At 66.0% G+C, this 114,956-nt stretch carries 103 protein-coding genes, 1 tRNA gene, 1 pseudogene and 2 riboswitches (2 of these 107 running past the window's edge); of the genes and pseudogenes, 63 read left to right on the top strand and 42 right to left on the bottom strand.

The genetic code is table 11. The features are described from left to right. Positions 1–1,352 carry the 5' portion of a DUF3369 domain-containing protein gene (locus tag BRADO_RS31735; RefSeq protein WP_012030291.1) on the bottom strand. 394 nt of this gene lie to the left of the window's left edge, so only the first 1,352 of its 1,746 coding nucleotides appear in the window; it begins with the start codon at positions 1,350–1,352; the stop codon falls past the left edge of the window. After that, positions 1,322–3,313 carry a sensor histidine kinase gene (locus BRADO_RS31730; RefSeq protein ID WP_050781063.1) on the bottom strand — a complete coding sequence of 664 codons (1,992 nt, stop codon included), beginning with the start codon at positions 3,311–3,313 and terminating at the stop codon, positions 1,322–1,324. Before BRADO_RS31730 ends, BRADO_RS31735 begins: the two co-directional genes overlap by 31 nt. 531 nt (positions 3,314–3,844) lie before the next feature. On the opposite strand from BRADO_RS31730, the gene ugpB reads away from it, so the two are divergent. Then, entirely contained in the window at positions 3,845–5,152 is a 1,308-nt protein-coding gene (gene ugpB / locus BRADO_RS31725; protein WP_085972910.1) for a sn-glycerol-3-phosphate ABC transporter substrate-binding protein UgpB, read from the top strand. After that, positions 5,152–6,105, top strand: a complete 954-nt coding sequence (locus BRADO_RS31720; protein WP_041757207.1) for a phosphotransferase — start codon at positions 5,152–5,154, stop codon at positions 6,103–6,105. The genes ugpB and BRADO_RS31720 overlap by 1 nt, the downstream gene beginning before the upstream one ends. Positions 6,106–6,115: 10 nt before the next feature. Here BRADO_RS31720 and BRADO_RS31715 read toward each other — a convergent pair whose 3' ends face one another. The 4 genes from BRADO_RS31715 to BRADO_RS31700 are packed head-to-tail and all read right to left on the bottom strand — an operon-like array spanning position 6,116 to position 8,304. Continuing rightward, complete coding sequence (locus BRADO_RS31715) at positions 6,116–6,586, bottom strand: hypothetical protein (protein WP_012030287.1); 471 nt, start codon at positions 6,584–6,586, stop codon at positions 6,116–6,118. Between the two features lie 22 nt (positions 6,587–6,608). Beyond that, a complete protein-coding gene (locus tag BRADO_RS31710; protein ID WP_244422933.1) occupies positions 6,609–7,103 on the bottom strand; it encodes a hypothetical protein in 495 nt (164 codons plus the stop codon). A gap of 49 nt (positions 7,104–7,152) precedes the next feature. Beyond that, positions 7,153–7,617, bottom strand: a complete 465-nt coding sequence (locus BRADO_RS31705; protein ID WP_244422932.1) for a hypothetical protein — start codon at positions 7,615–7,617, stop codon at positions 7,153–7,155. A gap of 24 nt (positions 7,618–7,641) precedes the next feature. Then, positions 7,642–8,304 (bottom strand): hypothetical protein, encoded by a 663-nt coding sequence (locus BRADO_RS31700; protein WP_157872640.1) that lies wholly within the window; start codon positions 8,302–8,304, stop codon positions 7,642–7,644. Positions 8,305–8,442: 138 nt separating this feature from the next. Here BRADO_RS31700 and BRADO_RS33400 point away from each other — a divergent pair, with 138 nt between their 5' ends. From BRADO_RS33400 to BRADO_RS31650, 10 genes are all read left to right on the top strand, one after another. Then, entirely contained in the window at positions 8,443–9,732 is a 1,290-nt protein-coding gene (locus BRADO_RS33400; RefSeq protein WP_244422931.1) for a caspase family protein, read from the top strand. Positions 9,733–9,926: 194 nt separating this feature from the next. Beyond that, positions 9,927–11,549 (top strand): ABC transporter substrate-binding protein, encoded by a 1,623-nt coding sequence (locus BRADO_RS31690; RefSeq protein ID WP_041757203.1) that lies wholly within the window; start codon positions 9,927–9,929, stop codon positions 11,547–11,549. A gap of 196 nt (positions 11,550–11,745) precedes the next feature. Next, complete coding sequence (locus tag BRADO_RS31685) at positions 11,746–12,759, top strand: ABC transporter permease (protein ID WP_012030281.1); 1,014 nt, start codon at positions 11,746–11,748, stop codon at positions 12,757–12,759. Continuing rightward, positions 12,756–13,655: an ABC transporter permease gene (locus tag BRADO_RS31680; protein ID WP_012030280.1), complete on the top strand. Its 900-nt coding sequence runs from the start codon at positions 12,756–12,758 to the stop codon at positions 13,653–13,655. The genes BRADO_RS31685 and BRADO_RS31680 overlap by 4 nt, the downstream gene beginning before the upstream one ends. A 177-nt stretch (positions 13,656–13,832) precedes the next feature. After that, positions 13,833–15,659, top strand: a complete 1,827-nt coding sequence (locus tag BRADO_RS31675) for an ABC transporter ATP-binding protein (protein ID WP_012030279.1) — start codon at positions 13,833–13,835, stop codon at positions 15,657–15,659. Positions 15,660–15,672: 13 nt separating this feature from the next. Then, positions 15,673–15,864, top strand: a complete 192-nt coding sequence (locus BRADO_RS31670) for a DUF4089 domain-containing protein (protein ID WP_012030278.1) — start codon at positions 15,673–15,675, stop codon at positions 15,862–15,864. Positions 15,865–15,874: 10 nt separating this feature from the next. Then, on the top strand, positions 15,875–17,275 hold the full coding sequence (locus tag BRADO_RS31665) for an AtzE family amidohydrolase (protein ID WP_041757202.1): 1,401 nt from the start codon (positions 15,875–15,877) through the stop codon (positions 17,273–17,275). Next, a complete protein-coding gene (hpxZ, locus tag BRADO_RS31660; protein WP_012030276.1) occupies positions 17,256–17,648 on the top strand; it encodes an oxalurate catabolism protein HpxZ in 393 nt (130 codons plus the stop codon). The genes BRADO_RS31665 and hpxZ overlap by 20 nt, the downstream gene beginning before the upstream one ends. Before the next feature lie 3 nt (positions 17,649–17,651). Then, positions 17,652–18,383, top strand: a complete 732-nt coding sequence (locus tag BRADO_RS31655; RefSeq protein ID WP_041757201.1) for a GntR family transcriptional regulator — start codon at positions 17,652–17,654, stop codon at positions 18,381–18,383. Between the two features lie 229 nt (positions 18,384–18,612). Then, on the top strand, positions 18,613–19,959 hold the full coding sequence (locus tag BRADO_RS31650; RefSeq protein ID WP_050781079.1) for an IS1182-like element ISBrsp2 family transposase: 1,347 nt from the start codon (positions 18,613–18,615) through the stop codon (positions 19,957–19,959). Positions 19,960–20,104: 145 nt separating this feature from the next. On the opposite strand, the gene atzF is transcribed toward BRADO_RS31650, so the two are convergent. The 4 genes from atzF to BRADO_RS31630 form a co-directional block, all read right to left on the bottom strand. Next, positions 20,105–21,895 carry an allophanate hydrolase gene (gene atzF / locus BRADO_RS31645; RefSeq protein WP_041757891.1) on the bottom strand — a complete coding sequence of 597 codons (1,791 nt, stop codon included), beginning with the start codon at positions 21,893–21,895 and terminating at the stop codon, positions 20,105–20,107. 229 nt (positions 21,896–22,124) lie between these two features. Beyond that, positions 22,125–23,399 (bottom strand): NAD(P)/FAD-dependent oxidoreductase, encoded by a 1,275-nt coding sequence (locus BRADO_RS31640; RefSeq protein ID WP_012030273.1) that lies wholly within the window; start codon positions 23,397–23,399, stop codon positions 22,125–22,127. Positions 23,400–23,514: 115 nt separating this feature from the next. Further along, complete coding sequence (locus tag BRADO_RS31635; RefSeq protein WP_012030272.1) at positions 23,515–24,054, bottom strand: DUF805 domain-containing protein; 540 nt, start codon at positions 24,052–24,054, stop codon at positions 23,515–23,517. A gap of 350 nt (positions 24,055–24,404) precedes the next feature. After that, the gene (locus tag BRADO_RS31630; protein ID WP_012030271.1) at positions 24,405–24,923 is read right to left on the bottom strand and encodes a MarR family winged helix-turn-helix transcriptional regulator; all 519 of its coding nucleotides are present in this window, start codon (positions 24,921–24,923) and stop codon (positions 24,405–24,407) included. Positions 24,924–25,000: 77 nt separating this feature from the next. Between BRADO_RS31630 and BRADO_RS31625 the strand changes: the two genes are divergently transcribed. Genes BRADO_RS31625 through BRADO_RS31615 form a run of 3 tightly spaced genes read left to right on the top strand, consistent with a single transcriptional unit; the run spans position 25,001 to position 27,827 of the window. Then, the gene (locus tag BRADO_RS31625; RefSeq protein WP_012030270.1) at positions 25,001–26,221 is read left to right on the top strand and encodes a cytochrome P450; all 1,221 of its coding nucleotides are present in this window, start codon (positions 25,001–25,003) and stop codon (positions 26,219–26,221) included. Between the two features lie 20 nt (positions 26,222–26,241). After that, complete coding sequence (locus BRADO_RS31620; protein WP_012030269.1) at positions 26,242–26,565, top strand: 2Fe-2S iron-sulfur cluster-binding protein; 324 nt, start codon at positions 26,242–26,244, stop codon at positions 26,563–26,565. Between the two features lie 44 nt (positions 26,566–26,609). Beyond that, positions 26,610–27,827 carry an ABC transporter substrate-binding protein gene (locus tag BRADO_RS31615; RefSeq protein ID WP_012030268.1) on the top strand — a complete coding sequence of 406 codons (1,218 nt, stop codon included), beginning with the start codon at positions 26,610–26,612 and terminating at the stop codon, positions 27,825–27,827. Positions 27,828–27,886: 59 nt separating this feature from the next. On the opposite strand, the gene BRADO_RS31610 is transcribed toward BRADO_RS31615, so the two are convergent. Continuing rightward, a complete protein-coding gene (locus tag BRADO_RS31610) occupies positions 27,887–28,126 on the bottom strand; it encodes a hypothetical protein (protein WP_041757889.1) in 240 nt (79 codons plus the stop codon). Between the two features lie 355 nt (positions 28,127–28,481). Between BRADO_RS31610 and BRADO_RS31605 the strand changes: the two genes are divergently transcribed. The 6 genes from BRADO_RS31605 to BRADO_RS31580 all read left to right on the top strand — a co-directional run bounded on the left by BRADO_RS31605 (position 28,482) and on the right by BRADO_RS31580 (position 33,496). Then, positions 28,482–29,654 (top strand): ABC transporter substrate-binding protein, encoded by a 1,173-nt coding sequence (locus tag BRADO_RS31605; RefSeq protein WP_012030266.1) that lies wholly within the window; start codon positions 28,482–28,484, stop codon positions 29,652–29,654. A gap of 144 nt (positions 29,655–29,798) precedes the next feature. Beyond that, positions 29,799–30,716 carry a branched-chain amino acid ABC transporter permease gene (locus BRADO_RS31600; protein WP_041757199.1) on the top strand — a complete coding sequence of 306 codons (918 nt, stop codon included), beginning with the start codon at positions 29,799–29,801 and terminating at the stop codon, positions 30,714–30,716. Further along, positions 30,713–31,660 (top strand): branched-chain amino acid ABC transporter permease, encoded by a 948-nt coding sequence (locus BRADO_RS31595; RefSeq protein WP_012030264.1) that lies wholly within the window; start codon positions 30,713–30,715, stop codon positions 31,658–31,660. Before BRADO_RS31600 ends, BRADO_RS31595 begins: the two co-directional genes overlap by 4 nt. Continuing rightward, positions 31,653–32,423 carry an ABC transporter ATP-binding protein gene (locus tag BRADO_RS31590; RefSeq protein WP_012030263.1) on the top strand — a complete coding sequence of 257 codons (771 nt, stop codon included), beginning with the start codon at positions 31,653–31,655 and terminating at the stop codon, positions 32,421–32,423. The genes BRADO_RS31595 and BRADO_RS31590 overlap by 8 nt, the downstream gene beginning before the upstream one ends. A gap of 31 nt (positions 32,424–32,454) precedes the next feature. Then, positions 32,455–33,159 carry an ABC transporter ATP-binding protein gene (locus tag BRADO_RS31585; protein WP_012030262.1) on the top strand — a complete coding sequence of 235 codons (705 nt, stop codon included), beginning with the start codon at positions 32,455–32,457 and terminating at the stop codon, positions 33,157–33,159. Between the two features lie 184 nt (positions 33,160–33,343). Further along, positions 33,344–33,496, top strand: coding sequence for a hypothetical protein (locus BRADO_RS31580; RefSeq protein ID WP_012030261.1), 153 nt, complete (start codon positions 33,344–33,346; stop codon positions 33,494–33,496). Positions 33,497–33,524: 28 nt separating this feature from the next. Here BRADO_RS31580 and BRADO_RS31575 read toward each other — a convergent pair whose 3' ends face one another. Next, entirely contained in the window at positions 33,525–33,881 is a 357-nt protein-coding gene (locus tag BRADO_RS31575; RefSeq protein ID WP_041757198.1) for a hypothetical protein, read from the bottom strand. Positions 33,882–34,097: 216 nt separating this feature from the next. Further along, positions 34,098–34,200, top strand: a riboswitch (guanidine-I (ykkC/yxkD leader). A 74-nt stretch (positions 34,201–34,274) separates the two neighbouring features. Here BRADO_RS31575 and BRADO_RS31570 point away from each other — a divergent pair. From BRADO_RS31570 to BRADO_RS35235, 6 genes are all read left to right on the top strand, one after another. Beyond that, positions 34,275–35,345, top strand: coding sequence for a putative urea ABC transporter substrate-binding protein (locus BRADO_RS31570; RefSeq protein ID WP_012030259.1), 1,071 nt, complete (start codon positions 34,275–34,277; stop codon positions 35,343–35,345). A 205-nt stretch (positions 35,346–35,550) separates the two neighbouring features. After that, positions 35,551–36,372: an ABC transporter permease gene (locus BRADO_RS31565; protein ID WP_012030258.1), complete on the top strand. Its 822-nt coding sequence runs from the start codon at positions 35,551–35,553 to the stop codon at positions 36,370–36,372. Further along, positions 36,372–37,145 (top strand): ABC transporter ATP-binding protein, encoded by a 774-nt coding sequence (locus tag BRADO_RS31560; RefSeq protein WP_012030257.1) that lies wholly within the window; start codon positions 36,372–36,374, stop codon positions 37,143–37,145. The genes BRADO_RS31565 and BRADO_RS31560 overlap by 1 nt, the downstream gene beginning before the upstream one ends. A gap of 27 nt (positions 37,146–37,172) precedes the next feature. Continuing rightward, a complete protein-coding gene (locus tag BRADO_RS31555; protein ID WP_012030256.1) occupies positions 37,173–38,378 on the top strand; it encodes an agmatinase family protein in 1,206 nt (401 codons plus the stop codon). Between the two features lie 140 nt (positions 38,379–38,518). Next, positions 38,519–38,896 (top strand): hypothetical protein, encoded by a 378-nt coding sequence (locus BRADO_RS31550; protein WP_012030255.1) that lies wholly within the window; start codon positions 38,519–38,521, stop codon positions 38,894–38,896. 149 nt (positions 38,897–39,045) lie between these two features. Then, positions 39,046–39,408, top strand: a complete 363-nt coding sequence (locus BRADO_RS35235; RefSeq protein WP_157872639.1) for a hypothetical protein — start codon at positions 39,046–39,048, stop codon at positions 39,406–39,408. A 71-nt stretch (positions 39,409–39,479) separates the two neighbouring features. Here the strand turns inward: BRADO_RS35235 and BRADO_RS31545 are convergent, their stop codons facing one another. Further along, positions 39,480–40,403, bottom strand: a complete 924-nt coding sequence (locus tag BRADO_RS31545; protein WP_012030253.1) for a helix-turn-helix transcriptional regulator — start codon at positions 40,401–40,403, stop codon at positions 39,480–39,482. A 128-nt stretch (positions 40,404–40,531) separates the two neighbouring features. Between BRADO_RS31545 and BRADO_RS31540 the strand changes: the two genes are divergently transcribed. From BRADO_RS31540 to boxB, 4 genes are all read left to right on the top strand, one after another. Beyond that, the gene (locus BRADO_RS31540; RefSeq protein ID WP_012030252.1) at positions 40,532–42,055 is read left to right on the top strand and encodes a benzoate-CoA ligase family protein; all 1,524 of its coding nucleotides are present in this window, start codon (positions 40,532–40,534) and stop codon (positions 42,053–42,055) included. Between the two features lie 139 nt (positions 42,056–42,194). Next, a complete protein-coding gene (locus BRADO_RS31535) occupies positions 42,195–42,998 on the top strand; it encodes an alpha/beta fold hydrolase (protein ID WP_012030251.1) in 804 nt (267 codons plus the stop codon). Positions 42,999–43,094: 96 nt separating this feature from the next. Next, positions 43,095–44,783, top strand: coding sequence for a 2,3-epoxybenzoyl-CoA dihydrolase (boxC, locus tag BRADO_RS31530; protein WP_041757195.1), 1,689 nt, complete (start codon positions 43,095–43,097; stop codon positions 44,781–44,783). A gap of 119 nt (positions 44,784–44,902) precedes the next feature. Next, positions 44,903–46,354: a benzoyl-CoA 2,3-epoxidase subunit BoxB gene (gene boxB / locus BRADO_RS31525; RefSeq protein ID WP_041757194.1), complete on the top strand. Its 1,452-nt coding sequence runs from the start codon at positions 44,903–44,905 to the stop codon at positions 46,352–46,354. 179 nt (positions 46,355–46,533) lie between these two features. Here boxB and BRADO_RS31520 read toward each other — a convergent pair whose 3' ends face one another. Beyond that, positions 46,534–47,343 carry an SDR family oxidoreductase gene (locus tag BRADO_RS31520; protein WP_012030248.1) on the bottom strand — a complete coding sequence of 270 codons (810 nt, stop codon included), beginning with the start codon at positions 47,341–47,343 and terminating at the stop codon, positions 46,534–46,536. A 120-nt stretch (positions 47,344–47,463) separates the two neighbouring features. After that, the gene (locus BRADO_RS31515; protein ID WP_012030247.1) at positions 47,464–48,522 is read right to left on the bottom strand and encodes a polysaccharide deacetylase family protein; all 1,059 of its coding nucleotides are present in this window, start codon (positions 48,520–48,522) and stop codon (positions 47,464–47,466) included. A gap of 166 nt (positions 48,523–48,688) precedes the next feature. Between BRADO_RS31515 and BRADO_RS31510 the strand changes: the two genes are divergently transcribed. The 4 genes from BRADO_RS31510 to BRADO_RS31495 all read left to right on the top strand — a co-directional run bounded on the left by BRADO_RS31510 (position 48,689) and on the right by BRADO_RS31495 (position 53,186). Beyond that, positions 48,689–50,083, top strand: a complete 1,395-nt coding sequence (locus BRADO_RS31510; protein WP_012030246.1) for an OmpA family protein — start codon at positions 48,689–48,691, stop codon at positions 50,081–50,083. A 4-nt stretch (positions 50,084–50,087) separates the two neighbouring features. After that, positions 50,088–50,393, top strand: coding sequence for a hypothetical protein (locus BRADO_RS31505; RefSeq protein ID WP_012030245.1), 306 nt, complete (start codon positions 50,088–50,090; stop codon positions 50,391–50,393). A gap of 401 nt (positions 50,394–50,794) precedes the next feature. Next, positions 50,795–51,850, top strand: a complete 1,056-nt coding sequence (locus tag BRADO_RS31500; protein WP_012030244.1) for a lysylphosphatidylglycerol synthase domain-containing protein — start codon at positions 50,795–50,797, stop codon at positions 51,848–51,850. 28 nt (positions 51,851–51,878) lie between these two features. After that, a complete protein-coding gene (locus BRADO_RS31495; protein ID WP_012030243.1) occupies positions 51,879–53,186 on the top strand; it encodes an ATP-binding protein in 1,308 nt (435 codons plus the stop codon). Positions 53,187–53,262: 76 nt separating this feature from the next. Here the strand turns inward: BRADO_RS31495 and BRADO_RS31490 are convergent, their stop codons facing one another. Then, complete coding sequence (locus BRADO_RS31490; RefSeq protein WP_035656147.1) at positions 53,263–53,781, bottom strand: GcrA family cell cycle regulator; 519 nt, start codon at positions 53,779–53,781, stop codon at positions 53,263–53,265. Between the two features lie 474 nt (positions 53,782–54,255). On the opposite strand from BRADO_RS31490, the gene BRADO_RS31485 reads away from it, so the two are divergent. Both BRADO_RS31485 and argF read left to right on the top strand, forming a co-directional pair. Further along, positions 54,256–55,467: an aspartate aminotransferase family protein gene (locus BRADO_RS31485; protein ID WP_012030242.1), complete on the top strand. Its 1,212-nt coding sequence runs from the start codon at positions 54,256–54,258 to the stop codon at positions 55,465–55,467. Positions 55,468–55,475: 8 nt separating this feature from the next. Next, positions 55,476–56,402 carry an ornithine carbamoyltransferase gene (argF, locus tag BRADO_RS31480; protein WP_012030241.1) on the top strand — a complete coding sequence of 309 codons (927 nt, stop codon included), beginning with the start codon at positions 55,476–55,478 and terminating at the stop codon, positions 56,400–56,402. A 346-nt stretch (positions 56,403–56,748) separates the two neighbouring features. On the opposite strand, the gene BRADO_RS31475 is transcribed toward argF, so the two are convergent. Then, positions 56,749–57,135, bottom strand: coding sequence for an endonuclease domain-containing protein (locus BRADO_RS31475; RefSeq protein WP_041757193.1), 387 nt, complete (start codon positions 57,133–57,135; stop codon positions 56,749–56,751). A 113-nt stretch (positions 57,136–57,248) separates the two neighbouring features. On the opposite strand from BRADO_RS31475, the gene BRADO_RS31470 reads away from it, so the two are divergent. Further along, positions 57,249–58,256 (top strand): Hsp33 family molecular chaperone, encoded by a 1,008-nt coding sequence (locus BRADO_RS31470; protein ID WP_012030239.1) that lies wholly within the window; start codon positions 57,249–57,251, stop codon positions 58,254–58,256. Positions 58,257–59,424: 1,168 nt separating this feature from the next. On the opposite strand, the gene apaG is transcribed toward BRADO_RS31470, so the two are convergent. Then, the gene (gene apaG / locus BRADO_RS31465) at positions 59,425–59,817 is read right to left on the bottom strand and encodes a Co2+/Mg2+ efflux protein ApaG (RefSeq protein WP_012030238.1); all 393 of its coding nucleotides are present in this window, start codon (positions 59,815–59,817) and stop codon (positions 59,425–59,427) included. Between the two features lie 331 nt (positions 59,818–60,148). On the opposite strand from apaG, the gene BRADO_RS31460 reads away from it, so the two are divergent. Genes BRADO_RS31460 through BRADO_RS31450 form a run of 3 tightly spaced genes read left to right on the top strand, consistent with a single transcriptional unit; the run spans position 60,149 to position 63,356 of the window. Continuing rightward, positions 60,149–61,438 (top strand): OpgC domain-containing protein, encoded by a 1,290-nt coding sequence (locus BRADO_RS31460; RefSeq protein ID WP_012030237.1) that lies wholly within the window; start codon positions 60,149–60,151, stop codon positions 61,436–61,438. Then, positions 61,438–62,196 carry an SGNH/GDSL hydrolase family protein gene (locus tag BRADO_RS31455; RefSeq protein ID WP_012030236.1) on the top strand — a complete coding sequence of 253 codons (759 nt, stop codon included), beginning with the start codon at positions 61,438–61,440 and terminating at the stop codon, positions 62,194–62,196. The genes BRADO_RS31460 and BRADO_RS31455 overlap by 1 nt, the downstream gene beginning before the upstream one ends. 14 nt (positions 62,197–62,210) lie before the next feature. Further along, positions 62,211–63,356, top strand: coding sequence for a GDSL-type esterase/lipase family protein (locus BRADO_RS31450; protein WP_012030235.1), 1,146 nt, complete (start codon positions 62,211–62,213; stop codon positions 63,354–63,356). Between the two features lie 77 nt (positions 63,357–63,433). Here BRADO_RS31450 and BRADO_RS31445 read toward each other — a convergent pair whose 3' ends face one another. Next, positions 63,434–64,672 carry an O-succinylhomoserine sulfhydrylase gene (locus tag BRADO_RS31445; protein ID WP_012030234.1) on the bottom strand — a complete coding sequence of 413 codons (1,239 nt, stop codon included), beginning with the start codon at positions 64,670–64,672 and terminating at the stop codon, positions 63,434–63,436. Positions 64,673–64,750: 78 nt separating this feature from the next. Then, positions 64,751–64,830: riboswitch (SAM riboswitch) on the bottom strand. Between the two features lie 112 nt (positions 64,831–64,942). Between BRADO_RS31445 and BRADO_RS31440 the strand changes: the two genes are divergently transcribed. Continuing rightward, positions 64,943–66,049, top strand: coding sequence for a 2'-deoxycytidine 5'-triphosphate deaminase (locus BRADO_RS31440; RefSeq protein ID WP_041757885.1), 1,107 nt, complete (start codon positions 64,943–64,945; stop codon positions 66,047–66,049). 125 nt (positions 66,050–66,174) lie between these two features. Next, positions 66,175–67,623 carry an MATE family efflux transporter gene (locus BRADO_RS31435; RefSeq protein WP_012030232.1) on the top strand — a complete coding sequence of 483 codons (1,449 nt, stop codon included), beginning with the start codon at positions 66,175–66,177 and terminating at the stop codon, positions 67,621–67,623. A gap of 21 nt (positions 67,624–67,644) precedes the next feature. On the opposite strand, the gene BRADO_RS31430 is transcribed toward BRADO_RS31435, so the two are convergent. From BRADO_RS31430 to BRADO_RS31410, 5 genes are all read right to left on the bottom strand, one after another. After that, complete coding sequence (locus BRADO_RS31430) at positions 67,645–68,043, bottom strand: SRPBCC family protein (RefSeq protein WP_012030231.1); 399 nt, start codon at positions 68,041–68,043, stop codon at positions 67,645–67,647. A gap of 9 nt (positions 68,044–68,052) precedes the next feature. After that, entirely contained in the window at positions 68,053–68,412 is a 360-nt protein-coding gene (locus BRADO_RS31425) for a VOC family protein (RefSeq protein WP_012030230.1), read from the bottom strand. A 35-nt stretch (positions 68,413–68,447) separates the two neighbouring features. Next, positions 68,448–69,290: an AraC family transcriptional regulator gene (locus tag BRADO_RS31420; RefSeq protein ID WP_012030229.1), complete on the bottom strand. Its 843-nt coding sequence runs from the start codon at positions 69,288–69,290 to the stop codon at positions 68,448–68,450. 71 nt (positions 69,291–69,361) lie between these two features. Next, positions 69,362–69,934: a methylated-DNA--[protein]-cysteine S-methyltransferase gene (locus BRADO_RS31415; RefSeq protein WP_012030228.1), complete on the bottom strand. Its 573-nt coding sequence runs from the start codon at positions 69,932–69,934 to the stop codon at positions 69,362–69,364. A 183-nt stretch (positions 69,935–70,117) separates the two neighbouring features. After that, complete coding sequence (locus BRADO_RS31410; protein WP_012030227.1) at positions 70,118–70,516, bottom strand: SPW repeat protein; 399 nt, start codon at positions 70,514–70,516, stop codon at positions 70,118–70,120. A 240-nt stretch (positions 70,517–70,756) separates the two neighbouring features. Here BRADO_RS31410 and BRADO_RS31405 point away from each other — a divergent pair. The 3 genes from BRADO_RS31405 to BRADO_RS31395 all read left to right on the top strand — a co-directional run bounded on the left by BRADO_RS31405 (position 70,757) and on the right by BRADO_RS31395 (position 72,673). Beyond that, positions 70,757–70,830 (top strand) — tRNA-Gly (locus BRADO_RS31405). Between the two features lie 160 nt (positions 70,831–70,990). Next, positions 70,991–71,746, top strand: a complete 756-nt coding sequence (locus BRADO_RS31400; protein WP_012030226.1) for an SDR family oxidoreductase — start codon at positions 70,991–70,993, stop codon at positions 71,744–71,746. A gap of 45 nt (positions 71,747–71,791) precedes the next feature. Next, positions 71,792–72,673 (top strand): NAD(P)-dependent oxidoreductase, encoded by an 882-nt coding sequence (locus BRADO_RS31395; protein WP_012030225.1) that lies wholly within the window; start codon positions 71,792–71,794, stop codon positions 72,671–72,673. A 24-nt stretch (positions 72,674–72,697) separates the two neighbouring features. Here the strand turns inward: BRADO_RS31395 and BRADO_RS31390 are convergent, their stop codons facing one another. From BRADO_RS31390 to BRADO_RS31360, 7 genes and pseudogenes are all read right to left on the bottom strand, one after another. Next, on the bottom strand, positions 72,698–73,600 hold the full coding sequence (locus BRADO_RS31390; protein WP_012030224.1) for an SMP-30/gluconolactonase/LRE family protein: 903 nt from the start codon (positions 73,598–73,600) through the stop codon (positions 72,698–72,700). Between the two features lie 27 nt (positions 73,601–73,627). Further along, the gene (locus tag BRADO_RS31385; protein ID WP_035638303.1) at positions 73,628–73,966 is read right to left on the bottom strand and encodes a hypothetical protein; all 339 of its coding nucleotides are present in this window, start codon (positions 73,964–73,966) and stop codon (positions 73,628–73,630) included. 489 nt (positions 73,967–74,455) lie between these two features. Continuing rightward, on the bottom strand, positions 74,456–75,556 hold the full coding sequence (locus BRADO_RS31380) for a substrate-binding domain-containing protein (RefSeq protein ID WP_012030223.1): 1,101 nt from the start codon (positions 75,554–75,556) through the stop codon (positions 74,456–74,458). Between the two features lie 95 nt (positions 75,557–75,651). Further along, positions 75,652–76,704 (bottom strand): ABC transporter permease, encoded by a 1,053-nt coding sequence (locus BRADO_RS31375; protein WP_041757192.1) that lies wholly within the window; start codon positions 76,702–76,704, stop codon positions 75,652–75,654. A 50-nt stretch (positions 76,705–76,754) separates the two neighbouring features. Next, positions 76,755–78,257, bottom strand: coding sequence for a sugar ABC transporter ATP-binding protein (locus tag BRADO_RS31370; protein ID WP_012030221.1), 1,503 nt, complete (start codon positions 78,255–78,257; stop codon positions 76,755–76,757). Between the two features lie 123 nt (positions 78,258–78,380). After that, on the bottom strand, positions 78,381–79,337 hold the full coding sequence (locus BRADO_RS31365) for a LacI family DNA-binding transcriptional regulator (RefSeq protein ID WP_012030220.1): 957 nt from the start codon (positions 79,335–79,337) through the stop codon (positions 78,381–78,383). Positions 79,338–80,493: 1,156 nt separating this feature from the next. After that, a pseudogene (locus tag BRADO_RS31360) lies at positions 80,494–81,033 on the bottom strand (long-chain fatty acid--CoA ligase); the annotation flags it as partial. Positions 81,034–81,175: 142 nt separating this feature from the next. Here BRADO_RS31360 and BRADO_RS31355 point away from each other — a divergent pair. From BRADO_RS31355 to BRADO_RS31330, 6 genes are all read left to right on the top strand, one after another. Then, on the top strand, positions 81,176–81,535 hold the full coding sequence (locus BRADO_RS31355) for a hypothetical protein (protein ID WP_012030218.1): 360 nt from the start codon (positions 81,176–81,178) through the stop codon (positions 81,533–81,535). 541 nt (positions 81,536–82,076) lie between these two features. Beyond that, positions 82,077–82,601 carry a hypothetical protein gene (locus BRADO_RS31350; protein ID WP_012030217.1) on the top strand — a complete coding sequence of 175 codons (525 nt, stop codon included), beginning with the start codon at positions 82,077–82,079 and terminating at the stop codon, positions 82,599–82,601. A 168-nt stretch (positions 82,602–82,769) separates the two neighbouring features. Continuing rightward, entirely contained in the window at positions 82,770–82,955 is a 186-nt protein-coding gene (locus BRADO_RS31345) for a hypothetical protein (RefSeq protein WP_012030216.1), read from the top strand. 19 nt (positions 82,956–82,974) lie between these two features. Next, entirely contained in the window at positions 82,975–83,568 is a 594-nt protein-coding gene (locus BRADO_RS31340) for an SCO family protein (protein ID WP_012030215.1), read from the top strand. Between the two features lie 103 nt (positions 83,569–83,671). Next, positions 83,672–84,562 (top strand): transporter substrate-binding domain-containing protein, encoded by an 891-nt coding sequence (locus BRADO_RS31335; RefSeq protein WP_012030214.1) that lies wholly within the window; start codon positions 83,672–83,674, stop codon positions 84,560–84,562. A 182-nt stretch (positions 84,563–84,744) separates the two neighbouring features. Further along, complete coding sequence (locus BRADO_RS31330; protein WP_012030213.1) at positions 84,745–86,391, top strand: lysine--tRNA ligase; 1,647 nt, start codon at positions 84,745–84,747, stop codon at positions 86,389–86,391. A gap of 193 nt (positions 86,392–86,584) precedes the next feature. Here the strand turns inward: BRADO_RS31330 and BRADO_RS31325 are convergent, their stop codons facing one another. Beyond that, positions 86,585–87,346: a carbonic anhydrase gene (locus tag BRADO_RS31325; protein WP_012030212.1), complete on the bottom strand. Its 762-nt coding sequence runs from the start codon at positions 87,344–87,346 to the stop codon at positions 86,585–86,587. A gap of 279 nt (positions 87,347–87,625) precedes the next feature. On the opposite strand from BRADO_RS31325, the gene BRADO_RS31320 reads away from it, so the two are divergent. Then, a complete protein-coding gene (locus tag BRADO_RS31320; protein WP_012030211.1) occupies positions 87,626–87,970 on the top strand; it encodes a DUF952 domain-containing protein in 345 nt (114 codons plus the stop codon). Then, positions 87,967–89,061 (top strand): quinone-dependent dihydroorotate dehydrogenase, encoded by a 1,095-nt coding sequence (locus BRADO_RS31315; RefSeq protein ID WP_012030210.1) that lies wholly within the window; start codon positions 87,967–87,969, stop codon positions 89,059–89,061. The genes BRADO_RS31320 and BRADO_RS31315 overlap by 4 nt, the downstream gene beginning before the upstream one ends. Positions 89,062–89,352: 291 nt before the next feature. On the opposite strand, the gene BRADO_RS31310 is transcribed toward BRADO_RS31315, so the two are convergent. From BRADO_RS31310 to BRADO_RS31295, 4 genes are all read right to left on the bottom strand, one after another. After that, positions 89,353–90,636: an MATE family efflux transporter gene (locus BRADO_RS31310; protein ID WP_012030209.1), complete on the bottom strand. Its 1,284-nt coding sequence runs from the start codon at positions 90,634–90,636 to the stop codon at positions 89,353–89,355. 157 nt (positions 90,637–90,793) lie between these two features. After that, positions 90,794–91,102 carry a DUF6460 domain-containing protein gene (locus BRADO_RS31305; protein ID WP_012030208.1) on the bottom strand — a complete coding sequence of 103 codons (309 nt, stop codon included), beginning with the start codon at positions 91,100–91,102 and terminating at the stop codon, positions 90,794–90,796. A gap of 252 nt (positions 91,103–91,354) precedes the next feature. Continuing rightward, positions 91,355–93,223 carry an ATP-dependent DNA ligase gene (locus BRADO_RS31300; RefSeq protein ID WP_012030207.1) on the bottom strand — a complete coding sequence of 623 codons (1,869 nt, stop codon included), beginning with the start codon at positions 93,221–93,223 and terminating at the stop codon, positions 91,355–91,357. Beyond that, on the bottom strand, positions 93,220–94,266 hold the full coding sequence (locus tag BRADO_RS31295) for a ligase-associated DNA damage response exonuclease (RefSeq protein WP_012030206.1): 1,047 nt from the start codon (positions 94,264–94,266) through the stop codon (positions 93,220–93,222). The genes BRADO_RS31300 and BRADO_RS31295 overlap by 4 nt, the downstream gene beginning before the upstream one ends. A gap of 143 nt (positions 94,267–94,409) precedes the next feature. On the opposite strand from BRADO_RS31295, the gene BRADO_RS31290 reads away from it, so the two are divergent. The 4 genes from BRADO_RS31290 (at position 94,410) to pdeM (ending at position 100,116) form a co-directional block, all read left to right on the top strand. Beyond that, positions 94,410–95,336 (top strand): class I SAM-dependent methyltransferase, encoded by a 927-nt coding sequence (locus BRADO_RS31290; RefSeq protein WP_012030205.1) that lies wholly within the window; start codon positions 94,410–94,412, stop codon positions 95,334–95,336. A 109-nt stretch (positions 95,337–95,445) separates the two neighbouring features. Next, entirely contained in the window at positions 95,446–96,675 is a 1,230-nt protein-coding gene (locus tag BRADO_RS31285) for an ABC transporter substrate-binding protein (RefSeq protein WP_012030204.1), read from the top strand. Between the two features lie 196 nt (positions 96,676–96,871). Further along, positions 96,872–99,409: a ligase-associated DNA damage response DEXH box helicase gene (locus BRADO_RS31280; RefSeq protein ID WP_041757188.1), complete on the top strand. Its 2,538-nt coding sequence runs from the start codon at positions 96,872–96,874 to the stop codon at positions 99,407–99,409. A 20-nt stretch (positions 99,410–99,429) separates the two neighbouring features. Continuing rightward, positions 99,430–100,116 carry a ligase-associated DNA damage response endonuclease PdeM gene (gene pdeM, locus BRADO_RS31275; protein ID WP_012030202.1) on the top strand — a complete coding sequence of 229 codons (687 nt, stop codon included), beginning with the start codon at positions 99,430–99,432 and terminating at the stop codon, positions 100,114–100,116. A gap of 123 nt (positions 100,117–100,239) precedes the next feature. Here the strand turns inward: pdeM and BRADO_RS31270 are convergent, their stop codons facing one another. Continuing rightward, positions 100,240–101,106, bottom strand: a complete 867-nt coding sequence (locus BRADO_RS31270; RefSeq protein ID WP_012030201.1) for a LysR family transcriptional regulator — start codon at positions 101,104–101,106, stop codon at positions 100,240–100,242. A gap of 99 nt (positions 101,107–101,205) precedes the next feature. Between BRADO_RS31270 and BRADO_RS31265 the strand changes: the two genes are divergently transcribed. After that, positions 101,206–102,123 (top strand): DMT family transporter, encoded by a 918-nt coding sequence (locus BRADO_RS31265; protein WP_012030200.1) that lies wholly within the window; start codon positions 101,206–101,208, stop codon positions 102,121–102,123. 1 nt (position 102,124) lies between these two features. Here BRADO_RS31265 and BRADO_RS31260 read toward each other — a convergent pair whose 3' ends face one another. The 5 genes from BRADO_RS31260 to BRADO_RS31240 form a co-directional block, all read right to left on the bottom strand. Next, positions 102,125–102,895: a TIGR02186 family protein gene (locus BRADO_RS31260; RefSeq protein WP_041757187.1), complete on the bottom strand. Its 771-nt coding sequence runs from the start codon at positions 102,893–102,895 to the stop codon at positions 102,125–102,127. Between the two features lie 2 nt (positions 102,896–102,897). Further along, on the bottom strand, positions 102,898–103,824 hold the full coding sequence (locus BRADO_RS31255; protein WP_041757883.1) for a sulfite exporter TauE/SafE family protein: 927 nt from the start codon (positions 103,822–103,824) through the stop codon (positions 102,898–102,900). Between the two features lie 136 nt (positions 103,825–103,960). Beyond that, complete coding sequence (locus BRADO_RS31250; protein ID WP_012030197.1) at positions 103,961–104,788, bottom strand: hypothetical protein; 828 nt, start codon at positions 104,786–104,788, stop codon at positions 103,961–103,963. Positions 104,789–105,134: 346 nt separating this feature from the next. Further along, a complete protein-coding gene (locus BRADO_RS31245) occupies positions 105,135–108,620 on the bottom strand; it encodes a tetratricopeptide repeat protein (RefSeq protein WP_012030196.1) in 3,486 nt (1,161 codons plus the stop codon). A gap of 192 nt (positions 108,621–108,812) precedes the next feature. Next, positions 108,813–109,400: a PadR family transcriptional regulator gene (locus BRADO_RS31240; protein WP_012030195.1), complete on the bottom strand. Its 588-nt coding sequence runs from the start codon at positions 109,398–109,400 to the stop codon at positions 108,813–108,815. 137 nt (positions 109,401–109,537) lie between these two features. Here BRADO_RS31240 and BRADO_RS31235 point away from each other — a divergent pair, with 137 nt between their 5' ends. The 4 genes from BRADO_RS31235 to BRADO_RS31220 all read left to right on the top strand — a co-directional run. Further along, entirely contained in the window at positions 109,538–109,936 is a 399-nt protein-coding gene (locus BRADO_RS31235; protein WP_012030194.1) for a nuclear transport factor 2 family protein, read from the top strand. Positions 109,937–110,076: 140 nt separating this feature from the next. Further along, positions 110,077–111,867, top strand: coding sequence for an acyl-CoA dehydrogenase C-terminal domain-containing protein (locus BRADO_RS31230; protein ID WP_012030193.1), 1,791 nt, complete (start codon positions 110,077–110,079; stop codon positions 111,865–111,867). A gap of 85 nt (positions 111,868–111,952) precedes the next feature. Then, positions 111,953–113,161 carry an acetyl-CoA C-acetyltransferase gene (locus BRADO_RS31225; protein WP_012030192.1) on the top strand — a complete coding sequence of 403 codons (1,209 nt, stop codon included), beginning with the start codon at positions 111,953–111,955 and terminating at the stop codon, positions 113,159–113,161. A 238-nt stretch (positions 113,162–113,399) separates the two neighbouring features. Next, positions 113,400–114,956, top strand: partial view of a 3-hydroxyacyl-CoA dehydrogenase NAD-binding domain-containing protein gene (locus BRADO_RS31220; RefSeq protein ID WP_012030191.1) — the 5' portion only. Its footprint extends 657 nt past the window's final position; 1,557 of the gene's 2,214 nt are visible here — the first part of the coding sequence; the start codon lies at positions 113,400–113,402; its stop codon lies off the right edge, out of view.

Here is a 114,956-nt window from a genome sequence, read left to right as displayed (position 1 = left end):
TGCTTGTTGAGCGCCAGCGGCTGGTTGGCCTCGACCACCTCGTGGATCAAAGCGGCGATATCGACCGGCTCGCGGCGGATCGTGATGTCGAATGCGTCGGCCATCGCATCCGAGATCAGATGGTCGACCATCGAGGTCAGCCGTTTGGCCGCATCACGGATGTGGCCGATCTGGCTGGCGATGCCGTCAGCCGATGCGCCTGTGGCGACCAGCTCCGTCAGCATCTCGGTACGTCCGAGGATCACGCCGAGCGGATTCTTCAGATCGTGGGCAACGGTGCCCAAAATTTCGTTCTTGAAACCGTTGGCGCGCTGCAGCCGCAGCCACTGCGCCGACAGCCGCCGGTTGGCCTGCATCAGGGCGCGGGTGCGCTGGGCGACACGGTCCTCGAGCTGGGTGTTGGCCTCATGCAGCTGCTGATACAGGATCACATTGTCGAAGGCGATCGACAGGCGGCTGGAGAAGATCTCGACCAGCGAGCGGTCAGTCTCGGACAAGGGCCGCTCGGCCTGCAGCAGAACCACCACCTCCCGGCCGGAGCCGGTCCGCAGGTACAGCACCGTCTTGTGGTCGGCGAATTCGTTCGTCCGCTGCCTGAAGGCGGCCTCGACCATGCCGCGCAGGTCCGGGTCGAGCGAGCGCGAGGTGACGGCGCCGGAGAAGCGGCTGTAGCAGCCGGAGCCGGCCAATACGGAAAAATCCTCTCTCGGGCTGCCGTCGTCGCGCAGCACGAGAATGCCGGCGCAATCGACGTTCAGCAGCGACGCGATCTGAGTCAGCACGCCTTCGGCGAGCCGCTGCATCGACTTGAAGTCGTACAATGTCGAGGCCGCGTCGATGATGATCTCCAGGCCGCGGCGGGTCTGCACCATGCGCTCGAGCTGCTGATAGCTGCGCAGCGCCGCGGTCAGCGAGGTGAACAGCTTGTCGGCGGTGAGCTCGGTCTTGGCCTTGTAGTCGTTGATGTCGTACTGGACGATGACCCGCCGCTCCGGCGCCTGGCCAGGCTGGCCGGTGCGCAGGATGATGCGGACGGTCTCGTTCCTGATCTCGTTGCGGATGTATTCGACGAGCTCCAGGCCGGCGACATCGGTCTCCATGATGACATCGAGCAGCACTGCAGCGATGTCGCCATGCTCGCGCATCAGGATGCGGCCCTCAGCCGCCGAGTAGGCGGAGAGGATCTCGAGACCCTGGCCGTTCAAGCTGTAGTCCGACAGCGCAAATCGGGTGCCATCGTGTACGGCATGGTCGTCGTCGATGACGGCGATCTTCCATTTCCGGGCCGATTGGGCGTCCTCTGCGAAGCCGGTGTCGTCGATCAGGTGGAGGACATCGTCCTGTTCGGCCATTGCGTCGTTCCGTCACCCATTGCTGTCTCGGTGTCGCCCTTGGCGACCCGCGGCATGATTATCCGAAAAGTCGTGCCTTGTCCCTCGCGGGATTCCAGCATCATGCGGCCGCCGAGCTGCTGAGTCACGAGATTGTAGACGATATGCAGGCCCAATCCGGTCCCACCCTCGTTGCGGCGCGTCGTGAAGAACGGGTCGAAAGCCTGACGCTGGACCTCGGGGGTCATGCCGGCACCGTTATCGGCGAAAATGATCTCGATGTCATCCGCGCCGCGAGGACGCGCCGCGATCGAGATGGTCCCCGACCGGCCATCGGCAAAGGCATGGTTGACCGCGTTGAGGAAAAGGTTGGTCAGGATCTGGCCATAGAACCCGGGATAGCCGTCGATGAAAAGTCCCTCGGGCACATCGACGGACAGCGTGATCGGGGCGCGCTTGAGCACCGGCTTCAGGCTGGTGATGATCTGATCGGTGGCCTCGCTCAAGACGAAAGTCCGCCGTTCGGCGTGCGACCGGTCGACGGCGACCTGCTTGAACGACTGGATCAGCTCGCCGGCGCGCTGCAGATTGGCGACCAATTGTTCGGAGGCGTCGCGCGAGGTGCGCACGAACTCCTCCAGTTGCGACCGTCGCAGGCCCCCTTCAGGCGACCGCAGCGCAGCTTCGAAAATCTCGACCCGGCGCGCGAAGCTCGAGGCGACGGTCAGGCTGATGCCGATCGGGTTGTTCACCTCGTGAGCCACGCCGGCGACCAGGCCGCCGAGCGCCGCGAGCCGCTCGGCGTCGATCAGATTGCGCTGCGCGGCATTGAGCTCGAGCAGCGCGCTTTCGGCCTTCTCCTTGGCTGTCCGCAGTTCGTCCTCGGTTTTGCGCTTGGCGATGGCGTTCTCACGGAACACCTCCACTGCGCGGGCCATCGCGCCGACCTCGTCCCGCGCCTCGGTCCCCTGAACCCGCCGATCGTAGTCGCCAAGCGTGATGGCGCGCATGGACGCCATGATCTGCTGCAGCGGCAGCCGGATCGACAGTGCGATCAGCACGCCGGCGGACAGGATGATTCCGAGGAAAATGACCGCAATCGACAGCACGCGGCGCGAGATGTCGCGCAGGGTTTTGTCGAAGGTCGCCTGCGCCTTCTGTTCGTGCTGCCGCATCTTCACCGACAGCCCGTCGATCACGGCGATGGTCTCCGCCTGGCTCGCGTCGATGGTGTTGCGCAACAGCTCGGTGCGATTGCTCAATTGATCCGTCAGCTTGGAAAACCCGGCGCGTAGCGCGGCGGCGCGCGCCGAGAGCCGCTGCAGCGCGAGGTGCTGCGGGTCATTGTCGGCGAGGCCCGACATGACGGGGATGGTCTTCTCGATCGTCTCGATGTTGCGGCGGGCGTCATCCGCGGAGGTCGGCGTCAGCGACAGATAGTAGGAGTTGGCGGCCACCAGCATCGCCGTGAAGGCCTCGCGCGATTTGCCGAGCGACGGCCAGATCTCCGCGTCGCGATGGCCGGTCGCGCCTTCGATCGCCGAATAGAGTCCGGCGATGTCTCGGGCAGGGCCGAGCACCTCCTCCTCATAGGTCTTGGAGATCGTCGCCTGCAGGCCGCGCAGCTCGCCGAAGCCGTCGAGGAAGCGCACGGTGACGCGCTCCAGATCCTCGACCGATCCCGACAGCATGGGATCGGTCGAGGCGCGCGTCGTCAGCGTGCCGAGCACGGCCTCGCGCAGCAGCAGGATCTCGGCGAACAGCTCCGGGCTCGGCTGATTGATGTAGCGGTGGATCAGGTTCTGCAGCCGGCTGGTCTCGCTCTCCAGCAGCGCCAGCACCTTGTCGGACTCGCGCACCTGGCGGACGTCGTCCCAGGCCGTGCCCAGCACCCGGGCGCCGTTCCAGATCAGCGCGGCGAGCACGATCACCACGGCGGAGTTGAGGGCGGCAATTGAGAGGATGCGCCAACGTATGGGCACAGCCCGGAGCACGCGCACGATCCGAGCGCGCCCGAGAACCGCCAGGCTGAGTGGCTGGTGAAAGGGGGCCCGCTGCTCGGATCGCGCCACGATCGCTACCTCGGGCCGCGTTTGCGAATATTATCTGCGCAGGATCCGTCCCGCGCAGCCGAACTCCCGTGTTGCGATGCAAAGCGCGTTGCCGCTGCGGGGCGGCAAGGCCCGCGCGCACGGGACCACGCGCCCGCCGCAGCCTGCGTCAGCACCGGCGAAGCGTCCACTCTCGACGTCGACGAAAGACGAGCGCGGTACACAGGCAACACTTTCCCCCTGATGATGAGGTCGGTCCGGCGGCAAAAAGGTTCAAGTTTAGCCCCCGTCCGGTGCTATAAGGCCATTCTGACGCCAAAGCGCCACGCGTCAATGGTTTGCCGCAAAGTTGTTGCAGCCAAGGGTTGTCGAACTCTAGAGTTCGCCCGATGGCGATTTTCGTCCACGGCGAGATTTTATTGATTGATTCGGAGTTCGCGTCAGGTGTCGATTTTCTTGCGCATGCTTTGGATTGGAATCCTTTCTGCTGCGGCTGCTTGCGCCGAGACGGCCCATGCCGCGACCGACATCATGTGGTGGCATGCGATGTCGGGCGAACTCGGCAAGCAGGTCGACCGTCTCGCGGCGGACTTCAACGCGTCGCAGTCCGATTATCGCATCGTGCCGAGCTACAAGGGCAGCTACACGGAGACCGTGACCGCGGCCATCTTCGCGTTTCGCTCGCGCGGCCAGCCGGCGATCGTCCAGGTGAACGAGATCGCGACGGCCACCATGACCGCGGCCAGGGGCGCGATCTATCCGGTGTTCGAATTGATGCGCGACGAGCAGGAAAGCTTTTCGCCATCGGCCTATCTACCGGCCGTCGCCGGCTACTATGCCGACGCCGACGGCAATCTGCTGTCGTTCCCGTTCAACGCGTCGACGCCGATCCTCTATTACAACAAGGATCAATTCCGCGCCGCCGGACTCGATCCCGCGATCGCGCCGCGGACCTGGCCAGAGCTCGGACAGGCCGCCAAACGTCTGCGCGAGCATGGCGTGGCGTGCGGCTTCACAACGTCGTGGCCGTCCTGGATCCATATCGAGAACTTCGCGGCATTCCACAATCTGCCCATCGCCACCAAGGCCAACGGCTTTGGTGGCCTGGACGCCGTGCTGACCTTCAATCATCCTGTTGTGACGCGTCACATCGCGCAACTCGCCGATTGGCAGAAGGGCAAAGTGTTCGACTATGGCGGCCGGGGTCAGGCAGCCGAGCCACGCTTCCAGAAGGGGGAGTGCGGCATCTTCATCGGCTCCTCGGCGACGCGCGCCGACATCAAGGCGAACTCGAAGTTCGAGGTCGGCTTCGGCATGATGCCGTTCTGGCCCGACGTTGCGGGCGCGCCGCAGAATTCGATCATCGGTGGTGCGACGCTGTGGGTGCTGCGCGACCGTCCTGCCGCGGAATATAAGGGCGTCGCCAAGTTCTTCGCCTATCTGTCAAGGCCGGATGTCCAGGCGGCCTGGCATCAGAACACGGGCTATTTGCCGATCACCCAGGCTGCGTTCGATCTCACCCGCGCGCAAGGTTTCTACGACCGCAATCCGGGCACGGCGATCTCGATCGAACAGGTGACACTGCATCCGCCGACCGAGAACTCGCGCGGCCTGCGACTCGGCTCCTTCGTGCTGATCCGCGACGCGGTCGAGGACGAGATGGAGCAGGCGTTCAGCGGCCGCAAGCCGGCGCACGCAGCGCTGGATGCCGCCGTCGAACGCGGCAATCGCCTGCTGCGGCAATTCGAGCGCGCAAGCCCGGATCGGTGATGGCGCGGTTGCCTGATGTCGCCGATGCCGCGCAGTTGCGGCGCCTGCGTGCCGATACGGCATGCTGGCTGCCGGCTGCGCATGACATTGCTCGGAGCCATGGCCATGCCGCCGCGCGCCTCGTGCCGTTTGGCGCTGGCACCAATCTGGTCGCCTCGATCGGTGACGGCGCGATCCTGAAGATCTTCCCATCCCTGCTTCGGGACCAGTTCCTGTCGGAGCGGACGACGCTGCGTCTGATGTTCCGTCGTCTGGCCGATGTGACCACGCCCGAACTGCTGTACGAGGGCGAACGCGACGGCTGGTCCTATCTGATCATGACGCGTCTCGACGGCGATCCTGCCTCCGAGGTCTGGCCGCAACTGGACGAGCCGGACAAGCAGCACATGCTCCGGCAACTCGGCCGGCTGATCGCCGATGTCCAGCGGGTCCCGGCCGGCGAGTTGCTCGCGCTTGGGCCGAGCTGGTCCGATTTCCTGCAGGCTCAATTCGCAGCCTGCCGCGATCGCCATCAGCGGCTCGGCCTGCCGTCGCCTTTGCTGGATGAGCTGGATGATCTGCTGCAGGAGGCGGCTGCAATCCTGCCGCGGGATCCATCGCCCGTCATTCTGACCGGGGAATACATTCCGGAGAACTTCCTGGTCGCACCGGACGGCAGAGGCTGGCGTCTGAGCGGGCTGTTCGACTTCGGCGATGTCATGGCCGGGTTCGGCGAATACGACCTGCTGGGGCCCAGTGCCTTCATGGCGGCCGGCCATCGGGGACGTGTGCGCGCTCTGTTCGAAGGCTATGGCCTGACGCCCGGCGAGATCACCTGGCAGTTCAAGCGCCGGCTGCTCGCCTTGATGCTGTTGCACAGGGCCAGCGATCCCGTGCGGCACATCTGCATCCCGGACTGGCCATCCAAGGTCCGCAGTTTCGATGAGCTGCAGGCACTGGTCTGGCCAGACTGAGCTGCACCGCTCATCCTTTGGATTGGATCAGCTTGGCTGCGCGAGCGAGCACATCGGAGACGGCTGCCAGCCCCGCTCCAGCTCCGGCGCCGCCACCCCAGCCGGCGACGTAGCCGCCGCCAAGCGCGCGCACCTTGGCGAGGGCGCTCGTGATCAACGCCCGGCACTGCGTCACGGCCGACAGGGCCTGCGCCTTGGTCGCGGCCGCACGCACCCCCGCCGCGGCATTGCTGAGCGCGCGGCGCGTCTCCGGCACGCCAGGCGCCGTTATGTCGTTGCTCAGTTTGTCCAGTACATTGGCAACGCACTCGTAAAGCGCCTTGCCAGTGTTGGCGGAGCAAGCCGCGAGTCCGCCATTGGCGGACATTGCGGCGGCAGCCATGCCTGCGTCGGCCCGGACAGGCGTGGCGGCGAGCAGTGCCAGCAAGGCCAGCATTATCGTCGCCAGCGTCAGACGGTGAGATTGCGTCTCGGAAGGCATGCCTGCGTGTCCCGCCTGTGGGTCAGCCCTTGCTCTGGATCAGCTGGATCGCGCGCGACAGCACCCCCGAGATCGAGATCAGGCCAGTGTCGCCCAATCCCGGGACATAGCGATCTCCGGCCGCGCGCACCTGCTTCAAGTACCCGGAGATCACCGATTGGCAGCGTGCAATTGCCGAAACGGCTTGGGCCTTGGAAGTGGCGGCGCGCAAGCCGGTCGCCGCGGTCTGCAGCGCCCGTTGCGTCTCCGGGACATTGGCCGCGCCAATGTTGGAGGCCAGCCGGTCGAGCACGTCGGCCACGCAATTGTAGAGCTCCTTGCCCTGCTTGCTCCTGCACATTTCGAGTCCGCCGACCGCCTGGGTCGACGCGGCGATCAGCGCGCTCGACGCCGTCGCTGGCCGAACCTGCCATGGGCCGGCCAGCACGACCAACGCCAGCACCGCGACGGGCAGGCAGCGTCGCCATCTCCCGCTGAAAGCGCACGACACGTTCTCCAACAGCTTTCTGAGTTTCACGTCTTTCCCCCTTGCAGACGAAACCTTCGCCGACACGCGCCCCTTCTGGTCAGCCTTTGCTCTGGATCAGGCGCATAGCGCGGGACAGCACGCCGGCGACCGCGGCAAGGCCCTTGGCTTCGCCACCGGCTGCGCGCTCCTGACGGATGACGGCGGAAATGGCGGATTGGCAGCGCGCGATTGCGGACATGGCAAGGGTCTTGGAAGTTGCGGACCGCAGCTCCTGTGCAGCCGTCTGCAAGGCGCGTTTGGTCTCGGGCACGTTGATCGGTGCGATCCGGGCGTTCAACCGGTCGAGGACGTCGGCGACGCACTTGTAGAGATCCGCACTTTTCCTGGTGCCGCATGCGTCCAGTCCGGCCGTCGCTTCGTTGGATGCCGCAATCAGCGCTCCTGAGGCCATGGCCGGCCGTGCCGGCAGGAATGCAAGCAGTGTGAACAGCGCCAGCGCTGCCATGAGCAGCCAGCGCCCGGAGCGCGTGGCGGAGGGGCCCGTTAACGTTGCGCTCGTCATCTTCAGTCGTCCCGCTGTCTGCTGTTACCTGCCCGTCGAGGGCGTGATGGCATTGCCGACGAGGAATTCGCACGGCACCGTCATCATCTTCGGATCCCCCTTGAGTGAAAACAGCCTCTCCCACTGTGATCTGCGGCACACAATGCCGCCTGGCGCATCCTCGACGATCACGACGGCATAGAGCCGGTCACGCTTCTCGAACGCCTTGAGGCTGGTATCGTCGGGAAATGTCTGCAGCAGCGTCAGGATTCCGTGTCCGCTGTCGTTGTCGGCGGCGATCCCCGCAATCCCGGTGATCGTTCGCGGCTTGCCGTTGTCGATCGACGCGCTGACGAACACGCCCTCCGCGACCGTGCTGCGCAGGATCTTCCGCTTGATGAAATCGGGCCCCAGTTCGGGGCTCACCCGCAGCCTGTTCTTCAGCGCCGGGGAAAAGAACAGCTTGTCGGTTCCGCCTTGGAAAACGATCGTGGTGCCCTCCGGGCCGCCGGCCAGAAGGTTCTGGACTTCGCGGCCGCTCAGGACCTCCGCCGTCGCCGACCCGCTCCACAGCAAGCAACCGATCAGCACTATGATTGTAGGTCGCGGCATCAGGGCGCTGCGCAAGTGGAAATGCCGGAGCGGACCATAGCTGCTGTCTGGCGTCAATTCGATGAGGGTGGCGCGTCGTGAGCGCTTCGGTATCATGCGAACATGCGAACAAGTTTTTTCCCGCGCTCGGTCTGGCCCATCGGGGCTCTCGCCGTCTGGCTCGTCCTGAACGGCATCGTCGCAGGTTGGGCGGCCGACGCTCAGAGGAAAACGGTACCGAGCTCGGCGCCGCGCGTGGCTCTCGTCATCGGCAACGCCCGCTACTCGCAGCTCCGCCCGCTCGAAAATCCTGGCAAGGACGCCGATTTGATTGCCGAAAGGCTTCGACAGCTCGGCTTCGATGTCACGCTGAGGGCGAATCGCGATTTGAAGGCGATGGGTGAGGACGTCGAGGCGTTCGCACAAGTCATCAGGCAGCGCGGCCCCGACGCCGTTTCGGTGTTCTACTATGCCGGCCATGGTCTGGAGAGCGACGGGCTCAATTACCTCGTGCCGGTCGACGCGGACATCAAGCGCAAGGCGGACATCGCCGGCCGGGCCGTGAGCGTCAAGCGTATTGCGGACCGACTGTCATCGGCCGGCAACCGCGTCAATATTCTGATCCTCGATGCGTGTCGCGACAATCCATTCCCGGAGGGGGCGGCGACATCGAACGCGCTGCTCGGGCTGGCGCCGATGGGCGCGGTCTATGGTGCCTTCATCGCATCGGCGACCGGCTCGGGAAAAGCCGCGTTCGACGGTGACAACGGCCACAGCCCCTACGCGCTTGCCCTGGCGCAGGCGATGAGCATGCCCGGCGAGAAGCTGGAGGACGTTTTTAAGAGCGTGCGCCGGCAGGTCAGGCTGGCAACAGCCGAGCAGCAGATCCCATGGGAGTCCACGTCGATTGAGCAGGACTTCTATTTCCTCCCGCCCGCGCCGCCGCCAAGCCAGTCGGCCCAACTGCTCGCGGCGGCGACCGAAACGGACAATGTCGCCCTGTTCGAACTGCTGGTCGACCGCTTCCCCGGCAGCGAGGAGGCCGCGCAGGCGCGCCAGGTGCTGCAGCAGCGCCGAGCTGCATCCGCCGATCGCAGGCCGGCGGCCAATTCAGGGGCGGCCGAGGTGTTGGCGAGAGCCCGCCAGGTTCGAACGCCCGCGGCCTTCGACCTTGTGGCCTCGTTGTTTCCCGACTCGCCTGAAGCGCTCGAGGCGCGCGCATCAGCATCGCGACTGCGCGAAGCGATGGTGCTGGACAGCGCGGGGCCGACCTTCGAAGGGCGCGAACTAATTTCCCGCATCCAGGAGGAGCTGACCCGGCTGGGTTGCATGGGCGGATCGCCGAGTGGGTCGTTCGATCCGCCGACAGTCGGCGGCCTCAGGCGGTCCTCGCTGCTCACCGACGAGCACTATCTCTGGCACCGGCCGACCATGGCTGCGCTCCGGGCGTTGAAGAAGGTCGACACCCAGGACGGCTGCTCGCGCCAGGCCGTGGTGGCCGGCCCGCGCTGTCAGCGCATCAACAATGAAGATTTTTGCCAATAGTGCCGGTCCCACGGGCAGCAGTCGAGCTCTGCCTAAAACGCAATCAAATTTCGTTATTTGTATGCAATGAGACGGAGGAGCGATTGCCTCTTCCTAAGCAAAGCCAAATTTAATCAAAGACTTGGTTCGCTGCTGCGCTTGGCACGAAGATTGCGATCTCTGCTCTCGCCGGTCGTAGTCCGTGGGAGCACTTGATGAAGCGTCGCGATTTTCTGAAGTCCGTGTCCGGTTTGGCGGCAGGCGCCGCGCTGCCGATGGCGCCGGCGGTGATGTCCTCCGCCAAGGCCGACGCGCGGTCCGAGACGCTGCTCATCGTGTCCGAGGGCGGCCCCAACAATCTCGACATCCATGGCGTCGGCACCAACGTGCCGGGCTATGAGGTGTCGTGGAATTGCTACGACCGTCTGATCAGCCACGAGATGAAGAGTGGCCCCGGCGGCATCCCGTATTACGACCGCGACAAGTTCAAGCCCGAGCTTGCCGAGGACATGACAATCGGCGACATGTCGGCGACCTTCAAGCTGCGCAAGAACGCCAAATTCCACGATGGCACGCCGGTCACCGCCAAGGACGTCAAATGGTCGCTCGACCGCGCGGTCAGCGTCGGTGGCTTCCCGACCTTTCAGATGAGCGCGGGCTCGCTGACTAAGCCGGAGCAGTTCGTCATCGTCGACGACTACACCGTGCGCGTCGACTTTCTGAAGAAGGACCGTCTGACGATTCCGGATCTCGCCGTCATCGTGCCCTGTGTGGTCAATTCCGAGCTGGTAAAGAAGAACGCCACCGACAAGGATCCGTGGGGTCTCGAATACACCAAGCAGCAGACGGCAGGCTCCGGTGCCTACAAGGTGACGAAGTGGACCGCCGGCACCGAGGTCGTCATGGAACGCAACGACGACTGGGTGTGCGGGCCGCTGCCGAAGATCAGGCGCGTGATCTGGCGCATGGTGCCGCAGGCCGGCAACCGCCGCGCGCTGCTGGAGCGCGGCGATGCCGACATTTCTTATGAGCTGCCGAACAAGGACTTCCAGGAGATGAAGTCGAACGGCAAGCACACCGTGATTTCGCTGCCGATCTCGAACGGCATCCAGTACATCGGCATGAACGTGACCAAGCCGCCATTCGATAATCCCAAGGTGCGCCAGGCGCTCGCCTATGCCATGCCCTATCAGAAGATCATCGACGCCGTAATGTTCGGCCTCGCCAATCCGATGTTCGGGGCACCGGCCGACAAGGCGACCGAGGTGGCCTGGCCGCAGCCGACGAAGTATGTCACCGACATGGAGAAGGCGAAGGCGCTGCTGGCCGAGGCCGGCTACGCCAACGGGTTCGAGACGACGATCTCGTTCGATCTGAACTTCGCGCAGGTCAACGAGCCGCTCTGCGTGCTGGTGCAGGAGAGCCTCGCGCAGCTCGGGATCAAGACCACGATCAACAAGGTGCCCGGCGCCAACTGGCGCACCGAGCTGAACAAGAAGGAGATGCCGCTCTTCACCAACATCTTCTCAGGCTGGCTCGATTACCCCGAATACTTCTTCTACTGGTGCTATCACGGCAACAATTCCGTGTTCAACACGATGAGCTACAAGTCGCCGGAGATGGACAAGCTCATCAACGGCGCCCGCGATGCTGCCTCGACGGGCGACAAGGCGGCCTACGATGCCGACGTCAAGGGCTTCGTCGACCTCGCCTTCGCCGACGTGCCGCGCATTCCGCTGTATCAGCCGTTCGTCAACGTCGCGATGCAGAAGAACATCTCCGGCTATCAGTACTGGTTCCACCGCCGCCTCGACTATCGCGCGCTGGTGAAGGGGTGAGCGGCGTGGCTGGGGTGAGTGAGGCGGCCCGATCTCTTTCATTCCCTCCACCCTTGTGGGGGAGGGGCAGGGAGGGGGGTAGCCACAGGCACCACCTTCTCGGCTCACTCCTCTCTCCAACCCTCCCCCACAAGGGGGGAGGGAGCCGTCTGCTCTTTGCAGCGCGAACGGTACCCATTTCAGCGAGGCCCCGCCCATGCTGAGCCTCGTCGCAAAGCGCCTCGCCTTCGCCATTCCGTCGCTGATCGGCGTCGTGATCGTCACCTTCCTGCTCACGCGCGCGCTGCCCGGCGATCCCGCCGCCTATTTCGCCGGCCCCGCCGCCACTAAGGAAGCCGTCGAGCAGATCCGCAAGAAGCTCGGCTTCGACAAGCCGCTGGTCGAGCAGTTCTTCCGCTACACCGTCGATCTCGCCCATGGGGATCTCGGCAGCTCGCTGACGACCGGCCAACCTGTCGCCACCGAAATTCGCAACCGCCTGCCGGCCTCGGCCGAACTGACACTGCTTGGCCTTCTGGTCTCGGTTGCAATTGCGCTGCCGCTCGGCGTGCTCGCGGCGACGCGGCCGGGGTCATGGATCGACCACACCTGTCGCGTCGTCACGACGGCCGGTGTTTCGCTGCCGGTGTTCTTCACCGGGCTCGTGCTGGTCTATGTGTTCTATTTCCGCCTCGGCTGGTCGCCAGCGCCGCTCGGCCGGCTCGACGTGTTCTACAGCGCGCCGAACAGCGTGACCGGGTTCTATCTGATCGATACGCTGATCGCTGGTGACGGCGAGGCGTTCCGCTCGGCGCTGAGCCAGCTGATTCTGCCCGCGGCGACGCTCGCGATCTTCTCGCTGGCGCCGGTCGCGCGCATGACACGGGCGTCGATGCTGTCGGTGCTGTCGTCGGAGTTCGTCCGCACCGCGCGCGCGTCCGGCCTGTCGCCCTCGACGGTCACCGTCACCTACGCCTTCCGCAACGCGATGCTGCCGGTGATCACGACCCTGTCCATGGTGTTCTCCTTCCTGCTCGGCGCCAATGTGCTGGTGGAAAAGGTGTTCGCCTGGCCTGGCATCGGCTCCTATGCAGTCGAGGCGCTGATCGCCTCCGACTTTGCGCCGGTGCAGGGCTTCGTGCTGACCATGGCGGTCATGTACGTCGTCCTCAACCTCGTCATCGACATTCTCTATGGCGTCATCGACCCGCGTGTGAGGTTGGAAGGATGAGCACTGTCGCGCCGACCATTGAACCTGCCGCATCCGCCCGCACGTCCAGCATCGTGGCCCTGATCGGGCACACGCGCTACGTGCTCGCCGAAAACAAAGTCACCGGCTTCGCCTTCGGGCTGCTGGTGGTCATCTTGTTCGCGGCGGTCCTCGGGCCGTGGATCGTGCCTTATGACCCGTTGGCCAGCGATACGGCATCCGCATTGAAGCCGCCATCGGCGGCGCACTGGTTCGGCACCGATCAGCTCGGCCGTGACATCTTCAGCCGCGTCGTGGTCGCGACCCGGCTCGACACCTTCATCGCGGTGGCCTCGGTCGCGCTGGTGTTTTTCATGGGCGGCCTCGCCGGAGTCGCAGCCGGGTTCTTCGGCGGCTGGACCGACCGCATCGTCGGACGCGTCGCCGACACCATCATGGCGTTCCCGCTGTTCGTGCTGGCGATGGGCATCGTCGCCGCGCTCGGCAACACCGTGCAGAACATCATCATCGCCACCGCGATCGTGAACTTCCCACTATATGCGCGCGTCGCGCGCGCGGAAGCCAATGTCCGCCGCAATGCCGGCTTCGTGCAGGCGGCACGGCTGTCGGGCAACAGCGAGATGCGCATCTTGCTCGGCCACATCCTGCCCAACATCATGCCGATCATGATCGTGCAGATGTCGCTCACCATGGGCTACGCGATCCTCAACGCAGCGGGCCTGTCCTTCATCGGCCTCGGCGTGCGGCCGCCCACGGCGGAATGGGGCATCATGGTCGCCGAAGGCGCGTCCTTCATGGTGTCGGGGGAATGGTGGATCGCGCTGTTCCCCGGCCTGGCGCTGATGATCGCCGTGTTCTGCTTCAACCTGCTCGGCGACGGTCTGCGTGACATCGTCGACCCGCAGCGCAGGACGTGAGGCGATGAGCGGACCACACCAAAACTCCGTCATTGCCGGGCTCGACCCGGCAATCCATCGACCGACGACGAACTTGTTGGTTTTGATGGATGCGCAGGCCTTCGCCGCGCCGAAGGGGCTTCTGCCCCGCAGGCGGGTCAAGCCCGCGCATGACGGACGCCAATACGGGAGAGCATCATGACCGCGCAGCCGCTGCTCGACGTTCGCGATCTCACCGTCGAATTCTCCACTCGCCGCGGCATCGTCAAGGCGGTGCAGCATGTCGACATCTCCGTCGCCAAGGGCGAGACACTCGCGATCGTCGGCGAGTCCGGCTCGGGCAAGTCGGTGACGTCCTACGCCGTGATGCGCATTCTCGACCGCGCCGGGCGCATCGCCGAGGGCTCGGTGATGTTCTCCGGCGTCGACGTCAAGGCGGCCGCGGAGACCGAGATGCGCGACCTGCGCGGGCGGGAGATTTCCATGATCTTCCAGAACCCGCGCGCCGCGCTCAACCCGATCCGGAAAGTCGGCCAGCAGATCGAGGATGTGCTGAAGCAGCACGCCCAGGCGGCCGCGAGCGATCGCGCCGAGAAGGCCATCGCCGCCCTCGAGCAGGTCAAGATCACCCGCCCGCGCGAGCGCTATCACGCCTATCCGTTCGAATTGTCCGGCGGCATGTGCCAGCGCGTCGTGATCGCGCTGGCGCTGGCCTGCAATCCGCAACTCCTGATCGCCGACGAGCCGACCACCGGCCTCGACGTAACCACGCAGAAGGCGGTGATGGATCTCGTCGTGGAGCTCACCAAGAGCCGGGGCATGTCGACGATCCTGATCACGCATGATCTCGGCCTCGCGGCAGCCTATTGCGACCGCGTCGTCGTGATGGAGAAGGGCCGCGTGGTCGAGACCGCCAAGGCCACCGATATTTTCGCCAATCCGCAGCATCCGTACACACGCAAGCTGATGCGCGCGACGCCGCGGCTCGGTGTGTCTCTGCGCGATCTCCTGCCGGAGGATGAGGCGTCGCCCACACCACAGCCCGTCATCGCCGGGCTTGACCCGGCGATCCATCCCACGTCGCAAGAGTCGCTCAAGGAGATGGACCCCCGAGTCAAGCCCGGGGGTGACGAGCGGAGCGGGGAGGGCGAGCGGAGCGGAGAACGCGAGCATAGTACGAGTAAAAGCAAGCCGCTTCTCCTCGTCGACAAGCTGGTCAAGGAATATCCCCGCCAGGGCGCCTCCGCGACCTTGTCGAAACTGTTCGGGCGCAAGCCGGCGGTCGAGCCCGAGGTGTTCCGTGCCGTCGACGGCATCAGCTTCACCGTCGGTCATGGCGAGAGCGTCGGGCTGGTCGGCGAGTCCGGCTGCGGCAAGTCGACGACGTCGATGATGGTGATGCGGTTGCTCGATCAGACCTCGGGCCGCATCAGCTTCGACGGCGAGGAGATCGGCAACATCCTGCCGCAGGCCTTCGCGCGGCTGCCGCAGCGCAGCCGCATCCAGATGGTGTTTCAGGATCCGACCGACAGCCTCAATCCGCGCTTCACGGCGGCCCGCGCCATCGCCGATCCGATCCTGCAGCTCGGCGACATCAAAGGCCGCGATGCGCTGCGTGCGCGCTGCGAGGAACTCGCCACCATGGTCGGCCTGCCGCTGAACCTCCTCGACCGTTTTCCGCACCAATTGTCGGGCGGACAGAAAGCGCGCGTCGGCATCGCGCGGGCGATTGCGTTGCACCCGAAGCTCGTCATCCTCGACGAGCCGACCGCGGCGCTCGACGTCTCGGTGCAGGCGGTCGTGCTCAACCTGCTGCAGGATCTCAAGCAGCAGTTAGGGATGAGCTATCTGTTCGTCTCCCATGATTTGAACGTGGTGCGGCTGTTGTGCGATCGTGTGATCGTGATGCGGTCGGGCCGAATCGTCGAGGAAGGCACGTCCGAACGTGTGCTAGGTGATCCACAGGACGCCTATACGCGCGAGCTGCTGACCGCGATTCCGCATCCGCCGCTGCCGGCGCATTGAGGGGGAGAGCTGCATGGCTGAGCCATCGGACAAATCTTGGGACGATTATATCGACGTGGTCGGGCGCGCCTTGGGCTTGCCGATCAATGACGCATGGCGGCCGGCGATCCGCGCCAATCTCGAGGTCTCGCTGAAAATGGCGAAGCTGGTCGATGAATTCTCCCTGCCTGACGAAGCCGAGCCTGCCAGTGTCTTCACCGCTTGATTCTTCCGAGATGACCGCAGGCGCCATTGCCGCCGCGGTCGCCGCCCGCAAGCTCACCGCTGTCGAGGCCACCGACGCCGCGCTGGCGCGGATCGCGGCCCGCGATGGTGTGCTCAATTCCTTTACCGACATCACCGCCGAGCGGGCGCGGGCGAAGGCACGCGCCGTCGATGCCGATATCGCGGCCGGAAAACCTGTCGGGCCGCTCGCCGGGGTGCCGTTCGCGGTAAAGAACCTGTTCGACGTCGCTGATCTGCCGACCCGCGCCGGCTCCAAGATCAATCGTGATCGCGCACCCGCGCCGCGCGACTCGACGCTGATCGAGCGAATGGAAGCCGCGGGCGCCGTTCTCGTTGGCGCGCTCAACATGGGCGAATACGCCTATGACTTCACCGGCGAGAACATCCATGATGGCCCGTCGCGCAATCCGCATGATCCGACCCGGATGAGCGGCGGCTCGTCGGGCGGCTCGGGCAGCGCCGTCGGCGGCGGCCTGGTGCCGATCGCGCTCGGCTCCGACACCAATGGCTCGATCCGCGTGCCCTCGTCGTTCTGCGGCATCTTCGGTCTGAAGCCGACCTATGGTCGGCTGTCGCGCGCGCGCTCGTTTCCGTTCGTGATGAGCCTCGATCATCTCGGTCCGTTCGCCCGCTCGGTCGAGGATCTCGCGCTTGCCTATGACGTGATGCAGGGGCCGGATTCCGACGATGCCGCTTGCACCTCGCGTGCTCCGGAGCCGGTGTCTGGCCAGCTCTCGCAGGGGCTCGACGGTCTGCGCATCGCGATCGCCGGCGGTCACTTTCAGAAGAACCTGTTTCCCGAAGCGGCCGAAGCCGTCAGTCGCGTTGTCGCCGCTCTGAAGGTGACGCAGGTCATCGAGGTGCCCGAAGCGGCGCGCGCCCGCGCTGCGGCCTACGTCATCAGCACGACCGAAGGTGCATCGCTGCATCTCGACCGGCTGCGCACGCGTCCCGATGATTTCGATCCCGCGGTGCGCGATCGTTTGATCGCCGGCGCGATGATCCCGGCGCCGATGGTCGACCGCGCGCAGAAATTCCGCCGCTGGTATCGGGCGAAGGTGCTGGAGCTGTTCAGATCGGTCGACGTGCTGATCGCGCCCGCGACGCCATGCGTCGCGCCGAAACTGGGGCAGGCAACCTTCGTGCTGGATGGCGTCGAGCTACCGGTGCGCGCCAATATCGGCATCCATACCCAGCCGATCTCGTTCATCGGACTTCCCGTCGTCGCCGTGCCGATTCCGCTCGCGCCGATGCCCATCGGCGTGCAGATCATCGCCGCGCCCTGGTGTGAACATGTCGCATTGCGTGTGGCCCACGCCTTGCAACAGCTTGGCGTGGCCGCCGCGCCGGCCCCGAGAGGAGTTCTGGAGAATGGAAGTCGATCTGCCTGACGTCGTCGCGGAGGTCACCGCCCAGTTCCAGCGGTATGAACAGGCCCTGGTCAGCAACGACGTCGCCGTGCTCGACGAGCTGTTTCGCAACGACGCGCGAACGCTGCGCTACGGCATCGGCGAGAACCTCTACGGCTATGGCGAGATCTCGGCGTTCCGCTCGGCGCGGTCGCCGATCGGACTGATGCGGCGCACGGCTCGCACCGTGATCTCGACCTATGGCCGCGACACCGCCGTCGCCTCCACGCTGTTCTATCGCGACAGCGCGCCGGGCAAGGTCGGGCGGCAGATGCAGACATGGATCCGGTTTCCGGAGGGCTGGAGAATTGTCGCCGCCCATGTCAGCATCATCGACGAAGCAAAAGGCGGCTGAGGCATGAGCCTGGACGATCTTCCGCCGCGCACGCGCCAGCGGATCGCTCGCGTTTCCGAGATGCCGCGCCCCGAGCGTGCGCCGCCTGCGGTGGCGAAGATCACGCGCGCAGAGGAGCTGCGCCTGCAACTCGCCGATGACATCGTGCGTGGCGCGCTGGCGCCGGGCGCACCGCTGGACGAAACCGAGATCGCGAAGCGCTTCAACGTGTCACGTACGCCGGTGCGCGAGGCGCTGCGCCAGCTTGCGGCCTCCGGCTTGATCGAGGCACGCGCGCATCGCGGCGCCGTCGTCGCGCGCCCCTCCGTCGATCGTCTCACGGGCATGTTCGAGGCCATGGCCGAGTTGGAAGGCCTGTGCGCGGGGCTTGCCGCGCAGCGCATGACGCCGGTGGAGCGGCAGCGGCTCGAAGCCATTCATGAGGAGTTGCGCAACCTCAGCCATGCCGGCAATCCCGAGCGCTTTCACGAGGTCAATGAGCGTTTCCACAATTCGATCTATGCGGGCGCGCATAACACCTATATCGCCGAGATCACCTTGGCGACGCGGGTCCGGGTGCAGCCGTTCCGCCGCGCCCAGTTCCGCAACCTCGGCCGTCTCGCCAAGTCGCATGCCGAGCACGACCGCGTCGTCGTCGCCATCATGCGCGGCGACAAAGCAGGTGCTGCGAGCGCGATGAAAGCCCATATCGAGCTGGTCCGCGGCGAGTACGAGATCTACGCGGTGTCGGTGTAGCATAGCTCGCAGTTTGAGCTGTAGGGTGGGCAAAGGCGCTGCCGTGCAGTTTCCGTGCACGGGATGTCTGTGGCGCCGTGCCCACCGCCGTACTGATGAGCACGCTGCCCGACGGTCGGCACGCTGCCACCTGGCGGCGGCCGCTTTGGCCACCCTACGAGGCTGTGAATCTTTCGATGCCTATTCTCGCTGACTATGATTCTCTGAGCGGAGCGGTTTGCTGGAGGTCATGATGGCTAAGGACGAGCTTTTCGATGGATTGCCGGAGCAGTCGGGTCCCAAAGCGCGGGAGCTTCCGAAGGGTGCGCCTCGTCTGCGGGTTCCGGAGCGCAACCAGGTCGAGCTGCGCGCGGTCGATATCGACAGCCTGATCGGGCAGGATCATCCGGCGCGGATGATCTGGACCTATGTCGAGACGCTCGACCTGAGCGAGTTGGAAGACCGAGTGAAGGCGCGGGAGAACAGGCCTGGTCATCCGGCACCGTCGCCACGCCTTTTGCTGGCGCTCTGGCTCTATGCCACCAGCGACGGCGTCGGCAGTGCTCGGGCGCTGGATCGCCTGTGCGAGAGCCATGATGCCTATCGCTGGCTGTGTGGCGGGGTATCGCTGAACTATCACACGCTATCGGACTTCCGCGTCGGCTGTGCCGATGTGCTCGACCGCCTGATGAGCGAACATCTGGCGGCGTTGAGCGAGGCCGGGCTGGTCGATCTCGATACGCTGGCACAGGACGGGGTGCGGATCCGCGCCAATGCGGGGGCCAGCTCGTTCCGGCGCGAAGCGAGGCTGCAGCAGAAGCTGGCGGAAGCAACGGAGGTGGTGGAAGAGCTCAAGCGGGAAGTCGATGCAGATCCAGAAGCCAGCAACCGGCGCATCCGCGCGGCGCGTGAGCGCGCCGCACGCGAGCATAAACAGAAGGTCGAAGCGGCGCAGGCGGCGCTGGAGGAGATCAAGCGCAAGCGCCAGAAGCTCGAGGAAAAAGGCGGTAACGGCAAGAAGCCGAAGGAGCCTCGGGCCTCCACCACCGATCCGCAGGCGCGGCGGATGAAGATGGCCGATGCCGGCTTCCGTCCCGCCTACAACGTGCAGGTCGTCAGCGCTGCAGCTGCGATGATCGTGGTCGCAATCGACATCGACAACAACGGATCAGACGGCGGCCTGATGCGACCGATGCTGGAGCGGCTGCGCGACAAGCTGCAACGCCTGCCCAGGCGCTACCTCGTCGATGGCGGATACTGCCGTGGCGACGACATCGAATGGGCGCATGGCCAGAACATCGAGATCTACTGTCCGCCGCGCTCGCAAAAAAGCGGTGTTGATCCTTATCTGCCCCGAGATACCGATGGCCCTGGTGTGGCGGCCTGGCGAGCGCGCATGGCGAGCGAAGCCGGCAAGGCTCAGTATCAGCTCCGCTCGCTGTGCGAATGCATCCACGCCCGCTGGCGCAACTGGGACCTCCGGCAAGTGACGGTACGCGGCATCGACAAGGTTCGCGCCGTCGTGAGCTGGTACGCGTTCACCAACAACCTTCTGCAAGGATTGCACCTCATCGCCTGTCAAAAAGCAGCATCATAGTCGCCGGGAGCGGCATCCGAGGGATCCTCCGGGACAATCCGCCGCACAGAGCCGCCCACAACGGCTATCCCGCGGCGACAGCCCCCTCGTCGCAAACTCAGCCCTGAACTCAAATTGGCTCACAAGCTCTACGGCTTCGCTGTTCTCAGCCCTTCTGCGCCATGTAGGCGCGCCAGCCGCCGAATTCCGAAATGTCGCGTGCGCCGTCGAGTGCGGCGGGCTCGACCAGAAAGCCCTTGGCGCTGCGGCCATCGGCCAGCCTGATCGTCCCGATCGACAGCGGCGGCGGGATGAGGTTGACGAACTTGCCGAAGCTCGCCGCCGACAGGGCCCATAGTTCGACGACCATCGCGGTCCCCTTGCCATCCTCGATCCTGAGCATGCCGGGCTTGGGCGGCGTCGTCGACAGCGCGTAGAGCTTGTAGTCCGGCGCGGTCGATGCCGCCTCCAGCATACGGCCGCCGAGGCTGGTCAGCTCGTGATTCAGCGCCATGCCGGAGAGATGTGCGCCGACCACGACGACGGCGATCTCGTCGCCATGCAGCGACGGCGATATCGGCGCGAGCGGCGGCTGCGGCACCGGCTTGGCGCCGACTGGCAGCGCGGTGTCCGCATGGAAGGCGCGGCCCAGGCTGGCGAGCGCGGCATCGCGGCCGGCGGGCGCCAGCAGCGTGACGCCGAACGGAATGCCGTCGCCACGCATCGCGGCCGGCACTGCGAGGCCGCACAGATCGAGCAGGTTGACGAAGTTGGTGTAGGTGCCGAGCCGGCTGTTGAGCAGGATCGGATCGGCGAGCACCTCCGCGGTCGTGTAGGCGGTCGGCGCGGTCGGCAGCAGCATCGCATCGATCTCGCCGAAGGTGCGCTCGGCGACCTTGCGCAGCGCCTGCAGCCGATACAGCGCCGCGAAGGTGTCGGCCGCGCTGCCGCGGGCGCCGCCGATGGTGATCTCGCGCGTCACCGGGTGAATCGCGTCGGGATCCGACGCCAGCAGATCGCGGATCACGAGATAGCGCTCGGCGACCCACGGACCTTCATAGAGCAGCCGCGCCGTCTCATAGAACGGCTCGAGATCGAATTCGACCAGCTCGGCGCCGAGCTTGACGAAGCGCGCCGCGGCCGCGCCATAGGCGGCTTCCGCGGCCTTGTCGCCGAAGAAGATCAGTTGGCCGGGACGGGGAACGCCGAGCTTTACCCCCTTGGGAAAGGTCGTCACCGCGGCCAGCGGCCGGTCACGCGAGAACGGATCGAGCTGATCGGGCGCCGTCATCACAGACAGCGCGGTGACCGCATCGTCGACCGTCAGCGAGAACACCGAGATGCAGTCGAGCGTCCGGCAGGCCGGCACCAGTCCGGTGGTCGAGATCATGCCAAGGCTCGGCTTCAACCCGACAATGTTGTTCAGCATCGCCGGCACGCGGCCCGAGCCGGCTGTGTCCGTTCCAAGCGAGAGCGGAACGAGACCCGCCGACACGGCGACCGCCGAGCCGGAGCTCGAGCCGCCCGGCACCAGATCGCCGCGCACCGGGTTTTTCGGAATGCCATAGGGCGACCGCGCGCCGACGAGGCCGGTGGCGAACTGGTCGAGATTGGTCTTGCCGATGATGATCGCGCCGGCCGCCCGCAGCCGCGCCACCGCGGTCGAATCCCGCGTGGGCGTATAGGCGAAGGCCGGGCAGGCGGCGGTGGTCGGCAGGCCGGCAACGTCGATGTTGTCCTTGACCGCAACCGGCACGCCGTAGAGCGGCAGCGCGGCGGGATCTTTCCCGAGCAGGCTGTCCGCCTCGGCCAGCGCCTCGGCCTCGTCACGCAGATTGATGAAGATCGCGGGATCGCCATGGGCGCGAATCCGCTCGTAGCAGCGGGCGATTGTGTCTCGGGGTGTGATCAGGCCGGCGCGATGGGCGGCGAGGATTTCAGCGACGGTTTCGCTCACGCGGCGCTCCACGTCTGTCGTGAGCCCGAAGTCTCGCTTGCCATATCGTTACGCTCCGCGTCGCCGGTCTGACGTCGAGGTTAGCAAGCGCCGTGCCATTGTGTACATTGCCGGCGCGTGGGCAATCTCCAAAATAGGTTCTGTGTCAGTGGTTTGTTCGGTTCATGCGGCGACCGCGGGGCGAAACGATCCTGCAAAGCAGGCGAATTGCTCATTCTTTAATCAGACGTCAGTCCATCACCTTGCTGCTGCCCTGGGTGATCAGGCGCGCCGCGCGCTGGTCTCGCGCATGAATCCACAGCCAGCTCAGGGCGACACTGAGCCGGTTGCGCAGCCCGATCAGGAAGTAGATGTGGGCTAGGCCCCAGATCCACCATGCCAGGGCGCCGCGCAGCTTGATCCAGCCGAAATCGATCACCGCGAGCCGCTTGCCGATCTGGGCAAGGCTGCCGACGTGATGATAGCGGAACGGCGGCAGCGCCTGCCCGGCGAGGCGCGCCTTGATGGCCTGGGCGACATAGCGGCCCTCCTGCTTCGCCGCCGGCGCGATACCGGGGACCGGTTTGCCGTCCCAGGCCGGCACCGTCACGGTGTCGCCGATAGCGAAGATCTCCGGGTGGCCGGGCACGGTCAGGTCGGGCGCGACCTGCAGCCGTCCGGCCCGGTCCGCCGGAGCGCCAAGCCATTCCGCCGCCCGCGAGGCGCGGACACCGGCGGCCCATATGACCGTTCGCGTCGCCACCGAGCGGCCGCCATAGACGACGTTGTCGGCGGTGCACTCGGTCACGGGCTGGCCGAGCACGACCTCCACGCCGATGCTCTCGAGGGACTTCTGCGTGTAGGCCGAAAGGTCTTCGGGAAAGCCGCCGAGCACGCGCGGTCCGGCTTCGATCAGCACCACGCGCGCCTCGTGCGTATCGATGCTGCGGAAATCGGGCGGCAGCGTCGCGCGTGCCATCTCGGCGATGGTTCCTGCCAGTTCGACCCCGGTCGGGCCGGCGCCGATGATCACGAAGGTCATCCAGGCCGCGCGCCTGGCCGGGTCGATCTCGCGTTCGGCGCGCTCGAACGCCACCAGGATGCGGCGCCGCAGCGTCGTCGCATCCTCCAGCGTCTTCAAGCCAGGCGCGAACGGCTCCCATTCATCATGGCCGAAATAGGCATGCCGCGCGCCGGTGGCGAGCACCAGCGTGTCGTAGCTGACGTCGGCGCCATCGTCGAGCAGCACGCGTCGCCCTGCCTTGTCGACGCCCTTGACGTTGGCGAACAGGGTCGTGACCTCCGGCCGGTCGCGCATCAGCGAGCGGATCGGCCAGGCGATCTCCGAGGTCGCCAGCGAGGCGGTGGCGACCTGATACAGCAGCGGCTGGAACAGATGATGGTTGCGGCGGTCGATCAGCGTGATGCGGACGGGCGCACCGGCGAGCCGATAGGTGGCTTCCAGGCCGCCGAAGCCGGCGCCGACGATGACAACGTGGTGAAGGTTGCCGGCCTGTTCGGTCATGACGCTGGCTTTCGCTGACGTGCCCCAGCCTCAAATCAACACGCGCGGCCTTGGTTGCTTCAAGGCCGCCTTGGCTATGCAGTGATAGCGGACGTCTATCGTCCCGCCGGCGCGATCACCACCCACGCCGCTGGCTGTCGCCGCCCGTGATGCGCGCCAGCCGGGCCTCGGTCGCGGAGCCGGCGCTGCGGCTGCTGCGGGACGCCGGCGGCGGCACGTGGCTCACGGCCGGGCCATATGACGGGGTGTCGCCAGCGCTGCTGGGAAAGAACAGCAGCGCGATGCACATGGCGAGATTGATCAGCGCGCCAACCCACGTGCCCGAATGCTCTGCCGTCGCGGCGTATTCGGGAAAACGGCTGGCAATGACGTAGTCCAGCGCCATCACCGCGATCCAGGCCGGAATGACGCAGACGGGGTCCCAGCCGATGTCGCGAAAGCGCATCGCCTGCAGCATCAGGTTCGCCAGCAGGGAAATGCCGATCACCGCAAGGATCGGCACGCTGATGGCCAGCACCGATTTCTGCGGCGCCATGGCGGCCACGGCAAAGGCTACTGCGACCGCCAGGATCACCGTGATGACGCCGAGGGCCAGCGAAGCCAGGAAGAACTGCAGCCGGCCGAGGCGCGCATTGAACCCGAAGATGAACCCCAACATGCGCCCCTCCCGCAAGCGCGCCACGACTGCGGCGCGCCGATATGACCTTGCATAACAGGGCGAAATTGCTGCGCCGCTTCGCCGATGATTAAAATGCGACTTATGAGGCGAGGCGCCTCTCTCGCGCTGCGGCAGGTCGCGCCGCGCAAAATTTATCGTTGCCAAAGCAACTAATCCGTGGAACGATGGTCCCGTAAACAAGTGACGCGCGCAGGATCCGGCGCGTTCGAACAAGGGACGGAAATGCCATGTGCGGCCTGCTCGCAGCAGGCGCGGCCGCTTGCGCGCGCGCGGTGGGATGCGCTGACCGGAAGGGTCAGTCGCGCGTTCGATCGTGCGCGTGCCGATCAGCCCGCGCCGGTGACGGCGTCGAGATTGTCGTGGAGGCGGCGCAGCAGCGTGATGAGGACTTCGCGCTCACTCTCGTCGAGGCAGGCCAGCAGCCGCCGCTCGCGCTCGAGCGCGGCGATGATCACCCTGTCGTGGGTCGCCCGTCCCTTTGCGGTCAGCGAGATCGAATGGCTGCGGCCGTCCTGCGGATCGTTGCGTATCGCGATCAGGCCGCGGTTCTTCATCAGCGCCAGAGTGCGGCTGACGGGCCCCTTGTCGAAGCCGATCACGCTGCAGATGCGCGAGGCCGGAATGCCCGGCTCGATCGCCAGCAGCGACATGATCCGCCATTCCGTGACGTTGACGCCGAAATTGCGCTGATAGAACGCGGTGGCGCTGTTCGACAGCTTGTTGGCGATGAAGGTGATGAAGGCCGGCACGTAGCGGTCGAGGTCGAGCGTGAGGCCGTGGCCCCGACCTTGTCCCTCAGGCTCGCGCGGCAGCGTCTTGCGCGGCGTTCCCTTTGTCTCGCTCATGATCCCCAGCGTCCATGCATCGCCACTCATACGGATACGAAAAGCCGCATGACAAGGCCAAACTTCGAGAGGTCAGCATGAACCCAACAGCTCTTTCCTCCGCCGCTGTCGCGTCCGCCATCCCGCGCCTCGCCATCGATCCGTTCTCCTACGGCTTCTTCGACGATCCCTATCCGGCGCACGAGCAGATGCGCGAGGCGGGCCCCGTCGTCTATCTCGACCAGTGGAACGTCTACGGCGTCGCGCGCTATGCCGAGGTCTATACCGTGTTCAACGATCCGCAGACATTCTGCTCCAGCCGCGGCGTGGGTCTCAGCGACTTCGCCAAGGAGAAGCCGTGGCGGCCGCCGAGCCTGATCCTCGAGGCCGATCCGCCGGCGCATACGCGCACCCGCGCGGTGCTGAGCAAGGTGCTCTCGCCGGCGGTGATGAAGCGGCTGCGGGACGGCTTCATGGCCGCGGCCGAGGCCAAGATCGATGACCTCGTGGCGCGTGGCTCGTTCGATGCCATCCCCGATCTCGCCGAGGCCTATCCGCTGTCGGTGTTCCCCGATGCGCTCGGCCTCAAGGCCGAAGGCCGCGACCATCTCATCTCCTATGCGAGCCTCGTGTTCAACGCCTTCGGGCCGCCGAACGAATTGCGACAGCAGGCGATCGAGCGCTCGGCGCCGCACCAGGCCTATGTCACGGAGCAATGCCAGCGCGACAATCTCGCGCCCGGCGGCTTCGGCGCCTGCATTCACGCCTTCAGCGATAGCGGCGAGATCACGCCGGCCGAGGCGCCATTGCTGGTGCGCTCGCTGCTGTCCGCCGGCCTCGACACCACGGTCTATGGCATCGGCGCTGCGGTGTATTGCCTGGCGCGCTTCCCGGACCAATGGGCGCGGCTGCGCGCCGATCCGTCGCTGGCGCGCAATGCGTTCGAGGAGGCGGTGCGGTTCGAAAGCCCGGTGCAGACCTTCTTCCGCACCACCACGCGCGACATCGAGCTCGGCGGCGTGACGATCCCGGGAGGCGAGAAGGTGCTGATGTTCTTAGGTAGCGCCAATCGCGATCCGCGCCGCTGGGAGCAGCCGGACAGCTACGACATCACGCGCAAAGTGTCGGGCCATGTCGGCTTCGGCTCGGGCATCCACATGTGCGTCGGCCAGCTCGTCGCGCGGCTGGAGGGCGAGGCGGTGCTGACCGCGCTCGCGCGCAAGGTCGGGTCGATCACGATGAGCGGCGCGCCGAAGCGCCGCTACAACAACACGCTGCGCGGGCTGGAGAGCCTGCCGGTCACCTTCACTCCAGCCTGAGCCAAGAGTCTGAGCAAGCCATGACGACGATCACCTTCATTCATGCCGACAACCGCAGCCAGACCGTGGAGGCGTCGGATGGCGACAGCCTGATGATGGCGGCGCTGACCCATGGCGTCGACGGCATCGTCGCCGAATGCGGCGGCAACGCCGTCTGCGCCACCTGCCACGTCTATATCGACGAAGCCTGGACGGCGAGGCTCGATCCCGTCTCCGATGACGAGGATGCGTTGCTCGACGGCACCGCCGCCGAGCGGCTGCCGAACAGCCGGCTGTCCTGCCAGATCAAGGTGCAGCCGGCGCTCGCCGGGCTGGTGGTCCGGATCCCTGACAAGCAGAGCTAGTTCATCGACACCTATCAAAATAATAACACAGGGGGAGGACCATCATGAAGCAACTCAGAGCCTGCGCGCTGGCGCTGACCGCATCGTTCGGCGCGGCGACCGCGCTCGCCGGCGAGATATCCGACAACGTCGTGCGCGTCGGCGTGCTCAACGACATCTCCGGCATCTTCCAGGACACCAACGGCATGGGCTCGGTCGAGGCCGCGCGGATGGCGGCGGAGGATTTCAACGGCGGGGCTAAGGGCATCAAGGTCGAGATCGTCTATGCCGATCATCAGAACAAGGCCGATGTCGGCTCGGCGATCGCGCGCAAATGGCTCGACGTCGACAAGGTCGACGCCATCGTCGACGTGCCCAACTCGGCGGTGGGCCTGACGATCAACGAGCTCCTGCGCAACAGCCGGATGACGTTCCTGGCCTCGTCGACCGCGAGCTCCGATCTCACCGGGAAAGCCTGCTCGCCGAACACCATCCAATGGGTCAACGACGCCTGGGCGACCGGCAACACCACGGCGGCCGCGATGCTGGGCCGCGGCGGCAAGGACTGGTATTTCATCACGGTTAACTACGCGCTCGGCCAGGGTATCGAGGCGGAGGCGACCAACTACATCGAGAAGCATGGCGGCAAGGTGCTGGGCTCGGCCAAGCACCCGCTCGGCACCACGGACTTTGCGTCGTTCCTGCTGCAGGCGCAGGGCTCCAAGGCCAAGGTCATCGGGCTCGCCAATGCCGGTGGCGACACCATCAACGCGGTCAAGCAGGCCGCCGAGTTCGGCATCCAGCAGGGCGGCCAGTCGCTGGTCGCGTTCCTGCTGTTCATCAACGACATCCACGGCATGGGGCTGAAGGCGGCGCAGGGACTGCAGCTCTTGGAAGCCTTCTACTGGGACATGGACGACGACACCCGCGCCTTCGCCAGGCGGTTTGCCGCGCGTCCCGGGATGAACGGGAAGATGCCGAGCGGCAACCAGGCGGGAGTCTACGCCGCAACGCTCGCCTATCTGAACGCGGTTGCCGCCACCGGCAGCGACGATGCCAAGGATGTCGTGCCGCAGATGAAGGCAACGAAGGGCAAAGATAAACTATTCGGCGACGTCGCCATTCGCGCCGACGGCCGCGTGGTGCATCCGATGTATCTGTTCGAGGTCAAGAAGCCCGAGGAATCGAAATATGCTTACGACTACTACCGTCTGGTCTCGACGATTCCGGCGGAGCAGGCGTTCCGTCCGATCACCGATGGCGGCTGCCCGTTGGTGAAGTGACAAAAGGCCCAGCAGCCCCGGCCGCGGCCAACTGTCGCGGTCGGTGTCGTGTGCAGGACTCAGTCCCGCTCGGGCCGTCCGGCATAACCACAATAGCCATGGGCAGTCACGCCGTCGTCGCTACCCTTCAAGTGGGATAGATGAAGTTGTCGCCAGCCCATGCAGTCGTTGCCGATGCAGTGGTACTGGCGGTCGCTCCCCTGGAAACCGCCCGTCACGCTGTTGAACAGCCGGTTGTTGTTGTCGATACGCACGTAGGGGCACCACTTCTCTCGCGCCGCCTGCTCGGTGACGAACATCAAAATCTCCTTAAATGCACGGACACCTTGGTGCTCATCCGTTAAGCGCGAATGAACCCCCATCCAGCATGCCGCAGCAACGATGTGGGATCGAATCCGCCGGCGCGGCCTTCTTTGGGGCTGTAATTCCCGACAACAGCCCGGCTGCGGACGGATTCCGAGATCGGCGGACGGGTTAACCGGCAGTATAGTTCTTGCCATTGGCCATTTATGCGAAATATGGTGCATGGATCGAAAGCGCGCTGACGAACTCTGCGCGACGGGTCGTTGCGGCGAAACGCCGCCGCCGGCCGGTGTCGCTGCGCGCGGGTGACGAAACAACGATAAGAACGACCCAAGAAGGGGAGGGAAGACGATGAAAACGAGCTTCTGGCTGGCAGGCGCCGCGGCACTGCTGTTCTCGAGCACCGCCTTTGCCGGCGACACCATCAAGATCGGCTTCGTTTCGACCTTCAGCGGCCCGACCGCCGTGATCGGCAACGACATGCGCAACTCGTTCGAGCTCGCACTCGACCATCTCGGCCGCAAGATGGATGGCAAGCCGGTCGAGGTGATCTACGAGGACGATCAGCAGAAGCCTGACGTCGGCAAGCAGAAGACCGAGAAGCTGGTGCAGTCCGACAAGGTCGATTTCATCGTCGGCTACATCTGGTCGAACGTGCTCTTGGCCTCGCTGAAGACCGCGGTCGATTCCCAGACCTTCCTGATCTCCGCCAATGCCGGCCCGTCGCAGCTCGCCGGCGAATTGTGCTCGCCTTACGTGTTCTCGACCTCCTGGCAGAACGACCAGACGCCCGCGGCGATGGGCCTCTACATGAACCAGAAGGGCGTGAAGTCGGTGTTCCTGATCGGCCCGAACTATGCGGCCGGCAAGGACATGCTGGCGGGCGTGAAGAGCACGTTCAAGGGGCAGGTGGTCGGCGAGGAATATACGGTTTGGCCGAGCCAGCTCGACTTCTCCGCCGAGCTCTCCAAGGCGCGCGCCTCCGGCGCCGAGTCGATCTTCGTGTTCTATCCGGGCGCGGCGGGCGTGCAGTTCCTCAATCAATACGCGCAGGCCGGCCTGAAGGAGAAGATGCCGCTTTACACCGCCTTCACGGTCGACGAATTGTCGCTGCCGCTGCAAAAGGACAATGCCATCGGCGTGCCCGGCGCCCAGGAATGGGTCAACGACCTGCCCAACGAGCAGAACAAGACCTTCGTCGCCGATTACCGCAAGAAATACACCGGCCTGCGCCCCACTTATTACGGTGCCCAGGCCTATGACGCGGCGCAGCTGATCAACAGCGCCGTCGTCGCGGTCAAGGGCGACACCTCCAAGAAGGCGGAGATGAAGGCCGAAATGGAGAAGGCCAACTTCAAGTCGCTGCGCGGCGCCTTCAAGTTCGGCAACAACCACATCCCGATCCAGAGCTTCTATCTCCAGGACGTGGTCAAGGATGCCGACGGCCAGCTCTCGCTGAAGACGGTGGCCACCATCGTCGAGAACGACCAGGACCGCTTCCACGACAAGTGCCAGATGAAATAGCGATCGAGAAAATCTCCCGGCCGGCCTCGACCGGCCTGGAATTTGCTTGAAGCTTAAAACATCTCCGGCCTAAGATCGGGACGGACATGGCGGCAGCGCCTGCGATGGTTCTGCCGCCGTCTTTTTGAGCGTGAAGTGAGGGGCATGCTTCTCGTCGTCGAACAATTCCTGAACGGTCTGCAGTACGGGCTGCTGCTGTTCCTGCTGGCTGCCGGCCTGACGCTGGTGTTCGGCATCATGGACCTCGTCAACCTCGCGCACGGCTCGCTCTACATGATGGGCGCCTATTTCGCGGCGACCTTCGCGGCCTGGACCGGCAGCTTCGTGCTCGGCGGGATCATGGCGCTCGGTGCCACGTTACTGCTCGGCATCGTGCTCGAATTCACGGCATTGCGCCATCTCTACGGGCGCGATCATCTCGACCACGTGCTTGCAACCTTCGGCCTGATCCTGTTCTTCAACGAAGCTGTCCGGCTGATCTGGGGCCCCGCAGGATTGTCCTTGCCGGTGCCGTCCTGGCTGTCCTTTCCGGTCACAATCCCGCCCGGCATCCAATATCCGGCCTATCGTCTTGCCATCATCGTGGTGGCGTTGTTGGTGGCGCTGCTGCTCTATCTCGGCGTCATGCGCACCCGCATCGGCATGCTGATCCGCGCCGGCGCCTCCAACCGGGAGATGATCGGCGCGCTCGGCATCAACATCAAGCTGCTGTACACGCTGGTGTTCGGCCTCGGAGCCGCGCTCGCCGGCCTCGCCGGTCTGATGCAGGCGCCGATCCTCACGGTGCAGATCGGCATGGGCGAGAACATCCTGATCCTTGCCTTCGTCGTGATCGTGATCGGGGGCATCGGCTCGATCCGCGGCGCCTTCGTCGCGGCGATCATGATCGGCCTGATCGACACGATGGGGCGCGCATTCCTGCCCAATTTGCTGCGCCAGGTGCTGAATTCGGCCGCAGCGTCCACGGCGGCGCCAGCGATGTCGTCGATGCTGATCTATCTCCTGATGGCGATCGTGCTGGTGGCGCGGCCTGAAGGTCTGTTTCCGGCCAACCGCAGATGATATCCAAGCTCAACGTCTCAGGCGTCGTCGCCATCATCGTCGTGGCCGGCCTCGTCCTGCTGCCGGTTTACTCGAACCTCACCGGCAACATCTTCATCCTCACGCTGTTCACCCGCATCGTCATCCTGGCGCTCGCGGCGGTCAGCCTGAATCTCATCATGGGCTATGGCGGCATGATGAGCTTTGGTCATGCGGCCTATCTCGGCATCGGCGGCTATGCCGTCGGCATTCTCGCGCAGGAAGGCATCGCCTCCGGCTGGGCGCAATTCGCGGTCGCGATCGCCGTCTCGGCACTCTATGCGCTCGTCATCGGCGCGCTGTCCTTGCGGACGCGCGGCGTCTACTTCATCATGATCACGCTGGCCTTCGCGCAGATGGCCTATTACGTCGCCTCGGGCCTCGCCCGATATGGCGGCGATGACGGACTGACGGTCTACAAGCGCAGCGACTTCGGCGGCCTGATCAATCTCGGCAACCGGGTGCAGTTCTACTATCTCTGCCTGGCCTGTCTGCTCGCCGTCGTCGTGCTGGTCTGGCGTATCGTCAATTCGCGCTTCGGCCTCGTGCTGCAGGGCCTGCGCTCCAACGAGCAGCGCATGCAGGCGATCGGCTTCCCGGCCAAGCGCTACAAGCTCGCCTGCTTCGTCATCGCCGGCATGCTGTGCGGGCTCTCGGGCGCGCTGCTTGCCAACAACACCGATTTCGTCAGCCCCGCGGTGATGTACTGGACCCGCTCCGGCGACCTGATGGTGATGGTGATCCTCGGCGGCATGGGCACCCTCATGGGGCCGGTCGTCGGCTCCGTCGTGTTCCTGGTGCTCGAGGAGGTGCTGTCGCAGCTCACCGAATATTGGGCGCTGATCATGGGGCCGCTGCTGCTGCTGATCGTGCTGTTCGGCCGCGGCGGCATCATGGGCATGCTCGGGAGGGTGAACCGTGGCTGAGCCGCTGCTCCGCGTCGACAATCTGGTGCGCCGCTTCGGCGGCATCATCGCCACCGACCACGTCTGTCTCGACGTCTCCCAGGGCGAGATCCACGCCATCATCGGGCCCAATGGCGCCGGCAAGACCACCTTGATCAGCCAGCTCACCGGCCATCTGGCGCCGCATGCCGGGCGCATCTTCCTCGCCGGTCGCGATATCTCGCATTTCCCGGCCTACAAGCGCAGCGCGCTCGGGCTGGCGCGTTCGTTCCAGATCACCTCGCTGCTGACCGATTTCACCGCCGCCGACAACGTGGCGCTCGCCGCGCAGGCCCATGACGGCAAGCATTCGTTCCGCTTCTTCGCCAATGCGCGCAAGGAGAAGCCGCTGCGCGACGCCGCGCGCGCCGCGCTGGAGCGCGTCGGCCTCGGCCATCGCGCCGATGTGCTGGTGTCGAAACTCAGCCATGGCGAGCAGCGCGAGCTCGAGCTCGCTGTCGCGCTCGCCACCAAGCCGCAGCTGCTGCTGCTCGACGAGCCGATGGCCGGCCTCGGTGTGACGGAGTCGCAGCGCATGGTGAAGCTGCTCGCGGAGCTGCGCAACGAGGTCTCGATCGTGCTGGTCGAGCACGACATGGAAGCGGTGTTCGCGCTCGCCGACCGCATCTCCGTCCTCGTCTACGGCCGCATCATCGCGTCCGGCAAGCCGGACGAGATCCGGCAGAACGAGGAGGTCAAGCGCGCCTATCTCGGCGATCAGCACGTGGTGGTCGGCCATGGTTGATCAGAAAATGGCTGAGCAGAAAGAGAACGGCATGCTGCTCGAGGTTGACGGCATCGAGACCTGCTACGGCCTGAGCCAGGTCCTGTTCGGACTTTCACTGGCGATTCGTCCCGGCGAGATGGTCTCGCTGATGGGCCGCAACGGCATGGGCAAGACCACGACGATCCGCTCGATCATGGGCCTGACCCAGGCGCGCGCCGGCGAGATCCGCTTCAGCGGCCAGGAGACGCGCAGGCTGCCGTCCTACCGGATCGCGCAGCTCGGCATCGGGTTGGTCCCCGAGGGTCGGCAGATCTTCCCGAACCTCACCGTGACTGAGAATCTCGTGGCCGCCTCGACCAACCGGCTCGGCGCGGCCGATCCGTGGACGCTGGACAAGATACACGGACTGTTCCCACGGCTCGCCGAGCGCGGCGGCAACATGGGCAACCAGCTGTCTGGCGGCGAGCAGCAGATGCTGGCGATCGGTCGCGCGCTGATGACCAATCCAAAACTCCTCATCCTCGACGAGGCGACAGAAGGGCTCGCGCCGCTGATCCGCGAGGAGATCTGGAACTGCCTGTCGCTGTTGAAAACACGCGGACAGTCCATCCTGGTGATCGACAAGAATGTCGAGCACCTCACTCGCATCTGCGACCGCCATTACATCATCGAGCGCGGCCGCACCGTGTGGCACGGCACGTCCGAGCAACTGATGGCCGAGCCGGAGCTGCAGCACCGCTATCTCGGGATTTGACGGCTCCGTGCTGGCGGCGTGACGACATCAGCGCGAATTGACTCATGTCAAGACGGCGTCGCGCGGGGTGCGTAGATTGGGCGGCCATGCTGACGTGCGCCGATTTTTCGCATTGAGGCGCAGCTCAGCTGCGACTATCTTTCAGGATAGTAGTTTGTTTTGCCTTTTATCAAAGGTTGAGCAAATGCGTGCGCCCCATCTTCGACTCGAAGCACCGAAAAGAGCCGCCGCCGGTCTGCGCGGCTTCTGGTCAGCTCATTCCGACCTCGAGACCGCGTTGTGTCTCGCTTTCATGTTGATCGTCGCCTTCATCGTCAAGCTGACGCCGCCGATCTAGGCGACGGCGATCGACGCGCGGATCGCGATCAGCGGTCGAGGGGGATGTACTTCTGGTACTCCTTCGGCACCCGGCTGCGATAGCGCGAGGGCACTGTGCCGCTGCGCAGCGAGTCCTCGACCTCCTGCCGCGTGGTCTTCGTCCGCTTTTTCTTTTTCGGTGCGGCGGCCTCGGCTGCGGGCTTGCTCTCAGCCGGCTTGTCGGTGGTGGCTGCCGGGGCGGGGGCCGCCGCTGAAGGGGACGGGTTTGGCGTCGGGGATGGCGTTGCTGCGGGAGCGGGCTGGGCCGGCGCGTCCGTTGGAGGCGCCGTTTGCGCGAGCGCCGCTCCTGACATCAGACCCACAGCCAGCAGGCCCGCCACGGCAACTCCGGACAATCTGATCATGACACAAGACTCCCAACCACGGCACGTCATGTGCCGACGAGATGAGGTCGTTCGCGCGCGTTGGCCGGTTCATGCCGCGCGTGCATGGCCATCGCCGCTACGATGCTCATCGCCCAAGATGAATTCGTGATGCCGTCTTTTTGAGCATATGCTGCGTTCGGTTCCGTTGAATCGCAAGTGTTTTTCTCTGGCACGCAGCTTGCTCACATCGACATCAGAGTTGGCAGCTAGGGTTCCGGTTCTCATCGCGAGAACGCTGGTCCGAGAGCAGCCGCCAGGGGAGAGCCCTGGTGCACGGCGGGATAAAAACCCGGGAGACCTCAGTGGCCGCGCTTGGCAGGCTCGAGGTTGTCTTTGCCAGTCCGCGGTCAGAAAACCGGTGAGGGACTGGATATGTTCAAAGCACGAAATCTGTTTGTTGCACTGCTCGCAGCTTCGACGCTGGCGACCGCATCGCTGTCGCCCGCTTTCGCCGAGAAGAAGAAGGAATTCAACATCGCCTGGACGATCTATGTCGGCTGGATGCCGTGGCCCTATGCCGCCGAGTCCGGGATCGTCAAGAAGTGGGCCGACAAATACGGCATCTCGATCAAGGTCACCCAGATCAATGACTACGTCGAATCGATCAACCAGTACACCGCCGGCAAATTCGACGGCGTGACCGTCACCAACATGGACGCGCTGACCATTCCCGCCGCCGGCGGCGTCGACACCTCCGCGATCATCATGGGCGACTATTCCAACGGCAATGATGGCGTGGTGCTGAAGAAGGGCAAGACGCTGGCCGACATCAAGGGCCAGAAGGTCAACCTCGTCGAGCTCTCGGTATCGCATTATCTGCTGGCGCGTGGCCTGGAGACGGTGAAGCTCTCGGAGAAGAACATCAAGACCGTCAACACGTCCGACGCCGACATCGTCGCCGCCGCGAAGTCGCCGGACACGACCGCTGTTGTCACCTGGAATCCGCAGCTGCTCGAGGTCAAGGCCGAGCCGGGCGCGACCTTGGTGTTCGACTCGAGCAAGATCCCCGGCGAGATCGAGGATCTCCTGGTCGTGAACACGCAGACGCTGAAGGACAACCCGGAGCTCGGCAAGGCGCTGACCGGCATCTGGTACGAGACGATCGCGCTGATGAAGGACCAGAGCGAGAAGGGCAAGGCCGCGCGAGAGGCGATGGCCAAGCTCTCCGGCACCGATCTCGCGGGCTTCGAGACCCAGCTCAAGACCACCTTCATGTACTACGAGCCCAAGGACGCGCTTGCCTTCATGACCGGTCCGGAGTTGCCGAAGATCATGGACCACGTCCGCACCTTCTGCTTCGACCACAATCTGCTTGGCGAGAACTTGAAGTCGAAGGACGCAGTCGGCATCTCGACGCCGTCGAAGGCGCTGGGCTCCACGACCAACGTCAAGCTGCGCTTCGACCCGACCTACATGAAGATGGCGGCGGACGGGAAGCTCTGATCATCCTCCGTCGCCCCACCAGCACCTCCCCTCACCCTGCGGAGCCCGCCGCAGGCGGGCGTCTCGAAGGGCGAGGCCCGTGCCGTGGCCTCATGGTTCGAGACGGTGCTACGCGCCTCCTCACCATGAGGAGGAACAGCTGAGATCGGCGCTGCACATGGACCATGAGCAGCGTACCCATGGATTGGAATGACGGAGCTTCTCCATGCCGCGTGCGATGAACGTCGTTCCGAACCGCGGAAGCCGGCTGTTGCTGGCATTCCTGCCGTTCCTGCTGATCGCGCTGATCTACGTGGTCGGCTCCGCGCAGCGGCGCGCCGACAATCCCGACGACAAGCTGCTGCCGCCCATCTCGGAGATGGTCGCCACCTCGAAGCGGCTCGCGACCGAGCCGGACCGGCGCTCCGGTGACTACGTGCTGTGGTCGGACACGGCGGCGAGCCTGCAGCGCCTCGCGCTCGGGCTCGGCATCTCAGCAATCATCGGTCTCACGCTCGGTCTGGCGATCGGCTTGCTCCCGGTCGCCGGCGCTGGCTTCGGCACGCTGGTCGCGGTGCTGTCGATGATCCCGCCGATGGCGGTGCTTCCGGTGCTGTTCATCGTGTTCGGCCTCGGTGAACTCTCGAAGGTGGTGCTGATCATCATCGGCGTGACGCCGACGCTGGTGCGCGATCTCTCGCTCGAGGTGCAGAACATGCCCAGGGAGCAGCTGATCAAGGCGCAGACCTTGGGCGGCTCGACCTGGCAGGTCGCGATCCGCGTGGTGCTGCCGCAGATCATGCCGCGGCTGATCCAGGGGCTGCGGCTGATGATCGGCCCGGCCTTCCTGTTCTTGATCTCGGCGGAGGCGATCGCCTCCGACGTCGGGCTCGGCTATCGCATCTTCCTGGTCCGGCGCTATCTGTCGATGGACGTGATCCTGCCTTACGTCGTCTGGATCACCTTGCTCGCCTATGTCTTCGACTATGCGCTCGTCTGGTTCGGGCAGCGCGCGTTCCCCTGGGCCTATGCGCAAGGGAGCCGCTGATGAGCACGCTGTCCTTCCGCAACGTCTGGGTCGAGTACGGCAACCAGGTCGTGCTCGAGCGCATCAATCTCGAGATCACCTCCGGCACGTTTCTCTCGATCGTCGGCCCGTCCGGCGCCGGCAAGAGCACCTTCCTGCGGCTGATCCTCGGCCAGGAGAGACCGAGCCAGGGCGCGGTGCTGCTCGACGGCCAGCCGTTTCCCGCCGAGCCGGGGCCCGACCGCGGCATCGTGTTCCAGCGCTACTCGGTGTTCCCGCATCTGACCGTGCTCGGCAACGTGCTGCTCGGCTATGAGCTCGCCGCGAGCCCGCTCACGGCGCGCCTGTTCGGGGGCGCACGCAAAGAGGCGGTGGAGAAGAGCCGCGCATTGATCGAGGCCGTCGGCCTCGGCCCGCACGCGGACAAATATCCGAGCGCGCTGTCCGGCGGCATGCAGCAGCGGCTCGCGATCGCGCAGGCGCTCGCGAAGCAGCCGCGCGTGCTCCTGCTCGACGAACCCTTCGGCGCGCTCGATCCCGGCACGCGCGCGCAGATGCACGCGCTGATCAAGCCGCTGTGGCGCGAGCACAAGATGACCATCGTGATGGTCACCCACGACATCAAGGAGGCGTTCGGCCTCGCCACCCGACTGATCGCGCTCGACCGTCCGCGCAAGGACCCGCAGGCGCCGGAGCGCTTCGGCGCGCGCATCACCTACGACCTCGATCTCACCCGCGACAGTCCTGTGCCCGTGCTCGGCTTCATCCGCGCCAGCGTGCAGGCGGCGCAATAACACTCAGAAGAAACGAAGGAGAACTCCATGTCATTCCCAGCCATGCGGCGCAGCCGCCGTGCCGGATTGCAGCCGCAGCGCTCGCGCCTGCGCCGGCATCATCCGGACTTTGACAAGATGGCGACGCAAGGCTGGCAGGCGCTGGAGGCCGAGGGCAAGCTGCCGAGCAACGGCTGGCGCAAGGAGCGGCAATGGGCGCTCGACATGGGCCTGCCCGGCTCGGACAGCCTGACCGATCGCGACATCCCGACCTTCGCGCGCGGTGAGCTGCCGCATTTCGCTGGGATCAACACCTTCATGAAGGCGCCCTATGTCGAGAACGTCCGCGACGTCGGCAAATACGACGCCGCCGTGATCGGCATCCCGTTCGATTCCGGCACCACCTATCGTCCCGGCACGCGCTTCGGGCCGCAGGGCATCCGCCGCATCTCCGCGCTCTACACGCCCTACAATTACGAGCTCGGCGTCGACCTGCGCGAGCAGATGACTTTGTGCGATGCCGGTGACGTCTTCACCATCCCGGCGAACCTCGAAAAGAGCTTCGACCAGATCAGCCGCGGCGTCGCGCATGTGTTCTCGTCTGGCGCGCTGCCGATCATGCTCGGCGGCGACCACTCGATCGGCTTCCCCTGCGTGCGCGGCATCGCGCAGTGCACCGACAAGAGGATCGGCATCATCCATTTCGACCGCCACATCGACATCCAGGAGAAGGATCTCGACGAGCGCATGCACACCACGCCCTGGTACTGGGCAACCAATCTGCCGAACGTCTCGCCGACCAATCTGGTCCAGCTCGGCATCGGCGGCTGGCAGGTGCCGCGCGAGGGCGTCGAGGTCGCGCGCAAGCGCAACACCAACGTGCTGACCATCGCCGACATCGAGAAGATCGGCCTGGAGAAGACCGCCGAGATCGCGCTGGAGCTGGCCTGGAAGGATGCCGACGCCGTCTACATCTCGTTCGACGTCGATTCCATCGATTGCGGCTTCGTGCCCGGCACCGGCTGGCCGGAGCCCGGCGGCTTCCTGCCGCGCGAGGCGCTGAAGCTGCTCGGCCTCGTCGCCGCCGAGGGCCTCTGCGGCCTCGAAGTGGTCGAGGTCTCGCCGCCCTACGATACGTCCGACATCACCGCGCTGATCGGCGTGCGCGTCGTCGTCGAGGCGCTGGGCTCGATGGTCGCCCACGGCAAGCTCGGCAGCCACAAGCACATCATCAACAAGCCGGTCAGCTTCTGAGGTCCGCGATGCGCCATCATCACCACTATCACGGCCATCATCATGATCATGGTCATTCTCACGATCATGATCATCACCATGATCACGATCATCCGCCGCATGGCCCCGGCCACAACCATCCGCACGGCCACCGCTCTCCGGTGCAGTGGCAGACGCCGCACCAGCCCGAGGGCGCCAAGCCCGCGCCGGTGGTCGAGCCCGATCTCGACAAGGTCGAGGCCGCCTTCGTTGACGGCTTTATCGCCGCCCCTGATCCGACCAGCTTCCTGCGGCTCGCGCGCATCCCGTTCGAGATCCTGCGCGACGGCGAGAGCCTGAAGCTGCTGCGTGTCGAGATCGACGCGCTGACCGACGTCGGCAGCCTCACCCCGCATCTCGGCGGCAGCAGCTTCCGCTACGACCCGCTGCCGTCCAACTTCATCTCCCGCCGCCGCCGCCTGCGCTTCGTCTATTTCGATGGCGCAAGAATCAAGCCGCTCACCTACGCAGAGCTGCGGGGGATCGAGACGCAGGGCTGACGTCGGCCGCGTGCGGCGCGCTCGCGTCGCGCGCGCGGGTTATGACATCGAAGAGTGCGGCGCGAGTCTGAAGTGAGCGACGATGCGCGCCGCCGCCGCATCTGCGTTAAGCTCACTGGTGTCGAGCGACAGGCACCAGGGTCTGCAATATGAAACAGAATTCCATAAAGGTCCGGATCATCGGGATCCCTAAAGGCGAACCGCCGCTCTGGGTCCGCGAGAAATGGGTTGGTCTTGAGTTGCCACTGGCGGGCGGTTCGGCGCCGCGCAACTTTTTAGCCTTCGGCGCCGTAGCGGGGCCGCGCTCATGGATCGGACAAGTATGGGGCCTCTTGCTGGGGCGCGCAGAACGCATTCTTGGTTATGCCGTGTATGCGGATCGCGCGGTCGGCATTCTCGCCGAATCGAGCCCGGCGGCCGCAGCTTGGTGGCGCGAGAATGCCGGCGAACTCGTCGCTCCTGGGCGCTTCCTGGTGTTTCATGCCGATGAGTGCGAGGTCTCGAGGGACTAACCTGCAGCGCGCCGGCCCGCTGCTTAAGATCCCGCAAAGCGTCGACTGGGGAGCTCTCGGCGGCTTTTGCCTCATCCCCGCGCGAACATCCGCGCCTCGCTGGCGATCACCGGCTTCACCGCGTCGCCGAGCCGCGCCGCCGCCGCATCGACCGTCAGCCCTGCCGTATCCACCACCGCATTCGCCCGCGCATACAGCGGCTCGCGGCTCGCCAGGATGTTGCGCAGCTCGGCCATCGCCGAGCGGTCGTCGGCCATCGGCCGCAGATCGCCCTGCTTGCGTACGCGCGCCATGTGCTCCTCCGGCTCGGCCTTGAGCCAGATCGTGTAGAACGAGGTCAGGATCAGGTCGAAGGTGACGGGCTCGGAGACGATGCCGCCGCCGGTCGCCAGCACTATCGGCTCCTTGCGCGCCAATAGCTGGACCAGCGCCGTCTGCTCCATGCGGCGGAAGCCTTCCTGGCCGTAGAGCGCGATGATTTCGGCAGCCGACAGGCCGTTCTGCCGCTCGATCTCCTTGTTGAGCTCGACAAAGCTCCAGCCGATCCGCTCGGCGAGCATTCTGCCGAGAGTCGACTTGCCGGCGCCGCGCAGGCCGATCAGCGCGATGCCCGAGAAGGTGCGTCGTAGCGGCGCCGAGGCACCGCCGGCGAGCAGCTCCCTGACCTGGGCGATCTGGCTCGGGCTCGCCTTCTTCAGGAGATCGCGGATGACCGGCCAGTCCGGCGAAGGCTCGCCGCCGGGAATGATGTCGTCGAGCGGCGCGTTGATGGCGTTGGCGATGCGGCGCAGCAGCACGATCGAGACATTACCTTTGCCGCTTTCGAGCTGGGCGATGTAGCGCTCGGAAATCCCGGAGACCTCGGCCAGCACCTTGCGTGACATGCCGGCGAGGCCGCGCATCCGCCGCACCCGCTGCCCCAGCTGGTCGAGGAAATCGGTCTCGGCCGCCGACTGGCCGGAATCATCCCTGGCAGCGTCGCTGTTGAGCGCCATGTCCCTCTGACTTCTTTTGAAGCGGAAACATAATGCCGGAGAGGATTGACAGCAAGCGCCGTTGGTGGCCTTCTATGAATTATAATTCAAAAATCGGGGGAGGGAACGCCGTGAAGTCGTACAATGCGGTGTCATGGCTGCTTGACCGCAATGTCGAGGCCGGACGTGGCGACAAGCTCGCCTACACGGACACGGTCTCCGAGCTGACCTATCGCGGTCTGCAGCAGCAGTCCTTCCGCGTCGCCAACATGCTGCGCCGCCTCGGCGTCCGCCGCGAGGAGCGCGTGGCGATGATCATGCTCGACACGGTGGATTTCCCGGCGGTGTTCCTCGGCGCGATGCGCGCCGGCATCGTCCCGGTGCCGCTCAACACTTTGCTGACGACGGAGCAATACGCCTATGTGCTGGCGGACTGCCGCGCCCGGGTGCTGTTCGTGTCCGAGGCGCTTTATCCGGCGGTGAAGGACATCGTCGGGGGGCGGATGCCCGATCTCGATTGCGTCGTGGTCTCCGGCACGAACGCCTTCGGCCACAAGCTGCTGTCGGAAGAACTTGCCGGTGAGAGCGATCAGTTCGAGACGGTGGCGACCCACGAGGACGAGCCGGCGTTCTGGCTGTACTCGTCGGGCTCGACCGGCATGCCCAAGGGCGTGCGCCATCTGCACGGCAATCTCGCGGCGACCGCCGAGACCTATGCCAAGCAGGTGCTCGGCATCCGCGAAAGCGACATCTGCCTGTCCGCCGCAAAACTGTTCTTCGCCTATGGTCTCGGCAATGCGCTGACCTTCCCCTTGTCGGTCGGCGCCACCACGATCCTCAACTCCGAGCGGCCGACGCCGGCGTTGATGTTCAAGCTGATGAACCGCTACAACCCGACCATCTTCTACGGTGTGCCGACCTTGTTCGCGGCGATGCTCCACGACGAGTCGCTGCGCCATGAGAAGGCCGGCAACGCGTTGCGCATCTGTACCTCCGCCGGAGAAGCGCTGCCGGAGTCGGTCGGCAACGCCTGGAAGGCGCGCTTCGGCGTCGACATTCTCGATGGCGTCGGCTCGACCGAGTTGTTGCACATCTTCCTGTCGAACGCGCCCGGCGACATCAAATACGGCTCCTCGGGGCGTCCGGTGCCGGGCTATCAGGTGCGTCTCGTCAACGAAGCGGGCCAGGATGTCCCGGACGGCGAGGTCGGCGAGATGCTGGTGCACGCGCCCTCGGCCGGCGAGGGCTATTGGAATCAGCGCCACAAGACGCGGTCGACCTTTGAGGGCTACTGGACGCGCACCGGCGACAAATATGTCCGCGACGCCGAGGGCCGCTACACCTTCTGCGGCCGCTCCGACGACATGTTCAAGGTCTCCGGCATCTGGGTGTCGCCGTTCGAGGTCGAGAGCGCGCTGATCACGCATCCGTCCGTGCTCGAAGCCGCCGTCGTGCCCGACGCGGATCCCGAAGGACTGCTGAAGCCGAAGGCCTATGTCGTGCTGCGCCCGAGCGTCGATCGCGCGACCTTGCACGAGGCGCTGAAGGAGCACGTGAAGCAGAAGATCGGCCCTTGGAAATACCCGCGCTGGATCGAGGTGGTGGAGTCCTTGCCAAAGACCGCCACCGGCAAGATCCAGCGCTTCAAGCTGCGCGAGGGAGCGAGTCAGTAGTTGGTCTTCCTGCCCGTGAGTTGGCCCTGCTGTTAGTCGTCGTCATTGCAGGGCTTGACCCGGCCATCCATCTCTCTGCGAGAAGGAAAGACGTGGATGCCCGGATCAAGCCCGGGCATGACGAAGGAGAGAATAGCGCATGACGCTCGAAGCTAACGGCTTCCTCGCCATCGACGGCGCCTCACTCGAATATCGCTTGATCGGTCCGCAGCCATCCGGCGCCCCGTGCATCGTGCTGCTGCATGAAGGCCTCGGCTCGGTCGGCCTGTGGGGCGATTTTCCCGACAAGCTGCAATCCGCCACGGGCGCCTCCGTGTTCGCCTATTCCCGTGCCGGCTATGGCGCCTCCACCCCGGTGCCCCTGCCGCGCCCGCTCGACTACATGCAGCGCGAGGCCCGCGAGGTGCTGCCAAAACTGCTCGACCTCATTGGCTTCCAGCGCGGTCTGCTCGTCGGCCATTCCGATGGCGCTTCGATCGCTGCGATCTACGCCGGCAGCCACGTCGACCACCGCCTCGACGGCATCGTCCTGATCGCGCCGCATGTCATCGTCGAGGATGTTTCGGTGTCGTCGATCGCCGCGATCAAGGCCGCCTATGAGACCACCGAGCTGCGCGCCAGGCTGGCGCGCTGGCACAAGGATGTCGACAACGCGTTTCATGGCTGGAACGGCGCCTGGCTCGATCCGGCGTTCCGCGCCTGGGACATCACCGCCGACCTCGCTCATATCCGTGTCCCGGTCGCGGTCATCCAGGGCGTCGATGACCAATACGGCACCGTCCGCCAGGTCGAGATCATCCAGGAGGAGTGCTACTGCCCGGTCGAGGTGACGATGCTGCCCAGCACCGGCCATTCCCCGCATCGCGAGGCGCCGGACGCGACCTTGCGGGTCATCGCCGAGTTCGCGGCGGCCACCTTGCCGACGCCGAGATCACGAACATGAAACAAAGTGCATGTTTCGGCTTTTCGCGATAGACGGCGGCCGAAACATGAATTATTGTGCATCTCAACGATAAGCACTCCAACGCAAGGGTGGCTCATGGCCGGGGAAGACCGCGTGCTCGCGGGAGGCAAGACGTTCATCGATTTCCAGACCGATCCCTCCCGCTACAAGCATTGGAAGCTCTCGATCGACGGCGAGGTGGCGACGCTCGCCATGGACGTCGACGAGAATGGCGGCCTGTTCGAGGGCTACCAGCTCAAGCTCAATTCCTATGATCTCGGCGTCGACATCGAGCTCGCCGACGCCGTGCAGCGGCTGCGCTTCGAGCACCCGCAAGTGAAGGTCGTGGTGCTGCGCTCGGCCAAGCCGCGCGTGTTCTGCGCCGGCGCCAACATCCGCATGCTCGCGGGCGCCACCCACGCCCACAAGGTGAACTTCTGCAAATTCACCAACGAAACCCGCAACGGCTTCGAGGATTCGAGCGAGAATTCCGGCCAGCGCTTCATCACCGTCGTCAACGGCACCGCGGCCGGCGGCGGCTATGAGCTCGCGCTCGCCACCGACCACATCATCCTCGCCGATGACGGCTCGTCGTCGGTGTCGCTGCCGGAGGTGCCGCTGCTGGCGGTGCTGCCGGGCACAGGCGGTCTCACCCGCGTCGTCGACAAGCGCAAGGTGCGCCGCGATCGTGCGGACGCATTCTGCACCACGGAGGAGGGCGTCAAGGGCAAGCGCGCCGTGCAGTGGCGCCTGGTCGACGAGATCGCGCCGAACTCCAAGGTCGATGCCAAGGTCGCCGAGCGCGCCAAGGAATTCGCGGCCGCCTCGAAGCGCAACGGCAGCGGCAAGGGCGTTGCGCTGACGCCGCTCAAGCGCGTGGTCGATGCGTCCAGCGTGCGCTACGGCTTCGTCAATGTCGACATCGACCGCGTCGCCCGTATCGCGACCATCACGATCTCAGCACCCGAGGCGGCGCCGCCGGCCGACATCGACGGCATGATCGGGCAGGGCGCGTCGTTCTGGCCGCTGCAGGTCGCGCGCGAGCTCGATGATGCCATCCTGCATCTGCGCATCAACGAACTCGGCATCGCGATGCTCGTGTTCAAGTCTCAGGGCGAGAACTCCCAGGTCCTGGCCTACGACGCCTTCCTCGAAGCCAACAAGGCGCACTGGCTGGTCAACGAAATCAGGCACTACTGGAAGCGCGTGCTCAAGCGCATCGACGTGACGTCGCGCACGCTGGTCACGCTGGTCGAGCCCGGCTCCTGCTTCGCCGGCACCTTGGCCGAACTCGTGTTCGCTTCCGACCGCTCCTACATGCTGATCGGCACCATTCAGGGCGACAACCGCCCGGCGCCGTCGATCGAATTGTCGGCGATGAATTTCGGCCCCTATCCGATGAGCCACGGCCTGACGCGGCTGCAGTCGCGCTTCCTCGACGATCCCAACGGGCTCGCGCGCGTGCACGAGCAGGTCGGCAAGCCGCTCGAGGCTGAGGACGCCGAGGAGCTCGGCCTCGTCACCTTCGCGCTGGATGACATCGACTGGGAGGACGAGATCCGTGTGTTCCTCGAGGAGCGCGCCAGCTTCTCGCCCGACAGTCTCACCGGTCTCGAAGCCAATCTGCGCTTCGCCGGTCCCGAGACGATGGAATCGAAGATCTTCGCCCGCCTCACCGCCTGGCAGAACTGGATCTTCCAGCGGCCCAACGCGGTCGGCGAGGACGGCGCACTCCGGCGCTACGGCACCGGCGAGCGGCCGCAATACGACATGACCCGCGTTTAAGTTCTCATCCGTCATGGCCGGGCTTGACCCGGCCATCCACGAGCCAAGCAGCTCGCACGACGTGGATGCCCGGAACAAGGCCGGGCATGACCACCGGAAAGGTTTCAGGGAGGCACGCCATGAACATGAACATCATGAACGTCGACTACTCGACCAAGATTCCCAACAATGTGAATCTCGCCGAGGACCGTCAGGTCCTGAAGGCGCTCGAAGGCTGGCACCCCGGCTATGTCGACTGGTGGAACGATATGGGCCCAGAGGGCTTCCAGCAGTCACTGGTTTACCTGCGCACGGCCTATTCGGTCGATCCGCGCGGCTGGGCCAAGTTCGACTATGTCAAGATGCCCGACTATCGCTGGGGCATCCTGCTGGCTCCCCAGGAAGAGGACCGCAAGATCCCGTTCGGCGAGCATTATGGCGAGCCGGCGTGGCAGGAGGTTCCCGGTGAATATCGCGCGCTGATGCGCCGGCTGATCGTGATCCAGGGCGACACCGAACCGGCCTCGGTCGAGCAGCAGCGCCATCTCGGCAAGACCGCGCCGTCGCTCTACGACATGCGCAATTTGTTCCAGGTCAATGTCGAGGAGGGCCGGCACCTCTGGGCGATGGTCTATCTGCTGCAGAAGTACTTCGGCCGCGACGGCCGCGAGGAGGCGGATGAGCTGCTGCGCCGCCGTTCGGGCGATGCCGACTCTCCGCGCATGCTCGGCGCCTTCAACGAGAAGACGCCGGACTGGCTGTCGTTCTTCATGTTCACCTACTTCACCGACCGCGACGGCAAGATGCAGTTGCACTCGCTCGCGCAGTCCGGCTTCGATCCGCTATCGCGCACCTGCCGCTTCATGCTGACCGAAGAGGCGCACCACATGTTCGTCGGCGAGACCGGCGTCGGCCGCGTCATCCAGCGCACCGTCGATGCGATGCGGGAGGCCGGCATCGACGATCCCACCGACATCGCCAAGGTCCGCGCGCTCGGCGTCATCGACCTGCCGACCATCCAGAAGAAGCTCAACCTGCACTACACGCTGTCGCTGGATCTGTTCGGCTCCGAGGTCTCGACCAACGCGGCCAACGCCTTCAATGCCGGCATCAAGGGCCGCTATCACGAGACCCAGATCCAGGACGACCACCAGCTCAAGAACTCCACCTATCCGGTGCTCAAGCTGGTCGATGGCGAGATCAAGCGCGTCGACGAGCCGGCGCTGACCGCGCTCAACATGCGCCTGCGCGACGACTACTCGCAGGACTGCGTCAAGGGCCTGTTGCGCTGGAACAAGATCATCAGCACCGCCGGCTACGACTTCCAGCTCAAGCTGCCGCACACCGCCTTCCACCGCGCGATCGGCGAGTTCAAGGATGTGCATGCCACGCCCGACGGCATCCTGATCGACGAGGCCACCTGGCAGAAGCGCAAGGGCGACTGGCTGCCGTCGACCGATGACGGCGCCTACATCACCTCGCTGATGAAACCGGTGACGGAGATCGGCGAGTACGCCTCCTGGATCGCCCCGCCGAAGGTCGGCATCGACAACAAGCCGGGCGACTTCGAGTACGTGAAGATCGAGACCTGAGCTCGATCACCTCGCGCAGTCCTAAAACCGGTGTCGTCCCGGCCTTGAGCCGGGAGGCATACCGCGTGATGTGGCGGTGAGAGCAAAGTGGCCGCCGCCGTGCCTGACAACCAGCATCGGTGGCTATGGGTCCCGGCGTTCGCCGGGACGACACCGTTGATGTGGCTCCAGTGCAGCCCTCAACTATCCCAGCCCGCGCCCGGAATGCCCGGGTTCGCGTAGACGATCCCGCCGTCGACCGCGATCGTGTTGCCCACCACGTAGTCGCCTGCGCGCGACGCCAGGAAGATCGCGGTGCCCGCCATGTCCTCGTCGGTGCCGATGCGGCCCGCGGGCACGCGCGTCGCGACCTCGTCGGCGTGGTCGCGGGCCGCCTTGTTCATGTCGGACTTGAACGGCCCCGGCGCGATCGCCGTCACGACGATGTGGTCCTTGATCAGCTTCGCCGCCATGCGCCGCGTCAGATGGATCAGGCCGGACTTGCTCGCGGCGTAGGAATAGGTCTCCAGCGGGTTGACGAAGATGCCGTCGATCGAGGCGATGTTGATCACCTTGGACGGCCGCTCGGCGCTCGCAGCCGCGCGCAGCGGCGCCGCCAGCGCCTTGGTCAGGAAGAACGGCGTCTTGACGTTGAGGTTCATCACCTTGTCCCAGCCGCTCTCCGGAAACTCGTCGAACTCGGCGCCCCAGGCAGCGCCCGCATTGTTGACGAGGATGTCGAGCTTCGGCTCACGCGTCTTGATCTCGGCCGCGAGCAGGTCGATGCCGGCCATGGTCGAGATGTCGATCGGCAGCGCGATGCATTCGCCGCCATACTCGGCCGTCAAGGCCTTGGCGGTCTCCTCGCACGGTCCGGCCTTGCGCGCGGTGATGTAGACCCGCGCCGCGCCATGCGCGAGCAGACCGGACGCGATCATCTTGCCGATGCCGCGCGAGCCGCCGGTCACGAGCGCGACGCGCCCGTCGAGCGAGAACAAATTCTTGAGCATGATGCCTCCCGTTGTTGTCGATGGCGCTTGTGAGCGGGAGGCGCCGGCGCTGTCAAGTGAGACGCAGCCGCATGAATGCGGCGCGGTTCAACTGCAGCGGGACGTTGGTCGGGCAGGGGCTCACGCCGCGTCGATGCGGCGGAAGCCGTTCCACATCGCGGTCGCGGCGCCGGAGGTCAGCACCGGCAGCACGCGGGCATCCTGGTAATGGCCGTTGAGTGAGACACGCGACAGCGCGGTGAGATGCTCCGCACTCTCGGCGAAGATCATGCCGGGGCGCGTCGTGACGGCCGTCTTGTAGCCGCCCGCTGCCGCCAGCACGAACTCGCGCTGGGACGCAGCGGCGCGGTCGCCATACGGATAGGCCATGTGCAGCACCGGGCGCTGCAACTCCGCCTCGATCCGAGTGCGGCTGTCGACGATCTCGACCCGGGCGGTCTCCTCGGTCTGCTTGGCGAGATTGCAGTGACTGATCGAATGCGCTCCGATAGAAACCAGCGGCTCGGCCGCGAGGGACCGCAATTCGTCCCAGGACATGCAGAGCTCCGGGCAGATCGACGTTTCGTCAATGCCATGACACGCGCACAGCGCGCTGATCTCGCGTTGGACGTCGTGGTCGCCGGGCAGCGAGCGCAGCCAATCGTGCAGGCGCTGGAAGGTGACGCATTTCGCGGCCGGGGTCGAGGCGTCGAGCCGCAAGGCGAGCCTGCCAATCTGGACCTCGATCATCTCTGCCTTGGCCACAATGCGTTCGAGCGTGACCCACCACAGCCGCCCGCGACCCCCGGCGAAATCGGTCGTCACGTAGATCGTGAACGGCGCGCCGAACGCGCGCATGACCGGAAGCGCGAAATCGCGGTTGTCGCGATAGCCGTCGTCGAAAGTGAAGCAGGCAAAACGGCGGGCGAAATTCCGCTCCACCAGGCGGTGATGCATCTCGTCGAGCGTGATGATGTCGATGTCGTTGTCGCGCAGGTGCGACAACATTTCGCGCAGGAAGTCGGGAGTGACCTCGAGGTGGCAATTGGGCTGGAAATCGGCGTCGCGCGGCGGCCGCACATGGTGCAGCGTGTAGATGGCGCCGACGCCCGAGAACATCGGTCGCAGCCAGACATGGGCTCCGCTGAGATACAGCGCTTCCAGGCCGGCGCGGATAAAGGTTTTGCGAAATCGCCTCATCTGAAATAAGCGGCCCGGTGACTGTCGGGACAAGGTTACCGACGAATGATTGAAGAAAACCTTAGCCCGGGACACGCAACGGCCCGTTGCGGCGCTCTTCATTTCCGGTTTGACAGGCCTGCAAGGGTTTGTTTTCTCTCTGCTTCCTCGATGCGACGGATGACGAATGCGCGGACTTTTCAGGTGGAGCGGCAAATGGTGGCCCGGCGTCATCCCGCTGATCGTGCTTTGGGGCTTTGCCGCCTGGACCAGCACCGTTCCGCTCGAGAATGATCTGGCAAGCCGCAGTTCGGCCGCGCTCAAGGGGGCCGTGCTCGACAAGACGAGCATTGCCGTGGATGGTCGTGACGTGTCGCTGCGGGCCGACGCGTTCTCCGAGGCCGGCCGCCGTGACGCCGTGGCCGCCGTCGATGCGGTGGCCGGCGTGCGTCTCGTCAACGACCAGACCAGGCTGGTGCCCGAGGCCAAGCCGTTTGTGTGGTCGGCCGAGCGCGATGTCGTCCGGGTGACGCTCGGCGGCAATGCGCCGCTGCCGGCGCTGAAGGGCAGGTTGGTCGAGGCGACGCGCGCGGCGCTGCCGGGCGTCGAAGTGGCCGATCAGATGGGGCTGGCGCGCGGCGCGCCGCCGCGCTTCGAGGACGCCGCGCTGCTCCTGATCGGGCAGATCGGCAAGCTCAAGGACGGCAAGTTCACGATCTCCGATGGCGATGTCACGCTGACCGGCATGGCGCGCGAGCTCGGCGGCCGCGAGGCGCTCGCAACTGCGCTGGCCAAGCTGCCGGACGGCTTCAAGGTGGCGAGCAACGAGGTCAGGGCGCCGCCCTACATCTTCCAGGCCTACAAGGATCCGGTGGCTGTCACGGTGACCTTGTCGGGCAACGTCCCCGACGAGAACATCCATGCGGTCGTGGTCGGCTCGTCGTCGCGCAAATTCTTCAGCGAGAAGGTCGTCGACAATCTCAAGAACAGCGTCGGTGCGCCGGCCAATTTCGTCAACGCCGTGGTGCCGGCGCTCGGCGCGCTGTCGCGGCTCTCGACCGGCACGCTGGTGGTGTCGGACCGCGACATCAAGATCTCCGGCGACGCGCTGTATGACGCGGCGGCCGCCCAGATCCGGACAGGGCTCGCCAAGGACGTGCCGCAGGGCTGGCAGGTGAAGGCCGAGATCACGGTCAAGCCGGCCGCGGCGCCGGTCGATCCGACCGTCTGCCAGCAGCTGTTCTCGGACCTGCTCGGCAAGGCCAAGATCCGCTTCGAGACCGGCCGCAGCGACCTCGACCGCGACTCCACCGGCCTGCTCGACCGCCTGGTCGAGATCGCCTTCCGCTGTCCGACCGCCAATGTCGACATCATCGGCCACACCGACGCCGAGGGCGATTCAGCCGCCAATCAAGTGCTCTCTCAGAAGCGCGCCCAGGCCGTGGCTGATTATCTGGTCAAGGCCGGGTTGCCGGCCGACCGCTTCACGCCGATCGGCTATGGCAGCACGCAGCCCATAGCTTCAAATGATACCGCCGAGGGCCGGACGCAGAACCGGCGCATCGAATTCGTGGTGAGGTGACGTCATGGCGTATTTCGTTGCCTTCCACTGGGCCTGGCTGGCTGGCGCCTTCGCCATCGGACTGGCGATGGGCTGGGTTGCCGTGGTGCATCGCGCCCCGAGTGTCTCGGGCTGGCTGACCTGGCTGCTGGCGGCGCTCGCGGCAGCGCTGGTGGCGACCGCGCTGGCGTGCCTGGTGCCTGGCCGGGCCGGCTATTGGCTGGAGCTGCTGCTGATCCTGTTCGTGCCCTATCTCATCGGCTGCGCGATCGGCAGCTGGTTGCGCGCCCTGGTGGTCATGCGAAGCATGCGCCAGCGCTCGGCGGCGTGATTGCGCCGCAGCACCAGACACGAAGGTTTGACAGCAGCGTGGCCTGTCAAAGCAGCAGCGCGCGCATATCGTTGCATCATGCGCCGTCGTCGTCACACAGGCCCCCCGGAAATTGCGGGGAAGGCCGCTCCTCACCGAAGTTTAACCCGGGGCGCGCAGGTTGAACGGGACCACATTCGGCCCCATGTCAGCGTTCAGGTTCTGCCCCATGTGCGGCAAAACGGTGCATCGCCTTTTCGCGAAGCCTGCTAAGTATGCCCAGGTGTACGCTCCGTTCACAGGCCCTGTGTTCCCCAATGCGCCGAAACGCGCTACCAGGGCGTTGTATGCGCACATGACATGGCGACCTCCAGGGCGCCCGGTCCCCGGCCGTCGTGATCGGATCACGGTGAGAGGTGTCGATGCTTGAAGCCATACGCAGAGCGGCCACGTTTCTGCGCGAGAAGCAAGTGCTGCACAAGCTCGGCGTGCTGATCAGCGTCGCGGTCATCGCGGTCGCCTGCTACGTCCTCTACCACATGCTGCGCGGCATCGACACCTATGAGGTGCTGGAAGCGATCAAGAGCACCGAGCCGCATCAGATCGCACTCGCCGCCCTGTTCGTCGCCGCCGGCTATTTCACGCTGACCTTCTACGATCTGTTCGCCGTGCGCACGATCGGCCACGACCACGTGCCCTACCGCGTCAATGCGCTGGCCGCCTTCACCAGCTATTCGATCGGCCACAATGTCGGCGCCAGCGTGTTCACCGGCGGCGCGGTGCGCTACCGCATCTACTCGGCCCATGGGTTGAATGCGATCGACGTCGCCAAGATCTGCTTCCTCGCCGGTCTCACCTTCTGGCTGGGCAACGCCGCCGTGCTCGGGCTCGGCATCAGCTATCATCCGGAGGCTGCGGCCTCGATCGACCAGCTTCCGCCATCGGTCAACCGCATGGCGGCGATCGCCATCCTGATCGGCCTGATGGGCTATGTCGCCTGGGTGTGGACCAAGCCGCGCGTGGTCGGGCGCGGGCCGTGGACCGTGGTGCTGCCGGGCGGCCCGCTGACTCTGCTGCAGATCGCGATCGGCATTGTCGATCTCGGCTTCTGCGCGCTGGCGATGTACGTGCTGGTGCCGGACGAGCCCAATCTCGGCTTCGTCGTCGTCGCCGTCATCTTCGTCTCGGCGACCCTGCTCGGCTTCGCCAGCCATTCGCCGGGCGGGCTCGGCGTGTTCGACGCGGCGATGCTGGTCGGCCTCTGGCAGATGGACCGCGAGGAGCTGCTCGCCGGAATGTTGCTGTTCCGGATGCTGTATTATTTGGCGCCGTTTCTCATTTCTGTAATCTTGCTGACGTTTCGTGAGGTCATCATCAGCGCGCGGTCGAAACGGTTGCGCCAGGCGGCGCTCAGCCTCGATCCTGGTCCTCCGCCCGAGGCCGCTTTTGCAAGGAAACGCAGCGATTCCGGTGCCTGACCCGATCAGGGGAGCTGACTAGGCCGCCATGGCGCTCGATGCTCCCTCCCAATCCCCGGTGACCATCTTTGCGCCGTGGCCGGACCGCCTGCGGCACGCCGCCATCATCCTGCTGGCGGCCGCGCTGGCGCTGGCCGGCTTGGTGCTGCTCGACGAGCTGCTGCCGCTGCGCGCCCTCGCTGCATTCCTCTGCATCGCGGCCGCGGCCCTGGTGCCATGGCGGTTACACAGCGCGGTGGCCAAGCGCGAGGACGAGCGGCTCGCCAATCCGGTGGAGTCGCCGGCGGTCAGCGCTGTGGTCGATGGCATCCCCGATCCCGCCGTGCTGCTCGACCGCGCCGGCCGCGTGATCCACCTCAATGCCGCCGCGGCCCAGCTCGCGCCCGCCTTGCGCAAGGGCGAGCTCGCCCAGTTCGCGCTACGCACGCCGGAGATCATCACCGCGCTGCGCGAGGCGATCGCCACCACCGAGATCCGCCGCGCCAGCTATCACGACCACGTGCCGGTCGATCGCTGGATGGAGCTGATCATCACGCCGGTGCCGGTGCCCACGGCCTTCGGCGGCACCGACAAGTGCATGCTGATGACGTTCCGCGACCTGACGCCGCTGCGGCGGGTCGAGGAGATGCGTGCCGATTTCGTCGCCAATGCCAGCCATGAGCTGCGTACGCCGCTCGCCGCTCTGTCCGGCTTCATCGACACCCTGCAGGGCCCGGCCAAGGATGATCCCAAGGCGCGCGAGCGCTTCCTCGGGATCATGCACACCCAGGCGACGCGCATGGCGCGGTTGATCGACGATCTCCTGTCGCTGTCGCGCGTCGAGTTGTCGGCGCATGTCCGTCCCGACACGCTGGTCGATGTCGTTCCCATCATCCGCCAGGTCACCGACGGCCTCGAATCCCTGGCGCGCGAACGCCAGGTGGTGATCGAGACCAGCCTGCCGGAGACGCCCGTCACCATCGCCGGCGACCGCGAGGAATTGTTGCGGGTGTTCGAGAACCTGATCGAGAACGCGCTGAAATACGGCGCGTCCGGTGGCCGGGTGATCGTGTCGCTGGAGCACGCCGTCTCGGCCGAGAACGCGCCGGAGATCCGGGTGAAGGTGCGCGATTTCGGCCCGGGCATCGCGCCCGAGCATCTGCCGCGCCTGACCGAGCGGTTCTACCGCGTCGATGTCGGCGACAGCCGCGCGCAGGGCGGAACCGGCCTTGGCCTCGCGCTGGTGAAGCACATCCTGAACCGCCATCGCGGCCGGCTGTTGATCGAGAGCGTGCCGCGCAACGGCGCGGCCTTCACCGCCTGCTTCCCGCAGTCGCGGCCGGCCCGCGCCTCCTGACATGATCCAGAATGCAAAAGGCCCGGCGCGGGCCGGGCCTTTCTCGTCAGTTGTTAGTTGCCGCGGCGCGCGCGCCTCAGCGCGTCGGCGACTTCGACGGCTGGCGGCGGCGGTCGGCCGCCGGCTGATAGGCGACGCGCGAATGCTGCGCGCAATAGGGCAGTCCGGCAAGCGCCTTGCCGCCGCAGAAGAAGAAGTCCGGGCTGGAGGGATCGCCGACGGGCCAGTGGCAGGTCGCCTCATTCAGTTCCAGCAGCGACAACCGCTGGTTCATCGGCACGACGTTATCGAATGCAACCGGATCTGGTTCCGCCTCGACCTCGAAAACCTGCGCGAGCGCGGTGTTGCCGCGCGCCACCGGACGCGCCACCCGCATCATCGGCTGGGCGGGACGGGCCGCCGCCTTGCGCTGACGCGGAGCCGCGGTCGCGGGGCTCTTGGCGCGGCCGGACAGGCCCAGCCGGTGCACCTTGCCGATCACGGCGTTGCGCGTCACGTTCCCGAGTTCCGCGGCGATTTGGCTGGCCGACAGCCCGGCCTCCCAGAGTTTCTTCAGCTGCTCGACGCGATCGTCGGACCAGGTCAATACCGTCATCGAACCTTTCCCTTCGCGGATGCCGGCCAATTCTGGGACGGCGCTGCGATATCTGTCTCAAGAATATCCCTGACGGCAGAATCCCTTATCCCTCGCCGGGAGCGCGTGAAGCACCCGGACGTTACGCGAACGAGGAAACTCAAAGAGGGATCAGAACTGCCGCACGAGATGTCGTACTCGACGCTGAAAACGCTACAATATGGCGTGACTCCCGCGCAAGAGTCGGTAACCACCGTCCACACATTCCGGGGTTCCGTGTTGCATGTTTTGAGCTGTGTCATGCGCCCGCAATCTCACGGACCGGCGCCCATTGGATCGGCGACGCGTAGTTGACTCCCACGGCCGCCCGCATACAATAGGTGCACGTGCCGCCTTGAAAAGGCGGCACATTTTGTTTTCCAGGGTGGGGTCCCTGATGCGCGATGACGCCGCATGGCGCGTGTCTCGGCCAGCCCGTCAACTCATGTGATTGTCATGACGAGTGTTGCTGCTACGCATCTTCTCCCCGTATTCGCCCGGGTCGATTTGTCGTTCGAGCGCGGCGAGGGCGCGTGGCTGATCGCGGCCAATGGTGATCGCTATCTCGACTTCACCTCCGGCGTCGCCGTCAACTCGCTCGGCCATGCGCATCCGCATCTCGTCAAGGCGCTGCAGGAGCAGGCGACGAAGCTGTGGCACATGTCGAACCTGTTCAAGAGTCCGGATGGCGAGCGCCTTGCCGCCAGGCTCTGTGAGCAGAGCTTCGCCGACTACGTGTTCTTCGCCAATTCCGGCGCCGAGGCGATGGAAGGCGCGATCAAGATCACGCGCAAATATCACGCATCCAAGGGGCATCCCGAGCGTTACCGCATCATCACGTTCGAAGGCGCGTTCCACGGCCGCACGCTGGCAACGCTCGCCGCCACCGGTTCCGCGAAATATCTCGACGGCTTCGGCCCGCCGATGGACGGCTTCGACCAGGTTCCATTCGGCGACATCGAGGCGGTGAAGAAGGCGATCGGTCCGCACACCGCCGGCATCCTGGTCGAGCCGGTGCAGGGCGAAGGCGGCGTGCGCACCGCGCCGCTCACGTTCTACAAGGCGCTGCGCCAGCTCTGCGACGACAACGGCTTGTTGCTCGTCATCGACGAGGTGCAGACCGGCATGGGCCGCACCGGCGACCTGTTCGCGCATCGCTGGCTCGGCGTCACGCCTGACGTCATGTCGCTCGCCAAGGCGCTGGGCGGCGGCTTCCCGATCGGCGCGGTGCTGGCGACGGCCGAGGCGGCCTCGGGCATGACGCCGGGCTCGCACGGCTCGACCTTCGGTGGCAATCCGCTGGCGGTGTCGGCGGCCAATGCGGTGCTCGACGTGATGCTGGCGCCCGGCTTCTTCGATCATGTGCGCAAGATGTCGCTGCTGTTGAAGCAGAAGCTTGCGGCGGTGAAGGATCGTCATCCTGATATCATCGCGGAAATCCGCGGCGAGGGTCTCTTGATCGGCGTCAAGGCGGTGGTGCCGTCCGGTGATCTGGTGGCGGCGCTGCGTGACCAGAAGCTGCTGACGGTCGGCGCCGGCGACAATGTGGTGCGCTTCCTGCCGCCTCTGATCGTGAACGAGTCCGAAATCGAACAGTCGGTCGAGATGCTCGATCGCGCTTGCACGGCGCTGTCGGGCGGTCCTGCCAGGCAGGCGGCCGCATCATGAGCAAGACTATGGGCAACCCGCCGCGTCACTTCCTCGATCTCACCGAGATGCCGGTCGAGGAGCTGCGCAACATGCTGGCGCTGTCCAGCCGGATGAAGCAGACGCTGAAATCCAACGAGCCGTCGAGGAAGCCGCTCGAAGGCAAGGTGCTGGCGATGATCTTCGACAAGCCGTCGACCCGCACGCGCGTGTCGTTCGATGTCGGCATGCGCCAGCTCGGCGGCGAGGCGATCATGCTGACCGGCACCGAGATGCAGCTCGGCCGCGGCGAGACCATCGCCGACACCGCGCGCGTACTGTCGCGCTATGTCGATGCGATCATGATCCGCATCCTCAGCCACGAGGCGCTGCTCGAGCTCGCCGCGCACGCCACCGTGCCGGTCATCAACGGCCTGACGCGGCGCTCGCATCCCTGCCAGGTGATGGCCGACGTCATGACCTTCGAGGAGCATCGCGGCTCGATCGAGGGCCGCACCGTGGCCTGGACCGGCGACGACAACAACGTGCTGGCCTCCTGGGCCCACGCCGCCGAGCGCTTCAAGTTCCGCCTCAACGTCGCCACGCCGCCGCAGCTCTCGCCCGGCAAGCCGATGAAGGATTTCATCCGCGCCACCCGCGCCGACATTCATCTCGGTCACGACCCAGAGGGCGCGGTGAAAAACGCCGATTGCGTCATCACCGACACCTGGGTCTCGATGGGCGACAAGGACGGCGAGCACCGCCACAATCTGTTGAAGCCCTATCAGGTCAACGCCAAGCTGATGTCCTTGGCGAAGCCCGAGGCCCTCTTCATGCACTGCCTCCCCGCCCACCGCGGCGAGGAGGTCACCGACGAGGTCATCGACGGCCCGCAGTCCGTCGTCTTCGACGAAGCCGAAAACCGCCTGCACGCCCAGAAGGGCATTTTGGCCTGGTGCTTCGGCGAGAGGGCGTAGTCGCCACTAAGGCGCTAGTTGCAAAGGAAGCCCGAAGCCCAGCAATCGGTGCACCCTCTCCCCTTGTGGGAGAGGGTGGTTTCCATGCGCAGCATGGAAACCGGGTGAGGGGTTGCCCCGGGCGCAGGCCCAAGTTTGTGGCACGAACCCCTCACCCGAGTGAGTTTGTAGCTCATGCCGGTGTAGCCCTCTCCCACAAGGGGAGAGGGCGCAGTCGCGGGCACTGTCAGGGCTGATTGTTGGATCGCGTTCGTCGGCGAATTGAATGTTTGTCCAATTTCGCCCGGCTTGCTCGCTGCACCCTCTCCCACAAGGGGAGAGGGTGGCATGATCGAGCTTAGCTCGATCATGCCGGGTGAGGGATCTCTCTCCTCTCGCTCAACTTTGCGAGGATGTCCTCGAGAACAGCCGTTCGTTTTTGAAGGACATCATTGTTCCAGTATCGAGCCACTTTGAATCCTTCGCCAGCAAGCACCTCGTCTCTCGTCCGATCACCCGTGGCATCCGCATGCTGGCTGCCATCGATCTCGATCACCAGCCGCTGCTCGAAGCAGACGAAGTCCAGGATGTAGTTTCGGAACGGCACCTGTCGGCGAAACTTGAACTCTGACAGTCGCCGGCCGCGCAGCAGCCGCCACATTGCGGCTTCGGCATCAGTCGGCTCCCGGCGCATCGCTTTCGCGAAAGTACGGATGCGCTTGCCGGTCGGTCGATGATGCGGTGTGTCTGACATCACCCAGCCTCCGATGCGGCCTATCCCTTCCCCAAGACGGTATACGGAGCCCGCTATATGCGCTAGTTCCCAAGCCCCTTTCCCTTTGCCCGCGCCATCCCCAAATACGCCCCATGACAGCCAATCCCCCCGACACCAACATCAACCTCGACACCAGCCGCGCGCCCTCGGCTGTGCCGGTGGACGACGCCGTGCTGCCGTTCGAGGTCGCGGCGCTGGATCTGCGCGGCCGGCTCACCCGGATGGGGCCGGCGCTCGACGACATCCTCACCAAGCACGCCTATCCGGCGCCGGTCGGCAAGCTGCTCGGCGAAGCCATCGTGCTGACGACCCTGCTCGGCTCCGCGCTGAAGTTCGACGGCCGCTTCATCCTGCAGACGCAGACCGACGGTCCCGTCTCGTTTTTGGTGGTCGACTTCCAGGCGCCCGACCGGCTGCGCGCCTATGCGCGCTATGACGAAGCGCGGCTGCAGGAGCTGAAGGAGCAGGCCAAGGACTCCGGCGCGCTGCTCGGCAAGGGCCATCTGGCGATGACCATCGACCAGGGGCCGGACATGAGCCGCTATCAGGGTCTCGTCGCGCTCACCGGCGGCAGTCTTGAGGAGGCCGCGCACGAATACTTCCTGCGCTCCGAGCAGATCCCGACCCGTGTGCGCCTCGCTGTCGGCGAGGAGTGGAGCGGCGGCAAGCACCGCTGGCGCGCCGGCGGCCTGCTGGCGCAGTTCCTGCCGCAGGCCCCCGAGCGCCTGCGCCAGGCCGACCTGCATCCCGGCGATGCGCCGGAGGGCACCGAACTGCACACGATTGAGGAGGACGAGGCCTGGGTCGAGGGACAGTCGCTGGTCGCCACCATCGAGGACATCGAGCTGATCGATCCGGCGCTGTCCGGCGAACGGCTGCTGTATCGCCTGTTCCACGAGCGCGGCGTCCGCGTGTTCGACCTCGTGCCGCTGCAGGCGCGCTGCTCCTGCTCGCGCGACGCGGTCGCCAACATGCTGAAGAGCTTTTCGCCGCAGGACCGCGCCGACATGGTCAAGGACGACAAGGTCGTCGTCACCTGCGAGTTCTGCTCCTCGGTGTATGAGTTCACCCCGCATGAAGCGGGCGTGACCGAGAATTGAGAGCTGAGCGAGCTGCGCTCAGTTCTGTTGTCACGGACCGATAGGTTTCTGCGGTTCGCTGTTGGATACAGCGCCCTCTCCCCTTGCGGGAGAGGGCATCTTCGCTCGATCTACTTGCGCGATCGGGTGAGGGGTATCTCTCCGCGAATGATCCTCGCAGAGACATACCCCTCACCCGCCCGAGCTCGTCGCGCTGTCCTACATGCCCTCTCCCGCAAGGGGAGAGGGCGCACTCCATTCGCACTGCGCCGGGGCCGAGCATGCGAAAAATCTAGGGCTGTTAGTTCGCGGACGAGCCGTCGTCGCGCTCTCTCGATTGCCCGTCGCACTGCTCCGTCGGACTCAAAAATCGCTTGTGCCGTCGGGCAAATCACTGGCAGATTTCCGCGCGTCCCTGCTGCCGCATGAGGGGCGTGTCGCGACCGTCACGAGACGTTGGCAGTGGGATGCGATGGGCGTGTGTCGACGCAGCGTGGGTCTCCTGCGCGGACGAACGGCGGTGCACGCACGGTCAAGTCGCGCGGTCCTGATATCCCGATGCTGATATCACCCGCGCAATGCGCTTCAGCGCATTGTCGCGGTATGGTGGCCAGACAGCCCGGCGCACCAGGGAGAACGCGAAGCAGCCGTTAAAACCGATCGCGCAGGGAGGGCCGGGTCCATCCGGCTGAACCTGTGGTACCTGCCGCCTGCATTTTTTCTCGCAGGCGGGCCGCAGGCCTCAGCCGAGGCCTGGCCTTCCCTGCGCCCTCACTCTGACGAGGGCGGACGAACGAATAAAGCTCGGGCGCGGAATGCGCGGCGAGAACGATGAGGCTCGGCGTGATCGCGAACTCTCAGTTCATCCGCGTGCGTGGGGGTGACGTATGCTGGCTTGACACCCACAGTGTCGTCCCGGCCTCGCGCCGGGACCCATAACCACAGGCGGTGGTGGTGAGACAAGATCGCCGCTCCAGCGCATCGCCAAACTTAACCCTGTGGCTATGGATCCCGGGTCGGCGCATCCGCCAACGCTGGCGCGTTGCCGGACGCTTGCCCGGGACGACGGAGGTGGGAGTCATCGACAGGTGCGGCAGGCCGAACGAGGACGAGGGGAATGAATGTCGGGAATCGCATTCGGCGACGCGATTGCACCATGGTGCGCCAGTCGCCACCGCTTCCCGCCGTGCTAGTTCAACACCCGCTTGCCATCGGGGCTGTCCAGCGAGAACGCAGGCACCACGATGTCGAACTGCTCGCCGCTGGCGCTCTCCATCTGGTAGGAGCCGGACATGAAGCCGGAGGCGGTGGAGAGCGGGACGCCGGAGGTGTATTCGAAGCGCTCGCCCGGTGCGAGAACCGGCTGCTCGCCGACGACGCCCTCGCCGCGGACCTCCTGCTGCCGGCCGGCACCGTCGGTGATGACCCAGTGCCGGCTGCGCAGCTGTACCGTCTCCGCGCCGCTATTGGTGATGACCACGGTGTAGGACCAGAACCAGCGGCCATCGGCGACCGACGACTTCTCTGGCAGGAAGTTCGGCTCGACGGTCACTTCGATGTGGCGAGTCACGGCACGGTACATCGGTGCATTCTAGCGGAAACTTGTCGCGGAACCAATCGTAACGCCATCGTGCTTTCAACACAGTTCCGCATTATGGCACCAGAATCGCGGACTCTGCCATCCGTATGCGCGCTTTTGTCCCTGTGTCGGGCGGAGCTCGTCGATGCGAAGGGTAGCGTCAGGCGAGCCATCCTCTGGTTGCGCGTCATGCGATGGTTGGGTGCCGCCCGCGAGGGCCGAAAAACTGGGCACGGCCCCGCGGATAAGTCCTTCATCGCTTGCGCAAAAATTGCGCAGCCCTACATTTCACCTGCCGGGCCTCGAGGGGCAGGCAGCCTTGACGTGGTGACTGATGACGTCGATTGCCGATCGCCTTGCCGGACCGTCTGTCCCCGGAGCCACTGCAGCGCCCGCGCCGGGCGCCGAGTCGGCCGCGGCGGCGAGCCCTGCTGCGCCCGCCAGCAAGGCGACTGCGTCCAAGATCAGCTTCCCCGCCGTCGGCGAGCGCGAGCTCAGGCTCGACCTGTTCCGCGGGCTCGCTCTGTGGCTGATCTTCATCGATCACCTGCCGCCGAACATCCTGACCTGGTTCACGATCCGGAACTACGGCTTCTCCGACGCCACCGAGATCTTCATCTTCATCTCCGGCTACACCGCGGCGTTCGTCTATGGACGGGCGATGGAGGACGCCGGCTTCATCGTCGCCACCGCGCGCATCCTGCGCCGCGTCTGGCAGATCTACGTCGCCCACGTCTTCCTGTTCACGATCTTCCTCGCCGAGATCTCCTACGTCGCGACCAGCTTCGAGAACCCGCTCTACACCGAAGAGATGGGGATCATGGACTTCCTGAAGCAGCCGGACGTCACGATTGTTCAGGCGCTCATCCTGCGCTTCCGGCCCGTCAACATGGACGTGCTGCCGCTCTACATCGTGCTGATGCTGTTCCTGCCGCTGATCCTGGCGCTGATGCGTTGGCGCCCGGATTTCACCTTGGGGCTGTCGGTTGTTCTGTACGCGGTCACTTGGGAGCTTGATCTCTATCTGTCCGCCTATCCCAACGGGTTCTGGGCCTTCAATCCGTTCGCCTGGCAGCTGCTGTTCGTATTCGGCGCCTGGTGTGCGCTGGGCGGCGCCAAGCGGATGTCGCGGATCCTCAACTCGCCGATCACGCTCGGCATCTGCGTGGCCTATCTCGTTGCCGCCTTCTTCGTCACGCTGACCTGGTACATCCCGCAGCTCGGTCATCTGATGCCGCGTCTTATCGAGCAGTGGATGTATCCGATCGACAAGACCGATCTTGACGTGTTGCGGTTCGCGCATTTCCTCGCACTCGCAGCACTGACCGTGCACTATCTGCCCAAGGATTGGCCGCTGTTGAAATCGCGCTGGCTGCGCCCGCTGATTGTTTGTGGGCAACACTCGCTGGAGATCTTCTGTCTCGGCGTGTTTCTGGCCTTCGCGGGCCACTTCGTACTTGCCGAAGTATCAGGCGGCGCCATGATGCACGCGATGATCAGCCTGTGCGGCATCCTCGCCATGTGGGGCGTTGCCTCGCTGATTTCGTGGTACAAGCGTGAGGCCGATAAGGGTGCGGCGCGAAAAGGTGTGCGCGCCAACGCCGATCTGGCGGGAGGGGGCTGATGAAGTCCGTCTCGTGGTTAAGGTTTGGTATCGCGGCGCTGGCGGCTTCGCTGGCGGTGTCGGCTCGCGCCGAAGATGCGCCGCAGACCTGCGAGGTGCCGGCCTACCTGCTCACGACCGAGAGCCCGCTCCCGAAAGTCGCCGAGGCTGTGAGGAACGGCCGCGCACTCGACATTCTGGTGGTTGGAAGCCGCTCGTCGACAATCGTGAGTGCGTCCGACGGCAATGCCTACCCCGCACGGTTGCAGTCGGCCCTGAAAGACAAGCTGCCATCCATCACCGTCAATGTCAGCGTCGAGCTGCAGCCAAAGAAGACGGCCGAGGAAATCGCTGGCAATCTTGTTAAACTCGTGGAAGGAAAAAGGCCTAATTTGGTCGTCTGGCAGACTGGAACGGTCGATGCCATGCGATCGATCGATCCTGATGAGTTCCGCCAGGCGGTCAATGACGGTGTGGCGACGCTGCAGAACGCAGGAGCTGATGTCATCTTGATGAACCTGCAGTACAGCCCGCGGACGGAAACGCTGATCTCCGTGCCGCCTTACATCGACAACATGCGGGTGGTGGCGCAGCAGCGCGACATCCCGCTGTTCGACCGCTTCGCCATCATGCGGCAATGGAACGAGCAGGGAGATTTCGACCTGTTCAATCCGACGCACGGGATCGAACTGGCCAAGCAGGTCCACGACTGTCTCGGACGAGCGCTGTCGAAGTTCATCATCGATGCGGCGCATCTCAGTCCGGCGCAGCAGAACTAGGACTCGTCGTTTTCATGACTTTCAGTCGTTGCCACCGCGTATCCGGGCCATGGGAGAAGCTCTCCGTCGTCGCTGCCATGATGTTCGCGCTCTCGGTGATCCCGCAATGGGCGCATGCGCAGAGCGCTGCGCCGTCGCCGTCGGTCCCCGACGCAGCGGCCGCTCCGATCGACGAGCTCCGACCGACGATCGGTCACATCACGGTCGCTCAGGCCGGCAATCAGGGACCCGGCCAGATCGCAGCCGTGCACCCGTCGGCCGGGGCCAATCAGGCGCCGGCAACGCAGCCGGCGGCGACGGCCTCGGACGCCAATGCGCCGGCCGCAGCAGCGGCGCCATCCGCCGCGGCAGGGCAGCCGCCGTCCCGGAGCATCACCGAGCGTGCCATCGACAAGGTCAAGCAGGTCGCCAAATCGGCGTCCGACATCTTCAACCGCGTGCCGTGCCTGCCGCCCAAGGGCGTGGCGAAGAAGAATTTCATCTCGCTGCCGCACGTCGCCAACAAGCTCGCCTCCGGCCTGCCGGTGGTCATCGTCGCCTTCGGCTCGTCGTCGACGCAGGGCTTCGGCGCGAGCGGGCCGGACTACACCTATCCGAACCGGCTCGCCGCGCAGCTGCGTCGGCAATATCCGATGGCCGACATCAGCGTCATCAATGCCGGCGTCGGCGGCGAGGATGCGCCGGAAATGATGAAGCGGTTGGAGACGTCGGTGATCGACCGCCACCCGGATCTCGTGATCTGGCAGGTCGGCACCAATGCCGTGCTGCGTGGCCTCGATCCGACCGACACCGCCAAGCTGGTCGAGGATGGCGTCGCCAAGATCCAGGCGGCGGCGTCCGACGTCGTGCTGGTCGACCTGCAATATTCGCCGCGCGTCAACGAGCGATCGGAGAACGCCAGCCGCATGAACATGCTGCTCGGCCGCATCGCCGAGCTGCGTCACGCCGGCATCTTCCCGCGCTTCGAGGTGATGCGCGACTGGCACGAGCGGCAGGCGATCCCGATGAACGAGTTCGTGATCTCGGACGGCCTGCATATGAGCGACTGGGGCTACGCCTGCTTCGCCCAGCTGCTCGGCGACGACATCATCCGCTCCGTCGGCCAGGTGAAGCTCGGCGTCAACGCCCCGGCCGACGTGCTGACCTATCGGCCGATGTGATCAGGGGGCGAGTAGCGAGTTGGGAATGGCGAATAGGGGATCAGATCATCTACTCGGTACTCCCTATGCGCCACTCGCTACGCGGCCTTCAGGGCCGCGTCGAGATCCTCGATCAGATCATCCGCATGCTCGAGCCCCGCGGAGAAGCGGATGAAGCCCTCGCTGATGCCGAGCTCGGCGCGCGCCTCCGGCGTCAGCCGCTGATGCGTGGTGGTCGCGGGATGCGTGACCAGCGTCTTGGAGTCGCCGAGATTGTTCGAGATCCGCGCGAGCCTGAGCCCGTTGAGCGTGCGGAACGCAGCGGCCTTGCCGCCCTTCACCTCGAAGCCGACCAGGGTCGAGCCGGCACGCATCTGCTTCCTGACCGTCGCCGCCTGCGGATGGTCCTCGCGGCCCGGATAGATCAGCCGCGAGATCTTCGGATGCGCGGCGAGGAAGTTGGCGACCTTTCCCGCCGTATCCGTCTGTGCGCGCACGCGCACCGCAAGCGTCTCCAGGCCCTTGAGCAGCACCCAGGCGTTGAATGGCGAGATCGACGGGCCGGTCTGGCGCATGAAGTTGTGGATGTGCTCGGCGATGAACGCCTCAGACGACAGGATCACGCCGCCGAGGCAGCGGCCCTGGCCGTCGATATGCTTGGTCGCGGAGTACACGACGACATCGGCGCCGAGCGCCAGCGGGCTCTGCCAGATCGGCGTCGCGAACACGTTGTCGACGATCAGCCGCGCGCCATGGGCATGCGCGATCTCGGCGATCGCCGGAATGTCCATGACGTCGAGGGTCGGATTGGTGGGGCTCTCCAGGAAGAACGACTTGGTGTTTGGCCTGACCGCCTTCTGCCACTGGTCGAGATCGAGCCCGTCGACCAGCGTCGACTCGATGCCGTAGCGCGGCAGCAGGTCCTCGACGACGTAGCGGCAGGAGCCGAACAGCGCCTTGGCCGCGACGACGTGATCGCCGGCGCGCAAGGGGGCCAGGATCGCGGTGGTGACCGCGGCCATGCCGGTCGCGGCCGAGCGGCAGGCTTCGGCGCCTTCGAGCTCGATCATCCGGCGCTCGAACATCGCGGTCGTCGGGTTGGAGAACCGCGAATAGATAAAGCCGGGATCCTCGCCCTTGAAGCGCGCCTCGCACTCCTCGGCGCTGGCGTAGACGAACCCTTGCGTGAGGTAGAGCGCCTCGGCGGTCTCGCCGAATTCGGACCTCAGGCCGCCGGAATGCACCAGTCGCGTTTCAGGACGGTAGTGAGAGAACGACGCCGGGGCCTTCGCGGAGGACTTCGACGCAGGAGAGTTGGACGCAGGAGAATTGGACATGTGACCTCCATCGTGACCACCGCTGTCAGCGCGATGAGCACAAAAAAACCGGCCTGGGAAAACTCCTCACGGCCGGGATCACAATCGTCCCCGGCCTGTTTAGCGACTTATTTAACGTGGCTGCAAGCCGGCCGGCTCAAATCACCACGGGATAAGTCGTGCTCTTAGTCTCCCCTGGCCTTTCCGTCAAGCCAGCCATCGGATAACCGGTAAAAGAAACCTATATAGGCTCGCATAGCCGCCATGCCGGCGCCTGCAAAGGATCAGGTCTTGCCGTTTTCGCTTCCCGCCGACGCCCATGGCATCCTGCCCGACCGCATGATCGTGGCGATGGCCGAGGCTGGCCTGATTATCCCCGAATACGATTTCGTCGAGAGCCAGATCCAGCCGGCGAGCCTGGACCTTCGGCTCGGCGATGTCGCCTATCGGGTGCGGGCGAGCTTCCTGCCGGGACCGGGATCCACGGTCGCCGAACGCATCGACGAATTGAAGCTGCACGAGATCGGGCTCGCCGACGGCGCGGTGCTGGAGACCAACTGCGTCTACATCGTGCCGCTGCTGGAGAGCCTCGCGCTGCCGAAGGACATCGTCGCCGCCGCCAACCCGAAGAGCTCGACCGGGCGGCTCGACGTGTTCACGCGCGTGATCGCCGACGGCACCCGCCGCTTCGACATGATCGGCGCCGGGTATCACGGCCCGCTCTATGCCGAGATCAGCCCCAAGACGTTTCCAGTCTTGTTGCGCGAAGGCTCCCGCCTGTCTCAGGTCCGCTTCCGCTACCGCGACGCGGTCTTGTCCGAGGACGAGCTGATCGCGCTGCACGAGGCCGAGCGGCTGGTCGACCGCGACGATGCCGATCTCGCCGGCGGCGTGGCGCTGTCGGTCGACCTGTCCGGCAGCAATGCCAACGGCTTCGTCGGCTACCGCGCCAAGCGCCATACCGGCGTCGTCGATGTCGATCGCCGCGGCGGCTATCCGGTGGAGGAGTTCTGGGAGCCGATCAAGGCGCGGCCCGATGGCAGCCTCATCCTCGATCCCGGCGAGTTCTATATCCTGGCCTCAAAGGAAGCGGTGCAGGTGCCGCCGGACTACGCCGCGGAGATGGTGCCGTTCGATCCGCTGGTCGGCGAATTCCGCGTCCACTATGCCGGTTTTTTCGACCCCGGCTTCGGCTATGCCGGCGCCGGCGGGCAGGGCTCGCGCGCGGTGCTCGAGGTGCGCTCGCGTGAGGTGCCGTTCATTCTCGAGCACGGCCAGATCGTCGGCCGCCTCGTCTATGAGAGGATGCTGGCGCGACCGAATGCGATGTATGGCAGCCGCATCGGCTCCAACTACCAGGCACAAGGCCTGAAGCTCTCCAAGCACTTCCGCCTGTAGAGCCGCGGCTGCGCGCGACGCGCGCACCCCCCTTGCGTTCGCCGCACGGGGGCACCCTGGCACGATGTGCTAGGAACGAACGACAAGAAGCCGCGACGCGAGCGCGGCGTACGCGGGGAGCGAACATGTCCGAGATCGGCCTGGCCGACACTCCGGTCGGCGAGGGGCGGCCGGTGCCGCCCGTGAAGCCGGCGCGGAATGCGGTGGCCGACGGCCCGATCCTGAAGACACTGCTGTCGCTGGCCTGGCCCAACCTCATCGCGAACTCGGCCGGAACCTGCGTCGTCATCGCCGAGACCTCCTATATCGGCCGCCTCGGAATCGAGGCGCTGGCCGCGATGGCCCTGGTCTTCCCGCTTGTGATCCTGACCATGACGATGTCCGGCGGCGCCATGGGCGGCGGCGTCGCCTCGGCGATCGCGCGGGCGCTCGGCGCGGGGGAGACCGAGCGCGCTTCGACACTCGCTTCGCACGCGCTGCTGATTGCATTGTCGTTCGGTGCGACCTTCCTGGTCGGCATGCTCGTGTTCGGACCCGCTCTGCTGGAAACACTCGGTGGCCGCGGCGCGGTGCTGGACCATGCTGTCGCCTATCTGCAGATCTTCTTCGGCGGCGCGATGCTGCCGTGGCTGATGAACTCGATGGCCGGCATTCTGCGCGGCACCGGCAACATGAAGCTGCCGTCGTTCATGATCCTGAGCTCGGCGATGCTGCAGATCGTGCTCGGCGGCACGCTGAGTCTTGGCCTCGGGCTCGGGATGCGCGGTGTTGCTGCCGGCGCTCTGCTGGCCTTCAGCGTCAGCATCTCCGTGATGGGCTGGTACCTGTTCTCGGGACGTGCGCGGGTGCGGCCGAAGCTGCGGGGGCTGAAGATCAGCTGGGCGATGTTCGCCGACATCCTCAAGGTCGGCGCGGTCGCCTGCTTTTCGCCGCTGCAATCGGTGCTCTCGATCGCGATCTTCACGCACATGCTCGCGGGGTTCGGCACCGCAGTGCTCGCTGGCTACGGCATTGGCGCCCGGCTGGAGTTCATGATGACGACGGTCGGCTTCTCGATCGGCATGGCCTCGGTGCCGATGGTCGGGATGGCGATCGGCGGCGGAAACATCGCGCGCGCCCGCCGGATCGCATGGACTGCGGGTCTCGTTTCTTTCTCCGCAATGGGCGTGCTTTCGACGATCATCGCGATCGTTCCGCAGCTGTGGGTCGACATCTTTACCCAGGATGAGAGCGCGCGCAGCGCGGGCCGGCATTATCTGCAGATCGCGGCCCCGATGTACGCCTTCATCGGTCTCGCGATCGCAATGTACTTTTCCTCGCAAGGCGCAGCCAAGGTGATCGGCCCGGTGCTGGCGCAGACGGCGCGGCTCGTCTTCATCGCCGCCGGCGGGAGCTACCTGCTGAGCCATGCCGCGACCGAAGGCCAGTTCTTCACGCTGGCCGCGGTGTCGATGGTCCTGCTCGGCGTGCTGACGCTGACCAGCGTCATGCTGACCCGCTGGGGCCCGCAGCCGACCGCGCTGTCGTTGCACCCGGCCGGCGTCGCGGCCGAGCAAGGCTCCGTTTCGCGGTGAGACGTTGTAACCGCGCCCATCTCAGCCGCCCTTCGCGAAGGCGTCCTGCATGGCCCGCGCGCCGAGCTCCATCTGCTGGGCGATGTAGGGTGCGATTTCATGCGGCAGCACGTCGGTGATCCAGATCATCCGGCAGCGCTGCTCGCCATCCGCGATGATCTGCATCGAGGCGTTGTGGTGGGTCACGCGCTCACTTGCTGCCGCGTAGACGAGCCTACGACATCGGTCGTCGCAGTCGACGAGGCGCTCGCGCACCGCATTGCCGTTGGCGAAGCTCACGGTGCGGATGTCTCCGTCAAGTCGGGTGTCGACCACGAATCCCGGCGCCAGTCTGGCGTGAACCGCGCCGAAATCACGGACAGCGTCCCACACAGCAGCGGCGGGAGCGGCGATTGGGATGTCTCTCTGGATCGATGCCATCAAATAGTCTCACTGGGACATGGCTTCGATGTTGTTGCCATCGGGGTCGATCAGAAACGCCGCATAGTACGTCGGACCGTAGTCCGCGCGCGGTCCTGCGCCGCCATTGTCGGTGCCGCCGGCCTTGAGGCCCTCGCTGTGAAACCTGGCGACCGCAGTATGATCGTTCGCGCGGAACGCGATGTGCGCAGCCCCCTTGGTTGAGGTGGTGTCGAGATAGAGCCACAGGGCTGGTTCGCCCTTCGGGCCGAGGCCTGCCGAGGTCTCGTCCTTGCAGCAGAGGATGTGCCCGAGCGGCGCGAGCGCGGCCGTGTAGAAGCGGACGCTGGCGTCGAGATTGCGGACCCTCAGGCCGATATGATCGTACATCGATGGTCTCCCTGTTCAGATGCGCGGGAGCCATCTCACCGGTACCGGCCGATCCGATCTTGGAAAATCTTGCGGTCGCCTCGCGAAGCCTTGCGGAATTTCAGCGGAGACAAACCGGCGGCGCGGGTGAAGGTGCGGGTGAAGTTGGACAGATCGGCGAAGCCCGTGTCGTAAGCGATCGTGGTGACGGGCGTGTCCGACTCGCTCAGGCGCCGCGCAGCACGCCGCAGCCGCGTTCGGATCAAATATTGATGCGGAGTGACACCGATTGTCGCTGCGAACAGGCGCAGGAAGTGGAAGGGGCTGACGCCGGCTTCGCGCGCCGCATCCGCGAGAGCGATGTCGTGCTCCGAATTGTCGTCGATCCACAACGCGCTGTCGACTGCGCGCCGACGATCGCGGAGGCTCAACGGCTCGGGCCGCGTGGCTTCGCCGCTCACGGCCTCGACGAAGCGGCTCGCGATGACATAGCCGATCTCATCGAGGCCGACAGTCTGGTCTCGTGCGGTCACCGCCTGCGCCAACTCGCCGAGCACCATGAGCTGCGGCAACGGCGGCACGGCGCCGGTCTGCCACACCTGTTTTCCGCCGCCGACTTCCTCGACGACCGCGTCATCAAAGAAGAAAGACAGACACTCGTCGCCGCAAACGTGATCATGCGTGCACATGAACTCGTCGCCCGGATATCCGACCAGCAGGGCGCCCGTCACCAGCTCGAAGAAGCGGCCGCGATGGTGGCAACCAAAGCTTCCCTTGCGCACGTAGGACAGCGAATAGCCGGCATATTGCTCGGCGAACGGCTGCTCGCCCACGGTCGCTGCACAGCGAAACTCTGAAACGGCGAGCGATGGACTATCGAACAGAAGTGTCGCGGTCATCCGGAAGATTTAGGTGGCTGCGCGAGGAAGACGAGGGCACCGTGCGGATATTCTTGCACGATGCGCGCTGGCTATGAGGCCCGTCGCCGGTCCTCGGCCAACAGGGCGTCGAACAAGGTCAGGCCCGCTTGCGGCCCTGCGCCCTCCAGCGACAGCAGGCGGCGCTTGGAGATGATCCCGCTGTTCGGCGATGGCTTGTCGAGGCCGTTGCCTACGTCTCGGACGCGGTGGCAGGGCACGATCAGCACGAACGTATTCTTCATCAGCGCCTGGGTGATCGAGGTGAGCGCCTTCGGGACATGCAGCTCGGTCGCGAGTTCGTCCGCGCTGCGGGTCTCGCCGCGCGGAATCGCGCGGATGGCCTCATAAACGCGCTGGTTGAAAGGCGTGACGCCGCTGAGATCGAGAGTGACGCCGGAGAAGTCGACCGGCTGCCCGCGCAGCATGGCCGTGACGCCCGCAATGGCGAGTTCAGTATTCGAACACGGGCGTTGCTCGCGTGCTTCCGGAAACTGCCGAAACAGCCGCCGCCGCGTCTCGATTTCCCGCGCTTCCGGCAACTGCACGCCAGTGACGCCAGCATCACTCCAGGCAATGCCGCAACGGCCGAGGGCCGTATCAAAGATCGTATACCCACGCCCCATGACGCCACCCCAACCCACACCACAATCATTCGCCCGCATCAACTTTGTTAACAGTTTGTTAACAGCGCGGCGCGACCGGGGCGGGTTTGCCCTGATTTGGGTCGTGGTTGTCAAGCGCCCTCTCATCTCTTCTCTGTTGGTGCCGCCGCGATCGGGTGCGGCGCAGCACGCGCACCCCGCGGTTCAGCCGCTCGCAAAATCAGGATCATGCGCGAGCCAGAGCTCCAGCAAACTGAGAAACGTCACGGCGACGCCGACGCCGACGCTCACATGCATCGCCGGGGTATGGACGAAGCCGAGCAGCCATGGCGCGGCGATCAACCACGATCTCACGGCCGTCTTCAGCCACTCCTCCCAATCGGCAAACGCCGTGAGGCCTGCGATGGATAGCGCAATCACGGCTCCGCCCGCGATCTCCGCATCGAGCCGACCCGCGGGACGAACAAAGGCGAACAGCCACGGCGCGAGCGCCAGAAACGCGCCGCAGGCCAGTGTGTAGAGGTCGAGAGCCGACGGGCCGGATAGGATCGCCAATGTTTTCGATGCAGGGGCTGTCTGGCCTGCGGAGCTGTCGTTGAGCATGATGTGGACTCCCTGGACATGGCCGAGTCGGTGGCCGGTGGTCCGTTCCGCAGTCGCCGACGGGCACAGGATGCGACGGCAAAAGCAGCGGTCCAACGAACCGTTCCGGTTGCGCATTGCACGGACGATCACGTTCGGGCGATCCAGCGGGGCCCTCGGGTTCCGGTGCCGATAGCTCGATGGCGCCCCGGCAGAAAGCCGCTTGGCGAAACGCCTCCGCTCGGCTAAGCATGAAACCGCGCGGGCGTAGTTCAATGGTAGAACGGCAGCTTCCCAAGCTGCATACGAGGGTTCGATTCCCTTCGCCCGCTCCAGCCAAATTAGTTACTCGCACATATAAGACTTTGTCGCGTCGGTCCCCGCGCTGCTCGACGCAGCACGACCGCGGCGCGCGGGCATTCACGTTGACAGGCCTTGTTATCGATAACATAATCGCCCCAGCATGAATGAAAGCCAGCAGGCGGAGGAAGCATCGTGGCGGTCGGCTTGTTCGATCTGACGGGGCGGCGCGCCCTGGTGACCGGGTCCTCGCAAGGCATCGGTCTTGCGCTCGCACGCGGGCTGGCGGACGCTGGCGCTGAGGTCGTGCTCAACGGCCGCGATGCAACCAAGCTTGCTGCGGCGGCCGCAGCGATCAAGGGAGCGCGCGTGCTCGCCTTCGACGTCACCGACCACGCCGCGGCGCGCGCGGCCGTCGACCGCTTTGAGGCCGAGATCGGGCCGATCGACATTCTGGTCAACAATGCCGGCATGCAGCACCGCGCGCCGCTGGAGGAGTTTCCCGAGGACGCGTTCCAGCGCCTGCTGCAGACCAACATCGCCTCTGTGTTCAATGTCGGCCAGGCCTGCGCGCGGCATATGATCGCGCGCCACGCCGGCAAGATCATCAACATCGCCTCCGTGCAGACCTCGCTGGCGCGGCCGTCGATCGCGCCGTACACCGCCTCCAAGGGCGCGGTCGGCAATTTCACCAAGGGCATGGCGACGGATTGGGCCAAGCACGGTCTGCAGGTCAACGCCATCGCGCCGGGCTACTTCGACACGCCGCTCAACGCGGCGCTGGTCGCGGATCCCGCTTTCTCCGCCTGGCTCGAGAAGCGCACGCCGGCGGGGCGCTGGGGCAAGGTGGAGGAACTCGTCGGCGCCTGCATCTTCCTTGCCTCGGCCGCATCGTCGTTTGTCAATGGCCATGTGCTCTATGTCGACGGCGGCATCACTGCCTCGCTCTGAGGCACGCTGTCGTCTCATCCCCCGTGTTGCTTGCGGAGTGCCGTCATGAGTCGTGTTGTCGCATTGATCGGCGCAGGCGCCATGGGGGGAGCGATCGGGGCGCGGCTGGCGCAGACCGGAACCCGCCTCGTCGTGTTCGATCTCGATGCGGCCAAAATCGCGGCGCTCGTTGCGCAGGGGGCAACCGCCGCTGCTTCGGCCGCGAAGGCGGCAGCGGAAGCCAGTGCCGTCATCCTCAGCCTCAACTCGCCTAAGATCGTGCGCGCAGCCGTATTCGGCACGGACGGTGTCGCCGCTGGCGCGCGCAAGGGCACGCTCATCATCGATATGTCCTCGATCGATCCCGACGCGACGCGCGCGCTCGCGGCGGATGCCGCGGCTGCAGGCCTGCGCTGGGTCGACAGTCCGCTCTCGGGCGGCGCGCCCAAGGCCGCGATCGGCCAACTGACCTGCATGGCCGGCGGCGAGGCTCCCGATGTCGCCGACGCCCGCGCGGTGCTGGCCGAGGTCGCGTCGAACTACACGCATATGGGGCCGAGCGGTGCGGGGCAGGTTACAAAGCTGATCAACCAGGTGCTGTGCGGCCTCAACTTCATGGCGGTGGCCGAGGCGACCGCGCTGGCGCAGGCGGCCGGAGTCAATGCGGCGAAGATCCCGCAGGCGCTGCGCGGCGGGCGAGCTGATAGCGCCATCCTGCAGGAATACATGCCTCGGTTCGTGACGCGCGACTATCGTCCGACTGGGCGGATCGACAACATGGTCAAGGATCTCAATGGCGCGCAGGATCTTGCGCGGCAGACCGGAATCGCGATGCCGATGACCGCCGTTTGCGCCGAGATCCATCGGCTGCTCACGGCGGTCGGGCTCGGCGCGATGGACCAGGCCGCGCTGATGGAATATTGGGCGGCGCGAACGCCGCCCGAATGATCGTGTCGCGTCAGTTAGTCCCATCTAGGTTCCATGGGCGTTGACGAAGATCGCGTAGAGCGACGTCTGCGCGGTGATGTAGAGCCGGTTGCGCTTCGGGCCGCCGAAAGTGACGTTGGCGACGATCTCGGGCACCGGGATGCGGCCGATCAGCATGCCGTCGGGCGCGTAGATCGCGACCGCATCGCCAGTCGACGTCCAGATGTTGCCGCCGCGATCGACGCGGAAGCCGTCGAAGAAGCCGGCTGGCGAGGTTGCGAAGACCCGGCCTTTGCCGACCTCCGTGCCCGTTGCCGCCACGTCATAGACGCGGATGACGGCTGGCAGGTCGGGGACGTGCGTTGCTCCGGTGTCGGCGACATAGAGCAGGCGTTCGTCGGGTGAGAAGGCGAGGCCGTTCGGCTTGACCATGTCGGTGACGACGGCCGAGACGGCGTTGCTGGCCGGATCGAACCGATAGACGTTGCTGGCGCCGATCTCGCTTTTGGCCGCGTGGCCCTCATAGGCGCTGTCGATGCCGTAGGTCGGATCGGAGAACCAGATCGTGCCGTCCGACTTCACCACAGCATCATTCGGCGAGTTGAAACGCTTGCCCTCGAACTGGTCGACTAGCCCGGTCCAGTTGCCGTCGTGCTCCAGCCGCGAGATGCGCCGGCCGCCATGTTCGCAGGCGATCACGCGCCCGAGCGCGTCGCGCGTATGGCCGTTGTGATAGCCGCACGGTGTCTCGAACACCGACACGGAGCCGTCGGTCTCGTCGAAGCGCATAATGCGGTCGTTGGGAATGTCCGACCACAGCAGCGATTTTGCGGCGGGTACATAGACGGGGCCTTCCGCCCAGCGGCAGCCGGTCCAGAGCTTTTCCAGCTTGGCATGGCCGATGATCAGGGCGTTGAAGCGCGGGTCACGGATGTCGTAGGTGCTCATGGCGTCGAGCTCTCCGGCTAGATGCGATCAGTCGGTCGGCAGCGGGAAATCGTCGGCCTTGAACACGGTGTGGAAGATCGAGCCGTCGAACATCTCCATCAATCCGCCGGTCACCTCGCGGCTCTCCGCGCGCACCGGTGAGGCCAACGCCTGCTCGATCGCCGCATGCGAGGGATAGCGGATCGCCAGCACCATCTCATAGCGCTGCGCATCGCTGTCGCTGTCCTCCTGGCGCAGCACGCGGACCTCCTCGGCGCCGGGAAAGCGCGTCCACAGCGGCACCAGCTTGTCGCGGACATAGGCGGTGAACTCGGCCTCGCGGCCGGGCTTCACGCGGCCATTGAAGAAAGCGCAACGGATGTACATCGGCATCTGCTCGTCGGTAGGAGAAAGGGGATCGGCGGCCGGTGTGGTGCCGGCCGCCGGGAATGTGTAACTCGCAACCTGTGTCGCCCTGCACCACCGTCACCCCTCACCCTGAGGAGCCTGCCCAAGGCGGGCGTCTCGAAGGGCGAGGCCCAGACCATGCGGCTTGGGGCCTCATGGTTCGAGACGCTTCGCGAGGGCGACGCTCCTCACCATGAGGGGTGAGTTTCGAGCGTGGCGCTGCACGTTAGCGACGAACAGCGAGCTCGTGGAGAGGGAGCCATGGTCTTTCCTCCGTCATTGCGAGCGAAGCGGAGCAATCCAGAGTCCCGCCCGCCACCCTGGATTGCTTCGCTACGCTCGCAATGACGGAGGAAGCAATCTTGGTGCATTTGCGTACGGAGGGGAGGACAGGTTTGCAGCCTCGTTGTACTGACTCGTTCTGCAGCGCCGAGACCGGCGCTGCACGATGACCTTGCTGGAGAGCTGTTACTCGAGCCCCCAGATCTTCTTGTAGGCGTTGCGATAGCCGTTGCCGGGATCGAAGGTGTTGGTCGGGCCGCCGTCGAACTCGACATTGGCCTTGGTCACCACGTGCAGCGGCGAGACGTAGCCGGACCACTTCTCTCCGGCGATGGCGCGGTTCAGTTCGTCGACCAGCTGCCAGCCCTGCAGGTTGAGCGGCTCGGCAACCGTCACGGCTTGGTAGGAGCCGGAGCGGATGCGCTGATAAGCGCTCTCGGAGCCGTCGCCGGCGGCGACGTTGACCGGCGCCCCGGTGCCCTTGATGCCGGCCGCGGCGAGCGACGGTGTCATGAAGTCGTAGTAGAGGTCGTTGATCGCCAGCGAATGCGTCCACGCCGCGCCGTGCTTCTGCAGCAGCGAGGTGGTGAGCTGCGGCATGCGCGTCGAGGTCTCGGCGATCGGGGTGTCGACCCATTCGAGCACCTTGCCGCCGAGGCCTTCGATGACCTCCTTCATCTTCTTGGCCTTGGCGATCGCGATCTCATAGGTCGAGTCGGTGAAGATGATCACGCCGGGCTTGCCGTTGGCGTCGACGAAGGCCCAGTTGGCGGCGGCGGTGGAGACGGCCATCGGATCGGTGGTCACGTTGGCGAACACGCCGGCGTCCGCGACCGGTCCGATCACGGGCGCCGCATGCCACGACACCATCGGAATCTTCGCAGCCTTGGCGGCCTCCATGCCCGGCTTCTGCTCGACCGCGTCGAAGCCGCAGATCACGAGCCCATCCGGCTTCAGGGTCATCGCCTGGCCGAACGCCGCGGTGCGGCCGGACACCGAGCCGGCGCCGTCGAGCGTGCGCACGGTCCAGCCGGCGGCCTTGGCGGCCTCCTCGATGCCCTTGGTGACGCCGAGGACGCCGCCATTCTTCATGTCGGAGGCGAGCACGACGATGGTCTTGCCCTTGGCGATCTTCGGACCGGTGGTCGGGCCGTCCCATTTGTCGACCTTCGAGGCGTATTTCTCGATATAGGCCTTGGCGTCGCCGAGCGGATCGGCGTGGACGGCTGACAGGCCGAAGGCGAGACCGGCGGCGATGGCGCCGGTTCGTAGCAATGTGTGCAACATGGATAGTCTCCCTGGTGTGATGCGGGTCCGGTCGAAAGCCGGACTTGTTGTCGCGACCGGCGCCGCGCCGGCCACGTAGTCCTCTCGAAATTCGTTCATCCTTTCGGCTCAGGCGCTCCCATCGGCAGCTTGGCGACTGCGCCGCGCTTGCGCTGGGCGTAGCCGGCCATGCCGATCGCCGCGAGCAGAGTAACGCCGTTGAACAGCGGCTCGACCCAGAACGAACCGCCGAACTGCTGGATACCGGCGATGCCGACCGCGAGCACGGCGACGCCGATGATGGTGCCCCAGACATTGACGCGGCCAGGCTTGATCGTGGTGGAGCCGAGGAAGGCGCCGACCAATGCCGGCAGCAGATATTCGAGGCCGACGCTGGCCTGGCCGATGCGCAGCTTCGAGGCCAGCAGCACGCCAGTGACGGCGGTCAGCGCGCCCGAGGTCATGAAGGCGCCGACGGTGAAGCGCTGCACCGGAATGCCGTTCAGCGCGGCCGTCTTCGGATTGGCGCCGATCGCGTAGATGTAGCGGCCGAGCGGCAGATATTCGAACACCAGCCACATCGCCAGCGCCAGCGCGAGCACATAGAAGCCGGTGATCGGCAGGCCGAAAATCATCTGGCCGTTGAGTGCGAGAAAGCCTTCCGGCAGCATCGCGACGACCTGGCGGCCGCCGGTGTGCCACAGCGCCAGCGCATAGAGCACGGTGCCGGTGCCGAGCGTGGCGATGAAGCTGTCGATGCGGGCGACCTCGACGAGGAGGCCGTTGAGCAGTCCGGTGATGGCGCCGAGCGCGATCACGATGAGCACGGCGGCGGGCCAGGGCAGGCCGAGTGACGTCTGCAGGCTGATGACAAGGATGTGCCAGAGCACGATGCCGTAGCCGACGGTGAGATCGATCTTGCCGGCGGCCATCGGGATCATCGCCGCCAGGGACAGCATCGCGATGATCGACTTGTCGGAAATGATCGAGCGCAGGTTCAGCAGCGTCGGGAAGGTGTTCGGCAGCAGGAGCGAGAACAGCACGATCAGCCCCACCGTGATGATCGGCAGGCCGTAGACCGGCAGCATGCGCGAGAACTTCTGCGGCAGCGAGGCGCCGGCGAGATCGGCGCGCGTCGGCTCCAGCGCATTCGACTCGATCGAGTTCATTCCCATCCCGTTCCTCCCGGCGAGCTCTGAGCGGCCCGCTCCGACTTTGTTTACGCGGCCTCGGAGGCCGAGGCGGCAGTGATCAGCGCTTCCGTCGTCAGCGCGTCGCCTGCGATCTCGGCGATGATCCGGCCACGGTTGAACACCAGCGCGCGGTGGCAGATATGCGCGACCTCCTCGAAATCGGTGGAGACCACGACCACGGCGAGGCCCGCGGTGATGGCGCGCGCGATCAGCCGGTAGATCTCCGCCTTGGCGCCGACATCGACGCCGGCGGTCGGATCTTCGGCGACCAGCAGCCGGCGCCCGGTTGCGAGCCAGCGTCCGACCACGACCTTCTGCTGGTTGCCGCCGGACAGGCCCTCGATGGCGAGATGCGGATCGTTCGGCCGCAGGCCAACCTGGGCGCCGAGCTTCACGGCCTCCTCCGCTTCACGCCCTGGCGTCAGCACGTCGAACAGGCCGCGCCCTGACGCCCCGGGATTGAGGAAGGCGTTCTCGCGGATCGACAGCGAGGCGGCGATCGACTCCTCGGTGCGGTCGCGCGCGACCAGGCCGATGCCGCTGGACATCGCCGTGACCGGGCTCGACAGATCGGGCGCAGCGCCATCGATGTGGATCTCGCCGCGATGCGCCACTGCGCCGAACAACGCGCGTCCGACGTCCTCCTGGCCGGCGCCGCGCAGGCCGACGAGGCCGAGCAGCTCGCCCTCGCGCACCTCGAAATTCACCGGGCCGGCCTTGGGCGTGATCAGGTTGCGCACCGTGACGCGGGTCTTGCCGGTGTGCGCGGCGGCCTTCTCGAACATGTCGACCAGGGGCCGGCCGACGATCAGCCGCACCAGCTCCTCCGGCGACGTCGCGGCAATCGCGGTTTCGCCGACCAGCTCGCCGTCGCGTAAGACCACGACGCGGTCGGCGATGCGGAAGATCTCGTCGAGCCGGTGCGAGACATAGATCATGCCGACGCCCTGCGCGCGCAGCCGCCTGAGTGCGGTGAACAGCCGCTCGACCTCGTCGGCGGGCAGGCTGGCGGTGGGCTCGTCGAGCACCAGGAAATCGCAATTGACGACCAGGGCGCGGGCGATCGCGACCAGCGATTTCTCGGTGCGCGACAGGCTCGACACCCGCGTGCTCGGATCGATGTCGCAGCCGACCAGCGCCAGCGCCTTCGTCGCGCGCGCTTCCGCGGCGCGCCAGTCGATCAGGCCGAACAGCGATTTGCGCGGAAAGCCCTGGGCGAGGCCGACATTCTCGGCGACGCTCATCCATTCGATCAGGCCGAGATCCTGATGGATGAAGGCCACCGGTTGATGGTCGCCGCTGCGGCCGCCGGGGGCGTGCTGATAGGGCTGGCCGGCGATCGTCACCGCGCCGGCGTCCGGGCGGTGGATGCCGCCGAGCACCTTGATGAGGGTGGATTTGCCGGCGCCGTTCTCGCCGAGCAGCGCGACGATCTCGCCGCGGCCGACGTCGAAGCTCACGCCCTTGAGCGCGCGCGTGCCGCCGAACGACTTGACGATTCCCTCGAAGCGCAGCGCTGCCGACGCCATCGCTCATCCTCCCGGGCCGGCTTGCGCTGACGGCGAGGACACCCCGACCGCCGCCCAGCCCTGATCGATTTTTGTTATCGATAACATCGTAGCGGTCCCCAAGACCCTGTCAAGCCATGCGGATCAGGTGCTTTCGCGCTCGATGACCTCGAACGGCACGATCAGGGTCGAGGGCGCCGGCGTGCGGTCGTGCTGGACGTCGTCGAGCGCATTCAGAAGCACGCGGCCGGCCTCGCGGCCGATGTTGCGGCAATCCACAGTGACGGTGGTGATGCGCGGCCAGGCGCAGCGCGACACCTCGAAATCGCCGAAGCCGGCGATCGCGATCCGGCCGGGCACCGTCCAGCCGCGGCGATGGCACTCCATGATCGCGCCGAAGGCGGAGAGGTCGGAGACGCAGACGGCGGCGTCGACATCGGGCCATTGCTGCACCAGATGCACGATGGCCTGGCCGCCTTGCTCCATCGAGATCGGCGGGTTGCCGAACGAGATGGTGCGGCCGACCGGGAGCCCGAGCTCCTCGACCGCGCGGGTGTAGCCGAGCCTGCGGTCGGCGCCGCGGGTGTCGCGCCGGCTGGCGCCGCCGATGAAGCCGATGTTGCGATAGCCCTTCTGATAGAGCCGGTGGACGAGTGCGCGCGACGCCTCGGCATTGGAGAAGCCGACCACATGATCGATTGGATCCGCTGGCAAATCCCAGGTTTCGACGACGGGAATTCCGGCGGATTGCAGCATGCGCCGCGCCTTCGGCGTGTGCCGCCCGTCGGTGACGATGATGCCGTCGGGGCGGCGCGTCAGCATCGCCTGGACCAGTTGCTCCTCCTTCTCCATGTCGTAGTCGGTGTAGCCGAGCAGCATCTGCAGGCCCTGGCCCTCGATGACCTCGGTGATGCCGCGGGCGGTGTCGGAGAAGTTGGAATTGTTGATCGAGGGCACCAGCACGGCGACAAAGCCGGTGCGTTTCGACGACAGCGCGCCGGCGGAGAGGTCGAGCACGTAGCCGAGCTCGTCGACAGCGGCGAGGATCCTGCGCCGCGTCTCCTCGGAGACGGCGCCATCGCTTTTGAGCGCGCGCGACACCGTCATCGCCGACACGCCCGCCCGCGCCGCCACCTCCGCCATGGTTGCGGCCCGCTTCGGGATCGGTCGGGTGGTCGGGCGTGTGGGCTTCATCTCATTCGGTCTTCTCGTCGCGTGCGCGCCGCCCACGCCGAATGGATCTCGATCGCGCAGGGCTTCGGCGGGCCGGGAGAGGATACATCGCTTACGATATCGATAACAATCGGGTCCGACGGCGGTCCAAGGGCTGCCTGGCGGTTGGGACGATCGCATGCGGAAAAGGGCAATCGCGGCACGGGCAGCCGCCCATGCGGGCGCTCGACAGGACGATGGTGAGGGCCCGGTCCCTCGTCTAGCCCCGCTGTCGTCCCTGCGAACGCAGGGACCCATAACCACCGGCCCCTTTGGGACGATGACTGGGAGTGCCGGTTCACCCGCGAGATTCCGCGGTATGGGTCCCTGCGTTCGCAGGGACGACAGCGGAATGTGGGGGAAGCGCTCCCGAACGTCCGCGAGGACAGAAACGGCAGGGGAGGGGCGATCCAGGAGGAGTGATCGTCGGGACACGTGTCATCGCCCTCTCGCGGCGCCGATGCGTCCGAGGCTTGCCGGTCGTTCCGCCCTCGAACGAGGAGAGGGCGCGGAGAATGCCGGGCGCTGGCCGCACCCATGGCCCGCCTGCAGCAAAAAAAGCAGGCGGCAGTCACCACAGGTTCAGCCGAGGACACCCGGCATTCCCCGCGCGATGGTTTTCACGCTTATGGCGCGCTCTCCCCGGTGTCCGGCTGTTTAGCCACCGTCGCCCTCGGGATCATCACCCGAGGACTTGGCGCCAGCTTCGGGGCGCCAGGACCACGCGTCTTCACGTCCGCAAGGCACTGTTCGTCGTCGGGCATCACGCCCGCTGCAGCACGCTCACGGCCACCGCATCTCCGGCCCCACGTCTCGTGACGATCGCGAAGCGCCCCTCTCGCGGGCCGGGATGAGTTGGAGATAATCATGATTTCCGAAAAAATGAAAGATATTTATTTTTCACGGAAGTCGTCGATCTTTGGAGGTGCGTTGCCGTAGGGTGGGCAAAGCGACGCCGCAAGGCGGCGCGTGCCCACCGTTGCGACCGGGAAAACGGGGGGCACGATGCGCCCGCGGCGTTGCCACGTGCGCCTCTTTGCCCACCCTACGGCGTCGCGTGTGGTGAGGCCGCCGGGCGCTTCGCGTAGATCGCTTCGATCTCCTTCGCGAAGGTCCGTTCGATCGCCGGGCGCTTGTTCTTCAGGGTGGGCGTGATCAGGCCGGCCTGGATGGTCCACGGCTCCAGGGTCCAATGCACCGCCTTCGGCGTGGCGTAGGACGGATAGGCCTTCACGGCGCGGGCGATGTGGCGGAGCAGGGAGGCGGCTTCGGCCTCGCTGCCGCGCTGGCCGTGGGCGGCGAGGCGCGCCTGCTGCTCGGCCCAGCCCTTGGGATTGAGCACGACGATCGCGGCGAGGAACGGCCGGTTCTCGCCGATCACGATGGCCTGCTCGAACAAAGGGTCGGTCAGGATCGCCGTTTCGAGATCGGCGGGTGCAATCTTCTCGCCGGTCGAGGTGACCAGGATGTCCTTGATCCGGCCGGTGATGGTGATGCGCCCGTGGTCGATGCGGGCCTGATCGCCGGTGTGCAGCCAGCCGTCGACCTCCTTCACGCGCGCGGTCTCCTCGGGCTTGTGCCAATGGAGGCGATGATTGCGCCGCTCGCGCGTCGAATCGATTACGTCCGAGGTCATCTCATTTGGCATGACCAAACTGTAAGTTGCCGTCTCCGCGCGCAAGGCCTACGCCGCTGCGCGCAGAGACGATGCGGGGGATTTGCGTCGCATGTTGTCCGATACCTGGAAGTTGATCGCGGTGGCGATCTGTCTGGTCCTGTTCACGGCGGATACGGTGTTCAAGCCGCAGGCCAAGCCCAATCGCATGGTGTTCTTCGAGCTGCATCGCGGCGACAGCCCGATGATGATCGGCATGATGCGTGACGATCTGCTCAAGCTGCCCGGACGTGGCGCGAGCCGGATCCGCAACGCGCTGTCCCGCGGCGAGCCGTTAACGGTCTGGCAATATGAGTTAAGAAAGACTGAAGACGGCAGCTATCAGGAAGTGCCGTCGCGGCAGATCCAACTCGTCGCGGCCGATGCGCCGCTCGTCACCTTCGGCGCGACGGTGCGTCTTCCCAACGATTAGTTCGCCGTCCGACGGCGTGTAAGACCATCGGCCCGCGACGGCGGTGCGGGCTCGCTGCCGATCGACCCGGTGCGTCGCGCGCGCATCGGCGGCGCCGAGCCCGGTGCCGGCAGGACCGGCCGCCCCCTGTTGCCGACGGGTCCCGTGATTCCACGGGCTTTGCTGCGCCGCCGTGATCCGAAAGCCGCGCTCGTGGGCGAATCATGCCGGCCTGTCGCCGCGCTCGTGGCGCGACTGCCATTCTCGGAACCAGAGTGAGGCGATATTTTCCCGGTGGCAACCGGCGGTGCAGCGGCCCTGCAACACTTCCCCTGAATTTGGCTCGTGCTGCTGCGCCGTCCTGGACAAAAACACGATCTCGCAACACGCTGCGTGGGCGATTTGGATTTGGCTTTCGCGTTCCGGTTCTGGGGAGGGCTCGTGATTGCAAGGTCCTTCGCAGTTCCAAGCACCACACGACGCGCATCACACACGACGCGGCGCAAGGGACTTGTCTCAAAGTCGGTCAGATCGGCTTCGCCGGGTTGAACTGGGGCTCGACATGAAATTCTGGACGGGGTTGCTCGCGGTTGTTCTCTTGCTGTCCGGCGTCGGTGCGAGCCATGCCGTGGTCCGCATCGCCGACGATCGCGGCGGCCGGATCGGCACCTATGTCGACAAATACCAGGGCCTGCGCTCCTCCGGCGAGTATGTGATCATCGACGGCCTGTGCGCCTCCGCCTGCACCATCGTGCTCGGCGCCATTCCGCACGACAAGATCTGCGTCACCTCGCATGCCAATCTCGGCTTCCATGCCGCCTGGGACTTTGGCGCCAACGGCCGGGCCGTCACCAATCCCGAGGCGACGCAGATGCTGTACTCGATGTATCCGTCGCCGATCCGGCGCTGGATCTCGCAGCGTGGCGGCCTGACCCCGCGGATGATCTTCCTGAAGGGCAGGGAGCTGCAGGCGATGTACAAGCCCTGCTACATGGACGCCCAGGCTTCCTCGCCGTCGGCGCCGCAGGTGGCCCCGAACGCTCCGGAGATCTCCCCGGCCGCCGCCAAGGCCTCCGCCTCGCATTGACCTGGCGGCCGCTCCAGGCCCCCGTTTGAGTGCGCTCCCCACCCTGTGACCTCGACAGGCGCCTCGGCGCTTGCCTCGCCCGCCGGCGCGGCCTATCTCAGAGCTCGGAAGGCGGGCCGTGGCTTGTGCCATTTCCGGCCATTCACTCCGCCGGATGAGCACGCCATCATGCAGCCGCTTTCAGCGCCGCAAGAGATACCATCGGCTCCCGACCGTTCCGTCGCTTCTGTGCTGGCGATGGTGGCGGGGACCATCGGTGTCGTGCTCGTCGCCGGCGCCGCAATGCTGTGGGCGACGTATGGGACCGCGGTGTTCTTCGAGATGATCGCCGCCGGTTTCAGCGCCTGCTTCTGAGAGAGAGAAGGAATACGGCATGCCGTCCAATGCCACCCGTCCGCTGGTGATCGTCGGAGCCTTCGCGGCCAGCCTCGTGGTCGGCCTCTCGCTGATGTTCCTGGTCATGGGCGGCGGCCGCAACATCGCCGCGCCGGCCGCGATCGGCGGCCCGTTCCAGCTCACCGACCAGACCGGCGCCGTCGTCACCGAGAAGAGCCTCGAGGGCCGGCCGACCCTGATCTTCTTCGGCTTCACCCATTGCCCGGACGTCTGCCCGACCTCGCTGTTCGAGATCTCCGAGGTGCTGCGCGCGATGGGCAAGGACGGCGACGGCGTCAATGCCTATTTCATCTCGGTCGATCCCGAGCGCGACAATCCGGCGACGATGAAGGACTATCTCTCCAGCTTCGATCCGCGTCTCAAGGGCCTGACCGGCGATCCCGAGGTGCTGGCCAAGGTGCTCACCGAGTACCGGGTCTACGCCAAGAAGGTTCCGCTCAAGGACGGCGATTACACCATGGACCACACCGCGCTGGTCTATCTGATGGACCGCAACGGCCGCTTCGTCGCGCCGTTCAATTTGAAGCGGACGCCCGAGGAAGCCGCGGCGGACCTGAAGAAATACCTCTAAGCGCATTAACGCTGAAGCCCGAGGCAGTGGGCCGCTGTGCCCATTCCAGCCTCGAATTTGCGCCGGGATGGTCTATAAGGCGCGCTGACCCTCGGGACCGCTGATGCCGACCGCCCTGTCACCATGCCTACGATTGATCCGCCCGGCCACGCTTGCGGCCGCGCTGCTGTGTCTTGCCGGCCCGGCAGCGCGTGCCCAGGCACCGGTTCGTCCGGCCGTCGAGGCCGCACCGCAGGCCGTGCCCGGCTTCTGGGATCCGCGCCGACGCCCTGAGCGGCCCGACCTGTCGCGCCTGACGGTGATCCGCTTCCTGACCGAGACCGACTATCCGCCGTTCAACTTCACCGGCCCGGACGGAAATCCGGCTGGCTTCAACGTCGACCTTGCCAGGGCGATCTGCGACGAGATCAAGGTCACCTGTACCGTGCAGATGCGCCGCTTCGAGACCCTGATCGACGCGGTGACCTCGAACCGCGGCGACGCCATCATCGCCTCGATGGCGGTGACGCCGCAGATGCGGGCGCGGCTCGATTTCTCCGACCCCTATTACCGGGCGCCGGCCCGCTTCGTGTCGCGCCGGGACGGCGTCATGGCCGAGATCCGCCCGGAGCTGCTCGAGGGCAAGAAGATCGGCGCGGTCGCCGGCACGGCGCATGAGGCCTACCTCAAGGCGATGTTCACCGACGCCGAGATCAAGCCCTATCCGAACGACGACGCGCTGCGCCTGGCGCTGCGCCGGGGCGAGGTCGACCTGATCTTCGGCGACGGCATCTCGCTGGCGTTCTGGGTGAACGGCACCGATTCCGCCGATTGCTGCGCGTTTTCCGGTGGACCTTTCGTCGAAAGCCGCTATTTCGGCGAGGGCGTCGGGATCGGGGTGCGCAAGGGCAATGACCTCTTGCGCCAGGCCCTGAACTGGGCGCTGTTCCGGGTCTGGGAAAAAGGCCGCTACACGGACCTGTGGCTGCGCTATTTCTCGATCAGCCCGTTCTAGAGTTTCACCTGCCCGGTGGATATGGCGCATCGCGCCGAACCCACCATCGCTCCGCATCCACCGTCATTGCGAGGAGCGGAGCGACGAAGCAATCCAGAGCCGCGCGTGAGACTCTGGATCGCTTCGCTTCGCTCGCGATGACGCCTTGTGTCAATTCTGCTGCTTTGAACCGGTACTGTCAGATGTCCACGATCGATCTCGCACCGACCAGCCCGAGCGACCTGCGCGCGCTCGCCGAGAATTCAAACGCCTGGCCGTTCGAGCAGGCGAAGGCGATCGTCAACCGGCTGAAGAAGGCGCCGAAGGACGAGGTGCTGTTCGAGACCGGCTACGGACCGTCCGGCCTGCCGCATATCGGCACCTTCGGCGAGGTCGCGCGCACCACCATGGTGCGCCACGCCTTCCGCGTGCTCACCGAGGACAAGATCAAGACGCGCCTCATCGCCTTCTCCGACGACATGGACGGCCTGCGCAAGGTGCCGGACAACGTGCCGAACAAGGAGATGCTGGCGAGCCATCTGGGCAAGCCGCTGTCGCGCGTCCCGGATCCGTTCTCCAACGAATATCCGTCGTTTGCCGCGCACAACAATGCCCGGCTGCGCGCGTTCCTCGACACGTTCGGCTTCGACTACGAGTTCGCCTCCTCGACCGAGTACTACACCTCCGGCAAGTTCGACGCGGCGCTGCTGCGCATGCTGGAGCGGCTGGAGAAGGTGATGGCGATCATGCTGCCGTCGCTCCGCGAGGAGCGTGCGGCCAGCTACTCGCCGTTCCTGCCCATCTGCCCGCGCACCGGCCTCGTGCTGTACGTGCCGATCGTCGAGCACGACGCCAAGGCCGGCACGATCTCCTATGACGATCCCGAGACCAAGGAGCGCATGACCGTTCCGGTCACCGGCGGCCATTGCAAGCTGCAATGGAAGCCGGACTGGGCGATGCGCTGGTTCGCGCTCGGCGTCGACTATGAAATGGCCGGCAAGGACCTGATCGATTCGGTGAAGCTGTCGGGCAAGATCTGCGCGGCGCTCGGCGGCACGCCGCCGGAGGGCTTCAACTACGAACTGTTCCTCGACGAGAAGGGCCAGAAGATCTCGAAGTCGAAGGGCAACGGCCTGACCATCGACGAATGGCTGCGCTACGCCTCGCCGGAATCGCTGTCGCTGTTCATGTATCGCGAGCCCAAGGCGGCGAAGCGGCTGTATTTCGACGTCATCCCGCGCAACGTCGACGACTATCAGCAGTTCCTGGAAGGTTTTCCGCGGCAGGATGCCAAGCAGCAGCTCGGCAATCCCGTCTGGCACATCCATTCCGGCAAGCCGCCGAAGGCTGACATGCCGGTGACGTTCCAGTTGCTGCTGACCTTGGTGTCGTCGTCGAACGCGGAGAATGCCGAGACGCTGTGGGGCTTCATCGGCCGCTACCGGCCGGGCGTGACGCCGCAGACGCATCCGAAGCTCGATGCGATGGTCGGCTACGCCATCAACTACTATCGCGACTTCGTCGCGCCGACCAAGACGTTCCGCGAGCCGACCGAGGGCGAACGCGTGGCGCTGCAGGATCTGCGCGACGCATTGTCCAACCTGCCGGCAGAGGCAGCGGCCGAGGACATCCAGAACGTGGTCTACGAGATCGGCCGGCGCGAGCCGTTCCTCGACCACGTCAAGAAGGGCAAGGATGGCCGGCCCGGCGTGTCGCTGGATTGGTTCAACATGCTCTACCAGGTGCTGCTCGGCCAGGAGAAGGGCCCGCGCTTCGGCTCCTTCGTCGCGGTGTATGGCATCGGCAATGCGGTCAGCATGATCGACGGCGCGCTGGCGCGTTCGGCGTGAGGCCCACGCTGGTCATTACACAAACGGTGTCGTCCCGGCCTCCGAGCCGGGACCCATGACCACCGGATCGAGTTTGGCGGAGGATCTCCGCCACCTCGCAAACCAATCAGCATCCCGCGGTATTTGTCCCGGCTCGGAGGCCGGGACGACGGCGGAGTGTTTGGCGGCGCGTTTGCCCCATGCGGGCGGTCGACTACATCCCCTGCAGTACGAAGCGGCGATCGAGCTTCTGCACGGGGCGTGCGTTCATCGGGTAGAGCTTGGCGAATTTTGCGACGTCGGCTTCCGCCACCTGGATCGGGTCGCTCAGCAGCAGCCACTCGACGACCTCGGAGCAGGGCGGCGTCGTCAGCGAGCCGGCATAGCGATAATAGGAGCGGCGGCCGGGCAGCATCATGTTGGGATTGATGCGCGGATCGGCCTTCACCGCCGGGCCTTCCTTGTCCGGCATCGTCGCCACGATCTGCGAGAACGTGGCATTGGGCCGGCCGGTGGTCATGAGCACGCCGAGCACGGCGAGGCTACCGGAGGCGGCGCGGTGCACGAAATGCGCCTCCATCGGAAAATTCTTGCCGCCGATCTGGTGCTCGCTCGGCCGGTGGAAGTGCACCTGCAGCAGCTTGTAGTTGGTCTCGCCGAGCTTGAGCGTGCCGCTGCCGTCGGCGAAGTTGAGCTGGATGGTGTGGCCGTTGTTGACGATGGTGTCGGCGGTCTTGGCCCAGGACAGCTTGAAGTCCGGCAGCCGGGTCTTCATGGCGTTCTCGATGTCGATCGGCGATTGCTGGTTGCCGACGCTGCACACCTTGTTGGCGGCGTCGAGGTCGCCCCACTTGGCCGGCCCGGTCGCGCCCTCATAGCTCCAATGCGGCGCGCCTTCGGCGGCGAAGCCCGGCGTGGCACAGACAGGACAGAGGGCGAGGCCCGCGAGGGCCTTCAAGACGTGGCGGCGGTCCATGGCAATCTCCAAATCTCAGGCGTGATGCATGCAATCGGGCGGCGCGTCAGCGCCCGGCGGCGCGAGCGAATCGCGGGAACCAGGGAACCCTGTTTTGGTTAATCCTTGCTGAGGAACCCGATGCATCGAGGGACAACCGTGGTGGCCCGGATGCAACTGCTGCACGTCCGTGTGGGGCGCGTCAGGGCACACGAGGCTTGAGTTCGCCTGATCCTGCCGATACGGTCTTTGGCATCCCCAAAATGTCAGCAGACTCAAGCTCGAACCAGGACCGCGACGGTGCCCAAAATCTACAAAATCTGCTCAGCTTCGGCCTGGCGCGAGGCGGAGCGGCAGGGCGTCTATCGCGGCAGCGCGGACGATCTGCGCGACGGCTTCATTCACTTCTCCACTGCCTCGCAGGTGCCTGAAACGGCGCGCAAGCACTTCTTTGGCCAGAGCGCGCTGTTTTTGGTCGAGGTCGACGCTGACGCGCTGGGCAACGGCCTGCGCTGGGAGCGGTCGCGCAACGACGAGCTGTTCCCCCATCTCTATGGCGAGCTCGATCTCGGCGCGGTCACCGCCGTTCACCAGATGCACAGCCGGGCCGACGGCGGTCACGACATTCCGGACCTCGTGCCGTGATCCGCGCCTTCGACCAGCTCTCGCTGCCGCTGCTCCGCTGGCTCGATGCCGAGGATGCGCACCGTCTCGCCATCCAGGGCCTGAAGCTGCTGCCCGCCGTCAAGCCGCGGGCGGACGACGCCAAGCTCGCGGTGCGCGCTTTCGGGCTGAACTTCCCGAACCCGGTCGGCATGGCCGCCGGCTTCGACAAGAACGCCGAGGTGCCGGACGCCCTGCTGCGGCTCGGCTTCGGCTTCGTCGAGATCGGCTCGGTCACGCCGCGTCCGCAGAGCGGCAATCCGCGGCCGCGGCTGTTCCGGCTGGAGCGCGACGAGGCGGTCATCAACCGCATGGGCTTCAACAATGACGGCGCCGAGATCGTGCTGCGCCGGCTCGCCGGTCGCGCCAACCAGGGCGGCATCGTCGGCGTCAATGTCGGGGCCAACAAGGATTCCGCCGACCGCGTCGCCGACTACGTCCGGCTGATCGAGACCTTCGCGCCGGTGGCGAGCTATTTCACCGTCAACATCTCCTCGCCGAACACGCCCGGCCTGCGCAATCTGCAGCAGGCGTCGCAGCTCGATGACTTGCTGACCAAGGTGCTGGAGGCGCGCGACCGCGTCCGCCGCAAGGCCGGCGACACTCCGGTGCTGCTCAAGATCGCGCCCGATCTCAGCCTCGCCGAGCTCGACGACGTCGTCCATGTCGCGCGCTCGCGCGGCGTCGACGGCATGATCGTGTCGAACACCACGCTGGCCCGTCCGAACTCGCTGCGCGAGCAGATGCGCGCCAAGGAGCAGGGCGGGCTCTCGGGCCGGCCGCTGTTCCGGCTGTCGACGCGCATGGTCGCGGAGACCTTCGTGCGCGTCGAGGGCGCCTTCCCGCTGATCGGCGTCGGCGGCATCGACACCGGCGGCGCCGCGCTGACGAAAATTCGCGCCGGCGCCAGCTTGATCCAGCTGTACTCCTCGCTGGTCTACAAGGGCCTCGGCCTAGTCGAGAGCATCAAGGCGGATTTGACCTCGACCCTGCTGCGCACGGGGCGCGAGTCGCTGTCCGAGATCGTCGGCGCCGATGCGGCGACGATCACGGCGGAGGACTGGCCGGTCTAGTTGGCGCTTTGTCGTTATGCTGAGGACAAGCATCGCCAGCACGCTGTGAGATACAGCGCCCTCTCCCCTTGTGGGAGAGGGCATCTCCGGCCGGTCCGCCTGCTCGGTTGGGTGAGGGGTTCTATCCGCACGTGGCGCTCGCGGAGACATACCCCTCACCCAACCGAGCCTGCCGCGCTGTCCGACTTGCCCTCTCCCGCAAGGGGAGAGGGCGCATTCACGAGCACCGCGCTCATCCTTAAGCCAGCTTTGAGTTGCGTTGCGATGTGTGCCGCCGCCATCAACTCTGTTCTACTTGGCGAACGACATCCTCAGCAGCGCCGGATAGCGGGCGGCCTGGAAGCCGCCGCGGGCCGCGTAAAAGCTGAGCAAAGCGACCCACAATCCGGTGTTGCCGAAGCCGCGCAGCGCGAGCCATACACCGAGGAACACGATCAGTGCCGCGATCATCAGGTTGCGCATGTCGCGGGCCCAGGTGGCGCCGATATAGACGCCGTCGAACGCGAAGGCGAAGACCGACACCAGCGGCGAGGCCACCACGTATGGCAGGTAGTCGCGCCCGGCGCTGCGCACGGCAGGGCTCGCCGTCATGACGTCGATCAGCTCAGGTCCGAACAGCACGAAGATGACGGCCACCACCAGCGCGAAGCCGAAGCCCCAGCCCAGCACCAGCCGGGTGGCGCCGGCGAAGGCGTCGCGGTTGCGGGCGCCGAACGCATAGCCGCAGAGCTGCTCGGCGGCGTTGGCGAGCCCGTCGAGGAAGAACGCGGCGACCAGCAGGAAATTGTTCAGCACCGCGTTGGCGGCGAGCGTCGTGTCGCCGGCGCGCGCGCCCTGCGCGGTGAAGAACAGGAAGGCCACGATCATCGCCGCGGTGCGGATCATGATGTCGCGATTGATGGCCATCATGTGCATCAGCTTAGCGCGATCGAACAGCAGCGGCAGTGACAGGCCGTGCGTCGTCGTCACCAGCCGGCGCGCCAGCAGCAGACCGATGGCGACGCCGACCGTCTCCGCTACCAGCGCGGCGATCGCCGCGCCGGCAATGCCCCTCTCCAGCACCTGCACCAGGAGGATGGTCGCCGCCATGTTGATGAGGTTGATCGCGACCTGGACCGCAAGCGCCAGCCTGGCCCGGGCCAGCCCGACCAGCCAGCCGAGCAGCACGTAGTTGGCGAGGGCGAACGGCGCCGACCAGATCCGCACCTTGAAATAGGTCCGCGCGGCGCCGAGAACGGCGTCGCTGCCGCCCATCAGCTCGAAGATGATTGCGGCGATCGGCAGCTGCAGCGCGATCAAGGCGACGCCGATCAGCGCGGCCAATGCCAGGCCGCGGATCAGCACCATCCGGATCTCGTCGCTCTCGCCGGCGCCGAGCGATTGCGCGGTGAAGGCGAGCGTGCTGGCGCGGAGGAAGGCGAACAGCCAGAACAGGCAGTCGAAGATCACCGAGGCCATCGCGACGCCGCCGAGCATCGCGGCCTCGCCGAGCCGGCCGATCGCGGTGGTCGACACGATGCCGATCAGCGGCGTCGTCAGGTTGGCGATCATCGCGGGGCCGGCGATGTGAAACACCTGCGCGCTGGTCACGGTCGATCGGTGGGGGGCGGGTGAATGCAACGGACGTCTCGCTGGCCGTGCCGAAAGTCCGGCACGGCCCATGCTTATCCGTCTTCAGCAGCGCGGGCCAGCTGCACGCATCAGGCCGGCCGATACGGCGGCTGGAATCGATCTATCGCCCGCGCGGGGCGAACAGCCGCGACAGGAACCAGACCGGGATCACGATCACGGCGCCCAGCAGGAAGTAGCGCCACAGCCAGTTGAAGGCGTCGAAGCCGAGCTCGTAGAGACGGATGAACAGCAGCTGGATGCTGTGCAGGATGTTCAGCGGATCGAAGCCGATCGCCGACAGCACCACGCCGACCAGGATGGACAGCAGGATCAGCCGGAACGCCACCGCAACCGGCGAGCCGCCAAGAAAGCGATACAGGCCATCCGAGCTGCGGGCGCGGGCCGGATAGTCCCGGATGTCGTTCGACATGTCATCGTCTCCAAGGCCGGATCTCGAAGGCCGGTTCACCGGCGGATTCGTACAGGGATTATAGAGCACGGCAGGGCAGGTGGGGAACTGGCCTTCCGGCCGCAAGCCGGTTACGGGCATTTAATGTTCCGGCGTTGCCGATGCTTTGCTGCCGAGGCGATGGATGCCCGGGTCAAGCCCGGGCATGACGAGCGACTTTGTGGCCCATGCGGGGTCTCGCCAATTTGGGTGTTCAGCATCCCAATCAAACCCTCACCCCGTCTCGCTCTTCAGCATCCGCTCCAGCGTCTCCAGCCGGTCGGCGTCGCGTGGTGGCTTGTCCCAGCGCAGGCGGTTGATGCGCGGGAAGCGCATGGCGACACCGGATTTGTGCCGCGGCGATTTCTGCAGGCCCTCGAAGGCGACCTCCAGCACCAGGCCTTGCTCGGGCTCGTGCACGACGTGACGGACGGGGCCGAACTTCTCCGTGGTGTTGCGGCGGACGAAGCGGTCGATCTGCAAGAGCTCCTCGTCGGTGAAGCCGAAATAGGCCTTGCCGACCGGCACCAGCTGATCGCCTCCCTCGCCCGATGTCCAGACGCCGAATGTGTAGTCGGAGTAATAGGACGAGCGCTTGCCGTGGCCGCGCTGCGCATACATCAGCACGGCGTCGATGATATGAGGATCGTGCTTCCACTTCCACCATTGGCCCTTCGGCCGGCCGGGCAGATACAGCGCATCGCGCCGCTTCAGCATGACGCCTTCGACTGCCTCCGCGTCGTCGCCGGCGCCGGCCGAGGCCGGATCGGCGCGCGCGGCCTTCAGCTCGTCCCAGCTCGCAAAGGCGATGGTCGGCGACAAATCGACACGCGGCTCGTCGAGACGCTTGATGAAGCCTTCCAGCCTCTTGCGCCGCTGCTCGAACGGCAGCTCGCGCAGATCATGGTCCTCGTCGCCGAGCAGGTCGTAGGCGCGCAGATGGATCGGGTACTCCTTCATCAGCTTCGGCGACACCGCCTTGCGGTTCAGCCGCTGCTGCAATACGTTGAAACTCTGCACGCGCCTGTCGCGCACCACCAGCAGTTCGCCGTCGAGCGCGCCGGGCAAATGCAGCGACGGCAAGAGATCAGGGAAGCTCGCGGTGATGTCCTCGCCGCTGCGCGAATACAGCCGCGTCACAATGCGGCCATCGGCCTCGCGGCCGCTGACCGCCTGCACGCGGATGCCGTCCCATTTCCATTCGGCGATGTAGTCGGCGGCCGCCATGTTGGCGAAGTCGCCGTCCTCGACGGCGTGCGCCAGCATGACGGGCCGGAACGGCGCGGGGTCGCGATTGACCGGCTTGTCGCCGCGGCCTTCGAGCCAGGCAAACAAATCGAGATAGGGCGGCGACAGGCCCGGCCAGATCAGCTCGACGTCATGAGGATCCTTGTGGCCGAGCGCGGCGGCCGCGGTCTTTGCGAGGCGCGCGGAGATGCCGATGCGTAAGCTCCCGGTGACCAGCTTCAGCAGCGCCCAGCGTCCGGTCTCGTCGAGCTCGTCCAGCCAGCGCGCCAGCTGCTTCGGCATCTCGGTCTTGCCGAGGGTGCGGAGCGTGGTGACGACCTCGGTGAGCGTCGGTGGCGGCGGGTGGTTGTGGCCGGGCGGGAGCTGAGTCGAGAGACCACCCGTGGGACACCCCCCTCCCTGACCCTTTCCCATAAGGGGGGAGGGAATGGTGAGAGCGGTGTTTGTAACGACGAGATCGTCCGATGAGTCCCTCGTCGATGCCGGGGGAGCTGAGAGCGCAGCACGCAACTCGGCTCCCTCCCCCCTTGTGGGGAAGGGTTGGGGAGGGGGGTGCCCGGAAACGTGCTGCTGCTGAGACCCGCCCTTCGGCCACATCAGCGCGACGGTCTCGGAGAGGTCGCCGACATAATCATACGACAAGGCGAACAGCACCGGATCCGCGCGGGCGGCGATGAGGTCGCGGATCAGCGCCGGCTTGGCGTGCTTGAACGACAGCGCGCCGGTCAGCGCGCCCAGTGCGTAGCCGCGGTCGGGGTCCTCGACCTCGCGGAAATACGAGGTCAGCAGGCGCAGCTTGTTGTTGCGGCCGGGCTCATAGGCGAGGCGGTCGAGCAGCTCGGCGAAGCGGTTCATGCCTCGGCCCCCTCCGACGCCACCACCTCGCTCTCCTCCTCGTCGCCGTAGCCGACGAGATCGAGAGGCCGCGCCGTGAGCCCCTTGGTCTGACACCAATGCACCAGCGCGTCCTCCTGTCCGTGCGTCACCCAGACCTCGCCGGCGCCGGTGGCGGCGATGGTCGCGGTCAGCCCGTCCCAGTCGGCATGATCCGAGATCACCAGCGGCAGCTCGACGCCGCGCTGGCGGGCGCGGGCGCGCACCCGCATCCAGCCCGAGGCGAAGGCGGTGACAGGATCGGGGAAGCGCCGCGTCCACAGGTCGGAGGTCGCGCTCGGCGGGGCCAAGGTAATGGTGCCGGCGAGCTCGGCCTTCTTGACGCCCTTCACCGGCCTGAGCTCGCCGAGCGGGATGCCCTTGTGCTGATAGTAGCGCGTGATCTTCTCCATCGCGCCATGCAGGTAGATCGGCGCGTCGTAGCCGGCCTCGCGGATCAGCGCGATCACGCGCTGCGCCTTGCCGAGCGAGTAGGCGCCGACGAGATGCGCGCGCTCGGGAAACAGCGCCACCGAGGCCAGCAGCTTGTTGACCTCGAGTGCCGTGTCGCCGTGACGGAACACCGGCAGGCCGAATGTCGCCTCGGTGATGAACACGTCGCATTGCACCAGCTCGAACGGCGCGCAGGTCGGATCGCGCGCGTCCTTGTAGTCGCCGGACGCGACGATGCAGGTGCCGCCCGAGGACACCTTGATCTGGGCCGAGCCGAGCACGTGGCCGGCGGGGTGAAAGCTGACCTTGACGTCGCCGAGCTTGATCTCCTCGCCATAGCCGATCGCCTGCGTGCTGCCGGCAAAGTTCTCGCCATAGCGCAGCCGCATGATGTCCAGCGTTTCCTGCGTCGCCAGCACGGCGCCGTGCCCGGCGCGGGCGTGGTCGGAATGGCCATGCGTGATCAGCGCCCGCTCGACCGGGCGGACGGGATCGATATGGAAGCCGCCGGCCTTGCAGCAGAGGCCGGAGGGGACGGGCAGCAGGATGTCTTGCGGGCGCATGGGAGTCATATAGGTCTCGCGTCGGAAAATTCAGCCGGTCCCATCCTGCGCTCGTCATGCGCGGGCTTGACCCGCGCATCCATCATTTGGAATGACTCGTTCGATGATGGATGGCCGGGTCAAGCCCGGCCATGACGACTTATGGTTCCCCGATGCCCCACCGCGTCTTCCTCTCCTCCGGCGATCTGATCGCCGACCGCCGCTACGAATTCGCCCGCGATCTGCAATTGAAGGGCGATCTGGCCGCGGCCGCCGAGGTGATGGAGCAGGCCATCGAGGTCGCGCCGAGCTTCGCCTCAGCGTGGTTCGAGCTGGGCCAAATCAGGATCGCGCTGGGTGAGACCGACAAGGCCATCGCCGCGTTCCAAAACGCGCGGGCCGCCGATCCGGATGACCGCCATGGCGCCGGCGTACGGCTGATGCAACTCGGCGCCGTGCCGCTCACCGATATGCCCAAGGCCTATGTGCAGTCGCTGTTCGACCAATACGCGCCGCGCTTCGAGGCCGAGCTGATCGAGCGGCTCAACTACCGGGCGCCGAACATCCTGTTCAAGGCTGTGCTCGCGGTGCGCGCCGTGGAGAGGAAGCCGGCCTATTTCAAGCGCGCCATCGATCTCGGCTGCGGCACGGGCCTCGGCGCCGCGGCCTTCGCCAAGAACGTCGACAGCTTCATCGGCATCGATCTTTCCGCCGGCATGATCGCGGAGGCGCGCGCCACCGGTCTCTATGCCGCGCTCGAGGTCGACGACATGACGGCCGGCCTGCAGCGGCAGCCGGACGGCTCGGCGGACCTCGTGCTCGCCGCCGACGCGATGGTCTATGTCGGTGATCTCATGCCGGTGCTCGCGGAGTCTCGCCGCGTCCTGATGCCGGGTGGGCTCGTGGCCTTCACGGTCGAGACGTATGACGGCGATGGCGTGATCATGGGCAAGGGGCTACGCTATGCCCATGGTGCGGAATATATCCGCGATGTTGTGACGTCGGCCGGGTTGCAGCTCAAGCAACTCGAACCGGCTTCGCCACGCACCGAGGAGCAGCTGCCGGTGCGGGGACTTGCGGTGGTCGCCAGCCGGACTTGAGTCTACACGCTATTGAATGCGCTGCACGCGGCGCTCCATGCGGCAACTTCGCTCTTGCCGCGCGTCTCCCGATGCCAAAAAATGCCATCAGTCTAGGGAGAGACAACAAATGAAAAAGACTCTGACGCGGCGCGATTTCTGCGCCACCGCGCTCGCGACCATCGGTGCCTCGACGATCGCCTCGCCTTACGTCTGGGCGGCCGAGAAGAAATACGACGCCGGCGCCAGCGACACCGAGATCAAGCTTGGCCAGACCGTGCCGCATTCCGGCCCCGGCTCGCTGTATGGCGTGCTCGGCCGAGTCGGCGAGGCGTATTTCCAGATGCTCAACGAGCAGGGCGGCATCAACGGCCGCAAGGTCAAGTTCTTCACCATGGACGACGCCTACAGCGCGCCGAAATGCGTCGAGGCGACGCGGCGCCTGGTCGAGCAGGAGGAGGTGCTGGCGCTGTATGGCTCGCTGGGCACCGCGCCGCAGACCGCCGTGCACAAATACCTCAACTCCAAAGGCGTACCGCAACTGCTGCTCAACACCGGCGCCTCGAAGTGGAACGATCCCAAGACCTACAAATGGACCATGGCCGGCCTGCCGCTGTATCCGACCGAGGCGCGCATCCTCGCCAAGCACGTGCTGAGCGTGAAGCCGGAAGCCAAAATCGGCATCCTCTACCAGAACGACGATTTTGGCCGCGACTTCCTGGGGCCGTTCAAGAAGGTGCTGGCCGATGCCGGCGGCAAGGCCCAGGTGATCATGGAGCAGACCTATGATCTCACCGAGCCGACGGTCGACTCACAGCTGATCAATCTGTCGAAGTCGGGCGCCGACGTATTCTACAACATCACCACCGGCAAGGCGACGTCGCAGTCGATCCGGAAAGTGGCCGAGCTCGGCTGGAAGCCGCTGCAGCTGTTGTCGGCGGGCTCGACCGGCCGCTCGATCCTGTCGGCCGCGGGCCTCGAGAACGCCAAGGACATCGTCGCCATCCGCTATTCCAAGGATGCCGGCGTTCCGCAATGGAAGGACGATCCGGATGTGAAAGGCTTCGAGGCCTTGCGCGCGAAGTATCTGCCCTCGATCGATCCCGACAACACCATTGCCTATGCCGGCTACGGCCAGGCGGTGTCGATGGGCGAGATCCTGCGCCGATGCGGCGACACGCTGACCCGCGAGAACGTGCTCAAGCACGCCACCACGTTGGCCGGTTTCCACTCGCCCTTCTTCCTCGACGGCGTCAATTTCGCCTACACGCCTGACGACTACACGCCGATGAAGACGCTCTACATCTCGATCTTCGACGGCAAGGACTGGAGCATTTCCGAGAAGCCGATGACGGAGTAGGGCGCGGCTTCCTCTGCTGTCGTCCCGGCCTTGAGCCGGGACCCATAACCACCGGCTTCCGCGAAACGATGACTGGCAGTTGCGCCTTACCGATGGACTGCGCGGTATGGGTCCCGGCTTTCGCCGGGACGACGGCGGAGGACCAGGCTGCCGTCCCGCCCTCGACGAACCGCGCCGGACTGCCTACCTTCCCCCGGTGCCGCCCCGCAGCCGACCAGTCCCGCCTGACGACAGCCCCGCGCTGCCCGACCATTTCACCCGATGGTTCGCGGCGCGCGGCTGGCGGCCGCGCGCGCATCAGCTGGCGTTGCTGGAGAAGGCCCGCGCACAGCGCTCCGCGCTGTTGATTGCGCCGACCGGCGCCGGCAAGACGCTGGCCGGGTTCCTGCCGACGTTGCTCGAACTCGGCGAGAAGACGACAGCCCGATCGCTCGCCCGCCCCGCCGGGCTGCACACGCTCTACATCTCGCCTTTGAAGGCGCTTGCGGTCGACATCGCGCGCAATCTCGATGCGCCGATCTCCGAGATGGGGCTGCCGATCAAGGTCGAGACCCGCACCGGCGACACGCCGGCCTCGCGCAAGCAGCGGCAGCGGCGCTATCCACCGGACATCCTGCTGACGACGCCCGAGCAATTGGCGCTGCTGTTGTCGTCCGCCGACGCGCCGTTCCTGTTCTCCTCGCTCAAGCGGGTCGTGCTCGACGAACTGCATGCGCTGGTCACGTCCAAGCGCGGCGATCTGCTGTCGCTCGCGCTGGCGCGGCTGTGGCGGCTGGCGCCGGACATGCGCATGATCGGCCTGTCGGCGACGGTGGCCGAGCCCGAGCAGCTGGCGCGCTTCCTGATGCCGCAGCCGCAGGGCGCCGTGGCCGCGGCCGACATCGTGTTGGCCGGCGGCGCGGCGCAGCCGGTCGTCGAGATGCTCGACACCCGCGAGCGGCTGCCCTGGGCCGGCCACACCGCGCGCCATGCGCTCGGTGAAATGTACGAGCTGATCAAGGCCAACAAGACCACGCTGGTGTTCGTCAACACCCGCAGCCAGGCCGAGATGCTGTTCCAGGATTTCTGGCGCATCAACGACGATAACCTCGCCATCGCCCTGCATCACGGCTCGCTCGACGTCGCGCAGCGCCGCAAGGTCGAGGACGCGATGGCCGCGGGCAGATTGCGCGGCGTGGTCTGCACCTCCTCCCTCGACCTCGGCGTCGACTGGGGCGATGTCGATCTCGTCATCAATGTCGGCGCGCCCAAGGGCTGCTCGCGGCTGATGCAGCGCATCGGCCGGGCCAATCACCGCCTCGACGAGGCCTCACGCGCGGTGCTGGTGCCGGCCAACCGCTTCGAGGTGCTGGAATGCTCGGTCGCGATCGACGCCATCGCCGACAACGCGCAGGACACGCCGCCCTTGCGCACCGGCGCGCTCGACGTGCTGGCGCAGCACGTGCTCGGCTGCGCCTGCGGCGAGCCGTTCGTCAGCGACGAGCTTTACGCCGAGGTGATCACCGCTGCGCCCTATGCGCTGCTGTCGCGCGCCGATTTCGACGATGTCGTCGACTTCGTCGCGTCCGGCGGCTACGCGCTGAAGACCTATGAGCGCTTCGCCCGGATCAAGCAGGATGCTAAAGGCGCCTGGCGCGTCGCCAATCCCAAGGTGCGGCAGACCTACCGCCTGAATGTCGGCACCATCGTCGAGGAGGCGATGCTGAAGGTGCGGCTGGTGCGCTCCCGCGGCGGGGGCAAGGGCACGACCGGTGCGATCGCGCGCGGCGGCCGGCTGCTCGGCGAGATCGAGGAGTACTTCATCGAGGGTCTCACGCCCGGCGACACGTTCGTGTTCGGCGGCGAGATCGTGCGCTACGAGGCGCTGGCCGAGGACCAGGTCTACGTCTCACGCGCCAACGACGCCGATCCCAAGGTGCCGTCCTACATGGGCGGCAAGTTTCCGCTGTCGACCTATCTCGCCGAGCGCGTGCGCGGCCTGCTCGACGATAACCGGGCCTGGAGGCAATTGCCCGAGCAGGTGCGCGACTGGCTGGCGCTGCAGAAGGACGTGTCGCGCATACCGGCCCGGCGCGAGCTGCTGGTGGAAACCTTCCCGCGCTCCAGCAAATACTATCTCGTCTGCTATCCGTTCGAGGGCCGGCTCGCGCATCAGACGCTCGGCATGCTCTTGACGCGCCGGCTGGAGCGCGCGCGCGCCCGTCCCCTCGGCTTCGTCGCCAATGAATATGCGCTGGCGGTGTGGGGGCTCGGCGACATGTCGCATATGGTGAGCCAAGGCCGGCTCGATCTCGCTGGTCTGTTCGATCCGGACATGCTTGGCGACGATCTCGAGGCATGGCTCGCGGAGTCCGCCTTGATGAAGCGGACATTCCGCTCCTGCGCCATCATCTCCGGGCTGATCCCGCGCCGCTTCACCGGCGAGGAGAAATCCCGCCGCCAGGTGCTGTTCTCGACCGACCTCGTCTACGACGTGCTGCGCCGGCACCAGCCCGATCACATGCTGTTGCGCGCCGCGCGCGCCGATGCCGCCACCGGCCTGCTCGATCTGCGCCGCCTCGGTGATATGCTCACGCGAATCGAGGGCCGAATCACCCATCGTCCGCTCGATCGCGTCTCGCCCTTGGCAGTGCCGGTGATGCTGGAAATCGGCCGCGAATCCGTCTATGGCGAGGCCGCCGACGAGCTCCTGGCGGAAGCCGCCGAGGAACTCGTGAAGGAGGCGATGGGGTAGAGCTGAGAGGCGAGGCGGAGTTGCGGGGGACGACATTCTCCTCATCGGGCACGATGGAGATCGCGGGCGTCACGCTGCGCGCCGATCTCTCGGGCGCCCTGATCTGGGACGAGCAGCGCCTGCTCGTGGTCTCCGACCTGCATCTCGAAAAGGGATCGAGCTATGCCGCGCGCGGCACGCTGCTGCCGCCGTTCGACACGGTGGCGACCTTGCGACGGCTCGAAGCGGTGATCGCGCACTACGATCCGCGCACGGTGATCGCGCTCGGCGACAGCTTTCATGACCGCGACGCGCATGCGCGCCTGACCGGCGACGACCGCGCCTGCATCGCCAACCTGCAGGTCGGTCGCGACTGGGTCTGGATCACCGGCAACCACGATCCCGCGCCGCACGGCATCGGCGGCGATGTCGCCGACGAGATCACCATCCACGCAGTGACGTTCCGCCACGAGCCGACCGGCGCGCGCGCCGAGATCGCGGGCCACCTGCATCCGAAAGCCCGCGTCGCGACGCGCGCCCGCACCCTCGAGCGCCGCTGCTTCGTCTCCGACGGCGAGCGCGCGGTGATGCCGGCCTTCGGCGCCTATGCCGGCGGCCTGAGCGTGCGTGATGCCGCGTTCGCAAAGCTGTTCCCCAAGCGCGCCTTCATCGCGCATGTGCTGGGCGATACGCGGCTGCACAGCATTGCCGCGGCGAGGTGTTATTAGTTGGATCGACGATTGGACGTAAGATCGTCCGCTCGACTTCGAAGCCGTGATCGTAATTCAGCGCTCTGCTGCGCCCTCGCCCCCGCTTGCGGGGGAGGGAACGTACCGCGCTGATGGCGAGACTTACGCTGCCTTCGCCTGCACCTTGTCGCAGAACTCCGCCAGACGGTTCGCCAGGCGCAACGTCGCCGGGCTGGCGTTCGGCGACGCGAGCAACGCTACCTCCGTGCGGTCGATCGGCGCAAAGCCCTCGCGCGCGGTCAGCACGCGGTGATCCGCCTGCACCGACATCTCGGAGAGGATGCTCAGCCCCATGCCGGCTGCGACGGCGGCCTGGATGCCGGCGAGGCTCGATGACGTATAGGCCATGTGCCAGGCGCGCCCCGCACTTTCGAGCGCGTGAACGGCGCGGGTGCGGTAGATGCAGCCGAGGGGAAAGCCGATCAGCGGCAGCGAACGGGCATCGAGGTCGATCGGATGGCTCCTGCTGGCCACCCAATAGACCTGCTCGGGCCATGCCGCGATCGCCGCCCTGGTGTCATCGGCGCCACGCTTGAGCAGCGCCAGATCGAGGTCGCCGCGCTCGATGTCGCGCTTCAAGTTCAGGCTCTGGTCGGCGCGCACATCGAGCCTGAGATCGGGATGCGCGCGCGAGAACGCCGCGAGCAGTTTTGCCAGCCGGTAGGCAGCGAAATCCTCGGGGATGCCGAGCTTCACCGCGCCGGCCGGCCCGGGACGCGCGACGACGTCGCGGGCCTCCTCGGCCAAGGTCAGCAGGCGGCGGGCGTAGGACAGCAGCCGCTCGCCGGCCTCGGTCGGCGTCACCTCGCGGCCGTCGCGGTTGAGCAGCGTCTGGCCGAGATCCTCCTCGAGCCGGCGGATCTGCTGGCTGACGGTCGATTGCGTGCGGTGGACGCGCTCGCCGGCCCGGGTGAAGCCGCCGGCCTCGACCACGGACACGAAGCTGCGCAAAAGCTCCAGATCGAGCATCGGGAACCTCCATTCGAAATTCCACTGAGTTTCAGTCTATCATTTAATTTCCAAATGAGGAAGAACAGCCCTACATCGAGCGGCAGAAGGAGACCGCCGATGTCATCCGTTTCATCTCCGGCTGCCGTGACCCCGATGAAGACGAGCCTGCTGCCGCTTCAGATCGGCCTGTTCTGCCTGCTGTGGAGCTTCGCGTTCGTCGCCGGCAAGATCGGCGTCACCTATTGCCCGCCGCTCCTGCTGCTCGCCGCGCGGTTCTCGCTCGCCGGCCTGCTGATCCTGGCCGTTCCCGCGGTCAGGGGCGAGTGGCGCATGAGCTGGCGTGATGCGGCCGTCTTCGCCATCATCGGCATCGCCAACAACGCCCTCTATCTCGGGCTGGGCTACACGGGCCTGCAGACGGTGTCCGCCGGTCTCGGCGGCCTGATCGTCTCGGCCAATCCGGTGTTCACCGCGGTGTTCGCCGCGCTGCTGCTCGGCGAGCCGCTGACCCTGCGCAAGGTCGCGGGGCTGGCGCTCGGCACGCTCGGCGTCGCGATGATCGTCTGGCACCGCATGTCGGTTGGCACTGATCATCTCCAGGGCATTCTCTACACGCTGGCGGCGCTCGCCTCGATCGTCACCGGCACCATCCTGTTCAAGCAACTCGCGCCGAAGGGCAGCCTCTGGGTCGGCAACGGCATCCAGAACCTCTCGGCCGGACTCGTGCTGTGGCCGGTCGCGTTTGGCATCTCCAGCGTTCACGACGTCGTTCCGAATGCGCAGCTGATCGGCGCCTTCGCCTTCCTGGTGCTCGGCGGCTCGATCCTCGCCTATGTGCTGTGGTTCCATCTTCTGAAAGTGTGCGGCGCCACCGCCGCCAGCGCCTATCATTTCGTGATGCCGCCGCTGGCGATGGTCTTCGCCTTCCTGGTGCTCGGTGAGCACGTCGCGCTGCAGGACCTGCTGGGCGTCATTCCCGTGGCCATCGGCATCTACCTGGTCACGCGCGCACCAGCCCAGACACGAGCGTCCTGATTCAGTCGCGCCGGAACACGATCGACGCCATCCATCCGGTCATCAGCGCCATCACGGTCGTGACAAGTCCGTAGACGAAGCCGTTCTGGCGCGCCGAACTCGCGACGAACTGCTCGAAACCGACCTTGACGATCTCGAACGCGGTCTCGGTCTTGGTCACGAGCGCGCCGTCGGCGAGCAGCTTGATCTCGACCTCGTAGGTGCCGATCGGCACCGCCGCCGGCAGCGGGATGCCGGTGCGGAACAAAGTGGGGGTGAGGAACGTCACCGCGGACGTGTCCTCGCGATACAGGCCGTGCTGCGACTGCAGCCGCACGAAGGCGCTGCGGAACAGGTCGTTCGGCACCACGTCGGCATAATCGGGACCGACGCGCTGCGTCAGCAGCACGTTGTTGAGGCCGAGCTGCTGCCGCCGCTGCACCTCGGCCGCGGCCATCGCATCGAACGGCCGGTTGGCGAACAGCGCGAGATAGCCGGGCACCTTGAGAAACTGGCGCGAGTCGGTGTTGATCCAGATCCCGAACTTGCGCTCCTTGCGCCGCGTCACCATGTCCGCGCGCGGCCCGCGCACGGTGACGACGAGATCATAGGCGGCGCGGGTCGCCGGGGTCTGCGCGTCTCTTTCCACCGAGCCGAACAGCACCAGCTCCTCGCCGGCATAGTTCGGCGTCACCGTGACGCGGTGGTTGGAGACCGAGACGATCAGCCGCTCGGCGCAGGCCGGCGCCGCCCCGGCGATCAGCAGCAGCAGAGTCAGGCCGAGGCGACCCATCCTCATCGGCCCACCTCGGTCTCGCGGATCGTGAACAGGTCTTCGGGCCGGATCACCAGCTCGATCGCGAAGCGGATGCCGACGGCGAGGATCAGCAGTCCCAGCAGCAGCCGCAGCTGCTCGCCGCGGATCATCTGCCCGGCGCGGGCGCCGAACTGTGCCCCGGTGACGCCGCCGATCATCAGGATCAGCGCCAGCACCGCATCGACAAGGTGATTGCTCATCGCATGCAGCATGGTCGCGATCATCATGGTGGCGAGCGTCAGCACCATCGAGGTTCCGATGACGGTCGAGGTCGGCACGCGCAGCAGGTAGATCAGCAGCGGCACCAGGATGAAGCCGCCGCCGATCCCCATCACAGCGCCGAGAAAGCCGATGAGGAGGCCGATGCCGATGACGGGAATGACCGAAACGTAGATCTTGGAGCGCTTGAAGCGCATCTTCAGCGGCAGGCCGTGGACCCAGACATGGCTGCCGGGGCGCCGCACGGTCGCGACCGCGCCGCCGCGCGCCCGCATGATGGCGCGCAGCCCTTCCGAGACCATGATGCCGCCGACGCTCGACAGCAGCGCGACGTAGGACAGCGCGATCATCAGGTCGAGTTGGCCGAGCGAGCGCAGCAAGGTGAAGGTGGAGACGCCGAGTGCGGTGCCCAACGCGCCGCCGATCATCAGCACCGAGGCCAGCGCGGGATCGATCGCCCGCCGTCGCCAATAGGACAGCGCGCCGGAGAACGAGGAGGCGGCGATATGGCTGGAGACCGAGGCGACCGCGACAGCCGGCGTGATGCCGACGAAAATCAGGAGCGGTGTCATCAGGAAGCCGCCGCCGATGCCGAACATGCCGGATACGAAGCCGACCGCCGCGCCCATCGCCAGCAGCAGGAAGATGTTGACCGGGAGGTCGGCGATCGGGAGATAGATCTGCATCCGCGTGGCCCTGCGCGCGTTCAACCCGAGCATCCCGCGGCATGCGAAGCAGGTGCTTCGGTCCTGCATAACCGAAAATCCCGGCCGAAGGGATCGGAGATTCCCGCCGCGCCGTGCGATCTGCCGGCCAGACCGATCAGAGCGGCTTGAGCGGCGCCGTGACCAGTTTCATCGCCTCGGCCTCCCTGGGCTCCAGCCAACGGATGTTGCGGGTCTCGGACATGGCTTCGATGACCTGCGACGAGACGCCCATGCGGGTGACGTAGCCGAGGATCGCGCCGGTGACGCGCTGGGTGTCGGCCACCGCGTCCTCGCCCTCGGCCCTGGAGGTGAAGCGGTGGACGCCGAGCGCCGAGCCGTCGAGGCCATAGCGGGTCTGACCGCCCGCGAAGGTGAACACGCAGGCGCTGGCGCAGAAGCCCGGGCGAACGCGGCCGCCGGCGTCGACCACTCCGACGGCGGTGGCGAGGCCGTGGGCGCGGATGATCTCGCCCATCAGAACGCCCTGCTCGAGATTTCCGCCAGGCGAGGACAGCAGAACGATGTCGCCGGGCTTTAGGCGGGTCTCTTCGATTCGCTCGCGCAGCCAGACCGCGGCGGCAGGACCGATCTGGCCGCTCACCGCCAGCACCGTCCGATCCGCGCCGAGCCCGCCGATCGCGGCATTGGTCACCAGGGTCGAGGACAGGCTCGGCGAGACGTACTGATCCTTCCAGAACGACCAGGCATCCGGACGCGACAGGTCGCGATAGGCGCGGATGCCGGCACTCGCCAGGAGCGCGACGACGAAGATGACCGAGGCGAGGCGTCGCCAGCGGAAGTCGGCCGGAAAGCAGTCGGTCACCCGGTGCGCGGGAGGGTGGGGCGTGGCGGTGGAATTTGGCAGCGTCCGTGGCGCGATCCGCGGGCCGGTGGGCGATTGACGAAAGGACCCGCCATTCTCTTGGCCTCGGTCAGATGCCACGTCACCTTACTCCCACCATGCTGCAGGCCACTGCGCGTCTCCGGCCGCTCACCTTCTCCTATCGAGGGAGGAGATTATGGCACGCAAGTGCCCGTAACCAAGAGACGCCGTGGAGAATGTCGCAGCACGCGATCTCGGTCTCAACCTCCCCTGGAGGTGCAGTTTGTATCGCATTTCAAGATCGCTGTTGCGTGCCCGTCTCTTTCCACGCCGTCATAGCCGGGCGTGTCCCGGCCATCCACGTCGTCCAGCATCCTGAGAACGCGTGGATGCCCGGGTCAAGCCCGGGCATGATGCAGTAACCAATGAGCAGGATCGTTCCCCGGAGCCGCCGTCGCGATGGGGATCAACGTGGCGCCGTCGCCGCCGCCCGCTTGGCGAGCGCGGCCTTCGCCGCGGCGGCCTTGGCGATCGCCTGGTTGCCGTCCCAGCCGCCGGCGGGAGTCGGCACGTTGACGGCGTCATCCGGCTGCGGCTCGACCGTGAAGGTCTGGATCGCGAGCTTGGCCGCGGCCAGCGACTGCGCATCGAGCCGCTTGGCGACGTCGTCACGCTTGCGTCCGGCGTCAGCATCGCCCTGTGCTGCGGCCAAGGTGAACCACTTGTAGGACTCGGCGAGGTTCTGCTCGACGCCGATGCCGCGGGCATAGAGGATGCCGAGGTTGAACTGGCTGTCGGCGACGCCGCGCTCGGCGGCCTTGCGGAACCATTGCGAGGCGCTCTTGTAGTTCGCGCCCTTGCCGCCGCCGTCGGCGTCGAGCACGGCGAGATTGTGCATCGCCTTGGCGTTGCCGCGCTCGGCGGCGACGACATAATAGCGGCGCGCGATGTCCGCGTCCTTCTTCACGCCGAGGCCCTTCTCGTAGAAGGTGCCGAGACGGAACACGGCCGGGATGAGTCCGGCCTGCGCCGCGCGGTCATACCATTTCGCGGCTTCCTCGTAGTTCGGCGCGACGCCCTTGCCTTCGGCGAGCCGGATGCCGACCTCATAGGCCGCGGTCGGATCGCCCTTGAGGGCCGCGTTGCGCAACGCCGGCCCGCCGATGGCGTCGGGCAGCTTCTCGGAGGCGGGCACCTGGACCAGCCCGAGCCGCTGGCCGTTGGCCGCCGTCGGAATCGTGCCGGTGATATCGCCGCCGGCTGCGGCGGCCTGCCGCTCCGTGTCCTGCGGGATCGCGAGCATGGCGATCGTCTCCGCCTCGCTCGGCATCGCCCTGTTGTAGGATTGACGATCGAGCGGGGTGGGCGAGGTCAGCGAGGGTCCGCTCTGGTCAGGCGTCGTCGGACGGGGCGACATGCTCGGCGAGGCCGATGGCATCTGTGCGCGCGGTGGCTCGGTTTGGCTTTCCATCGAGCTGACGGGCGGCGGCGTGCTGCCGGTGTCGAGCAGCGACATCGCGAACTTGAATGTGCCGAGCACGATCACGACCACGCTTGCGCCGACCAGCAGCGAGCGGATCTTCGAGCCGATGGTCGAGACCTCCTCGTCGCCCTCGGCGGCGAGCGCGACGGTGGGCTTCTCCTTGACCTTTGCTTTCGCGGGCTCCTTTGGAGCTTCCTTCGGCGGCTCTTTCGCCTTCTCCTTCGGCTTGTCCTTCTTCGCCTTCTTGGCGTCGACCGGCTGGGCCGCCGCAGCAGCCTGCGCCGCACGCCGGGCGGCGGCGATGAAGCTTGACGTCGAGACCGGCTCGCGCTTGGCGGCCGGCAGTTCGCTCAGGGCCTCCTCGGAGGCCGCGATGCGCTCTGCAGGAGACGCGGTTCGCCCCGGCGGGCGCGTGCCCGGCTCGAGCGGATGATCAGGGGGTAGCTCGGGAACGATCGCCGGGCGCGCCGCCTGGGCGGCGTGCGGCTCCAGGATTTCAGCGATCGCCTTCGGGGGAATCGGCGGGATCGGTGGCGGAGCAGCAGGGGCGGCCGGCGCCGTTGCGGCGTGGAAGTCGCGCGGTGCCGCGGCAAATGCCGACGGGTGCGCCGCCGGGCTTGCCATGGGGGCGGCCGGCTGCGCGGCCGCCGGATTGGGAAGCTCCGGCCGATAGGCGGGCTCGGTCCTGATCGGCTCGCCATAGGTCGGCGGCGCGGGGGCGCGCGCGGTCGGCATCGGCGGCTCGACCGGCGGCGCCAGTGGCGCCAGGACGGCGGGCTGGCTGGTCGTCGCGCGCACATTGCGCAGATCGCCTTCGATCATCGCGAGGCGGTCGACGACGTGGCCGAGCGTGTTGTGAACCGCTTCCAGCGAGTCCTGGGTGTTGCGATCGGTCTCGGTCTGGCTGAAGCGGATGTCGGACAGCTCGCGCTTGACCATGTCGACGAGGCCCGAGTCCTGCGACGCCTCGCGCTGCGACCGGCTCTCGGAGAGCGCGGCGAAGGTCGCCTGCTGCCGCTCGAGATAGCGCAGGATGTCCTGCAGGCCGTCCTCGACCCGGGACATGTTTCCGCTGCGCGGATCCTGGGATGCTTCGAGCCGCTCCAGCAGATAGCTGATCCGCTGCTCGAGATGGGCGATCGCGGACGAGCCGTCATTGCCGACCTGCAGGCGGTCGATGCGATCGGACAGACCGCGCAGCGCATCCTCGATCTGGGCGGTGTTGTCGGGTGCGGGCGCCGGCGGCTCGCGGCTTTCGAGCGTCGACGTCAGCGCGGCGATGCGCTGCTCGAGCGCGGCGAAGGAATCGTGGAACGAGCCGTGCGTGTCACGCACCTGCGTGACCTGGTCGACCTTCGAGGACAAGTGCCGCAGATCGTCCGACAACCGCTCCAGCGCGTCGTTGGAGGCGACATTCGCCACGATCGCGCGCAGCGCCGTGATGGCGCTTTCCAATTGCTGGACCGTGCCGGGGTCGTCATTGGCGCGCAGGATCAGATCCAGCTTGGCGCCGAGATTGCGGATCGCCTCGTCATAGACGGCAAGCTGTTCGGCCGGCTTCAGCGAGCCGACGACTTCGCGGATGTCCGTGAGCGCGCGTTCGATGCCGGCGAGCGCCTGGCCATCGACGCCGCTCTGGCGGTTCTCGTCGATGCGGCGCGACAGCGAGTGGATCTCGTTCTCGATCGATTCGATCGCACGCCGCGGCATCGCCTCGGTGATGGTGAGGCGGATCTCGGCGAGCTCGGTGCGGAAGCCGGCGATCGACTGTTCGAGGCCATCGTCGGGACGATGCAGTGCCTCGATCTGGCTGGTGATCTTGAGGAGGTGCCGTTCGAGCTGCGAAAAGTCCGGCCCGGGCGGATGCGCCGGGGGCGGTGTCATCAACGGCGCCGCGGCGTGGGCCATCGCGGGCGCGGTCGGCGGCGCCTGGTGCGGCGGCAGCGGCCGGGCATTGTCGAGCTCGCTCTGCCGGGCGCTGATCTCGGCGACGGCCACGTCGAACGAGCCGGCGCTGAGCGGCTGCGCCGGACGATAGAGCTGCGCGGCGGCGCGCTCGACGCCGTCGGGACCGCGATAGCGTTCCTCGGGCGCGGCCTTGCGCAGCGGCGTGGAAATCTGCGACAGGCGCGCGTCGAGACGGGAGATGGCGTCGTTGAGCTGGCGCGCCACGCCCTGCTCGTCGCGTGGTGCGTCCTTGCGTGCACCGGGACGCGACATGTGCTCGATCTGGCGGGCGATGGAATCGAGCCGCTGATGGATGTCGGCGACCTCGCGGGCGTCGCGATGCACGGGCGGCGTGCTGCGCGGCGGCGGAGCGCTGCCGCGGAAATCCGGCGGCGCGGATGCGCCGAGCGTGGAATTGATCCAGTCGTTCAGCGTCATGCCGGCGCGCTGCGCCGCGGCCTCGGCCCTCTCGCGGACGGACGGGTCGATGCCTTCATTACTCCACGGTACGCGCGAATTCATGTCTCGTCCGGTTCTGCTTCCAGCGCTCCACCAAGCGCCTCCAGCCTCCCCACGCGTCCCGGACTTGAAGATGAACGGAACCGCGCAGATCGTCTGCTCCAGGTCCCGACTTTTGACTTTTACGGTAAATAACGGGTTAAGTTTACCGCCGGCGCGGTCAGAAGTTTTGCGACTGCTTTCGCATCGCGCGGATCAGCCTGCGCTTTCACGGGAGGACGCATCCAGCGGCCGCACGCTGCCGGTGCCGGAGAGAGCCGACAGAGCGGTGATCGCCTCCTCGCACCATTCGGCGACCATGCGCTCATGGCGCAAGCCGAGGCGCAGATTGAGCAGCTTGCCCATATCGGCCGGCGCGACGCTGCCGTCCGCGTAATGCTTCTTGAGGATGCGGTCGTAGCGCTCGGCGCGGTCGCGGTGATGCTCCATCCGCGCCATCAGGTCGGCCCGGATCGGCGCGATGTCGGCTGCCCCCAGCGCATAGAGCCGGACGAGAAGATCGTCCTTGGTCGAGGCCGGCGTGCTGGGGCGCGCGGCCCAACTGCGGAAGGCGGCGCGGCCCTCCGGCGTGAGCGTGTAGACGAGCTTGTTCGGCTTGCCGGTCTGCACCACCTCGCGGCCCTGGATGTAGCCGCGGTCACGCAGACGGGAGAGCTCGCGGTAGATCTGCTGGTGGTCCGTCTTCCAGAAGAAGCCGATCGAGGAGTCGAAGGTCTTGGCGAGCTCGTAGCCCGTCATCGGATGTTCGGTGAGACAAGCGAGGATGGCGTCGCCGAGGGCCATGGCCGGAAACTGCTCCCGTTTTTCTGATCTTGGTCTGCCCCGCTCCACGCTTGACATTATGCACATTGGCGCATATGCGTCAATGTGCATATGGGGTGGTTGTGGTGCTGGCCTGTTCCGCCCCGAGGAGACGCCCAATGACAATGACCGGCCTCGATGCATGGTACGGCTACATGAAGTCTCACGATCTCGGCGCTTTGCGGGAGCTGCTGCATCCCGACGCCGTGTTCGAAAGTCCCGTCGTGCATACGCCGCAGCGCGGCCGCGACATCACCTTCAAATATCTCGCGAGTGCTGAGAAAGTCTTAGGCGGTCCCGGATTCAAGTATGTCGGGGAGTGGCGTAACGCCACGGGCGCCGTGCTCGAATTCGAGAACGAGATCGACGGCATCAAGCTCAACGGCGTCGACATCATTACCTTCGATGATTCCGGCCTGATCACTCACTTCAAGGTGATGGTGCGCCCGCTCAAGGCGATCAATCTGCTGCACCGCCTCATGGGCGAGCAGCTGGCCGCGATGAGCAAGCCATCATGAGCAAGCCCTCGTGACGCGACCGACAGCCGCAAATCAACGGCTGCCGCAAGTCCCTCGAAATCGCTACAGTCCGCGGCCTGCATTGCCCGCCGCGTCCGCAACCTCAGTCTGAACCTTCAGCTTTCCTGCCGGAGACGCCGATGCCGATTTACAAAGCCCCCGTGGAAGATGTGACCTTCCTGCTCAACGACGTGTTCCAGATCGATCGCTACGACAATCTGCCGGGCTTCTCGGATGCCTCGGCCGATGTCCGCGAGGCGATCCTGGGCGAAGCTGCCAAGCTCGCCGAAGAGGTGCTGCACCCGCTGAACCGCGTGGGCGATCTCGAAGGCTGCAAACGCCACGACGACGGCAGCGTGACCACGCCGAAGGGCTTCAAGGAAGCCTACAAGCAGATCAAGGAGGGCGGCTGGCTCGGCCTGTCGGCGCCGACCGAATATGGCGGGCAGGGCCTGCCGGTGACGCTGAGCCAGACCGTCAACGAATTCCAGTGCTCCGCCAACATGGCGTTCTCGATGTATGGCGGCCTCACCATGGGCGCCACCGCCGCGCTCATCGTGCATGGCAGCGAGGAGCAGAAGAAGACCTACGTGCCGAAGATGGTGGCCGGCGAATGGACCGGCACCATGAACCTGACCGAGCCGCATTGCGGCACCGATCTCGGCCTGCTGCGCACCAAGGCGGTGCGCCAGGCCGACGGCAGCTTCAAGATCTCAGGCACCAAGATCTTCATCTCCGCCGGCGAGCACGATCTCGCCGACAACATCATCCATCTGGTGCTCGCCCGCATCGAGGGCGCGCCGGCCGGCATCAAGGGCATCTCGCTGTTCGTCGTGCCGAAGTTCATGGTCAATGCCGACGGCACGCTCGGCGCCCGCAACGGCGTGATGTGCGGCTCGATCGAGCACAAGATGGGCATCCACGGCAACTCGACCTGTGTGATGAACTACGACAACGCCACGGGTTGGCTGATCGGCGAAGAGAACAAGGGCATGCAGGGCATGTTCGTGATGATGAACGAGGCCCGGCTCGGCGTCGCCGTGCAGGGGCTCGCGCAGTCCGAGGTCGCCTACCAGAACGCGGCCGCCTATGCGCGCGAGCGCATCCAGGGCCGTTCGCTGACGGGTGCGAAGGCGACCGACAAGCCGGCCGATCCGATCATCGTGCATCCCGACGTGCGCCGCACCCTGCTGTCGATCCGCGCCTTCAACGAGGCGGCGCGCGCGATGGTGGTGTGGACCTCGCTGAAGAGCGACGTCGCGCACCGCTCGCAGGATCCGAAGGACCGCCAGGCCGCCGACGACCACATGGGCCTGATGACCCCGGTCATGAAGGGCTACATGACCGACATGGGCTTCGCCAATGCCGTCCAGGCGCAGCAGATGTATGGCGGCCACGGCTACATCGCCGAGTGGGGCATGGAGCAGTTCGTGCGCGATGCGCGCATCGCGATGATCTACGAGGGCGCCAACGGCATCCAGGCGCTGGACCTCGTCGGCCGCAAGCTGCCGCGCGACGGCGGCCGCGCCGTCATGGCGTTCTTCGGCGAGGTCGGCTCGTTCGCCAAGGAGCACGGCGGCAGTGACGCGATGAAGCCGTTCATCACGCCGCTGTCGATGGCGCTCGGCCATCTGCAGCAGGCTACGACCTGGCTGATGCAGAACGCGATGACCAAGCCGGACAATGCCGGTGCGGCGGCGACCGACTACATGCATCTCTTTGCGCTGGTCACCTTCGGCTACATGTGGGCGAAAATGGCCAAGGTGGCGCAGGACAAGATCGCGGCCGGCGACAGCTCGACCTATCTGACCACCAAGCTGGTGACGGGCCGCTTCTTCATGGAGCGCGTGCTGCCCGAGACGGCGGCGCATCTCGCCCGCCTGCAGGCCGGCTGTGCGACCGTCATGGAGCTGCCGGCGGAAGCCTTTTGAGGATCAGACGATGAGCCGGTGCGCGATGCGCGCCGGCTTTGTCGCTCACGTAATTAACGAAATCAGACCAGATGAGGAGGGCGTGATGCCTGAGGCCTTTATCTACGACCACGTACGGACTCCCCGCGGCCGCGGCAAAGCCGACGGATCCCTGCACGAGGTGACCGCGCTCGCGCTCGCCACCGTGCCGCTCAAGGCGCTCAAGGACCGCAACAACATCCCCGAGGACGCCGTCGATGACGTCGTGCTCGGCGTCGTCGATCCCGTCGGCGAAGCCGGCTCGGACATCGCGCGCTTCGCCGCGCTCAACGCCGGCCTCGGCGAGGCCGTCCCGGGCGTGCAGATCAGCCGCTTCTGCGCCTCCGGCCTCGATGCCGTGAACTTCGCCGCCGCGCAGATCATGAGCGGCCAGCACGAGCTCGTCATCGGCGGCGGCGCGGAATCGATGAGCCGCGTCGGCATCGGCGCCTCCGGTGGCGCCTGGCCGATGGATCCGTCGATGGCGGTGCCGTCCTATTTCATGCCGCAAGGCATCTCGGCCGACCTGATCGCCACAAAATACGGCTTCTCGCGCGACGACGTCGACGCCTATGCGGTGCAGAGCCAGCAGCGCGCCGCCAAGTCCTGGGAAGAGGGCCGCTTCAACAAGTCGGTGGTGCCGGTCAAGGACGTCAACGGCCTGACCATCCTCGCCAAGGACGAGCACATGCGCCCGTCCACTACGATGCAGTCGCTGGCACAGCTGCAGCCGTCGTTCGCGGCGATGGCGCAGATGGGCGGCTTCGACGCGGTGGCGATCCAGTCGCATCCGGAGCTCGAGCGCGTCAACTACGTGCATCACGCCGGCAACTCCTCGGGCATCGTCGACGGCGCCGGCGCCGTGCTGCTCGGCAGCAAGGAGGCCGGCGAGAAGCACGGCATGAAGCCGCGGGCCAAGATCCGCGCCTTCGCCAATATCGGCTCGGAGCCGGCGATGATGCTGACCGGCCCGGTCGACGTCACCGAGAAGCTGTTCGCGCGCTCCGGCATGACGAAGTCGGACATCGATCTGTTCGAGCTCAACGAGGCCTTTGCTTCGGTCGTGCTGCGCTACATGCAGGCGTTCGAGATCGACAAGGACAAGATCAACGTCAATGGCGGCGCCATCGCGCTGGGTCATCCCTTGGGCGCCACCGGCGCGATGATCCTGGGCACCGTGCTCGACGAGCTCGAGCGCACCGGCAAGGCGACCGCGCTCGTCACGCTGTGCATCGGCGGCGGCATGGGCACCGCGACCATCATCGAGCGGGTGTGACGGCCGTCATTGCGAGCGAAGCGAAGCAATCCAGAGTCCCACCCGAGCCCTGGATTGCTTCGTCGCTTCGCTCCTCGCAATGACGCGTAACTACGGAACGTAGGGTGGGCAAAGCGAAGCGTGCCCACCGTCTTTCGTCACCGATACCGTCGGTGGGCACGGCGCAAGGGCGCCTTTGCCCACCCTACGATTACGGATAACGCCGCGCCGACAGGCTGCTGGCACCGAGGAGCACACCATGGCCTACAAGAACTTCAAGCTCGAAACCGATGCCGACGGCATTGCGCTGATCACCTGGGATATTCCGGGCCGTTCGATGAACGTGCTCGACGAGACCTCGACCAACGAGCTCGAGGCGCTCGTCAAGGAGACCACCGCCGACGCCGCCATCAAGGGCGTCGTCATCACCTCGGCCAAGGAGGCGTTCTGCGCCGGCGCCGATCTGTCCATGCTCGAAGGCATGAACCGCATCTATGCGGATGTGCTGAAGAGTAAGGGCGAGGAAGCCGCCAACCAGATGCTGTTCGACACCAGCCGCCGCTTCTCGCAGATCAACCGGGCGATGGAGACGTCGGGCAAGCCGTGGGTCGCCGCCATCAACGGTCTCGCGCTCGGCGGCGGCTTCGAGATCACCCTGTCGTGCCACTACCGCGTCGCGGCCGAGAACCCGAAGACACGGCTCGGCCTGCCGGAGATCAAGGTCGGCCTGTTCCCCGGCGCGGGCGGCACCCAGCGCGTGCCGCGCATCGTGCAGCCGCAGGACGCGATGAACCTGCTGTTGAAGGGTGAGGCGCTGACGCTCGACAAGGCCAAGGCGCTGAAGCTGGTCGACGCGATCGTGCCGGCGGCGGATCTCATCAAGGCCGCCAAGGACTGGATCAAGGGCGGCGGCAAGGCGGTTCAGCCGTGGGACGAGAAGGGCTTCAAGCTGCCCGGCGGCCCGGTGTTCTCCAAGAACGGCATGATGATGTTCCCGGCCGGCAACGCCATCTATCGCCGCGAGACCTACGACAACTATCCGGCCGCGCGCGCCATCATGAGCTGCGTGTATGAGGGCCTGCAGCTGCCGATCGACGCCGCGCTGCGCGTCGAGTCGCGCTACTTCACCAAGATCCTGCGCTCGAAGGAAGCGGCGGCGATGATCCGCAGCCTGTTCCTGTCGATGCAGGAATTGAACAAGGGCGCGCGCCGTCCGGCCGACGTGCCGGCGAGCAAGATCAAGAAGATCGCCGTGATCGGCGCCGGCTTCATGGGCGCCAGCGTGGGCTACGTGTCCGCGCGTGGCGGCCTCGAAGTGGTGCTGATCGATCGCGACCAGGAGAGCGCCGACAAGGGCCGCGCGCATGCGCAGAGCGTGATCGAAGGCTTGGTCAAGAAGGGCCGCGCCAAGCCGGGCGAGGCCGAGGCGATCATGGGCCGCATCACCGCGACCGCCGACTATGCCGCCTTGAAGGATTGCGATCTCGTCATCGAGGCCGTATTCGAGGACCGAAAGGTCAAGGCCGAGACCTACGCCAAGGCGCAAGCGCATCTGAAGGACGGCGCGATCTTCGCCTCCAACACCTCGACCCTGCCGATCACCTCGCTGGCCGAGGAGTTCAAGGACCAGGGCCGCTTCATCGGCATCCACTTCTTCTCGCCGGTCGAGAAGATGATGCTGGTCGAGATCATCATGGGCAAGGCGACCGGCGACGTCGCGCTGGCCACCGCGCTGGACTATGTCCGCACCATCGGCAAGACGCCGATCGTCGTCAACGACTCCCGCGGCTTCTTCGCCAATCGCTGCGTGATGCGC

Source organism: Bradyrhizobium sp. ORS 278 (assembly GCF_000026145.1).
Lineage (GTDB): Bacteria > Pseudomonadota > Alphaproteobacteria > Rhizobiales > Xanthobacteraceae > Bradyrhizobium.
The sequence above is the reverse complement of the archived record's forward strand: the minus strand, read 5'-3'. Positions and strand labels throughout refer to the sequence as shown.

Coding starts and splice junctions, on each gene's coding strand:
- ugpB (WP_085972910.1), top strand. CDS start 3,845: ATGCTTTGGATTGGAATCCTTTCTGCTGCGGCTGCTTGCGCCGAGACG.
- BRADO_RS31720 (WP_041757207.1), top strand. CDS start 5,152: ATGGCGCGGTTGCCTGATGTCGCCGATGCCGCGCAGTTGCGGCGCCTG.
- BRADO_RS31715 (WP_012030287.1), bottom strand. CDS start 6,586: ATGCCTTCCGAGACGCAATCTCACCGTCTGACGCTGGCGACGATAATG.
- BRADO_RS31705 (WP_244422932.1), bottom strand. CDS start 7,617: ATGACGAGCGCAACGTTAACGGGCCCCTCCGCCACGCGCTCCGGGCGC.
- BRADO_RS31700 (WP_157872640.1), bottom strand. CDS start 8,304: ATGATACCGAAGCGCTCACGACGCGCCACCCTCATCGAATTGACGCCA.
- BRADO_RS31690 (WP_041757203.1), top strand. CDS start 9,927: ATGAAGCGTCGCGATTTTCTGAAGTCCGTGTCCGGTTTGGCGGCAGGC.
- BRADO_RS31685 (WP_012030281.1), top strand. CDS start 11,746: ATGCTGAGCCTCGTCGCAAAGCGCCTCGCCTTCGCCATTCCGTCGCTG.
- BRADO_RS31680 (WP_012030280.1), top strand. CDS start 12,756: ATGAGCACTGTCGCGCCGACCATTGAACCTGCCGCATCCGCCCGCACG.
- BRADO_RS31675 (WP_012030279.1), top strand. CDS start 13,833: ATGACCGCGCAGCCGCTGCTCGACGTTCGCGATCTCACCGTCGAATTC.
- BRADO_RS31670 (WP_012030278.1), top strand. CDS start 15,673: ATGGCTGAGCCATCGGACAAATCTTGGGACGATTATATCGACGTGGTC.
- BRADO_RS31665 (WP_041757202.1), top strand. CDS start 15,875: ATGACCGCAGGCGCCATTGCCGCCGCGGTCGCCGCCCGCAAGCTCACC.
- hpxZ (WP_012030276.1), top strand. CDS start 17,256: ATGGAAGTCGATCTGCCTGACGTCGTCGCGGAGGTCACCGCCCAGTTC.
- BRADO_RS31655 (WP_041757201.1), top strand. CDS start 17,652: ATGAGCCTGGACGATCTTCCGCCGCGCACGCGCCAGCGGATCGCTCGC.
- BRADO_RS31650 (WP_050781079.1), top strand. CDS start 18,613: ATGATGGCTAAGGACGAGCTTTTCGATGGATTGCCGGAGCAGTCGGGT.
- BRADO_RS31640 (WP_012030273.1), bottom strand. CDS start 23,399: ATGACCGAACAGGCCGGCAACCTTCACCACGTTGTCATCGTCGGCGCC.
- BRADO_RS31630 (WP_012030271.1), bottom strand. CDS start 24,923: ATGAGCGAGACAAAGGGAACGCCGCGCAAGACGCTGCCGCGCGAGCCT.
- BRADO_RS31625 (WP_012030270.1), top strand. CDS start 25,001: ATGAACCCAACAGCTCTTTCCTCCGCCGCTGTCGCGTCCGCCATCCCG.
- BRADO_RS31620 (WP_012030269.1), top strand. CDS start 26,242: ATGACGACGATCACCTTCATTCATGCCGACAACCGCAGCCAGACCGTG.
- BRADO_RS31615 (WP_012030268.1), top strand. CDS start 26,610: ATGAAGCAACTCAGAGCCTGCGCGCTGGCGCTGACCGCATCGTTCGGC.
- BRADO_RS31610 (WP_041757889.1), bottom strand. CDS start 28,126: ATGTTCGTCACCGAGCAGGCGGCGCGAGAGAAGTGGTGCCCCTACGTG.
- BRADO_RS31605 (WP_012030266.1), top strand. CDS start 28,482: ATGAAAACGAGCTTCTGGCTGGCAGGCGCCGCGGCACTGCTGTTCTCG.
- BRADO_RS31600 (WP_041757199.1), top strand. CDS start 29,799: ATGCTTCTCGTCGTCGAACAATTCCTGAACGGTCTGCAGTACGGGCTG.
- BRADO_RS31595 (WP_012030264.1), top strand. CDS start 30,713: ATGATATCCAAGCTCAACGTCTCAGGCGTCGTCGCCATCATCGTCGTG.
- BRADO_RS31585 (WP_012030262.1), top strand. CDS start 32,455: ATGCTGCTCGAGGTTGACGGCATCGAGACCTGCTACGGCCTGAGCCAG.
- BRADO_RS31580 (WP_012030261.1), top strand. CDS start 33,344: ATGCGTGCGCCCCATCTTCGACTCGAAGCACCGAAAAGAGCCGCCGCC.
- BRADO_RS31575 (WP_041757198.1), bottom strand. CDS start 33,881: ATGATCAGATTGTCCGGAGTTGCCGTGGCGGGCCTGCTGGCTGTGGGT.
- BRADO_RS31570 (WP_012030259.1), top strand. CDS start 34,275: ATGTTCAAAGCACGAAATCTGTTTGTTGCACTGCTCGCAGCTTCGACG.
- BRADO_RS31565 (WP_012030258.1), top strand. CDS start 35,551: ATGCCGCGTGCGATGAACGTCGTTCCGAACCGCGGAAGCCGGCTGTTG.
- BRADO_RS31560 (WP_012030257.1), top strand. CDS start 36,372: ATGAGCACGCTGTCCTTCCGCAACGTCTGGGTCGAGTACGGCAACCAG.
- BRADO_RS31555 (WP_012030256.1), top strand. CDS start 37,173: ATGTCATTCCCAGCCATGCGGCGCAGCCGCCGTGCCGGATTGCAGCCG.
- BRADO_RS35235 (WP_157872639.1), top strand. CDS start 39,046: ATGAAACAGAATTCCATAAAGGTCCGGATCATCGGGATCCCTAAAGGC.
- BRADO_RS31545 (WP_012030253.1), bottom strand. CDS start 40,403: ATGGCGCTCAACAGCGACGCTGCCAGGGATGATTCCGGCCAGTCGGCG.
- BRADO_RS31535 (WP_012030251.1), top strand. CDS start 42,195: ATGACGCTCGAAGCTAACGGCTTCCTCGCCATCGACGGCGCCTCACTC.
- boxC (WP_041757195.1), top strand. CDS start 43,095: ATGGCCGGGGAAGACCGCGTGCTCGCGGGAGGCAAGACGTTCATCGAT.
- boxB (WP_041757194.1), top strand. CDS start 44,903: ATGAACATGAACATCATGAACGTCGACTACTCGACCAAGATTCCCAAC.
- BRADO_RS31520 (WP_012030248.1), bottom strand. CDS start 47,343: ATGCTCAAGAATTTGTTCTCGCTCGACGGGCGCGTCGCGCTCGTGACC.
- BRADO_RS31515 (WP_012030247.1), bottom strand. CDS start 48,522: ATGAGGCGATTTCGCAAAACCTTTATCCGCGCCGGCCTGGAAGCGCTG.
- BRADO_RS31510 (WP_012030246.1), top strand. CDS start 48,689: ATGCGCGGACTTTTCAGGTGGAGCGGCAAATGGTGGCCCGGCGTCATC.
- BRADO_RS31505 (WP_012030245.1), top strand. CDS start 50,088: ATGGCGTATTTCGTTGCCTTCCACTGGGCCTGGCTGGCTGGCGCCTTC.
- BRADO_RS31500 (WP_012030244.1), top strand. CDS start 50,795: ATGCTTGAAGCCATACGCAGAGCGGCCACGTTTCTGCGCGAGAAGCAA.
- BRADO_RS31495 (WP_012030243.1), top strand. CDS start 51,879: ATGGCGCTCGATGCTCCCTCCCAATCCCCGGTGACCATCTTTGCGCCG.
- BRADO_RS31490 (WP_035656147.1), bottom strand. CDS start 53,781: ATGACGGTATTGACCTGGTCCGACGATCGCGTCGAGCAGCTGAAGAAA.
- BRADO_RS31485 (WP_012030242.1), top strand. CDS start 54,256: ATGACGAGTGTTGCTGCTACGCATCTTCTCCCCGTATTCGCCCGGGTC.
- argF (WP_012030241.1), top strand. CDS start 55,476: ATGGGCAACCCGCCGCGTCACTTCCTCGATCTCACCGAGATGCCGGTC.
- BRADO_RS31475 (WP_041757193.1), bottom strand. CDS start 57,135: ATGTCAGACACACCGCATCATCGACCGACCGGCAAGCGCATCCGTACT.
- BRADO_RS31470 (WP_012030239.1), top strand. CDS start 57,249: ATGACAGCCAATCCCCCCGACACCAACATCAACCTCGACACCAGCCGC.
- apaG (WP_012030238.1), bottom strand. CDS start 59,817: ATGTACCGTGCCGTGACTCGCCACATCGAAGTGACCGTCGAGCCGAAC.
- BRADO_RS31460 (WP_012030237.1), top strand. CDS start 60,149: ATGACGTCGATTGCCGATCGCCTTGCCGGACCGTCTGTCCCCGGAGCC.
- BRADO_RS31455 (WP_012030236.1), top strand. CDS start 61,438: ATGAAGTCCGTCTCGTGGTTAAGGTTTGGTATCGCGGCGCTGGCGGCT.
- BRADO_RS31450 (WP_012030235.1), top strand. CDS start 62,211: ATGACTTTCAGTCGTTGCCACCGCGTATCCGGGCCATGGGAGAAGCTC.
- BRADO_RS31445 (WP_012030234.1), bottom strand. CDS start 64,672: ATGTCCAATTCTCCTGCGTCCAACTCTCCTGCGTCGAAGTCCTCCGCG.
- BRADO_RS31435 (WP_012030232.1), top strand. CDS start 66,175: ATGTCCGAGATCGGCCTGGCCGACACTCCGGTCGGCGAGGGGCGGCCG.
- BRADO_RS31430 (WP_012030231.1), bottom strand. CDS start 68,043: ATGGCATCGATCCAGAGAGACATCCCAATCGCCGCTCCCGCCGCTGCT.
- BRADO_RS31425 (WP_012030230.1), bottom strand. CDS start 68,412: ATGTACGATCATATCGGCCTGAGGGTCCGCAATCTCGACGCCAGCGTC.
- BRADO_RS31420 (WP_012030229.1), bottom strand. CDS start 69,290: ATGACCGCGACACTTCTGTTCGATAGTCCATCGCTCGCCGTTTCAGAG.
- BRADO_RS31415 (WP_012030228.1), bottom strand. CDS start 69,934: ATGGGGCGTGGGTATACGATCTTTGATACGGCCCTCGGCCGTTGCGGC.
- BRADO_RS31410 (WP_012030227.1), bottom strand. CDS start 70,516: ATGCTCAACGACAGCTCCGCAGGCCAGACAGCCCCTGCATCGAAAACA.
- BRADO_RS31395 (WP_012030225.1), top strand. CDS start 71,792: ATGAGTCGTGTTGTCGCATTGATCGGCGCAGGCGCCATGGGGGGAGCG.
- BRADO_RS31390 (WP_012030224.1), bottom strand. CDS start 73,600: ATGAGCACCTACGACATCCGTGACCCGCGCTTCAACGCCCTGATCATC.
- BRADO_RS31385 (WP_035638303.1), bottom strand. CDS start 73,966: ATGTACATCCGTTGCGCTTTCTTCAATGGCCGCGTGAAGCCCGGCCGC.
- BRADO_RS31380 (WP_012030223.1), bottom strand. CDS start 75,556: ATGTTGCACACATTGCTACGAACCGGCGCCATCGCCGCCGGTCTCGCC.
- BRADO_RS31375 (WP_041757192.1), bottom strand. CDS start 76,704: ATGAACTCGATCGAGTCGAATGCGCTGGAGCCGACGCGCGCCGATCTC.
- BRADO_RS31370 (WP_012030221.1), bottom strand. CDS start 78,257: ATGGCGTCGGCAGCGCTGCGCTTCGAGGGAATCGTCAAGTCGTTCGGC.
- BRADO_RS31355 (WP_012030218.1), top strand. CDS start 81,176: ATGTTGTCCGATACCTGGAAGTTGATCGCGGTGGCGATCTGTCTGGTC.
- BRADO_RS31350 (WP_012030217.1), top strand. CDS start 82,077: ATGAAATTCTGGACGGGGTTGCTCGCGGTTGTTCTCTTGCTGTCCGGC.
- BRADO_RS31345 (WP_012030216.1), top strand. CDS start 82,770: ATGCAGCCGCTTTCAGCGCCGCAAGAGATACCATCGGCTCCCGACCGT.
- BRADO_RS31340 (WP_012030215.1), top strand. CDS start 82,975: ATGCCGTCCAATGCCACCCGTCCGCTGGTGATCGTCGGAGCCTTCGCG.
- BRADO_RS31335 (WP_012030214.1), top strand. CDS start 83,672: ATGCCGACCGCCCTGTCACCATGCCTACGATTGATCCGCCCGGCCACG.
- BRADO_RS31330 (WP_012030213.1), top strand. CDS start 84,745: ATGTCCACGATCGATCTCGCACCGACCAGCCCGAGCGACCTGCGCGCG.
- BRADO_RS31325 (WP_012030212.1), bottom strand. CDS start 87,346: ATGGACCGCCGCCACGTCTTGAAGGCCCTCGCGGGCCTCGCCCTCTGT.
- BRADO_RS31305 (WP_012030208.1), bottom strand. CDS start 91,102: ATGTCGAACGACATCCGGGACTATCCGGCCCGCGCCCGCAGCTCGGAT.
- BRADO_RS31300 (WP_012030207.1), bottom strand. CDS start 93,223: ATGAACCGCTTCGCCGAGCTGCTCGACCGCCTCGCCTATGAGCCCGGC.
- BRADO_RS31295 (WP_012030206.1), bottom strand. CDS start 94,266: ATGACTCCCATGCGCCCGCAAGACATCCTGCTGCCCGTCCCCTCCGGC.
- BRADO_RS31290 (WP_012030205.1), top strand. CDS start 94,410: ATGCCCCACCGCGTCTTCCTCTCCTCCGGCGATCTGATCGCCGACCGC.
- BRADO_RS31285 (WP_012030204.1), top strand. CDS start 95,446: ATGAAAAAGACTCTGACGCGGCGCGATTTCTGCGCCACCGCGCTCGCG.
- BRADO_RS31270 (WP_012030201.1), bottom strand. CDS start 101,106: ATGCTCGATCTGGAGCTTTTGCGCAGCTTCGTGTCCGTGGTCGAGGCC.
- BRADO_RS31265 (WP_012030200.1), top strand. CDS start 101,206: ATGTCATCCGTTTCATCTCCGGCTGCCGTGACCCCGATGAAGACGAGC.
- BRADO_RS31260 (WP_041757187.1), bottom strand. CDS start 102,895: ATGGGTCGCCTCGGCCTGACTCTGCTGCTGCTGATCGCCGGGGCGGCG.
- BRADO_RS31255 (WP_041757883.1), bottom strand. CDS start 103,824: ATGCAGATCTATCTCCCGATCGCCGACCTCCCGGTCAACATCTTCCTG.
- BRADO_RS31245 (WP_012030196.1), bottom strand. CDS start 108,620: ATGAATTCGCGCGTACCGTGGAGTAATGAAGGCATCGACCCGTCCGTC.
- BRADO_RS31240 (WP_012030195.1), bottom strand. CDS start 109,400: ATGGCCCTCGGCGACGCCATCCTCGCTTGTCTCACCGAACATCCGATG.
- BRADO_RS31235 (WP_012030194.1), top strand. CDS start 109,538: ATGACAATGACCGGCCTCGATGCATGGTACGGCTACATGAAGTCTCAC.
- BRADO_RS31230 (WP_012030193.1), top strand. CDS start 110,077: ATGCCGATTTACAAAGCCCCCGTGGAAGATGTGACCTTCCTGCTCAAC.
- BRADO_RS31225 (WP_012030192.1), top strand. CDS start 111,953: ATGCCTGAGGCCTTTATCTACGACCACGTACGGACTCCCCGCGGCCGC.